Origin of the sequence: Gilliamella sp. B3783, assembly GCF_026536125.1 — a bacterium.
GTDB lineage: Bacteria > Pseudomonadota > Gammaproteobacteria > Enterobacterales > Orbaceae > Gilliamella.
Genome location: NZ_JAFNOU010000005.1, coordinates 1 through 115343 on the forward strand (window position 1 = coordinate 1; position 115343 = coordinate 115343).

A 115343-nucleotide genomic window follows, 5' to 3' on the forward strand; every position below is an offset into this window, starting at 1 on the left:
TGGCAGAAGGTTTACGTTTTGCGATTCGTGAAGGTGGCCGTACTGTTGGTGCGGGTGTTGTTGCTAAAGTTATTAAATAATTTTATACACTAGCGACAATAAGAAGGGTGTCGTTTGATACCCTTTCTTATCTAGTCTGTTTAGCAAAATGTTTTTCTTTAAAGAGCATTTTGGAAAATAGATATTATTATAAATAACATAATCATAGGTTTTATATGCTAGTAAGTAACGAGAGTCAAGATACAAACACGAATCTAGACAAATTCAAATGGGGTTTAGTTCTAGTACTGATTGCGTTTATTGTCTGGGGGAATTTCTATTTTGCTGGACCTAATGATATATATCAACCAAATACTATCGTGCGAATTATTGCGGTTGTTGTAATTTCGTTGTTAACTTTATTTATTGCCTTTACAACAAATAAAGGTAAGGCATTTTATGTGTTTTTACAAGAATCTAGAAAAGAGCTAAGAAAGGTAGTTTGGCCAACACGTAAAGAGACCGTACAAACAACTTTACTCATTGCTGCAATTACTGTGATTGTCGGCTTAGCACTTTGGGGAATGGATTCTTTATTCCGTTCAATAGTCTTTTATTTAACATCAATAGGACGTTAATATGAGCGAAGCACAACAAAAACGTTGGTATGTCATTCAAGCTTACTCGGGTTATGAAGCGCGTGTTGCACAATCATTACGTGAATATATCAAATTACATAATATGGAAGACGCATTTGGCGAAGTATTAGTTCCTACAGAAGAAGTCGTTGAGATGAAAAGTGGTCAACGCCGTAAAAGTGAACGTAAATTCTTCCCAGGTTACGTACTAGTTGAAATGATAATGAACGATGCGACTTGGCATTTGGTCAAAAGTGTACCAAGAACTATGGGCTTTATTGGTGGTACATCGGATAGACCAGCACCGATCAGTCAACGTGAAGTTGATGCAATTATGAACCGCTTGCAACAAGTCGGTGACAAACCTCGTCCTAAAACGTTGTTTGAACCGGGTGAGCTTGTGCGTGTTAATGAAGGGCCATTTGCTGACTTTAATGGTGTGGTTGAAGAAGTTGATTACGAAAAAAGTCGCCTAAAAGTTTCAGTTTCTATTTTTGGTCGTTCAACACCTGTTGAGCTTGATTTTAGCCAAGTAGAAAAAAGCTAATTTATTTGAATATTTTTAATTCAATGACAACAAAAATCACAGAAATTATTCTGTGATTTTTTTATGCAAAAAATCTGCCTTAAAAATAACAATTACTATTTTTTATTCGCTATTTAAATGTAATGACGTAGATAGCCTTGTTTGGATCCACGTCAACGTTTTATCCTTTCGATAAAATGATAGGATAAACATAAAGGTGAATTTGTTCATCACCGACAGATATGATTTGTACTGCATTTAGTTTTTTGTCTATTTTTACTTCATTAGTATATTTCTACTAGCTACTCTTCTCATTAAGTATCTTCGCTTAAAAATATTTTTATAGCTCATAATGGTGTAATTAACTTTATGTTTTAAATCAAATTTTTAATTTTGATGCTATTTATACATTATTTTGTATGGTATTGACTGTAACAAGCTTATGGTTTTGTTATTCCCGTATGGGTTATGCAATAATATTTTTTGGTTTGAAATGATGATGATGCATAAGTTTGCTGGCTTTTAGGGAATGGAAGGTGATTGCTTTGTCATTAAAACAATAATAACAATTACCATATTAGTATGTGCCGTATACCCAACTCCGGCTATATTTTGACGATGTTCATGGACAGAAAAATTTATACCGTTTCAATTTATTAATATTTTATCAACGATCTATTTATTCGAGTTATTTTTAACGCAATTTTATTAGGTATTGCTGTTGGAGTTAATGCGGCATTTAGGGGTAATTTATGCACCGCATAGTGCTAGAATATGCTAAGCATATAATGGTTATAGGTCGAACTTTTTATTATCAATTATTACCCTGACTGTTGTTGTTAGACTTGTGTTATGCCGATGATGGGATGTTACGGAATTTGCTACTAACTATTTAGGTTTATCAAAAACTAATTTTATGGGTGTGCTAATATTTTTTTAGCACATTATCACTATGATTATATTTCAATTTTAGATTAAAAGCTGAAATGCCAAGATCAAATCAAACTTAAATCAACACAGTGTATTGTTGGTATTAGACTAGAAACTATTGAGTTGATGACCAAAAAAGCTGAAGATTGCCAAAAATATCATGCCGAAAATATAGTGTGCAGGGTGTCTTTGTATGAGATTTCAGTTAACTGGCATGATTAAATCTTATTTTTAAAAGTTAATTCCATTTAATTTAAAGCCAAAAGACGGCGATGAATTTTATCTAAAAATTCATCGAAAAGGAATGTTGGTATTAGATGAGTAAATTGCCTAGACAAATTCAATAAATTATTTTTAGCAATACAATTTGATTTGTTTAACTATTTCTATTTTTACTAAGGATAAAGTATAAGACTACCTTTCATAAGGCGATCTTATTTTATCTTTTACATCATTTGCTTTTGTATTGGTTGCTTTAGTCAACAGCAACCAAACAAGGATATATTTGTGTGCGAGTTTGCTTTTATTACAATATTCAAAATTAGCCCTTTACAATAAAATGCGTTTCAATGTTGCTCTTTTAGTAAAGATTATTATGGCTATATGTTAATTAGCAAAAATAAAAGTCAAAAAACAATATTAAACCTCACAGTTAAAATCTTCTAGTTGCTGCTGTAAATCTAACCATTTCATCTCTGATTCTTCTTGATCACCTTTAAGTTGGCTCTGTTTAAGTAATAATTCGGTTAATTGTGATTTATTTTCTGTTTCGTAAATAGTTGGATCAGCTAATTGTTCTTCAATCGCTTTTAATTGTTTTGTCAGGTGTTCAAGAACTTTCTCTTCTTTTTGCAACAATTTTTTTATTGGCTGCATTTGTGATCTTAATTCCGCTTCACGACGTTTTTGTTCTTTGCGCTCTTGCGAAGAAATATTTTGAACACTATCTTTTTTAGCCGTATCTTGATCGGGTTCAGACTGATTTTCAGCTTTCTGTTCTTCAGCAAGCCATTTTTGGTAGTCATCAAGATCGCCATTAAATGGTTCGACTTTATGATTGTGGACTAAATAAAACTCATCAGTTGTTGAACGTAATAGATGACGATCATGTGATACAACAACTAAAGCTCCTTCAAAATCAATAAGCGCCTCGGTTAATGCCTGACGCATATCTAAATCTAAATGGTTAGTGGGTTCATCAAGTAACAATAAATTGGGTTTTTGCCAAACAATTAATGCTAACACTAATCGCGCTTTTTCACCGCCTGAAAATGTTTTTACAGGTTCATTGACTTTATCACCATGAAAATCAAAACCACCTAAATAGTTACGCAGTTCTTGTTCTGTTATTTTAGGATCAGCAAGTTTGGTTAGGTGCCAAAGTGGCGATTCTTCACCACGCAAATACTCTAACTGATGCTGAGCAAAATAGCCTAATTGAACACCTTTGGCTAAATTAATATGGCCTTCTTTAGGTTGTAGTTCGCCCGCTAATAATTTAATTAAGGTCGACTTACCCGCTCCATTGCGTCCTAATAAACCAATTCTTGAGCCTGGCACAAGATTCAATTTAATTTTTTCAAGGACAATTTTATCTCCATAGCCGGCAACCACTTTATCCATCATCAATAATGGACTTGGTAAAAATTCAGAAGGTTTAAAATTAAAATGGAAAGGATTATCCACATGAGCCGGTGCTATCAGTTCCATTTTTTCTAGCATTTTAATTCGACTTTGCGCTTGTTTCGCTTTGGTTGCTTTAGCTCTAAAACGGTCGATATAACTTTGCAAATGAGCGACTTTCTGTTGTTGGCTTTCGTATAATGATTGTTGTTGTGCCAGTTTTGCTGAGCGCTGTGTTTCAAATGAGGAATAATTGCCTGTGTATTCAAATAATTTCTTTTGTTCGATGTGAATAATTTTATTCACTAGCGGATCTAAAAAATCGCGGTCATGTGAGATTAAAATTAGTGTACCTTGATAATTACTTAACCACTTTTCAAGCCAAATTACAGCATCTAAATCAAGGTGATTGGTCGGTTCGTCCAGTAGCAGTAAATCAGAACGACACATTAACGCTTGTGCCAAATTTAGTCGCATTCGCCAACCGCCCGAATAGGATTTAACCGGTAACAGAAGTTGTTCGTTAGAAAATCCTAAACCATGTAATAGTGTTGCAGCTCTTGCCTGTATTGACCAAGCATCAATGGTATCGAGTTTTTCATGAATAATTGCAATTTGTTCACCATTATTTTCTTGATTAGCAATGGCTAATTTCTGTTCTAATTGGCGATACTCTCGATCCCCATCAATAGCATACTCAATAGCCGGCACATCTAAAGCGGGTGTTTCTTGATTAACCCAAGCAAGTTGCCATTGTGCAGGAATGCTCAAGCTACCACCATCTGCTTGAATTTCACCTTTAATTAGCGAAAATAAGGTGGATTTTCCACAACCATTTTTACCAACTAATCCCACTTTTTGTTTAGGATTAATAGTAGCGGAAGCATTATCTAATAGTAGATTAACACCTCGGCGAATTTGGATGGAATCAAAAATAATCATGATATAGTGATCTATTATTCAAAATAAAATGCGCTATCCTAGCAAAAATTGAAGTTCAAGTAAAATCAAAATAGGATGACCAAGATGGTAATGAGTCCTTATAATCTAACGCCTAAAATTGCACAACAAATTGTTGATATAACCATGAAAATCATTGATTGCAATATCAATGTGAGGGATAGGTAGGTAAGGCTTTCAGATAAATGAAAGCCCTTTATGATTGCTAAAGGGCTTAACGTTATTTAGTTCTATTATGATTGTTTGATTGCTGTTAACGATCGACGAATAAAGTACAAACAGATCGCCACAAATACCGCTAATCCCAAATATTGTGGTAATGTACCTAAGTCAGCCGATATAGCCAGTGGTGCATCACTACCGCCACTGGCAATACTGATAACAATCACTACCGCTAATAACACACCAACTAAACTTTCACCCACAATTAATCCCGAAGCAATTAACGCCGCTTTACGATCAACTTTTTTATATTGCGCTTGAGGATCTAAATTTTGTTTTTTTGCTTTAGCATAAGCGCTACGCTTAATTAACCACGACAGTATGGTGCCCACGAAGATTGGCATAGTAATGGTCGGCGGTAAATAGATACCTAAGCCCACCGCTAATGCAGGTAAACGGAAGCGACATTTTGATTTTGCTAAAATTAAATCAATGATGATAATCATTGTACCGACCGCCAAACCGATTATAATCATGGTCCAATCAAGTTGATGAGAGAATATTCCTTTGGCGATAGTTGTTATTAAGGTTGCTTGCGGCGCAGCTAACACTTGTGACTGATCCATATCTGCTCGTGGTAATGCCCCAGTAAAACCATATGCGTTATAGAGAATCTCAAGAATAGGCGCGATAACAATAGCACCAACCACACAACCAATGAGTAAAGCAACCTGTTGTTTCCAAGGGGTCGCTTTAACAAGATAGCCTGTTTTAAGATCTTGTAAATTATCATTAGAAATACAAGCAACGGCTAAAACTGAACTGGTAGTAAATAGTGCTAACGCAGTCGCAAAATTGGATCCTTCAACGGAAGCTAACATACCATTGGCTTCACCTAAACCTAATAAGATAAGCGAAATTACAATAGCTGCGACAATGGCAATGCCTGATATTGGACTTGCGGACGAGCCAACTAGTCCAGCCATGTAACCACAAGCGGCAGCAACTAAAAAGCCCATAATAAAAGCAAATAGCACTGCACAAAATACTAATGCCCATGCAACGCCTGTTGATAACCCACTGCCAGAAATAAATGAATAAAAAGTCACGATTAAGATAATTAGTATCCCACCCATTATCAAAAAGATTGATTTAGGCGAGAGATCGCGATCTGTTTCGGCGATATCATTCGCTGAAACATCAGAACGTAAAGTGCTGAATGATATTTTTAAGCCTTCAATAACTGGTTTGATTAATGTTAATAATGTCCATATTGCAGCAATTGCAATTGTACCCGCACCAATGTAGCGAATGTCTTTTGCCCAAAGTCCCATAGCAATTTTAGATAAAGGCTCATTAGTATCATAATCGGTTATAAGACTTAAAATAGGAATACCAAATCCCCAACCAATAATTGTCCCAACTAACACAGCAATACCCGAAATAATACCAATCAAATAACCTGCGCTAAGTAAAGCTAACGAAAAACCCATTGGTAATTGAAAGATTGATTTACCACCGGTAAACCAATAAGAGATACTTTCAGATAGTAATCGAAAACCATTGGTACAAACGCTGACTACAGAAGCGATGACCCCACCGACTAAAATATCTTTCAGCCCTTCATTGGTATCGTTATCCCCTGATTTTGAGCCAGCTTTTAAAATTTCCGCAGCGGCGATTCCTTCGGGATAAGGTAGTGTGCTTTTTACTACCATAACATGACGCAATGGGATTGAAAATAATACGCCCAACATCCCTCCTGCAGCACATATGGCAAAGGTTTGTAAAAACGGAAAACCTTGCCAGTAACCAATCATTAATAATCCCGGTAATACAAAGATAATTGAAGACAGGGTACCCGCTGCTGATGCTTGGGTTTGCACCATATTATTTTCTAAAATGGTTGAGCCAGAAAAAAGCCTCAATATTGCCATAGAAATAACGGCTGCTGGAATAGCAGAAGAAAATGTTAATCCAACTTTTAAACCTAAATAGACATTAGATGCAGTAAAAATAATCGTTATAAAGGCACCTAGAATAGTGCCTCTTAATGTAAGTTCACGTAAGTTATTCATTTTTATTAATGTAATTGATTTATCATACCGACATTATATACTGAAATTTACTTTATTTGTTGTTTATCTGTTTTTGTTTGTCTTATTTGGATTTTTTTTGCTTGTTAAATTTTTTTTAGTGTAATTGTGCTTGAATTTATTATGAATATTTTGAGTAGTAATAGGTTAGTAATATTAAAATAATAACTGTTTTATTGTGAATATATTACAATATGCGCTTAGATCAATTTAATTGAGATATCTACCGTGAATGGATTAAAGCGTCTACAAGCTATTACAAAGCAACTTCGTGATCCGATTAATGGTTGTGAATGGGATCGCGTACAGACTTTTACCTCATTAAAGCCTTATACTTTAGAAGAAACTTACGAAGTTTTAGAGGCTATCGATCAACAAGATATGCAAGAACTGAAAAATGAATTAGGCGATCTGTTATTTCAAATTGTTTTTTATGCTGATTTGGCTGACGAACAAAAGGCGTTTAATTTTGATGATATTTGCAATGCGGTTGCTGATAAATTAGTCCGTCGTCATCCACATATCTTTTCAGATAATCCTGCTGCAAAACCCAATTGGGAGCAGCTCAAACAACAAGAGCGTAATGAGCGAGCACAGTTCTCGATACTCGATGATATTCCTAATTCTCTTCCTGCTTTGATGAGAGCTGAGAAAATCCAAAAACGCTGTGCATCTGTTGGTTTTGATTGGTTAGCGTTGCAGCCTGTCTTAGATAAAGTAAAAGAAGAGCTAATTGAAGTCGAGCAAGAGCTAAATAAATCAACACTTGAACAAGAAAAAATTGAAGAAGAATTAGGCGATTTGATTTTTGCAACGGTTAATTTAGCACGTCATTTGAAAGTTAAATCGGAACTTTGCGCGCAAAAAGCAAATAACAAGTTTGTTCGTCGATTTAAACAAGTGGAATCACTATTAAAACAAAAAAATCTGGCTTTAGTTGATGCAACACTTGAACAAATGGAAGACGCGTGGCAAAGTGTTAAGCAATTAGAAAAATCAAATAGCGAAGTAAATAAAAATGACTGAACAAAAAAACGAACTGTATCAAGAAATAGAAGCATGGGCACAAAATGCGATATTACATAGTCCAACATGGAGCATTAATCAGCTTGATTACTCTGAAAAGAGCATCACTGTTGTAGAAATGATTATCAGTGAAATTGCCGAAAAAAACTTTAGTATTCCTGAAGAACAATTAAATATGATTGCTCAAGAGTATGGATGCTACCTATTACTCACCGCACATAAAATATATGGTGGCGAGTTTTATTATAATGAAGAGTTTGAACAACCTATGCTGATTTGCTGTGAACCCGATGCAATGATTGTGCTAATGACCTGGAATAAAGTGAAAGGGCGTTTATTGGGTGATAAAACTGATCATATTGCTTATTTTCTTGATGAGTTTGGTAAAGCGACTTTCCAACCTGAAAAAGGCACGCATGTGGTTTATTTATAACTTCATAAAGTGTACTGTTTAAGATTCTTAATGAAAAGGTTAAGTAAGATTAGCGCCTAAAGCTAAACTTAATCTTTATTCCAAGGATGGCTGAAAATGAATTACACACTTTATATCGGCAATAAAAACTACTCTACGTGGTCTATGCGGCCTTGGGTGGTGATGAAATACTTTGATATTCCCTTTGCTGAAAAATTGGTTAAATTCGATAGTTTTGATGAAGATTCTATATTTAAAACTACGATATCATCCATTTCAAAATTTGGAACTGTTCCGATACTTGTTGATAACGATCTTGTCATTACTGATTCTTTAGCGATTTGTGAATACTTAGATGAACAGCATCGCAATTTAGCACTATGGCCAACGGATATAAAACGTAGGGCAATGGCTCGTAGCTTAGTTGCAAAAATGCATTCGGGATTTCAAGCGATTCGAAATTATTTACCCATGAATATCGAGGCTGAATTGCCAGAAGTTGGGCAGATAATTTTACGTGATCACCCCGAAGTTAAAAAAGAGCTCTTGTTCTTAGATGATTTATTAACGTCTTTTTTATCTTCTAACAAATCAAATGATCGCTATTTATTTGGTGATTTTAGTATAGCTGATGGATTTTATGCACCTTTATGCTTAAGATTAAAAAATTATCATATTCAGACAAGTTCAACTTTAGCTAATTACATTGAAACGATTTGTCATACTAAAGGTATTCAAGATTGGATAAATGCAGCGTTAAAAGAACACAGTTTTGTCACGATGGATGAACCTTATCGATTACACCGATAATTAAAGATTTTGCTAAAAAATAACCCCACTTAACATTGCGTAAGTGGGGGTAATCTTTGGATTTAATCTAAAAACGCAATCACACTTCTAAATAATCTAAAATTCCTTCTGCTGCTTTGCGTCCTTCGCTAATAGCAGTGACGACTAAGTCCGAGCCTCGTACTGCATCGCCGCCAGCAAAGATTTTGGCATTGGTTGTTTGATAACCTTTCATTTCTGGAGCGATAATCCGTCCTTTATCATCAAAATCAACACCATGTTCGGCTAGCCATGGCATAGCATGGGGTTTAAAGCCAAATGCCATAATTACAGCATCAGCAGGAAGAACAAATTCTGAACCTTCAATAATAACCGGTGAGCGGCGGCCTTTAGCATCTGGTTCACCTAATTCAGTCCTGACCATTTTCACGCCGGTAACGTGTCCGGTATTGCTAATTTCTATACTTAATGGTTGTACATTAAATTGAAATTGTACCCCTTCCTCTTTGGCGTTTTTAACTTCGCGTTTAGAACCCGGCATATTGGCTTCATCCCGACGATAGGCACAAGTCACGTTAGTTGCACCTTGGCGAATTGAAGTGCGGACACAATCCATCGCTGTATCTCCCCCACCTAATACAACTACACGCTTATTTTTCATGTCGATGTATGGGGTATCTTTGGTTTGTTCATGATGCATTATGTGCTTAGTATTGGCGATCAAAAATGGTAACGCATCATAAACGCCGTTAGCATCTTCATTTTCAAGTCCTGCGCGCATTGATTGATAGGTGCCTGTTCCAATAAAAACAGCATCAAACTCATTAAGTAACTCAGATAATTGAACTGTTTTTCCTACTTCGGTATTTAGACGAAACTCAACTCCCATCTCGGTAAAAATTTTACGACGGTTAATTAATACTTCCTTATCCAATTTAAATGCAGGAATACCAAAGGTTAATAGCCCACCAATTTCAGGATGACGATCAAAAACTACCGGTGTTACACCATTACGTACTAAAACATCAGCGCAAGCAAGTCCTGCAGGACCCGCACCAATAATGGCGACTTTTAATCCGGTTTTTTCAACATTAGTTAAGTTAGGTTTCCAGCCCATTTTAAAGGCTTCATCGGTAATATAGCGTTCAATATTACCGATAGTAACAGCGCCAAACTCTGCGTTTAAGGTGCATGATCCTTCACAAAGTCGATCTTGAGGGCAAACACGGCCACAAACTTCCGGTAAACTATTAGTTTGATGAGAGAGTTCAACTGCCTCTAAAATTTTACCTTCGTTAACTAATTTTAGCCAATTCGGAATATAGTTATGCACAGGGCAACGCCATTCACAATATGGGTTACCACAAGCCAAACAGCGATCGGCTTGGGCTTGAGATTGCGCAGGGGAAAATCCTTCGTAAATTTCAACAAATTCTATTTTACGAATATTCAACGGTTTTTTTGGCGGATCGACACGTTGTAAATCGATAAACTGATAAACATTTTGACTCATTTGCGTGCTCTCCTTACTGTGCTTGAACGCGTAGTTCTGCTGATGAACGACTACGATGACCAAGCAGCGCTTTTACATCGCTCGATTTAGGTTTAACTAAAACAAATTGTTTAGCAAAATCTTGCCAATTAGCTAAAATTTCTTCAGCGCGTGATGAGTGAGTAAGTTGAGCATGCTCCATGATTAAGCCTCGTAAGTGCTCTTCATGTATTGAATAATCAGCAACATTTAGCATTTCGACTAACTCTTTATTGATACGTTTATGAAAATCACCGTCAGCATCTAAAATATAGGCAAATCCACCAGTCATACCAGCACCAAAGTTAACCCCAGTTTTACCAAGTACGCAAACAATCCCGCCTGTCATATATTCACAGCCATTATCACCGATGCCTTCAACAACACTGATAGCACCAGAATTACGTACGGCAAAACGTTCACCGGCACGACCTGCGGCAAATAATTTACCGCCAGTTGCACCATATAAACAGGTATTACCGGCAATGGTTGCTTCATGGCTTAAAAATGCCGAACCTTGTGGGGGGCGAATGACTATACGTCCGCCCGCCATGCCTTTACCAACATAGTCATTAGCATCACCTGTAAGGGTTAAATCCACACCACCGGCATTCCATACTCCAAAGCTTTGACCGGCTGTACCATTAAAGTTAAGGTTGATAGGATCGGTCACTAAACCTTGATCGCCATATTTTTTAGCAATATAGCCGGATAAACTTGCCCCAACTGAACGATCGGTATTTTGAATTTCAAAATAGAAACTTTTGCTTTGACGATTATCCACCGCTTCTTGTGCTTGGGTGATGATCGCTTTATTAAGTAGTCCTTTGTCAAACGGTTTATTATCCTCAATACAATATACCGGTTTACCTTCAAGCGGTGTCGCTGTTTTGAGTAATCCTGATAAATCAAGTTTTTGTTGTTTAGCTGTTATGCCATCGAGTTCTAACAGCAAATCAGTACGACCAATTAAGTCGATGATGCGACTAACACCTAGTTCAGCCATAACTTCACGCGTATCACGAGCAATGAAGCGGAAATAATTCATCGCTTTTTCAGGTAATCCATGATAGTGCTCACTTCGTAATTTCTCATCTTGAGTCGCAACGCCGGTTGCACAATTATTAAGATGGCAAATACGTAAATATTTACAGCCTAAGGCAACCATTGGCCCCGTTCCAAAGCCAAAACTTTCCGCTCCTAAAATAGCGGCTTTTACAATATCAACACCCGTTTTAAGGCCGCCGTCAACTTGTAGGCGTATTTTGTGACGTAAACCATTAGCAACAAGCGATTGTTGCGTTTCAACCAGACCTAATTCCCATGGCGAGCCGGCATATTTCACAGATGTTAATGGGCTGGCTCCGGTACCACCATCGTAACCGGAAATCGTGATTAAATCGGCATAAGCTTTAGCAACCCCTGTTGCAATTGTTCCAACACCCGGTTCCGAAACTAATTTAACTGAAATCATCGCTGTTGGATTGATCTGTTTCAGGTCAAAAATAAGTTGTGCCAAATCTTCAATTGAATAAATATCGTGGTGAGGAGGTGGTGAAATTAATGTCACCCCCGGCACAGAAAAACGTAATTTTGCAATATAAGGGGTGACTTTATCACCCGGCAATTGCCCACCTTCACCCGGTTTTGCGCCTTGTGCCACTTTAATTTGAATCACATCCGCACTCATTAAATAACCTGGTGTAACGCCAAAGCGACCAGAAGCCACTTGTTTGATGCGTGACACTTTTATACTGTTATAACGAGCAGGATCTTCGCCGCCTTCCCCAGAGTTTGAAAAACCACCTAACGTATTCATTGCGGTTGCAAGAGATTCATGCGCTTCAGGACTTAACGCGCCAATTGACATCGCAGCGGAATCAAAACGTTTAAATAAAGCCTCTTCAGGTTCGACTTCATTAAGTGCAATAGCCCCACTTTCTGGTGGATTAAGTTTTAATAAATCACGTAATGTAGCAACAGGTCGATTATTAACGATATCGGCATAACGCTTATACTCTTCATAACTACCATTATTTACAGCTTTTTGTAATGACTGCACCACATCTGGATTATAAGCGTGGTATTCGCCACCATGTACAAATTTGAGTAATCCACCTTGTTCTAATGGTTTACGACGTAACCACGCTTTTTTGGATAGGTTGAATTGGTCTTGAGCAAAATCATCAAAATTAGCACCACTAATTCGGCTTGTGACACCTTGGAAACAGAGTTCTACCACATCCTTATGTAAGCCAACTGCTTCAAACAGTTTAGAGCAACGGTAAGAGGCGACTGTCGAAATGCCCATCTTGGACATGATTTTATATAAACCTTTATTAATCCCGTTACGATAATTAAGTATGGCTTCACGATAGGTTTTATTAATCGTACCTTTATCAACCATTTGCGCTAAAGTTTCATACGCTAAATATGGATAGATTGCAGTTGCGCCAAAGCCTAGTAAGACAGCAAACTGATGTGGATCTCGACAGCTTGCAGTTTCAACAATAATATTGGCATCGCAACGTAAATTTTTCTCAACTAAACGTTGTTGCACGGCACCAACAGCCATTGGCGCAGGAATGGGTAGGCGATCGGCTGCAATATTTTTATCTGATAGAATCAGCAATACTGTGCCATTTTTTACTTTGGCTTCAGCATCACCACAAAGCTGTTCAATTGCATCACGTAAGCTACCATCAATTTCATAAGTAATATCAAGCGTTTCTGATTTATAGTATTTTGACTCTAACGTCGTTAACTGCTGAAAATCTGAATACACTAAAACTGGATATTTAAATGCCACACGATGCGCTTGTCCTTCCGCTTCGGCAAACACATTCATTTCACGGCCAATACTGGTAGAAAGTGACATAACGTGCGCTTCACGCAATGGATCGATAGGTGGATTGGTTACTTGCGCAAATTTTTGTCGGAAGTAATCATAAATTAAGCGAGGACGGCTTGATAATACCGCAAATGGCGTATCATCGCCCATAGAGCCTGTTGCTTCTTGACCATTTTCACCTAAAACGCGAATGCATTGATCAAGTTCTTCATTGCTATAACCAAATTGTTTTTGGTAAGTCGCCAGTAACGTATCATCATAATCACGAGAGCCGATATCATCATCAGGAAGATCTTCAACTGGAATCAGACGTTTTACATTCTTAGCCATCCACTCTTTGTATGGGTGACGTTTTTGTAAATCGTTATCAGTTTCGGACGATTGTAAAATACGACCTTCTTCGGTATCAATCACCAGTAATTCGCCCGGACCGACGCGCCCTTTAGTTACCACTTCATCCGGTTGGTAATCCCAAATACCGATTTCCGATGCGCAGGTAATGAGTTTGTCTGTGGTAATAACATAACGAGCAGGGCGTAGACCGTTACGATCTAAGTTACAAGCAGCATAACGACCATCCGACATAACAATGCCTGCTGGACCATCCCATGGTTCCATATGCATAGAGTTAAAATCAAAAAAGGCACGCAGATCTTCATTCATATCTGGATTGTTTTGCCATGCTGGCGGAACAAGTAAACGCATTGCACGCACTATATCCATCCCACCAACAAGGAATAATTCAAGCATATTATCAAGTGAACTTGAATCTGAACCCGTTACATTCACAAATGGCGCGGCATTTTGTAAGTCAGGTATAAGCGGGGTTTTAAATTTATAAGATCGCGCTTTGGCCCATTGGCGATTGCCCTCAATAGTATTAATTTCACCATTGTGGGCTAAATGTCTAAATGGCTGGGCAAGTGGCCAACGTGGTACAGTATTGGTTGAAAAACGTTGATGGAATAAACAGATTGCTGTTTCCATACGAATATCTGCCAAATCTAAATAAAATCGAGGTAAATCTTTAGGCATGCAAAGACCTTTATAGATATTGACCTGATTTGAAAAACTACAGACATAAAACGTATCATCTTGCACACGTTTTTCTATGCGACGCCTAACCATATATAAACGACGCTCTAAATCAATTTTTGTCCAACCCGCAGGCGCATTAACAAAGACTTGTTCAATTCTTGGTAGTGATGACAGGGCAATTTCACCCAACACACTTTTATCAATTGGCACTTCGCGCCAACCTAAAATTGATAAAGTTTCATCCGCTAACTCTTCTTCAACAATTTCACGACTAGCTTGAGCTTCGGCTTCGTCTTGGCTTAAAAATAGCATGCCTACAGCATAATTTGTTGCTAAACGCCATCCGGCATCTTCAGCTACTAGCCTAAAAAATCGATCGGGTTTTTGCATTAAAAGCCCACAGCCATCGCCCGTTTTACCATCAGATAAAATGGCACCACGGTGCTGCATTCTTGCCAATCCGTGAATTGCTGTACGCACCACCTTGTGACTTGGTTGCCCTTCAATATGGGCTATCAAACCAAATCCGCAGTTATCTTTTTCATGATGCTGGTTATATAACATATCATTGCCTCTAAATCATCGCTTTTATATTTTGTGAAGGTATAGGCATTAATCCCATAATGGCTAAGAAATTAAAGAAAAAAGGTATTTTGGTCAAATAAATATTACTTATAAGTCAATCTTTTAATAAGGTCTATCAGAGTTATTAATGAAGCTAATAATTGATTTGTAGCTTGTTGATTATTAAGGTAATGATTAAGTATATGGCTTTTATTCTCAAAAAAAATTATATAATTAATATCAATGATAATTGTTATTTTTGTAAATAAGTTTAACTAAATTTAGATGTTTAAGTATGAAATTATATGAGAATTTAATTATTCTAGACAAAAGTGTTTGTAAAAAAAACTTATCCAGCAGGATTAACTTATTTTTAACCAATTAGTTAATATTATTAAATTAGCTTAATATCGCTTTTTGAATTAAAAATTCAATATAAACAAACAAAGTGATTGCAAATTACTCAAAAATAGGTATTTTGTAATCTAATATAGTGTATTTTTTATGCTTATAACATTTAAATTAATACAGATGCTTTAAATATTTAGCAAAATAATCATCTGATTTAATAAGAAAATAATGCTGAATAATTGTGAATTTAAAGAATGTTAATCATTTAACATATATTTGAATATAACTTTATTCATAAGATCTGAATCTGATAGAGAGGATTATATGGATATGGAAAAAGGAATAGCCACTCTTATTACTCAATATGGTAAAGGTGTGAGTAATGGGCTTAATGGTGCAATCAGCCATAATCGTTACACATTAACAATAGAAGCACTAGGCTCAGCAATATCGGTATTAGAGGTAAGCAGTGATGAAGCCCTTAACCAGCCCTGGCATTATCGCATTTCCTTTACAAGTTCAGATAAACACCTCACGCTTGACTCGGTTTTACATCAAAAAGCCGCATTTATTTTTCACCCGGCGAATAATTTCAATATTGTCTCAAAGGTAACGCAAACGCTTAATACCTTAAGTGCTTTTGCTCCGCTCGATCCCTCGTTGACCGACCTGTTATCGTCAGGCGATTTACGCATTGTATACGGGGTGATTACTGAGTTTAGTCAGTTATCGGTCAATAAAGAGCAAGCGCACTATCAGGTGGTATTGTCCTCGGTGCTGGCAAAGCTGGCTCTCAGTCATAACAGCGCTATTTTTCAAAATTTGAGTGTGGTGGGCGTTGTTGAAGAGGTGCTGCGTGGACATGGTTTTACCGGCATTGACTACCGTTTAGAATTAAAAAATCGTTATCCGGTCCGGGAGCTTATCACCCAATGGCAGGAGAGTGACCTGACTTTTATTCAACGAATTTTAGCCGATGTGGGGATTTGGTTTCGTTTTGAAACGCATGCTGAGCACAGTTGTGATGTTATGGTCTTAAGTGATTACGAACAAGGCTATCAGCAGGCAAAGGATATCGACTACAAACTACCGAGTGGCACTTTAGATGCAGGCGTTGACAGTGTGTGGGATATGGGTTTACACAGTCAGATGGTTGAAGCGTCAGTTCAGGTGCAGGATTATAATTACCGGGATGCAGGCAGCAATTTACAAACGGAAGTGAACAGTCAGCCAACAAACGCGACGACGTATGGCACGAATTACCGTTATGAAGAGCACTATAAAGGATTGAATGATAACGGCACGGCTAATGCGGGTCGTGATAGCGATACAGCCAACCGTTTTGCGGCAGGGGAGCAAAATGGTAACCGCGAAGGTGACCAGGATAACAGCATTGAAAGTGGGACATGGTATGCGCGTATTCGTCATGAACAGGCAATCAGTAGTCAGGTAATCATCAGCGGTAAAAGTAACCGCTGTCAGCTAGTACCGGGGCAACGTATTTGCATAACAGGTAACCCGTTAGCCGATACGCAAGAGGGGTTTATCATTATAAGTGTGGCTGGGCACGGTAACCGCACGGATGCTTATGAAGTAGTATTTACCGCCATCCCGTATCAGGTATTAAAACCGTACCGCCCTAAACCGATAGCATGGCCACAAATCAGCGGCACCTTACCGGCACGGGTAACCAGTCCGGATAATGACACCTATGGTTATATTGACACTCAGGGTCGGTATCGGGTTAAGTTTAACTTTGACCTGAAAAGCTGGAACAGCGGTGAAGAGAGCTTATGGGTGAGACTGGCAAAACCGTATGCAGGTGATAGTTACGGTTTTCACTTTCCGCTTATTGACGGTACGGAGGTGGCGATAGCCTTTACTAACGGTAACCCTGACCGCCCTTATATTGCTTATGCGATGCATGACAGTGCTCACCCTGACCATGTTGCAACGGCCAACAAACATCGCAATGTGATTCGCACAGCGACCAACAATAAACTGCGGATGGATGATAAACGCGGTCAGGAGCACATCAAGTTAGCCACTGAATATGGAAAAACCCAGCTTAATATTGGTCACTTAGTTAACCAGAATAAAGAGCAGCGAGGTGAAGGGTTTGAACTGCGCACTGATGAATGGGGCGCCTTAGCGGCGGCAAAGGGGTTATATCTGACTACCCAAACCGAGCCGAAAGCGCAGGGCAAACAGCTGGATATGCAAGGCGCGATTGCGCAACTAGAAAACGCCTTATCGATAGCTAAATCCCTGCAAAATGCGGCTAAACAATCGGAAGCACACAGTGCTGATACCGACAGTCAAAATCAGCTCAAGGCAAACTTAACTGAGCTGGCGCAAAGTGGCATTTTAGCTTATGCACAGGAGGGCATTGCGTTAACCAGTCCTGAAAACATCCAGCTATCTACGAGTAGCAGTATTTCCTTAACCAGTGAAAACCAGACTGATATCACTGCATTAAAAAACATCACCCTGTCTGGTGGTGAATCATTGGGGTTATTTGCCCACAAATCGGGGATGAAAGTTTTTGCTAACCAGGGTGATATAAACCTACAAGCGCAAAATGCCAACCTGAATATGGCCGCCAAACAGGATATCAAAATTGACAGTGTTGATGGTGAGCAGACAATCACAGCCAGTCAAAAAATCACCTTAATTTGTGGTGGCTCTTATATCAAAATCAGTGAAGAGGGGATTGAGCTCGGTACAGCTGGTAATGTGTATATAAAAAGCAATACCTTGCAAAAAATGGGAGCGGCAACTATTGATAGTGACAAATTAAAATTTACATCCAGTGATATTGATGTAGCACTGATGCGTTTAATTAACACTGAACTCATCAATTTTTCAGGATAAAGGAATCAATAATGGCATTAACACCCTTAAAAAAATGGACATACCCGGTCGTTACCAATGACCCAAATCAATTAAATGCTAGCCGTTATCATGAAGCTTTAATGTTAGCGCAAACCGGTTTTTATCCTGTGAGCGTTAATAAGCTTGTGCATGGAGGCATTCACTTTGATGAAGATGTGCTTAAGAATTTAGGCATTGTAAATGATAAACCCAGCAAAGTGTATTGTATAGCCGATGGTGAAGTTATTGCTTATCGGGTTAATGACAATTATCAAAAAGTTGATTATGGTAATAAGGTTGATTTTTTCTCAACCGGTTTTGTTTTAGTTCGTCATCTGCTTGAAATGGAACGAATTGAAGAGGCACCGCCTGCAACAACAGAAGGTGAGACATCAACCGACGCAGCTACAAATAGCTCAACTGAAAATTCAACAGCGCCAGCAGCCAATGTATCACCGTCGTCAAATACACAGCCTACAACTACAACGCCGGTACAAACATCACCAACGGGCACAAATACTAATACGCCAACTCCCCCAACGACAACCGGTGACTCATCAACAGCAGGCACACCGCCTGCTACAGAAACGGCTAAACCCAAACAGCCCGGTCATCAACTGTATTTCTACAGTTTATATATGCATTTGGCTGATACCAAGTACTATGAAGATAACCCCAAAGAGCCTGCGCCGGCATTTTGGGAGCAAGATATTTACCGAGTCATTGATAAAGGTTTAGATTTTGTCGAAGGACTAAATATTCGAAAAATGCCTGACCTAACAGAAGGAGAAATCCTTGCGGTATTACAAACGGGCACTAAAGTGGAGTTGAATCTTGAGCTACATAGCGAAGATTATAAATGGTATGCAGTCACATCGTTACAGGAAGGCTATTGTTCAATCCCAGTATTAACCCCTTATGAGCATGAAGGAAAGAAGATTATAGGCTGGGTTTTCACTGGTACTAGAAAGCAACTGACTGAATCCACATTTGATATAAAAGGTAAAGATAGTCAATTAGCCAAATCAAAAGGACTAAGAGTCAGGGATGAAAGTAAAAAAAATATACTGACTATGTTACCAGAGGGTACTCAAATAAAAATAACCGGTGATAAAAAACCTAAAACGTATGTTGAATTAACTCAAATAATAGGTAATGGACAACCGACAATCCCCTTACCTACAGAGAAAAAATTGGTTTGGTATGATAGTCTCGAAAATATCGCCCGAGGCAAAGAATATAATAAGGTTGTGGTATTAGATAAACCTTTTCCCATCAATGCGGGTGATTTAGTCGGTCATATTGGTCATAATCGAAATGAGATTATTGATATTATTGATAAAAAAACGGATAAAGACGGTAATTATATTGATATCGATACTATACCCTTAGGTGGTGGGATAGAAAAAAGTCGATTTCGGCCGGGTTTACATGTGGAGTGTTTTACTTGTGAAGATTTACCGACGTTCATCACCCAAACGCAGGCAGAGGCAAGTAAAGTACCTGATGAAGATAAAACATTGGTTGGCATATCAAAAGGTGCAAAATTACTGGCGTTACCATCAGACTCGGATTCAACAGTAGGTGAGTGCTTCAAAGGTTCGGAAATAAAAGTACTGAGTAAAGAATCGAATATCAACTGGTTACAAATAGAGATTCAAATATCAAAAAGTGAAACCAAAACATTATGGATAGAACATAATAACGAGATACAGGATAAACTAAAAGAAAAAGGTAATCTAAAAGATTTAGCCAGTACCACACCGGCATGGAGTAAATTTCCCTTACAAGAGAGTGAGTTAACCGGTAGCAAAAATGAAGTTGATATGCCACCGTTGCTACTGAATATAAATGATAAAGATTTAATGGGGAATGATAAACGTGCAATTGATGAAAAGGGGACCTTATGGTTAAAGATAGAGTATGCACTGGATAGTAAAAATGTTCCTATTAAAGGATGGACATTTATTGGTAGTGAGGGTGTAAAAAAAGTCAGTGGTTGGGAATGGTTTGATTTTAAACAGATTAGAGAAACCGGCAGTTTAAAAGAATTTTATCTGAATGCGAAACAAGCGACAACCCGAAACAAAGATAATGCCTCACTTGAGCACTACAAGCCAACCATCAAAGAGACCCTAACAATATTAGATAAGCAATATATTCAAAATAGTAATAAATATGCGACATTAACACAGGACTGTTTTAAGGGAATAGCGGAAAAACCCCCATTAACAACGGCACTGGGACGGTTGTTAGTTCATTATAAAAGTGAATGGTATGAAGGGCTGGATGCGGAAGGAAAGCGGCCGGAATGGGAAGCATTAAACAGTGAAATGACCGATGATGTTGAAAACTATTTGGGTTATATAAAAGACGGTGATGAAGCAAAACGTGATGCATATGTTAGTAAGTTTGATGCAAGCGAACAAGAATCAATAAAACAAGGTTTAGAACAACAAAGAAGAGACTATGAGCGTTTTCCCGCTGATTATAAAGATGCCGCCGACAAGAAATTAACACCGGAGCAACTTAACTTATTGGGTAAAATAAAAGAGTTAGAAGAGAAGTCAGAATTATGGGAAAAAACCAAAGAAAAAGCGACAAAAATGCTGTGGTGGGACGATGTAGTCGAAGAATTAGCTAAGCAAAGTCAACAGACAGAACAAAGTGACACTGAAACAGAAAAAGATAAAACAGAAGACAGCTCAAAGCAACAAACCGAAACATCATCAACGCCTGCCACGTTAAGCCAAAACGGTGAGGTTTGGTTTATGCACCCAGTTGCCCTTATGAATTACTTTAAATTTAAAGCAGGCATTGTGACTTATCATATCTATCAGGATGGAAAAATCGAAAAGCATATACCCGAAAAAATATCCCCTGGTTTTGAGCGAAAATATCAATATGTTTATCATGATAAACATAAAAACGAGCATGAAGTATGTATAGTGGATTGGCATACAACGAAAAAGAAAAAAAATGGTGTTACGGTAAGTGAACCAAATCGAAATGACGCAAACATTCTTGAGTATAAAGAGAATGTTAATGAAGGAGATACTCAGAAAAGAGTTAAATATAAAAATGGTGATATTGCTGAATATGGGCGGCATCCATCAGAGGGATTGATTTGGCGAAAGTATGTAGCGTTAGATGAAGAAATTGAAATAGTTCGAATGCCTGATGAGATTAATTATGTGAAAGGTAACATTATAATTAAATATCAATTTAGTAATACTAAAAGGCGATATACAGGTCCAGCTCCTTTCGCTGGTTTTATAGGTGCTTTAGCTGAGGTCGGTTTTGAATTGACAACGACAGGAAGTTGCTTTTACGAAGCTTCTTGCTTTCCTAGTTCTGAACATGTGAATGGAAAAAGTATTGATACTTTATATTTGAATGATGATGATGAGCAAAAATTTATCAACGCAATGCATAAATTTAATTTTAATAAACAAATAACAGGAAAAAATAAAAAGAAATTTGATAATGCAACACAAGAAACGAAAGGTACTCTCCATGATTCTCATTTACATTCAGGTTTTGATGATAGCTCTGTAAAGGAAATAAAATAATATGAAAAATTTAATCTATATTTCAGCATTGTTCATAACTGTAATATTTACTCAGTTTAATATTAATTCTGTAAATGCACTAAATCAAAACAAAGATTTATTATCATTTAGTGAGTTACAAGGAGAAAAATTGATATCAAGTAAAAAATTTATATTATCCGTTAATAAAACTTGTAAAGGTGAATCTAAATTATGCACAATCGTCAAAATAAAAAACAATTATTATCTTCAATTTAGTAAGTTAGATGATGATGAAATAACAATTTCTAAACTAAAAAATAATGTTGAGTTAAAATTGAAAAAAATAAAAAATGACAATCAATTTTTTATAGAAATAGAATTATTATCTTATAAAAATAATGAAAAGGTAGATTCTATAATATGTTACGAATATAAAAATGATCCCAATGACAGTTTGGCTACAGAGAAATTATATTATTTTAAAAATTATGAATTATGGACATTGGATTTTACTTATGATTTAGAATCAACAACAGCAGAAAATTGGAAAAAGTATAAAGTAAATCAAAATTCTGGAAAATTTGAATTATTGAAAAATACACAATAGCACTATTTGTTCCAAAGGGACATACAAGATAAAAAATTTGGTTAGGTTTCAATACTATCTAAGGATAGGTAATAATAGGCTAATTATTCAAAAAATAAGCACCAATACTGCGACGCATAAATTTAATTTCAATAAATAATTAGTTGTTACCCCTAATACAACAGATGAAAGATATGTTTCTTATATTCCTCACTATGAGAAATTAATCACTCTTGGCGGAGAAAATGGTAATAATTTACACAATAGTCATATGCACTTTGATAAATTTCAATACGAAATAGCCGAGGTCTATCTATAATGCAGATAAAGTCTTTATTTTATGGTTTATTATTTTTACCTATTTTAGCATGTTCACATTCATTAAACGCTTTAACTCATACTAATTTATTACCTGTGGGAACGCCTCAAATTATAAATAAGAAGCTGGTTAAGGATATTAACGATAATTGTTGGATTGAAGATTATTTTTCTGATAAAGCTAGGGAAGATTATCATAAAAGATGCAAATTATCGACCTTTTCTTCAACCCAGAATACTAATAATATATTTGAAGAACTACAAAAAAATAAAATTGTCTATTTATATCAATCCAAACAATTTAATATTTATTTAAAAAAAACGACCGATACAAAAAAATGCCTTGTTGAAGAAAAACAGCTTGAAGGTGAATGTGCAATTTCACCCACCAAGTTTATTATTACGATGTTTATCGAATCATCGAGCAAAATAATAAATCAACTTATTGTTTATTATAATGAAGATTATGGAAGTGATATGGCTCAAGTGACATTAGATTTTTACATCGATAAACAATTAAATATTTGGTTATTTGAACATCTGTTAGTAGAAGAAGGCGCATCTGCGACTTTGTGGCAACATTACAAAATTAATACCAAAGGAAAGTTTAATTTGCTGGATGAAATAAAATGTCAGTTCGAAAATGGCGGTCTTAAATTGGTTTGTAAAAATAAAAATTTTAAAAATAAATAGTCAGCTTGTTTTAATTGAGTAAAGTGCTATATCAATTTAGGGATATAAATCCCATAGTTTTACAGCCAATTATAAGCCAATCTCATATAAATGGGGTTGCAGGAGACCTAAGGTATATATTAGAAAACAGAAATGGTGAGCTAACTTGGCTATCTTATTCAACTTTTGATTTTGATGAGCAACAAAAATTTAATACTACATTATATAAATTTGGTTGGGCTAGAACGTCGTTAATGTATTCTGAATATTTTACATATAAGAAACAATCAAATACCTTACTTAAATATACAAAGCATATGAAGAAAGCTCCGCCAAATGGATATGATCATTATCACCATTTACATATATGCGGTTTTGATTTTAACTTAATTAAAAATGTACAGGATTAAAAATGATCAGATTTCAATTTTTCTATATATGCATTTTATTTATCTCGTTTTTTTCTTTTGCAGAAGATAAAAATAAAGATCTTAATAATATCCTTTATGAATTTAAAGGATATTCAAAAAAAACATCTTCCTATCATTCTTTGAAAGACTTTTTTGCGGATAATAATCAAATATATGATGAAAAAAATCCATTGAATGCGCTTTATGATCCCAATACACCTCTATTAAGTATGGTTGAGCATAGAAAACCTTACACAGGTGAAGCTATATTATTTAAAAAGCTTCCGCTTGATAACAAGCTAAATGTGTTCCTTTTTGCTTATTGGGATCGTAATGATCAAGATTCATATTATAACCTCCCCACTCTTGAATTACAGATTTTTGATAAGAGTAATCAATTGATAAGCAAAATGATTGTTGTGGATGGTGCACAAGCAGAGTGCTCAATCAATAAAAGAACACGTATTTATAAAAATAAGAAATTTGAAATACTAGAATCAGAATATTGCATTGATATAGAAACAGAAAAGCTTATGACTGAACAACATAAGGTAAGTTATTATTTAATTGATAGTATGGGTAATATTAATTTTGAATAATAAACATGACAAAGCCTTAGTTAGAATAATTAGGTACTTTCTTCATCACTTTTATTCGCTGATATTAAATAAATTCTAATAAAAAATACAATCTTAATTAAGATGTTGTATTAAGCATGAATAACATTAAGGAAATTTAATAGTGAAATTTATTCAAAAAGTTATCATTATCTGCCTATTATCATTATTTAATGTAAATATTGCATTGTCAGAAAATTTAAAAAGTGATTTATGTTACTATCATAAAATTAAATTGCCCTATTCTTCTAATCAGTTAAAAAAGTATTACTATTGGGGAGAATATGGCTTATATCTTTCCCCTAATGTGCCATTTCCATTAAGATTTACCAATAAAGAATTTTCATTTAAGCCAAAATTATTTGAATATCTTACTAAAACAACTTTTTATTTTCCTCATTGCTATTTTTATTATAAGGACATTTTATATAAAGGCATTATCCAAATGGCTATAGGTGAAAATGATAACAAAGTTTTTACTTTTCAGTTATATAGTTATGATAATAACGGAAATTTGATGGATGCAATACTTTTGTACAAAATTCAAAATGGCGAAATATCCTATTGGAATGATTTTGTAATAAAGCCTGATGGTAAAATATTAATAAAACAACATCAACAACAAAATCTATTTGAGCTAGATGAAAATCCAAAAGATAAAAAAATTTATACCAAAGAAAAGCAATATCAAATGAGTTCTTCAGGCTTTTTTAACACAATAAAGGATTAAGTAATGAAAAATTTATTATTTATTAAAATAGTTTTATTTTTCATCAGTTTTTGCTGTTATGGGGAGGAAATTAATATTATTGAGAACTATAAAGGTAAATCTATTCTTGACGCGATAGATATCTCTAAACTAGCAAAAGATTGCGAAAAAACCGATAATTTTTGGCATATTACAAATACTGAACGAGAAGAAATACTTGAGCGTTGTCCAATTAATCAAATAGCTTCATATTTTGAAAATTTATATGACATTATTAAAAATAATGTTGTTATATATGATGTAGATGATGTAAAGCTTACTATTAATAAAAAAATCTATAATAAAACCGTTAATAATAAAATATATCCAGTTAAAGAGCTTAACTTATTCCTTTTTCATAAAGGAAAGTTTGTAGATAAAATTATATTGGCAAATAGTTCTTATGATGTTGAAGGTTATTATTGGTTAAGTAATCAATACTATTATATATCACCTAATATGGATGTTTATGTATTATTGGTAAAAGATGTCGAAACCAGTGTAAAACCAATATTTTGGAAGCATTATCAAATAGATAAAAAAAACTTACAGTTTCAACTTAAAGCATTATCAATTGACGAAGGTTATAAATATCAAATTACTTATCCCGATCAATTTAAAATTCTTGAAGGTTCGCCTCAAACATCAAAATATCAAATTAATAAACTAAAAACTTGTTATCAAGAAGAATACTCAACTAGTTGTAGTATAGAATCTTATCGTTACTATCATAATATTTTATTTCAAAAACTAAGTTTTCTTGAAACTAAAAATCCTCAAGTTAACGAGTTTATGGAAATAATAGACAAAGAAATTAATATGGTGTGTTTAAGTTCAAAACCGCCGAATTATCAGGATGAAACGAAGAATTTTACCAATAAGATTACCAAATGTTTAACAGAACAACTATATCAAAAAATAGAGGGCATAGATCAAAAATTGGCTGAGTAATCTTATTATAATAATAACTAAAATTTGAGGTAGCTGATATTAATGTCTTATGAGCATAAAAAAAGAAACTTCTCAGTTAGTTTTTATTGACAATGAGAATCAACAAAGAAGAGACTATGAGCGTTTTCCCGCTGATTATAAAGATGCCCCCGACAAGAAATTAACACCGGAGCAAATTGAATTGTCTAACGAAATGAAAAAGTTAGAAGAGAAGTTAATCTTATACGATTATGAACCATTATATTGGTGTTTTAAATAAGTTTCAGCTAATGCATTTAATCAAGTATAAAATGACGACTATAAGTGGCAATTGTATACTGTTATAATCTAGCACCTTTTCTTTTGGACATATCAGTTATGCAAACCAAAATAACAATTGTCGGTGCTGGTGCTGCTGGGCTTTTTTGTGCGGGATTACTTGGTCAAAAAGGCTTTGATGTAACAGTCATTGATAATGGTAAAAAATTAGGACGTAAAATATTAATGTCTGGTGGCGGTAAATGTAATTTTACTAATCTCGATGTTGAGGCAAAACATTATATTTCGCAAAACCGCCACTTTTGTAAATCTGCATTAAAACGATTTTCCCAATGGGATTTTATCCAACTCGTTAATCAATATCATATTGCCTATCATGAAAAAGATCATGGTCAGTTATTTTGTGATAATTCAGCTCAAGATATTGTTGATATGCTTATTCAAGAGTGCCAGAAAGGGCAAGTTAAGTTTATGTTAAAAACACAACTTGAAGATGTGGAGGCTAAACAGCAAGGATTTAAGTTATCTACTTCTCAAGGCTTTGTTGATACTGATAAACTAATTATTGCAACCGGTGGACAGTCGATGCCAGCACTAGGTATGACCGCTATTGGATATAAAATTGCCGAAAAATTTTCGATTCCTGTTGTGCCAGTCAAAGCGGGGCTTGTGCCAGTTACGTTACATAAGCCTTTGTTAGACGTGTTATCCTCGTTATCAGGAATTGCTGTTTTAGTTGAAGTATCTAATGAACGAATCAGTTTTAAAGAGAATCTACTCTTTACTCATCGTGGATTGTCAGGACCGGCGATTCTACAAATTTCGAGTTATTGGCAAGTAGGAGAAGAAATCGTTATTAATCTTTTACCAGATTTAGAGTTTGAATCGGCATTTAAGCCTTTACTGGAAAATAATCGTAATCAAAGTCTAAAAAACTGTTTAGCACAAATTCTACCTAAAAGATTGGTTGAGGTATTAATACAACTTAATTTCATTTCTGACACTATTGTTAAGCAGCTTAATCCAAAACAACAGTTTGAATTGTATAAAAAGTTAACCCAGTGGCGCATTATTCCAAATGGTACTGAAGGGTATCGAACAGCCGAAGTGACCTTAGGCGGCGTGAGTACTGATGCACTTTCATCTAAAACAATGGCAGCCAATACCCAACCAAACCTGTATTTTATCGGCGAAGTTGTCGATGTTGCTGGTTGGCTAGGTGGGTATAATTTTCAGTGGGCTTGGAGTAGCGCTTTTGCTTGCGCACAGAGCTTTAATTGATTTTATATTGTTATCTAACTATCGATAACACCCATTTGAATATGATATTTTTTGACTTTATATTGTAAAGTTGTACGGGAAATATTCAATAATTTAGCCGCAGTGATAATTTTGCCATTGGCTTGATTTAATGCATCAATAATTAATTGACGTTCATAATTTTCCACTTGTTCAGTTAAATTATTACCGTTAGGTGGGGTAGTTGGATTATTTTTGTCGGATTGATTATTTGTTTCAACTACGGCATATGGGCTGTTAATATCAAATAATTCTTCATCTAAGGTTATTTGTTGTAATTCGCCCGGTTCACTTTGTAATACCATACTTCGTACAATTGCATTTTCTAGCATTCTTACATTGCCAGGCCATGGTGCTGACATTAACTGTTTAAGTGCATGTTCACTAATACCACTAATAATAACGTTAAAATCATTTTTATGTTTATCGATAAAATAACGCGCTAAAACCGGAATATCTTCTGTTCGTTCTCGTAAAGCGGGTAATTTAATTAAACCAACATTTAAACGATAAAAAAGATCGCTACGCATTTTACCACTTTGTAACAGTTCCGCTGGGGATTCATTCATTGCTGCCACAATTCGAACATCTGAATGTATCTCTTTATTCCCCCCTAATTGCCAATAGGTTTTTTCCTGAAGAAATCGTAATAATTTGCTTTGCATATCTAAAGGCATAGCATTAAGTTCATCTAAAAATAGTGTGCCTCCGTTGGCGAGTTCTAAATAACCTTGTCGATTTTCAGCACCCGTAAATGCCCCTTTAACGGTTCCAAACAAAGTACTTTCGATAAGCGTTGTCGGTAATGCACTACAATTAAGTGAAATAAAAGCCTTATCACGGCGATGGCTGGTTTGATGAATTAATCGAGCAAATAATTCTTTGCCCGTGCCTGTTTCACCTACAATCAGTACAGGAACATCGTTTCGACCTAAAATATTAGTTTGATCGATAACATCCTGCATTTTATTCGAAACAAAAACAATTTCAGGTAAAGGTTGTTCTTTATTTTGATACAGTTTTCTATTGAGTGTGAAGACTTGATCTTGAAGTTGCCTTACATCAGATAAATTACGGCCTATTTCTACCGCACCAATAATCTCTTTTTTACTGTTGTAAAGTGGTACTGTAGTATGTAAATAATCAACAAGTTTACCTAAATGATTATAGTAAGATTGGTAATTATCTTGATATTCCTTACCTTGTTGTAATGCTTGTAACATTGTACTATCTTCTTTCTTCAAATTAGGATAAACTTTGAGCAATGGTTTACCAATAGCTTGCTCTTCTGAGTAACCATCAAGATCTGCGCTTTCCTGATTGTAATAAATATATTTACCTTCTTTATCAATAATGGCCATTGGCTGATGCATTAAATCAAAAAAATGTTTAAATAGTTCTAATGCTTTTAATAATTCAGGATCGATTATCATGATATCCGTACCTTTGAAATTAGGATTATTTGCTAAATATAACTAGTTTTAGTTTGTTCAACCATCACTAATAATGACAAATATTCGTCATAAAAACATATTTTTTACTAAATGACTAATATTATTTCTATGCCTATATATTTAATTTATTGATTTTTTAATTGTTTTTAAGTTGGCATGCTGATTGCATTACCTGAGAAAAGCCTTTTTTCTTATTCATTGTGTACTTTTTTATGTACTAATTAACTGGAGGTCATATGTCTGACACAATTATGTCTAATTATAACAAAATACGCACCAATCTTATAACCAAAGATCGTCGTTTTAGTGCGGAAGGTAGCAAACTTTGTTTTGATGGCATTGATTTAGTCGATTTAGCCAAAAAATATCCAACCCCTTTTTATGTGTTTTCTGAAAAAGAAATTGATCGTAACGTTCAAGAAATTAAAGATGCATTTAAGGCACATCCAAATACCAAAATTTTCTATGCATCTAAAACTTGTTCAGTCATGGGCGTACTCAAAGCGATTAAAGATGCGGGTATTTACGCTGAAGCTAATTCAATGTTTGAAGTGCGTAAATGTTTGGAAATTGGTTTTCCAGGAAGCCAAATTGTTTTCAACGGTGTGGTTAAAAAACCTGTTGATTTAGAATTTGCTATCAAAAATGATCTTTATATTATTAATGTTGATAGCTTATATGAACTTGATATTATTGATGAAATTTCACAGCGTTTGAAAAAAGTAGCAAACGTGTGTGTCCGTGTTGAACCAAATGTACCTTCTGCAACTCATGCAGAGTTAGTCACTGCTTATCATGCTAAATCAGGTATCGACCTTGAACAAGCTGAAGAAACTTGTCGTCGTATTCTTGAAATGCCTTATGTTCATTTACGTGGTTTACATATGCATGTTGGCGATCAGGTACCTGAAGCAGAACCTTTTGCTAAAGCAACCAAAGTATTAGTTGACGAATCACGCCGTTTAGAAGAAGTACTTGGCATTAAATTTGATTTAATCAACGTTGGTGGTGGTATTCCTGTTCCATATAAATATGATGAAGAAAATGGTAACCCATTAGAAGACAACATGTACGCAGGTATTACAGCACAAGATTTTGCTGATGCGGTAATTAAAGAAGTACACAAATGGCGTAAAGATGTTGAAATTTGTATTGAACCAGGACGTAAAGTAACAAGTTCAGCTGCTGTATTGTTAACCGAAGTAGCTTGTGAAAAACGTAAGACTAATTACGATTTAGACGGTAACATCGAAGAGCATGTTGAATGGAAATTTGTTGATGCAGGTTATAGTGTTCTTTCTGATAGTCAACATTTTGATTGGTTCTTCTATGTTTTCAATGCTTCAAGAATCAACGAAGCACATGATGAATACATCAAATTAGCAGGACCATTATGTGATGGCGGCGACTATTATCATGTAGGGGTTAAAGGTGAAGAATTTTTAATGCCAAAAGATACTCAAATTGGTGATATTGTTGCTTTCCTTGATGCGGGTGCTTATACCATCGAAAGTCAAACTGTTTATAACAATCGCCCACGTACTGCTGTTGTTATGATTGATAAAGAAGGCAAAGATCGATTGATTCGCCGTGAGGACACTTACGAAGATATGGTTGGATACGACGTGTATTAATCATGAGTTATCTGGGGCACATCGTGCTCCAGATATTATAATGTGAGGTTATTTTATGAGTGATTCTAAAGGTTCAAGTTTACTTGGTATTAAAGACATTGTATTTATGAATGTTATTGCAATACTAAGTTTACGTCAAATTCCTAATGTGGCGCCTTATGGGGCATCAGCAATGGTGCTTTGGTTACTTGCTGCATTTTGTTTGTTTTTCCCATTAGCGATGGTCTGTGGTGAACTTTCCACAGGTTGGCCGAAAGATGGTGGGATCTTTGTGTGGGTAAAAGAAGCGTTTGGTAAACGCATTGGTTGGATTGTTGTTGTTTGCTTCTTATTTTCTTGTGTGCTGTTTTTCCCACTCATGTTGCAATTTGGTTTTACCGCAATTGGCTATATGTTTAGTGCCGATTTGGCGCAAAATCAGGTGTTTATTGGTGTAGGATCGATGGTGGTATTCTGGATTTTGACACTGATGAATATTCGCGGTATGCAGTGGACCAAAATTATCAATAGTGTGAGTGCATGGCTTGGGGTATTTATTCCTGCTGCAATTATTGTGTTATTAGCCATTGTTTGGTTATTAACTGGTCACCCGATGGCAACTGATTATAGTCATGTTAGTGATTGGATCCCAGATTTAAGCAGTTGGGACACCATCGTGTTTTTATCTAGTATGATGTTTGCTTTTGCTGGTCTTGAAGTGGCACCTATGATTGCTGGACGTACTCGTGATCCACAACGAGACTTCCCTAAAGCGATGGCGGTATCGGCAATTGTAATTGTTGGTATTTACATGATTGGTACTTGGGCAATTAATACTTTATTACCTGCTGCTGATACTGATATTGTTGCTGGCGTAATGCAAGCGATGGAAGCAGCGGCTAAAGAGTTACATATGCCTTGGTTATTACCGGTTATGGCAATTTGTTTATTCTTTGGTGCATTAGGTCAAATTAACTCATGGTTAGTTGGTCCTATTTATATGTTACAAGAAGCATCTAAAGAAGATAATTTGCTTGGTGAACGTATTGGTCGTTTACATCCTGTATATCAAACACCAGCATTTGCTTTAGTTATCCAAGCAATAATTGTAACGGTACTTTGTTTCTCAACGTTTGTATCACCAAGTATTGCGGCAGCTTATTGGATGTTAACCGCATTAACAACAATTTGTTACTTTATTCCTTACTTAGTGATGTTTATTGCTTACTATCGTTTACGTATTACTCAACCAGATGTACCACGTAGCTTTAAGATACCAGGTAAAGTATTACCAATTGTTTTACCCGGTTTAGGATTCTTATCTACGCTATTTGCGGTGATCTTAGTCTTTATTCCACCTGCACAAATTGATATGGGTGGTTATGTTGAGTATATTGCGAAAATTGTTGGTGGTGCAGTGCTTGCAATTGTCCTAGCTGAATGGATATATTACCGAGCACAAAAACGTAATCGTTTGCAACAACAATAATATAGAGGAGTAAGAGTATGTACAAACCTATATTGGAAATTGATTTGCGCAAATTAAGGAATAATGCGCGAGTCGAAAAAGAGATACTTGCTAAGCACGGCATTGAAGTGATGGCGGTCAATAAAGTCTTTGACGGTTGCGTTGAAACCGCCAAGGCGGTGCTTGATGGTGGTATTGATGTAATTGCCGAGTCAAGAACTTACAATCTAAAAAAACTTAAAGACGCGTTAAATTGCAAAACGTGTTTATTACGTAGTCCTTGTTTGAGTGAAATTAGTGATGTTGTTAAATATGCTGACATTAGCTTAAACAGTGAAAAACAAGTTATCCAAGCACTTTCTGATGAAGCGGTTAAACAGCAGAAAATTCATCAGGTTTTATTAATGGTGGATATGGGTGATTTACGTGAAGGTATTTGGTTTGAACATGTTGATGATATCATCGATACTGTCAAGCTTATCTTATCGTTACCGGGTGTTGAACTTTATGGTCTTGGAACAAACTTCAATTGCTATGGTACGGTTTTACCGACTGTAAAAAATGGAGTAGACTTTTTACAAATTGCGCGTAAAGTAGAGCAAGCTTGTAACATTAAGATCAAATATTTATCAGCGGGTAACTGTACGAGTTATCATTTACTTGATAAAGGTGTTTGGCCTGAAGGCTTAAATCACATCAGAATTGGTGGTTTACATGAGTTTGGTATTGAGTATGTGGATATGAAGTATTTAGATGAATTCCATCACTCAAATAAACCTGTCGATAAAGCATGCAGTAATTTGTATAAATTGTATGCGCAAATTATTGAACTCAATAGTAAACCAACTGTTCCTGTTGGTGAGTTAGGTGTAGATGCGTTTTTAAATAGTAAAACTTTTGTTGATCATGGTACGCGTAAACGCGCACTTCTCGCTTTTGGACGTCAAGATGTACCGTCTGAAAACTGTGTACCGATTAATGATAGTATTACTGTTTTAGGACAGACCAGTGATCATACTATTGTCGATATTGAAGATGTTACTGAAACATTGCGTGTTGGCGATACCATTGGTTTTGAACTTGATTACACAGCCTTACTTATGGCTTGCCAAACAAATGGTGTAGAAAAACGTTTTATTTATTAATTCGTGTTAGCTGCTGGTTACGCCAGCAGCTGTTATTAATTATTAGGCGGTTTACATGGCAACATCAGAATCACAAGAAAGTCCTTATCCCAGTAGCTTAAAGAAAAATCTAAAAAATCGTCACTTATTGATGATTTCGTTAGGGGGATCAATCGGTACGGGATTATTTATTGGTATTGCAGCACCGCTTAGTACAGTAGGCCCATTAGGTACTATTATTGCTTATTTAATGGCTGGCAGTATTATGCTTGCAACTATGTTATGCTTAGGTGAACTTTCTTGTGCTTTTCCCCACGCTGGTTCTTTTCAACATTATGCATTAATGTTTATTCCGAACCCAATTTGGAGTTATACCATTGGTTGGTTATATTGGTTAAGTTGGGTGCTGTCGATGGCAGCTGATTTGACTGCTGCTGCTATGATAGCCCATCAAGTTTTTCCTGCAATTCCTATTTATCTTTTTAGTCTTTTAATCCTTACAGTTATTACTTGTGTGCATTTAACTTCTGTTCGTGCATTTGGTGAAAGTGAATATTGGTTTTCAACCATTAAAGTCTTGGCGATTATTGCGTTTATTTGTATTGGCATTTATTTGTTATGTCAAGAATATAACCAAACCCACGTGTTACCAACACTTAAGACAGAACATGGCTGGTTTCCAAATGGTTTTTTATCGATTTTTGTCTGTATGACCATTGTAACTTATTCGTTTCAAGGTGTTGAGTTAATTGGTAATGCTGCTGGTGAAGCGCAATCACCACAAGCAGTATTACCCAAAATTATTACTGGCGTTGCTTTTCGAATCATTTTGTTTTACGTGTTAGCGATTGCGGTATTAGCACTGGTTTATCCTTATGGCACAGAACATACCGAGATCAGCCCTTTTATATGGGTATTTAATAAGGCAGGTATTAGCTTTGCTTCTTATGGGATGCTGTTTGTTATTTTTTGTGCTGCCATTTCAGCTGCTAATTCAGCAATTTATGCTAGCTCAAGAATGTTATGGTCTATGGCTCAAGATAACTTAGCCCCTAAATATTTTTCAGATGTCAATAAACGCGGTGTACCAACAAAAGGGATTTTATTTATTGCACTTATTGCATTAGTATCCTTATTTTCTAAATATATTGCGGCTGAAAAACTTTATATCTATTTAGTTGCAGGTACCGGACAGGTCGGTTGTTTTGCTTGGATTGTTATAGCTTGGTGCCAGTATCGTTTTCGTAAAGGCGTCAATACTGGTCAGTACCCTAAAGAGATGATTAAATTCAGATCGCCTTTATTTCCTTGGTTAGCCATTATATCAATTATTGCAAATACAGTGATTATTATGGGGGTTTGGTTTGATGAGTCAGGTTACTTCATTCTATTATCTGAGCTAGTGTTAATTGCTATTATTCTTATTTCTTACTTTTTCTATAAAAAACGTAATCCCGACAAAAGCCATTAATCGGCACTTTGTATGTAATCGAGTCAATAAACATATTGTCTTGATTACATAGGATTGATTATTAGTAGCAAACTGTATTATTGTTGAAATCAAATATAATCATGTTTTGTTAATTATATCTCAATTTGTTTGTACTATTTTAGAAAAGCAGCTACACCAGTAAAAACAACTTGTGCCGCAATAGCGGATATAAGTAATCCAGTCAATTTTGATAAAATTGATATACCGGTATTTTTTAGCACTTTAGCGATTGTTTTAGCGCATAGCAACATAGCATAGATACCTGAAGATGCAATGAATAATGATATTGCACCAATCAAATTTTGTACAACACCCAACGAACTCGAACCTAACACAATGATGGTACCAATGGATGCCGGCCCCATACATAAAGGAATTGCTAAGGGCACAACACTAATATCTTCATCGCTACTTATTTTATTCTTTTCTGGTGAGTCATTCATCAACGAAACCGCTGTAATAAAGAGTAACGCACCGGAGCCAATTCTAAATGCATCAAGAGTAAAACCAAAAACACTAAACATAGTATTACCAAAAAAGAATAACACAATACCAATAATAAAAACGGCACACGATGTTTTAAGTGCTGTTTTGCGGCGTAGTTGTTCATCATATTGTTTTGTGCCACTTAAAAATGCGCTCAAAACTGCTGGTGGTGTCATTAATGCGAACAATTTTATAGTTGTTGCAAGAATTTCGAAAAGATAGTCACCCATAGCATAACCTTCAAAAGAATAATAAAATTTGCTTTAACTTTGTCAACGCTAGATAGTTGGCAGGAAACAGTATGTTTTAAATATAAAAACGGTCACCGTAAAGGTGACCATCATTAGACAGATATATTTTATATTGTTTTTTTAAATCATTAACCAATAAAGAATTAGTTAAGGCGCTCTTTAATACGAGCCGCTTTACCACGAAGTTCGCGTAAGTAGTAAAGTTTAGCTTGACGTACTTGACCACGACGTTTCACAGTAATTGAATCAACAATTGGTGAGTGAGTTTGGAATACTCGTTCAACACCTTCGCCATTCGAAATTTTACGTACTGTAAATGCAGAATGTAAACCACGATTGCGAATTGCAATAACCACACCTTCATAAGCTTGAAGACGTTTTTTGTTACCTTCAACAACCCATACTTTTACTTCAATCGTATCGCCTGGGCGAAAAGACGGGATGTCTTTTTTCATTTGTTCTTGTTCTAATTGCTGAATAATTGCATTTTTCATAATGTTATCTCTTACTAGTTATACTGAAATTTTAGTTGCTTTGTTTATCACGGTATTCTTGTTGAAATTCAGTGAGTAAACATTGCTCTTCATCAGTCAGAGCTAGATTTTCAAGAAGATCGTCTCTTCTCAACCAAGTTCGTCCTAGTGATTGTTTCAATCGCCAGCGACGAATCGCTTCATGGTGACCAGACATTAACACATCGGGCACCGCCATTCCATCTAACACCTCTGGTCTGGTATAGTGTGGACAATCAAGTAAACCGTTAGCAAAAGAGTCTTCTTCTGCTGATGATTCATGATTCAACACGCCAGGAATAAATCTTGCTAGAGCATCAATCATGGTCATTGCCGGTAATTCACCGCCACTTAACACGTAATCCCCAATTGACCATTCTTCATCAATTTCGGTTTGGATAACGCGTTCATCTATACCTTCGTATCGACCACAAATCAAAATCAATTTTTGATATTGTGACAACTCGCAAACACCTTGTTGGTTTAATTTGCGCCCTTGCGGGGAAAGATAGATTACTTTTGTATCGTTACCTGCTACTGCTTTCGCTGCATGAATGGCATCTCTAAGTGGTTGTACCATCATTAACATGCCGGGACCGCCACCATAAGGTCTGTCATCGACAGTCTTATGCTTATCATGCGCAAAATCGCGCGGGTTCCAATAATCTACTGTTAACAGTCCATTTTTTACGGCTCGACCAGTTACACCATAACAGGTAATAGCTTGGAACATTTCGGGAAAAAGGCTAATTACGCCAATCCACATATTCTTACCTTACCAATTAAAATGCTGGATCCCAATCGACCACAATCATTTTTGTTGTTAAATCAACTTGTTTAATAAATTGTTCTTCAACAAAAGGAATTAAACGTTCTGTTGCTCCAAATGCATCTTTTAGATTTGCTTTAACAACCAACACATCATTAGAACCGGTTTCCATTAAATCAGTAACCTGACCTAAGTCGTAGCCATTAATTGTTTTTACTCGGCAACCAATCAGATCTTTCCAATAAAAATCACCATTATTAAGTTCTGGTAATTTTTCTGCATCGACAAATACTTCGGCATTAGTTAATGCATTGGCTTGATCACGATCGTCAACACCTTTGAGTTTCACAATCATGTCTTGATTATGGGGTTTAAAGCTTTCTACGATTACTTCTTGCCATTGCCCAGCACGCTGAATATACCAAGGTGTGTAATCAAAAATACTATCTGGAAATTCTGTAAACGAAAAAATCCTGAGCCATCCACGAATGCCGTAGCTTGAACCAAGTTTACCCACAACAATTAGATTCTCAGTATTCATCATTACAATTACTATTAGTTACTAATATTAAGCAGCTTTTTGTGCTTGTTTGATCAATGTATTAACACGATCAGAAACGGTTGCACCTAAACCTACCCAATGATTTACGCGATCAAGATCTAAACGTAATTCTTCCGCTTTACCTTGTGCAATTGGATTAAAAAAGCCAACGCGCTCAATAAAACGACCATCACGTGGGTTACGGCTATCAGTGACAACTACTTGATAAAAAGGGCGCTTTTTAGAGCCACCACGAGCTAAACGAATAGTTACCATAACATCCTCTTAAATTAAAAAATAATCTTTATCTTGTCCAACATGGACAAAATCAAAGCCCCGAAATTATACTCTTTCTGGCAAAAAGTGCAATGGCTGTTTATGGCTGATAAAAGGTAATACATTTATTAATCAATATCTATAAATAATCAATCTCACCAATAATAATTACTGGGGTTGATTCGGTTCAAAAAACAATCATTAACAGTCGTTTTAATCTATATCTTTACCCATTAATGCCGCACTTAGCCCTTTTCCATGCATATCAAGCGCTAAAGAACAAGTTATGCCACGGGTGATTGCACAATTTTTTTATACCTCCAAATAGCTGATAACTGTTTGACTAGCTGTCATTCAATTAGCGTTGAGTCAATTGCAATAATCTCTTTGACAGCTTTACGAGCACATCACCCATGACGGTAACATGATCTTTGGCTATTTGTTTAAACGTTACTTGCGAAAAATCGGCAACTCGTTCTGTAATGGCAATATTAGCAGAAATACCGACTTTAAAAGATATTCATGCAGATTTATTGTTTTCAGGTGAGTTTTATTTGATTTGCCACAAAGATAATGTTCTTGAGCAGAAACAATCGGTTGAATTAAAGGGGTTAGAAAGGCATAAATTTATTGCTTTTTTAAAAGGTATAATTATTTGTATTTATAATAAAACAATTGACGCAGCTATAACATTTAATATGCTATAGAAGTTAGGCTGTAGACATTTATGGTGGGATTAGTTTCAGTTAATCATGGGATTAGTATTACAACTAGGTTAACCTTATTTCAATTTGAACATGACAATATTGCCATAATCTTATTTGAAGGCATCTTGCTCAAAAGAGCAGTTTATCTGATTAAGCAAAGAGATCGACAATTACTAAAATCAGCTTAAAAATTTTATCAATTTATTAGGAATAATAACATGATAAATTAATATATTAATTTATTTGTATATTGTACTTAATATTGTCTTAATTTTTTGTTTTTTTCTTAAAGAAAGCTCGTTTTAACACGTCAAAAAAACCTAGTGAACGTACCATTTTTTGTCCATCAATATAAACACGAATAGCTCTAAGTACTTGTTTAGGTTGTTTAGAAGCAAAGGTAAAAGTACCATCTTTTTTGGTTTGAATTGAATAACGTGGAATCCATTTACCACCAAATAGTACCGATGCAATAACAAAATCGACTTCATTCCAAGGAATTTGAATATATTTGCGCGGATCATGCTGATGATAAAACTCAAAAGCTTTGTCTCCGATTATAATATTGCCATATTCCGTTAAACCAGTAAATGCTGTTGCTTTTACCGTTAAATCAATCTTCGTGTTTAATGATTGAACCATCTATTGTGTCCCTAAACCAGACTTGAATTAGTGATGATATCCTTTTCATCATTGTTATGTGATGAAAAGGATAGTTTGATTATTAAGAATTTGTTGCTTTAAACTAAAACGGTATATTTTAAAAATACGTTGGTTAAAACATTATCTTTTATAAAAGACCAATAACGTGGCCAATAATACCTACAACAAATAATCCAAGGATAATGATAATAGGTGAGACTTTTTTACGTAGTAACCACATACATAAAAATGTTAAAAGTAATGGTACAAGTCCTGGTATTAATTGATCCAAGTTATTTTGCAAGGTAGTCACTTTTTCTTGTGTCAAAGATAATCCAGCTTGCATTTGTTGTAATGCTTTTTGAATGCCTTCCGCACCAGCGGGTAATGCATTCCAATCAATAAATGCACCATTATCTAATTTTACGGTTGAAACGACTGGTTGGAATTTTATCGATACCCACCTTTGTACCAAAGCCGCCAGTACAAACATCCCTAAAATAGACGCACCTTTCGTAATTTTTTGGAGTAAACCACCAGATAAATTATCGGTAATTTTTGAGCCAGTACGATAACCAAACTCTTGGGTATACCACATGAAGCTCCAACGAATAATGTTCCAAAGTAAGAAGAATAGAATTGGCCCCATAATGTTACCGCTAAGTGCAAGCGATGCTCCAAGTGCACCAAGCATTGGTCTTACTGTAAACCAGAATACTGGATCACCCACGCCAGCTAACGGTCCCATCATCCCAACTTTCACCCCTTGGATCGCAACATCATCAACCGCAGCGCCGTTGGCACGCTCTTCTTCTAGCGCAAGCGTTACCCCTAGCACAGGTGATGCTAAATAGGGATGAGTGTTAAAAAACTCTAAGTGACGTTTTAATGCAGCAGAGCGATCTTCTTTGCTGGTATATAATTTTTTGATAGCTGGGATCATTGAGTAAACCCAACCACCATTTTGCATACGTTCATAATTCCAAGAACCTTGGAGGAAAGTCGAACGCCAAGCAACCGCTAAACGATCTTTTTTGCTTAATTGAATTCTATCAGTCATTTTTTTTCTCCAAGTTCTTAGTAATCATTTAAAATGTCGTCAAGTGGATCGCCTTTATCGCCGCCATTTGAAGAGTTTCCGCGTTCAGAAAGGCTAAGATAGATTAACGCCAAGGCAATGCCGAGCGCACCTAGCGCAATTAAGGTTAATTGTGATATCGCTGCAACCACAAAGCCAATAATGAAAAATGGCCATACTTCGCGGTTTGCCATCATATTAATGACCATGGCGTAACCAACCGCAACAACCATTCCTCCGCCAATTGCCATACCTGTTGTTAACCATTCAGGCATCGCTTCTAATGCGCCTTTTACCGTTTCAGCAGGGATAAATAAAAGAGCTGCTGCTGGGATTGCGATTCTTAGACCTTGCAAACAGATCCCCAAAATTTGCAATAATTCTATTTTACGAATATTTGCTTCTTCTGCTGCAGCATCCATCATATGGACTAATGGAACAGCAATGGTTCGCACAATCATAGTTAAGAATAATCCAGCTACAGCAAGTGGAATGGCAACTGCAATTGCGGTTGAAACACCAGCGACACCTTGCCCACCTAAAACTAAAATGATAGATGAAGCCACTGCGGCTAATGCTGCATCAGGTGCGACTGCTGCCCCAATGTTTGCCCAACCTAATGCAATCATTTGTAATGATCCACCTAATACAATACCCGCTTCTAAATTTCCGGTCACAAGTCCAATCAACGAACAAGCAACCAAAGGTTGATGAAATTGAAACTGATCTAAAATCCCTTCCATACCAGCTAGGAAGGCAATAACTATCACCAAAATGATAGCAATAATTGATAATGTCATAATATAACCCCTTAAATAAACTAATTCTTTTGCTCAGCTAATTCTTGTTTCGCTTTCTTTAATAATTCATCCATATTATCGTTAGAATCATTAGGTACTTTACGAACGTCAAATTTGACGTTTTTAGCTTTTAACTTTTCGAAGGTTTCAACGTCTTGTGCATTCATTGATAACACTTTATTAACCATGACCTTACCCACAGAATGTGCCATCGAACCAACATTGACAACATTGATATCAACACCACCTTCAATGGTTCTTAATACATCTTCAGGGTTTTCAAATAGCAATAAAGCTTTGGTATTGCCAAAACGAGGATCATGCGAAACTTCAATGATTTTTTTGATAGGAACCACGTTTGCTTTCACACCAGGAGGCGCCGCTTCTTCAATCAGTTTTTTTCTTAACTGGTCCTTAGCAACTGAATCTGATACGACAATAATACGGGTAGGATTGGTTGATTTTGTCCAAGAAGTGGCGACTTGACCATGTAATAAGCGAGAATCGATACGAGCTAACACAATTTTCATCTTTCCATCACCGACAACTGTACCTTCTGGAATAGCTGCAGCGGGTTTAGATGTTTGTGTTTTGGCAGGTTCAACTGTTGCGCGAATGCCTTCTTTAGCAGATTCTAAAATTGCTGATGCAATTTCTTTGGCTGTTTCCATCGAAAAGCGTGATGAGTAAGCTTCAATTAACATAGGTAAGTTTAAACCAGCTACAATCGCCCAATTACTATGTTCACCACATAAATTATTCGCTTGATTGAAAGGTGTTCCGCCCCATAAATCCACTAAAAAAAGCACTTCATCTTGATTATCGAATGTTGCTATTGCAGCAAGCATTCTCTCTTTTAAACTTTCAGGACTGTCACTTGGATGCAAGGTAACCGCTTTAACGTTTTCTTGTTCACCAAATATCATTGTTCCTGATTGTAGAATCCCTTCTGCAAACTCGCCATGAGTTGCAAGAATAATTCCTACCATAGATCTTCCTCCAAATATTTATCTCATTGGATAATAATAAATTACTTTAAATGAGCACCAAAAACTAGTTTGGTTTAGTTAAGTCATATGTAAAAATATTGAACATAAATAGTCTGTTTATAAAAAATATGAGGTACATAGTTGTTTGTAAAACAAATGTTTATATTCCTAATTTTTATATAATTAACTGTTAAATCATAACATTTATTAATAAGTTAAGTATAGATAATCTATTTTTTTATAGAAGAATTTTATCTATTTTTAAAAAATCATTTATTTTTGTTACGAAATTTTGCTAATTATTGATCATCCATCTAATAATGGATACTGTTATTTTATGCTTATTGATAATCAGTATTTACTCTTATTATATGATGATTATTACTGGTTATTGACGCAAAATTAATTATCAGTTATTTAATCCATAATGATGGATTTTGATATTAAATCAACAAGTTGTTGACTAAAACATCTACCATTTTAGACTTTTAGGATGATTTTCTTCAAAGCTAATTGATTGGTTTTTGTCCATTTCGTCAGGTATGTTTTGCTAACATGCAACTCAATATTGCTGCTGATTTAATTTTAAGGAGTTTTTTTATCGCTCAACTTTAGATCACATCAAACAATGTCAAAGATAACTGATGTGATCTATACGCTAAATTAGATTGTCTTAGTTTTTTGATTTACCAAATGCAACTGTAAAAATTAAATTGAGATTATTTTCGTCAAATGTACTATATTGCTATTTTTTAAAAATACATTTGAACTAAAAATCACCTTTTTTAAAGGTATTTTAATCGTTATTTTATAAGCCATGATCTTTTAGCGCACGACGAATAAATCCACTATTTTCTGATAGGACCTTTTTGGCTTGCGTAAAAGATAGATTAGCTAAAATCATTAAAATAGCTGTTTTACAGTGTCGATTACTTTGTTGTAATGCTAAAGTCGCGGTTTGTCGGTCACAATCGGTTGCTTGCATAACAATTGATATTTGGCGCTCAATCAGTTTAGCATTGGTTGCTTCAACATCTACCATCAAGTTACCGTAAACTTTGCCAATCTTAATCATACTTGCTGTGGTTAACATATTTAGTACAAGCTTTTGTGCCGTGCCCGCTTTCATTCTAGATGAGCCGGTGATCACTTCTGCACCAACAATGGGAGTGATTGCGATATCGGCTAATTCAAGCATGGGAGCTTTGGGATTGCAGCATAAGCTTACAACTTTGCACCCCAGTGATTTAGCAAAGTGCATGGCACCAAGAACATAAGGTGTGCGCCCACTAGCTGCAATTCCGACTAAAACATCGTTGGCTGATAAATTGATCTTGGTTAAATCACGTTCAGCTAATTGTGGATTGTCTTCAGCATTTTCAACAGCATGAAAGATTGCCTGCTGACCACCAGCGATTAAGCCGATGACCAGTTCAGGCGGTGTGCCATAAGTTGGTGGGCATTCACTGGCATCTAAAATGCCTAAACGCCCCGATGTGCCAGCACCAATGTAAACTAATCTACCTTGATTTAACAAAGCATGACTAACTACATCTACTGCTTGAGCTATGTTGCTTAATTCTTGCTCTACTGCTAAGGCAACTTTTTTATCTTCATTATTGATAATTTTAAGAATTTCTAATGTAGAGCAATTATCAATTTGTTCACTATTGAGATTGCGGCTCTCGGTTAACATAGAAGATAAATTAATATTTTGCATGTTTTCTTAATCCTAGCCATAGAAGAAATATTATTAGCGTAAATAAGCAACCAAAACCTACACCAATAGCAATAACAGGGAGGTTGAGCGCAACGGCTAAGGTATAAAGCCCTAACATGATCATCATTGCACTATATTCGCTTAAGTTTTGGATTGATATGACACTACCTGCACCAACTAAATCTTTGCCCATTTTTTGGATCAAGGCATTGAGTGGTACTAAGAAAAATCCACCTAGTGCACCAATGATCACTAATAAAATATAGGATGAAATGATATGGCTTTGCAATGTAAAAGCTATAACGGCAATGCCCATCATGATTCCAGCAGGAATACAACGTAATGTTTTATCGATCGAAATAAATGCACTAGCTAAACCAGCGCCAATTACAATGCCGATGGCAACAATGGCATTAAGATTGGTCGGGGTTGAATTGTCAACAATACCTAAAACCACAGGCACCCAGCTAATCAATAAAAAACGTAATGTAATGCCTGCTCCCCAAAATAGGCTGGTGCCTAATAGCGTATATAAAGCTTGTTTATTACTGAAGATGATTTTGACTGTGCGGGTAAAATCTTTCACCATACTGGTAAATTTCCAGTGAATATCTTTTCTTGCAGCAGGTAACTTGGGAATAAATATGTTAGCAATTACGGCGAGTGCATACATTAAAACACAAGTAAGTAAGGATGCACTGACATTCATATCGGCAATATGCCCACCAGCCAAAGAACCCAGCAGAATTGCTGCAATTGTTGATGCTTCAATTAAACCATTCGCTTTTATTAACTTATCACCCGATGTCAGCTCGCCTAAAATACCATATTTTGCTGGAGAGTAACCGGCAGCGCCAATACCCACTAAAAAATAACCGATAAAGGGACTAATATTTAAGCAGATACTTGCTGCGCCAATTAATTTTAGACCATTGGCTATCATCATCGCTTTGCCTTTGGACATACTATCGGCAAATTGGCCAACAAAAGGAGAAAGAATTATAAAAGGAACAACAAAGCTAATTTGTAATACTGATTGGCTCCATTGTGGGTAATGCAAATTTTTAATATAAGCAAGAATAGCAAAAAAGATTGCATTATCCGCAAATGCTGAAAAAAACTGCGCTAGCATGGTTGCTACCATGCCTTTGCTTAATAGTGAATATTGTTTCATAGTAGATTCTGACTTATTCATCGGCCATTTTTCTTAGCGTGATAAAATCGATTTTACCCGTGCCAAGTAATGGTAACTCTTTAACAACCCGAATATCACGTGGAATGGCTAATGTCGGTATACCCAGTTCTTGAGCGGCTTGATTGAGTAATTCTCGATTAATGTTAGACGATGTGGTAAACAGTACAATTGCTTCGCCTTTAGCCGAGTCTGTTTTCACTGTTGCGCCATTCATCGAATCGGGATCGACTTTTTTGGCTAGAGCTTCAACACTTTCTAATGACACCATTTCACCGGCAATTTTAGCAAATCGTTTTAAGCGTCCTTTAATGGTAACAAAACCTTCGTTATCAATAGCGACAATATCGCCAGTATCATACCAACCTTTTTCGACCTTGCCGTTTTCATCTGTGGCAGCAGGGACTTCAAGTTTACCTGGATTTTCAACACGTAAGTAGCCTTTCATCACGTTAGGCCCTTTTAATTGTAGTTCGCCACCATCGGTAATCCCTGATATCGGAATTAATCGTGAAATCATACCCGGTAGTAATCGTCCAACTGTGCCCGCTTTAAAGGCCATAGGCACATTAAGGGCAACAACCGGTGCACATTCGGTCACACCATAACCTTCTAAAATACGAATACCAAATTTATCTTTCCATTGTTCTCGAACTGAATCTGGTAGTTTTTCAGCACCCGCAACTACGTAACGTAAGCGCATAAAATCATAAGGGTGTGCATATCGCGCATAGTTAGCTAAGAATGTTGGTGTACCAAATAGAACAGTACAATTTTGGTCATAGATAATTTCGGGAACCATACGATAATGTAATGGATTTGGATATAAAAAGGTTCGACTGCCTGAAAACAGCGGTAAAAATAGACCAGCAGTAATACCAAAAGCATGAAACAGTGGCAAAGCTGACATAAAACGGTCTGCTGGTGTTGGATCGATAACTGTTCGAATTTGTTCTACATTGGCAATCAAACTATTATGGCTATGTACCACACCTTTAGGATTACCTTCAGAGCCGGAAGTAAAGAGTACTAATGCTTCGTCATCACTAGATTGACGACGCTGAACCAAACGTGGAATATATTGATGAATTAAAATATATAATTTATCACTGAAGGTTAAGCTTTTACGTAAATCTTCAAGGAAATACCATTTAACACCCTTGACTTCTTCAAGTAAGTAATCAAGTTTACCTTTTTGGATGAATTTTCGAGAAGTAATAATGGTTTTAATTTCAGCCGCTGTTACCGCACAGGTTATGCCTTTGGTGCCTGCTGTATAATTAAGCATTGCTGGAATTCTGTTTTTAACCGATAAACCAAAAATAGTTGCAACAGTAATTGTTGCATTTGGTAATAACAGCCCGACTCGTTCTTTTCTTTTCGTTATTTTAGCAATGATGCAACTAACACCAATAATTTGTTTAAGAAGGTTTCGGTACGACGCTTCCGATGTTGTCGGGTCTTGCACCATACGTGACTTAACCCCGTATTTTACTTGTGCTTCAAGTAAAGCTTCAAATAGTGTCAATTTGGGGCGACTTTCCATGCGAGCATTCATCATAATTTCATGCAGTTTTTCGCCTGCAATGTAACGCCTATCTCTGGCTTTTGGCGCATTTGGCATTGGAATAGAGGTCGGCTCAAGAACATGAATAGTTATCTTTGGAAACAAATGCCGTTTGAATAATCCTTTTAAACGACTGGTTAAGGTAAACTCCGCCCCTTCAATCCAAACTGGTACGATAGTCGCTTTAGAACGAGCCGCAACAAAAGCCGCACCATCATAAATTTTCATTAACGAACCTGTTATTGTGATTCGGCCTTCAGGGAAAATCACAATTGGCCGGCCTTTTTCAATTTCACGAACTAATCGTTTTATTGCCATAGGACTGATAGGATCCATTGGCACAAAATCAACATAACGCTTTGCTAAACGTACCAACCAATGGTCTATATAGCCTGCGTAGATAGCAAAAACAGGTTTTACTGGTAAAAAAACACCGATTAAAACGCCATCGAGGAAGGAAACATGATTAGGCGTGATAAGAAGCCTATCTTGTTTTAAATTATCTAGATTGCCATGAACTTTAACATGAAATAAAATCTTAAGAAAAAATTTTAGTATTTTAAATAACATCTGATTTCTCAATTGTCGTGCAAAATTACACTTTGTCATAATAGTGAAAAAGTAAGCAATATACAAGATAAGCAATTTATCCTGTTATTTCAATTAAAACAAAACATTATTATAAATGCCATTAGGGCTATTGAATAATTAGACAATCGATGTTGCTCAAAAAAATAAGCATTAAAAAATGGACTGGAGATAAAATGTTAATATTAACGGCTAATGAGATTAAAAAAGTTTATACCATGCAAGATGCGATTGCAGCAGATAAGCAAGCTTTGAAAATTTATACCGAGGGTAACAGTGAGGTACCATTACGGATTAATTTTGATATGCAAAAGGGGCAGAGTTTATTTATGCCTGCACATATAAAAGGGAGCGATATTGTCGGCATTAAAATTGTGTCAGTCTTTCCTGATAATCCAACCTTAGGTAAGCCATCAGTACCGGCACAAGTCTTATTGCTTAATCCACAAACAGGTGAAGTTTGTGCAATGTTAGATGGCACTTATGTTACTCAACTTCGAACTGGTGCGGTACAAGGCGCGGCAACAGATTTATTAGCGCGTAAAGATGCTCGTCGCGCGGTATTGATTGGTACGGGAGGACAAGCTGTATCTCAGTTGGAGGCAATGCTAACTGTTCGTCCACTAACAGACGTGGCCATTTTTGATATTGATAGTGAAAAAGCCAAACAGTTCACCGAAGCGATGAAAAGACAATTTGAACATTTCTCTGCTAATTTTTATTGCTCACAGGACTTGGATCAAGATATTAGTCAAGCCGATATTATTACTTCTGTGACGACTTCAAAAGTAGCGACGTTTAATGGTGCTAACGTTAAACCAGGCACTCATATTAATGGTGTTGGTGCTTATACGCCAGAAATGCATGAAATTCCAAGTGATGTAGTGAAAAAATCGTCTATTCGTGTTCTTGATACTAAAGCAGGTGTTTTTGCTGAAGCCGGCGATATCATCGATCCGATCAATCAAAAGTTAGTGTCTAAAGATGATTTTTTAGAATTAGGCAATTTAGTGATGGACTCTACGCTATGTCGTGAAAATGATCAACAAATTACGTTATTTAAAACCGTTGGTACCGCTGTGCTAGATGTTTACGTTGGCTATGATATTTACTTAAAAGCCAAACAAAAAGCAATCGGCTTAACAATATAAAATAGGGCAATAGCCCTTTTTTTTACACAAATTTTTAAGTAAGCAATAGCCTTTTATCGATATAAAACTTAACTTTTTAATTCTTCTTTTTGCGAACGCCCAAGTAATGCCATTGCCGCTTGTTTTGGATCTTTATGTTCATATAGGACTTGATATATCTGTTCTGTAATTGGCATATCGACGTGATTGTTTTTAGCTAATAGCCAGACTTCTTTGGTGTTTTTATATCCTTCGACAACTTGAGCTATCGTTTTTTGTGCTTCTTCAATGGTTTTATTTTGACCTAATAATATACCAAAGCGACGATTACGTGATTGATTATCAGTACAAGTTAAGACCAGATCACCAAGCCCAGCCATCCCCATAAAGGTGGCAGGGTCAGCGCCAAGTTTAGCACCTAATCGCATCATTTCAGCCAATCCTCGGGTAATTAGCGCTGTTCGAGCATTGGCACCAAAACCAAGTCCATCAGATAGACCTGCACCAATAGCAATAACATTTTTGACAGCGCCACCTAGTTGTACGCCAATAAAATCTTTACTGCTATAAACACGAAAACTTTTACTACAGTGAAATAAATTCTGTAACTCAGTTAAAAACAAATCATCGGTCGATGCAACGGTTACCGCAGTGGGTAAACCTGATGCGACTTCTTTGGCAAAGGTCGGACCAGAAATGACTGCTAAAGGAATTTCATTACCTAGAATTTCTCTTGCTACATCTTGTAATAAACGTCCTGTGTCGGCTTCTAAACCCTTTGTCGCCCAAACGATTTTTGAATCTTTACGTAAAAAAGGTTTAATTTGCTTTAAAATAGTAGCAAAAGCGTGACTAGGTACTACAATAAGTAAGATGGGTGCAGCACTAACAGCGGTTTGTAAATCCGTTTCAACCTGTAATTCAGGTGGAAAAGCAATATCTGGTAAAAATTGCTTATTTTGCCTATCTTGCTGCAAAATAGTCATTTTATCAGGGTTATGACCCCATAATAGTGTTGGATGACCATTACGAGCCAGTAATATTGCTAAAGAGGTTCCATAGGAACCTGCTCCAATGACTGTTACTACAGCGCTTTTTTTCATGAATAATCCAATAAACTGATTAAAAATTTATTGCCAAACAACCACTATTGTAGTGTTTCAGCAGAACTAGCTTCAGCTTGTTGTTGAAGATAGTTAAGGAATAGTGCATCAAAATTTACTGGCTCTAAATTGAGTTGAGGGAATGTACCTTTGGTCACTAAACTTGACACGACTTCTCGAGCATAAGGGAACAATATATTTGGACAGTAAGCCCCAACGCAGTGTTGTATTTGGTTTTCATCAAAGCCAATTAATGAAAAAATACCGGCTTGAGTAACTTCACATATATACACAACTTCATCTTGTGACTTCACTGTTACTGTGACGCGCAAAGCAACTTCATACACGCTTTCATTCAAAATTTGAGATGATGAATTAAGTTCAATATTCATGTCAGGTTGCCATTGTTTTGTAAAAATTTCTGGCACATTATTGGTTTCGAACGAAACATCTTTAGTATAAATACGTTGAATTGCGAATTGTGTTTCGGCTTGTTGTGTATTGTTTTGTTCAGTCATGATAAAACCTTATTTATTTTTAAATTATATTATTTTCTAACTAATGGTAAATTTTCGCCATTCCATCCAGCAATGCCATCTTTTAAGGCATAAACATGTAAAAAACCTTGTTTTACAAGAATTTCACCAATATTTGTTGATGATAAGCCATTTTCATCGATTAAAATAATAAGATCCTCTTTGAATTTATCAATGGTTTTGGCGCTTGCATTTTTAATATCAATCGGCAAGATATTATGAGATTCAGTCACATGCCCTTTTTTGAAGCTATCAGCAGAACGAATATCAACAATAACGGCATTTTGCTTATTGATCATATTGATTGCTTGAGCATTATTAATAATCTTAACTTTCGATAATTTGCTTTTAATCGTTAATACAATGATTGCAATGAATAACACAATCCAACCGAGTGAAAGTAAAAGGTGATTTTTTACAAAAGGAATAATTTCGAGTGTAATAAAGTCCATACTTATGTGATTACCTGATTTTTTCGATATAAGCTAAGATTATAGCGATATTATGCGGTGAAATATAGTACCATTATGTGAAAACATTATTAATGTCATGATGATTATTCGATTTTTAAGTTAAAAATAGATGACTTTAAACAGAATGATATTGATAAGTGGTTACTCAATTGATTACGTTTTTCTAATTTAGTGATATGAATTCCAATCAAATATCCTCCAAATAACGCAAGGAATCTTTATTAGTTTCTCCTATTTTTTGCATATCATGGTGACCAATTTTTCTGGTTTGTTTCAATATTAACCATCGAACAGACAACAAGTAGCACTTACTTTTTCTAATACTAAAATAACACTGAGAAAAACTAAAAATTATTATTGAATTATCATGAGGCATTAAAAAATGCTGGAGTAAAGTTCAAACAAAATATCTGTATGCACCAATACTGAAAGTTTATAAAAGCTGCAACTGTATATAACTTATTTTATATTGGTTTTAGTTTAAGCTTTTGTAATCTTTGATTAGGTAGCAATGATTGGTTTTGGTGCATTACTTTGGTGCTTATTGCTTTATTTTGGTGCAATAATAATATTTGTGTTATTATCAGGTTAGCTTATTGACCACTTAAGCATGGTTAAAAAATGGCATCATATTTGCATAACTGTAAACAACTTGGCAAAAATGCCTTTTAAACTGAACAATTATTTGTCCTTAATGGAGAAGATACATGTCTACACAAAAAGTTTTAACACTAATTAAAGAAAACGATGTTAAGTTTGTTGATTTACGTTTTACCGACACAAAAGGTAAAGAACAACACGTAACAATTCCTGTTAGCCAAATTGATGCTGATTTCTTTGAAGATGGTAAGATGTTTGACGGTTCATCAATTGCAGGTTGGAAAGGTATTAATGAATCAGACATGGTATTAATGCCAGATGCATCAAGTGCGGTAATTGATCCATTTTTTGAAGATGTGACGTTAAATTTGCGTTGTGATGTTTTAGAGCCTGCGACATTGCAAGGTTATGATCGCGATCCCCGTTCAATCGCTAAACGTGCTGAAGAGTTTTTAAAATCATCAGGTATTGCTGATACGGTTATTTTTGGACCAGAGCCAGAATTTTTCTTATTTGATGATGTGCGTTTTGGTACGCCAATGTCAGGTAGCTTTGTACATATTGATGATATCGAAGCCGCTTGGAACTCAGGCACTAAATATGAAGAAGGCAATAAAGGCCATCGTCCAGCAGTTAAAGGTGGTTACTTCCCACTTCCTCCCGTTGATTCATCCCAAGATATTCGTTCTGAAATGTGTTTAATCATGGAGCAATTAGGTTTAGTTGTTGAAGCGCATCACCATGAAGTAGCAACAGCAGGTCAAAACGAAATTGCTTGTCGTTTTAATACATTAACTAAAAAAGCCGATGAAGTGCAAATTTATAAGTATGTAGTACAAAATGTTGCGCATGCTTATGGTAAAACAGCGACATTTATGCCTAAACCGATGTTTGGCGATAATGGTTCAGGTATGCACTGCCACCAATCATTAGCCAAAGATGGGGTAAACTTATTTGCAGGCGATAAATATGCGGGTCTATCTGAAATGGCGCTATATTATATCGGTGGTATTATTAAACATGCTAAAGCAATTAATGCCTTTACCAACCCTGCAACTAACTCGTATAAACGTTTAGTCCCAGGTTATGAAGCACCAGTGATGCTTGCTTACTCAGCACGTAACCGCTCTGCGTCAATTCGTATTCCTGTTGTGACGAGCCCTAAAGCACGTCGCATTGAAGTTCGCTTCCCAGATCCAGCCGGTAACCCATACTTATCATTTGCAGCGCAGTTAATGGCTGGTTTAGATGGCATTATCAATAAAATTCATCCGGGCGATGCGATGGATAAAAACTTGTACGATTTACCACCAGAAGAGTCTAAATTAATTCCACAAGTGGCTGGCTCACTTGAAGAAGCACTTAATGCTTTAGATGCAGATCGTGAGTTCTTAACTCGTGGTAACGTATTTACTAATGACACTATCGATGCTTATATTGATTTAAAACGTCAAGATGTTGATCGTGTTCGTATGACTCCACATCCTGTTGAATTTGAGTTGTACTATAGTTTATAAGTTATTTTCGATTTAACTTAAAGTGCTCCACCGCTAATCAGCGGTGGTGTCTAGCGAGGGCGGGAATTGAAACGATGACATTTGATAATGAATCTGATGCTAATCTTGTTCTCGATTCAATAATCACAAGTATTTTATTGCTCGATAAAAATCTTCATATTCTTTATGCCAATACGGCAGCTCAGCAATTATTATCGCAAAGCACAAAAAAATTATTAGAGAGTTATTTGCCTGATTTATTGAGCTATTATTCGTTGGATTTTGAACTCATGTTAAGTGCGTTAGAACAAAATCAAGGTTTTACGGATAATGAAGTCAATTTAGTGATTAATAATGAATTGCATATTTTATCATTAACGGCACAATTATTAGCAAATGGACGCATTCTTATTGAAATGGCGCCATTAAATAACCATAAGCGCCTTAGCCAAGAGCAATTACAACAAGCTCAACAAAGTGCTGCTCGAGAATTAGTTAGAGGGCTTGCTCATGAAATTAAAAATCCATTGGGTGGTCTACGTGGCGCGGCTCAATTATTATCTCGGGAATTACCTAAAAATGAATTACAAGATTATACACAAATTATTATTGAGCAAGCCGATAGACTCAGAAACCTGGTTGATAGATTACTGGGCCCTCAGCAGCGGTTACAGCAAAAAGAACAAAATATTCACAAAGCAATAGAACGAATCTATGCTTTACTCTGTTTAGAAAAGCCAATTAATATTCAAATTTTACGTGATTATGATCCAAGCTTACCTGAGTTAATTCATGATTCTGAACAGATAGAACAAGTGATTTTAAATATTGTCCGTAATGCATTGCAGGCTATAGGAACAAAAACAGGAACAATAACGATAAGAACAAGAACGGCCTTTCAGGTGACTTTACATGGACAACGTTATCGACTTTGTGCCCGCATTGATATTGAAGATAATGGGCCTGGCGTACCGGTTCATATACAAGATACCTTGTTTTATCCAATGGTGAGTGGTTATGAAGGGGGAACAGGAATTGGACTTTCGATTGCACATAATATAGTCGATCAACATCATGGAAAAATTGAATTTAATAGTTGGCCTGGACATACTGAATTTTCTGTCTATTTGCCAATTAAACAATGAGGTAAATTAAAATGAATGTTTGGATTGTTGATGATGATAGTTCAATTCGATGGGTATTAGAAAAAGCACTTACCAATGCTCACTTTAACTGCGTTACTTTCGCGAATGGTCAAGAAGTGATTGATGCGTTAGATACGCATGTGCAAAAACCTGCTGTATTGATCTCGGATATCAAAATGCCAGGACTTGATGGGTTAACCTTGTTACATTATGTGAAGGAACAAATACCGAATTTACCTGTAATTATCATGACAGCCCATTCAGATCTTGATGCAGCGGTCAATGCTTATCAAAAAGGTGCTTATGACTATATTCCTAAACCATTTGATGTGGATGAAGTCATTCAATTAGTTGAACGCGCAATTTTACAAACGCAAACAAACAAGACAAGTCAAACCACAACAGCAAAAGCCTCAACCGGTATTATTGGTGAAGCCCCCGCGATGCAAGAGGTTTTTCGTATTATTGGGCGGTTATCTAAATCATCGATTAGTGTATTAATAAATGGTGAGTCAGGAACCGGTAAAGAGTTAGTTGCCAAGGCGTTACACATCCATAGTCCGCGTTCACAATCGCCTTTTATTGCTCTTAATATGGCCGCAATTCCTAAAGATTTGATTGAATCCGAACTTTTTGGGCATGAAAAGGGCGCTTTTACTGGCGCTGCTCAAATCAGACATGGTCGATTTGAACAAGCTAATGGTGGAACCCTATTTTTGGATGAAATTGGCGATATGCCGTTAGATGTGCAGACGCGATTATTACGCGTACTTGCTGATGGACAATTTTATCGAATTGGTGGTTATTCACCGGTTAAAGTCGATGTACGGATTATTGCCGCAACCCATCAAGATCTTCAAGCGAGAGTAAGAGAAGGTAAATTTAGAGAAGATCTTTTTCATCGTTTAAATGTTATTCGTATTTTATTACCACCGTTACGAGACAGAGCACAAGATATTCCAAAACTTGCTGAACACTTTTTGCATACAACTGCAAAAGAATTAGGTGTTGAAAGTAAAATTTTTAGTCCAGAAGCTTTAAAAATTTTATGTATGTCAAAATGGCCAGGGAATGTTAGGCAGCTTGAGAATACCTGTCGATGGGTCACAGTTATGTCCTCAAGTAAAGAAATACTGGTACAGGATTTGCCACCTGAACTACTACAAATGTCTATGCCTAAAAATTCAATAGAGTATGAACCCCACTCTCAACCATTTCATCAACCAGAGCTTGAAATGAATTGGCAAAATTTACTTGAAAATTGGGCTAAACAAGCACTAATTGCAGGCAAAACGGGTATATTAACCGAAGCAGTAAACGATGTTGAACGTATTTTATTGAATTGCGCGTTAAACTTTACGCGTGGTCATAAACAAGATGCCGCACATTTATTAGGATGGGGACGTAACACGTTAACAAGGAAGTTGAAAGAATTATCAGATGATACACAAAATAAATTAGATGAGCTTTGATCATTAATTAAATAAGTTAGTTTGATTACTTTTGAATTAAAGTTTTTAAACTAACTCAATTAAAGTTTATTTGAACAACGACTTTTCAATTCTTAACAAAAAATTTGTATATTTATTTCTGATTTTCTCTCATTATTAATTAGAACCATAATTAACATTTTTCTATTTTTAGAGCAATGTGATTCATTTAATATGATTTTGGTTGTTATTCTTTTAAAAAAAACAAAAAATAATTTTTCGCATAAAAAAACGAATTTATGCAGAAATATATTGACATTTAGGAAGGGAAACATATATAATGTTTAAAACGCAAAACCTGTAAAACCCTATTTATCGTTAGATAAATCGTTATATTTAAGTTTATTCTTTCACTCTAATCATTTTCGATCCTCAATTAACTTCTTATTCTCCTTTTTAAGAGGAAAAACAGCTCTTTTTAATCAGAAAATATTTAATTCAGTTTCTTTTTATTTAAAATTTATTGGTATCATTTTAGGATTAATCACTGCTAATTCAGTTAATTCGTTAACTGCCACCACTTCAGCTGCAATTCATGGCAATGCACCATATTTAACTTTTGATAATGGAGCTACTAGCAGAAATAAAACAGATCCGCTTTTGAATATTACGCTTTACGATGGTCGAAGTTATAGCATCAAAGATAGTTTATCGACAAAAAGCAACCCAATTCGACTTCCTGCTGGAGGCGAAAAATTAAAAAATATTAAAACTGAACTTCCTTTAAATAAACTGAAAATCAGCTTGTTAGATCTAATTTCAAGTAAGGGTTATTGGAAAGATAATGATGGTGATAAGTTGTATACTGTTTCTGGCAATTTAACGTTAACGGTTAAAAGCGCTGATGGTGAAATGGTAAATAACCCTGAGCAGCTTTTGAATGATGCTTGTAATTCTCCCTATCAACTCAGTTTAACCAGTGATAGCGGCATTTTATCAACTCGCTATGGCTTGCCAAATTCTTCTAATTTTATTGGTAATCAAGCAGTTTACTATCTTATCCCTAATAAAGTGACCACTCCTTATTTTTGCTTTGCTCGGCCTAATTTAAAGTATAATGATAGCGATCCTTTTCCAAATTTTACATCTATGTCGGGACCAACAAGTCAATGGGATGGTAGTAAAGGATTTAAACTTCAAACCTTATATCAACCTTCGACCAATTTTCCAACCACAGCATCAAAAGGACTGTATTTTTATTTAACGGTAGCAGGGGCATTATCAAGTGAATTAAGCTATAGTAAATCGCCACAAAACTCTGGGATTAGCTTAAATATTACTACCGATAATATTAAACAAATCAATGTTGCTAAAGTAGAATTTCAAGGACCAGATAATGGTTCAAGTGCTGCAGAAGCTGCAACTGCAAAAGATCCAACTACTTTTACCATTTATTCAGATAAGAATAAAAAAAATATGATATACCGCTTCACAATAAGTAAATGGTTTATAGCAAAACCTGGTTATATTGACTATCCTTCTGCTAAATCCTACTGTGAAAATTTAGGTTACAAAATAGCTAGTATTATTGACTTAACTAATGCAAATGGTTGGGAATGGCAAGGTGGTTTGCCTAATCAACCCAATAATTACCAGCGTAGAATTGGTCAAACTTTATTTTCTGAATGGGGATTTACTGATAAGAATTATTATACAAATAGTGATCTAGAGTATGGTGATTATTGGACTGGGCAAATATACGACAATCTGAATGAGCCTTATCTTGTCCATTCAGATACCGGTGATGTATATCATGGCTATCTTGGTGGTAATAAACAGCGAGTTGCTTGCGTTAACTGATAGCTTTAACACAAATTTAGTATGAAAATTATTTCCTCACAGCCAATTATAACGGTGTGAGGAGTGGCACTAATAACATTGTCATCTTCACTGGATAAAATGTATTTATTCGATTGTTATATTTCTAATCTACCTAAGACACCCATTCTTTTATTCTATTAAAGTTAATTGAATAGCTTTATTTTTTTCGTTACAATCTAATGCAAATGATAATTGTTATATTTATCATTTCTTTTTTTATCAAGAATGATGATTAGGAGCCAAAATGTATTCACGTATCAAATTTAAGTTTATAGTGTTGTTAACAGCGCTATTTGTGTTAGCGGGATGTGATGATAATAAAAAAAATGAGCAAAGTTCAGTTAATAAAATAACCATTGAGCATGCGCAAGGTAAAACTGATGTACCTGAAAACCCTAAAAAGGTGGTTGTTTTTAATATCGCAACACTCGATATTATGGATGCTTTGAATATTCCTGTCTCAGCGGTTCCTCAATCTGATGTGCATTTCCCTGATTTTTTATCGAAATATAGTGATAAAAGTTATACTAATGTGGGGACGTTATTTGAGCCAAATTATGAAGTTTTAAGTTCATTAGCGCCTGATGTTATTATCGCAGGTGGTCGTGCGAACGATGTTTATAATAAATTAAATGATATTGCGCCAACTATTTCTCTTGATATTGATCCAAATAACTTTTTGGCAAGTTTAACACAAAGAACTGAACAATTAGGCACGTTGTTTAATAAACAAGATCAAGCTAAAAAGCTTATAGCTGATTTTAATCAAAAAATTGAACAACTTAAACCAAAAACAAATACCGCTGGAAGTGCACTAGTCATTATGGTTAATGGTGGCAAAATGTCAGCATATGGACCAAAATCTCGCTTTGGTTTTATCTTTGATATATTAGGTTTTAAACCTGCCACAACATTCCAAGAAGCAGGGCGTCATGGTAACGCAGTTACCTCTGAGTTTATTTTAAGTGTTAATCCACAGTGGCTTTTTGTTTTAGATAGAGATAATGCTATTGGAAATAAAGAAGCGCAATCAGCTCAACAAGTTTTAAATAATGATTTAATTCAAAAAACGGATGCATGGCAAAATAATCATATTGTCTATTTAGATTCAACCTCAATGTATATTGCTGGTGGTATTCAAACTTATAGCCACTTAATGGATCAAATAAGCGAAGCTTTACAAAAAACATCAGCTAATTAATCAAAGATATGGTTAAGTCGTTTTATTTTATTACAGGCATTTTCATTTTGTTGATAATGTCTGTAATAAGTTTATTTATTGGGGCTGGGAATGTCACGCTATCTGATCTTTGGATCGATAGTACGATGCGAGAGATTTTTTTTGTTAGCCGTGTTCCCAGAACCGTTGCTTTATTATTTGCAGGTAGTGCCATGAGTGTTGCCGGTTTAATAATGCAATTGTTAACCCAAAATCGATTTGTTGAACCTACTTTAGTTGGCACTACTCAATCAGCCAGTCTTGGTTTATTAATCATGATGGTGCTTGCACCGAGTGCAAGTGTGATGACAAAAATGGTTGTTGCCAGCTTATTTGCTATGGCGGGTACAATGATTTTTATGGTGATTTCCCGAAAAATCATTTTCAAATCAGCATTGATGGTGCCGCTTATTGGTATTATGTTGGGGGCAGTCATTAGCGCGATTACAACATTTTTCGCTATGTATTTTGATTTATTACAATCGCTTGGTGGTTGGGAATCAGGCGACTTTTCAGGTATTTTACAAGGCCGTTATGAATTATTATGGTTAGTCGGCGGTTTGACATTGCTTGCTTGTTGGAGTGCCGATCAATTTACCGTTGCAGGTTTGGGACGCGACTTTTCAGTTAATGTAGGTCTTAATTATCGTCGAGTCATGTTGACGGGACTTATTGTTATTGCATTAATTGGTGGGATTGTTGTTGTGGTCGTTGGTGTTTTACCTTTTTTAGGATTGATTGTGCCAAATATTGTAAGTTTATTATTTGGTGATAATGTTCGTAAAACGATACCTTGGATCTGTTTATTTGGCAGTGGATTAGTATTAATTTGTGACATTATTGGTCGGCTAATTCGTTATCCCTTTGAAATTCCCGTGAGTGTTATTCTTGGCGTAGTTGGCGCTATTATTTTCTTAATATTATTGAGTCGAAGACGCCATGTCAGTTAATCAAAAACGTTATACAATAAGTCAAAAAAGAGTATTTTTGTTATTTATTCTGTCTTTAATTTGTATAAGTTGTTTTATGACTTTAAACCTTAAAGGCAATATTAGTTATATATTGATGCACCGAACTTGGATTGTGCTAACCATGATTCTGGTTGCTTTTGCTGCATCGACTTCTACCTTACTTTTTCAAACCGTGACCAATAATCGAATTTTGACTCCATCAATTATGGGATTTGAATCTTTGTTTGTGTTAATCCAAACGATTGTGATCTTTTTTATTGATACACAAGGTATTCCCTATATTGGGATTATTGGTAAATTTGTATTTGAATCATTATTATTAATTTTATTTTCTCTCTTTTTATACCGTGGTTTATTCACTAAACTCAAACAAAATCTACATTTAGTTTTATTAATCGGTATTATTTTAGGTACGTTGTTCCGTAGCTTTTCTAACTTACTGCAACGTTTAATGACGCCAACAGAATTTGCTGTGTTACAAAGTCGAATTTTTGCAACATTTACCCGTGCTGAACCTGTCTTGATTATCTTTTCATTAATAATAGCCGCTGTGATTGGTGTATTTTTGTGGAAAATGCGATTTCGATTCGATGTACTTGCTTTAGGTCGGGATAATGCGATTAGTTTAGGTATCGATTATCAAAAGAGCGTTACAATAATTTTATTACTCGTTTCTGTTTTAGTCGCAATATCGACGGCATTGGTTGGACCGTTTACTTTTTTGGGTCTATTGATCGCTAATCTTGCTTATAGTATTAGCGGATCAAGCCAACATCGTTATTTACTGCCTACCGCTTTTTTATTGGGTATCATTTTTCTGGTCGGTGGGCAAATGTTTCTAGAGCGTGTGTTAAATATGGTTGGCGCTTTATCTATAGTGATTGAATTTATTGGTGGTTCTTTGTTTATTTTCTTATTATTGAAAAAGGTTCCAATGTGATTGAAATTGAAAATGTTTGTAAAAATTATCAAACTATACCCGTATTAAAAAATGTCAATGCGACTATTTCGCAAGGTGGGATTACGGCAATTATTGGACCGAATGGTGCAGGTAAATCAACGCTTTTATCGATTATCAGTCGACTTTTAGTGGCTGATGAAGGTGTTGTTAAAATTCAAAATATGGATGTTGTTAATACACCAAGTGATAAACTTGCGACCTATTTATCTGTTTTAAGACAAGAAAATCGGTTTACCAGTCGGTTAACTGTTTTTGAACTTGTTGGCTTTGGGCGTTATCCTTATACCAAAGGGCGCTTAAATGCTGATGATTATAAGCATATCAATCAAGCTCTGGATTTTTTGAATCTTACCGAATATAAAGATCGTTTTATTGATGAATTATCCGGTGGTCAGCGCCAGCGTGCTTATGTGGCTATGATTCTTTGTCAAGATACCGAATATGTCTTACTCGATGAACCACTCAATAATTTAGACATGAAACATGCGGTTGCTATGATGAAACAATTACGTCGAGCAGCAGATGAACTCGGTAAAACCATCGTTATTGTCATTCATGATATTAATTTTGCATCCGTTTATTCAGACTATATTTTGGCGATGAAAAATGGTGAGCTTGTTTATCAAGGTAGTCCAGAGCAAATTATGAATTCACAACTTTTAGAGGATATATTTGATACTCCTATAAAAATTGAGAATGTCCAAAATCAAAATATTGCGATTTATTATTAACTTATTTTTTATGCTTGATATCGAACATAAACGAATTCAAACTTTAACCAGTTGAACAATGATTGTTCCTGCATTAACACTGTTAATCATCAGATAAAACAATTAAGGTTTACAATTTCTCTTTATTCATGTTTAATTGCCAACAATATGTTTGCTGAGACTATATTATGAAATTAGACGAAATTGCTTTGTTAGCGGGTGTTTCTCGAACTACAGCTAGCTATGTAATTAATGGAAAAGCAAAAAAATATCGTGTTAGTGATAGAACGATTGAAAAAGTCTTAGCGGTCGTTAAAGAGCATAACTATCAACCAAATCAAGTCGCAGCAGGACTAAGAGCTGGTAAAACACGCACAATAGGTATTATTATTCCTGATTTGGAAAATAGTAGTTATACAACAATTGCCAATTACTTAGAGCAATTAGCGCGCAAAAATGGATATCAATTATTACTTTCATGTTCTGAAGATAAACCAAGTATTGAGCAAGAGTGCGTAAGGCATCTTCAGCAGCGGCGAGTTGATGCTTTAGTCATATCTTCATCGTTTGTGTCTCCTCAAGATTATAGGTTTTATGATGGTTGGCAAAATAACCAAATTCCATTATTTGCCTTAGATAGAACATTATCCAATAATCAATTTAGAAACATCGTTGGATCTGATAAACAAGATGCCAAAACGTTAGGCTCCACGTTTAGTCAATTTGTTGATGGAACTGTCGTTTATATTGGTGCTTTGCCTAATTTATCGGTTAGTCAATTACGTCTTGAAGGATTTGAATCAATTGCAGCAAACCAGTTTAATAAAGTTGATTTTTTATATGCAAATAATTATAGTCGCTGTGACGCCGAAATTGTATTTAGTCATTGGTTAGAAACGCATGATATACCCGATGGTATTTTCACTACCTCCTTTTCATTATTACAAGGCGCGATTGATTCAATTTTAAAAAAATTTGGCTATCTACCCAATCAACTGACGATTGCTACTTTTGGTGATCATGAACTGCTTGATTTTTTACCGTGTAAGGTGATATCGCTTGCTCAAGATCATCAAGAAGTTTCACAAGTTGTTATCGCATTATTAATGGAAAGCTTGCGTGAACAAAGTTATAAGCCTGGTACAACCATTATTCCAAGGCGGTTGCTATATAGAGGAAGCTTGGGTAGAGCCTGTCTGAGCGATTATAAAAAATAACTTTTTTAAGTTTTAATCAAAAAATTGGATCTAGATCACATATTAATTATTAATAGAGATAATTTATTTGATAAATATTTTAATTGTATTCATCATTGCTGAAACGATTCAATATAATTCAATTAAGGATTTAGAATTGTTGAGTTATTTTAGCAAACCCAACATTTTAACCCAGAGGTATTTATTCTATGTTTCATTTAGTTAAAGAAAATATTCATTTAAATGAACAAGCGACTAACAAGCAAGAAGCAATAAAAAAAATTGCCGCAGCATTAACGAGTGCAGGTTTTGTTGAAGATGGATATGTTAAAGGTATGCTAGAGCGAGAAGAGCAAGCTGCAACCTATCTGGGTATTGGTATCGCGATTCCTCATGGCACCACAAAAACTCGACATTTAGTGAAAAAAACAGGTGTACAGGTATTTTGTTTTCCAAATGGCGTTGAGTGGGGTGATGATGGTGAAAAAGCTTACTTGGCTATTGGTATTGCGGCAAGCTCTGATGAGCATTTAGAATTACTTCGCCAATTGACACATGTTCTTGGTGAAGATGGCGTTGAAGATAAAATTAAAAAAATTCAAACAGCGGATGAAGCAATTGCTATTTTAACTGATAAAGTAGAGCAACAAGATAACAAATTTACCATTCATCAAGATTCAGTGTTATTAGATATTCAAACAGATAGCCTAGCAACCCTACAAGCATTGAATGCTTCGCGTTTAAAACAGCACAATGCAGTGAATGCTAATTTTATTGCCGATGTGCTTGATAACAAACCTAATTATTTAGGCAATGGGATTTGGTTAAGTGATAGTAAAAATGGTAATTTAAAAAATGCGATTGCCATTAGCCGTACAGTTAGTCATCTGAGTGAAGATAGTAAACCTGTAAAATTACTTATAACAATGTCGGTTGTTGATGATTCAGTTGCAGAAGTTGTGCATCACATCGCATCGTTGATTTTTAGACAAAAATTAGACCAACTTTTAACAGCAAATGTCGAGCAATTAAGTCAGCTACTTATTTCTGGTTCTGATATCAATAATTCTGAGCATGTTGAATCGATCCCTACTCTTGCTCAATCTAATGCAGCCGAATCAAATGATAATGAATTAAGTCGTGAATTTGTTATTCATAATGAAAATGGCCTGCATACCCGCCCATCATCTGTATTAGTTAAATTGGTAAAAGAATTCAATAGTAAAATAACGGTTGCCAATTTAGATGGTAAAGGTGAGCCTGTAAGTGCAACCAGCTTAATGAAGATTGTAGCTCTAGGTGCTAAAAAAGGCAGTCGTCTTAAATTTACTGCTGTTGGACAAGATGCTGAGCAAGCGCTCAATGCCATAGGTCAAGCCATTGCTAGCGGATTAGGTGAGGGAACTGAATAATGACTTATCGTGTTGCAACAATTACATTAAATCCCGCTTATGATCTATTAGGTTTTTGTCCTAAAGTTGAACTTGGTGATGTTAATTTAGTCCAGACAAATGCACTACTTGCTGCTGGTAAAGGGATTAATGTTGCCAAAGTACTATCAGATCTGGATGTTAAGTTAACGGTAGGCGGTTTTTTAGGTAAAGAAAATCGTGATGGTTTTAACTTGCTGTTTAAATCACTAAATGTCGTTGATAAGTTTCAAACCATTGATGGGCGCACCCGTATTAATGTTAAATTAACTGAAGAAAATAGCGAAGTTACCGACCTAAATTTTTCTGGTTTTACGATTAACGATCAAGATTGGCAGACTTTCGTTACCGATTCATTAGAATGGTTAAAAGATATAGATATGGTTGCCATTAGTGGTAGTTTACCTGCTGGCGTATCTCTGGAAAAGTTTACAGAATGGATGAAGCAAGTTAAAGCAATTTGCCCTAAAGTGGTATTTGATAGTAGCCGTGATGCTTTAGTAGCAGGTCTTAAAGCCAACCCTTGGTTAATTAAACCAAATGATAAGGAACTTGAAATGTGGGTTGGTCGAAAGTTATCTACGCTTACCGACATCAAAACAGCTGCTTTACAAATTATCGATAGTGGTATTGAAAATGTGGTCATCTCACTTGGCAGTAAAGGTGCATTATGGGTAACAAAAAATGAAGCGTGGATTGCTAAACCCCCAAAATGCCAAGTTGTTAGTACAGTTGGTGCGGGTGACTCAATGGTCGCTGGATTAATGTATGGTCTTATGACTAATCAATCAATTAAAGATACGTTAGTGTTTGCATCAAGTGTTGCAGCGCTATCTGTTGAACAAGCAGGCGTAGGCATTTCTGATCGTCAAGCTGTAACAAATATGCTCGGCAAAATTGAAATTAACGCTGGATAGGAGTATTCATGAATATATATATTGTTGAAGGTAGTAATACAGGTCCAGTAAATGGACGATTAGCTAAAGCTGAACTTATTTTAGCTGCTAATGCTTTAAATTTAAATGTAGTTGAAAACGCAGCAAATGCCGATGTGATTGTTGCAGTGGGTACAGGATCAATTGCTGATACGTCAGTGATGGGTAAAAAAGTTTATGTTGTTGAAGATATCGATGATGTTTTTGCCAATTCGAAACAAATATTAAACGATGCGCCAAATAAAGCAAAAGTTTATGAGCAAACAGTGGCAACAGCTTCAGCTTCTGCTACAGGGATTAAACGCATTGTTGCTGTTACTGCTTGCCCAACAGGTGTGGCTCACACATTTATGGCAGCCGAAGCCATTGAAGAAGAAGCAAAAAAACGCGGCTGGTGGTGTAAAGTTGAAACACGTGGATCAGTTGGCGTGGGGAATGAATTAACACCTGAAGAAGTTGCTTCTGCTGATGTCGTTATTGCTGCATGTGATATTGATGTTGATTTAAGCAAATTTGCCGGTAAAAAATTATACCGTACTAAAACTGGTCCTGCTCTTAAAAAGACCGCTCAGGAATTAGATAAAGCATTCGAAGAAGCAACAATTTATCAACCTACAACCAATACCTCATCAGCTAAATCAAGTAATGAGAAGAAGAGCGTTTATAAACATCTATTAACCGGTGTTTCGTATATGTTACCTATGGTGGTTGCAGGTGGGTTAATTATTGCACTTTCTTTTGCATTCGGATCATTTGAAATTGTTGATGGCGTACAAAAATTAATTGGTGAGCCACATTTGGCACAGATTGGTGGACTGGCGTTTTCACTGATGGTGCCATTACTTTCTGGATATATTGCCTATTCGATAGCCGATAGACCTGGCTTGGCCCCTGGTCTTGTCGGTGGTTTGCTTGCGGTATCAACCGGGGCAGGTTTTTTAGGGGGCATTATCATTGGTTATTTTGCTGGTTATTTAGCCTTGTTAATTACTCGATATTTACCACTACCAAAAACGCTTGAAGCATTAAAACCTATTCTAATTGTGCCTTTACTTGCAACATTGGTAACAGGTTTAGTCATGCAGTTTATTGTCGGTACGCCTATAGCATGGTTAATGAATGCTTTAACTGAGTGGTTAAAATCAATGGGTACCGCAAATGCCGTTATTTTAGGTGCTATCTTGGGTGGCATGATGTGTACAGACATGGGCGGACCAATTAATAAAGTCGCTTATGCGTTTGGTACAGGTTTGATTTCTGCTCAAGTCTATGCACCAATGGCAGCAGTAATGGCGGGCGGCATGGTTCCTCCATTAGCGATGGGATTAGCAACTTTAATTGCTCGTAAAAAATTTGCTAAAGCTGAACAAGAAAGTGGTAAAGCGTCTTTAGTTTTAGGTTTATGCTTCATCTCTGAAGGGGCCATTCCATTTGCAGCGCGTGATCCGTTACGTGTTATCCCTTGTTGTATTATTGGTGGTGCAATTACAGGTGGTATGGCATTAGCCTTTGGTTCAGAATTGATGACGCCGCATGGTGGGTTATTTGCATTAGCAATCCCTGGCGTTGTTAAACCTGTTGGTGGTTATTTATTGTCAATCTTAGTCGGCTCTGTCATTGCTGGTGTCGTTTATGCGGTTATTAAAAAACCGGAAGTTGTTGCTGAAGAAGTTACACAGTAATTATTTTTATACTTACAAAAAACGCCATTTTATAATGGCGTTTTTACTTTTTGATAAATAATAATTACTTTTTCACCCAACGCTGTAGGTCTTTAGCAATAAAATCATCCATTTTTTGTAATATATTTGTTGCATCATCCGATACGATTAATGTGTTATAAAAACTTTCTCGAATAAACCCCTCTTGTACTGCATGCTTTAAAAAGTTCAGCAGAGGTTGCCAAAATTGGCTATTGAATAGCGCGACAGGTTTTTCATGGTAGCCTATTTGCATCGCTGTCCAAACTTCAAAAATTTCTTCTAATGTGCCTGTTCCACCTGGCATCGCAATAAAACCATCAGCTAGTTCAGCAAGCCTTGCTTTGCGTTGATGCATATTTTGAACAACTTCTAACTGAGTAATGCCATGATGCGCAGTTTCGGCTTTAACTAAACGTTCAGGAATAACACCAATAACCTCACCACCATTAGCTAATACGGCATTAGCAATAATCCCCATTAACCCTTTATTGCCACCACCATAAATTAATCGCCTATTTTGTTTGGCAATGGTTTGACCAAGTTGTTCCGCTGCAACACGATATTCAGCACGATTGCCTTCACTGGCACCACAAAACACACAAATATTCTTTTTCATAAACGTTTATTTTACCTATCTTGTCATTTTTAACTTATTTTAGCATAGACATAGACAAATTTGCTTACAAGCTGAGCAATTGATTTTATTTAGTGTTTTAACGATTGACATAAACGTAATAGATGGTTAATATTTTGTCCGTCAAGTGTTCCTCCATAGTTCAGTCGGTAGAACGGCGGACTGTTAATCCGTATGTCACAGGTTCAAGTCCTGTTGGAGGAGCCAAATTCAGTTTTTAAGAACCTGCATTGAGCAGGTTTTTTTATGTCTAATCATCTATGATGGATTTTTGGTCTGTGATTAGCCTTATATGATTGCTTATCTTGCTATCACCTAGTTACTTTTTCCAAATTACCTAAAGTAATAATATAAATTCAAATTGTTACTCACTCTATAACACTTTCCACAAAAATTACTCCAACTGTATTATTGACTTCTATTAATTCTATCTTCATTAACTAAAAATTGTGAATAAAATTCAAATTTCTATTCTTTATTGATCCCCTGATAATATTAAGTATAGCTGTGATGAGCATGAACTTCATTCATGTTATGAAGATTGATGTCAAATTAACAACTTAATTTTTAAAAATGTCAAAGATTTTTTTTATAAAAAAACAAAAAAGTCTTAGTGGTATATTCTAGTAAGGCAATTTTTTGAGGCGTATAATTTGAGACCCGTTAATCAACGTTCTAGTGAAAAATCAAGATGAAACTTAACATAATCATGGCGGCTTTAATGGTAACGAGTTTATCATGTGCTGCTGCAGAACATTCTTCACATTGGGGGTATGAAGGTGAAGATAAACCTGAAAATTGGGGAAAACTATCACCAGAATTTTCAACTTGTGAAAATGGCAAAAACCAATCACCTATCAACATTGAACACGTGTTCAAAACTCATCATGATAAACTTAAACTGGTATTCAAACCAGGTAAGCAAGAAATTATCAATAATGGTCACACTATTCAAGTTAATGTTGGTGAAGGTAATACTTTACAAATCGATAACGAAGTTTTCACCTTACAACAATTCCACTTTCATGCGCCAAGTGAAAATGAAATTAAGGGCAAACAGTTCCCAATGGAAGCACATTTTGTCTATAAAAATAAGAATGGTGAGTTAGCTGTGGTTGCACTGATGTTTAATAAAGGAAAAACGAATCCAGAATTAGCAAAAGCCTGGCAACAAATACCAACCGAAGTTGAAGCGACGGCAACGCTTACTCAGCCTGTTGATATAAAAGCTCTATTACCAAATAGGTTAGATTTTTATCGCTTTAGTGGTTCATTGACAACTCCTCCATGTACAGAAGGGGTAAGATGGATTGTGTTAGAACAAGAAAGCAGTGCATCGGCTGAGCAAATCGAAAAGTTCCACTCAATTATGCATCATGATAACAATCGACCAGTCCAACCATTAAATGGAAGGGTAATTGTTGATTAATGTCCAAATGGCTCTATCAAATGTATTTAGATAGAGCCTATTTTAACAAATTTTTTTCGATTCTATTATAAATAAACTTGTTAATTTTTTTCATAATCGAAATTAAAAAACCAGAAATTACTTATAAATGCTTTGCAACCTCTCGGGCAACATCTAAAGCAATCTGATCCCAAGCATATTCTACCACAGAAGTCATATTTGCATCTTTTACACCACTATCATTTTGCTTGGTTGAAAACTCTTTAGTCCACGTTTTACCTGATAATTCAAATGTGAGATTTAAATATACACTAGCATTATCAATATTCGTCATGCCATAAGTAAATTTAGTTTTGGCATTATTAACAATTATTGTCAGTTTCTTCCCTCCAGAATTTATGTCAGCGTATGTACTAATTGCCTCTTCAATTCTAGTAGAAAGCCCTATACCGGTTGGGATTCGGGTACGACTACCACCACCAATAAATCCTGAAGAACCTTGTATGTCAATACGTGAAGTAAAACTATCAGGAACCCATACAATATTTAAGTTTTGTTTTTGAGGTAAATGGATTTCTGATTTTATTTGTTTTAATGATTGATAAGACAAACGATCATTAAATTGGAGATGAACACTACAACCAGATAAAATAAATCCAAGACAAGTTAATAAAATTATTTTTTTCATACCATTATCCTTAATAAAATTTTCAGTAATATTATGTAATTAGAACAATTAAATCAATAATTACTTACAATTCATAATTAGATAATTTTTCGGTTTATAAACTCGAAGGTAACAAGGATACTTCGATTTGAAATTAAACAAACCAAACATTTTAATTGTGTGAATTAATAGTCAATGATATTCAGTTAATCGTTGATTATTAATAATAAAATCTAATCTATGGTTTTATTGGATAACAATAGTGTTTTTTCTATTTAAATGTTTGAATAAGGGTAAGGTAGTATTATTCTCCAAATAAAACCATATTAATAACATAGATCTTTATCTCACAGAGGTATTTATAATGAATACTAAGCGCGTCAGCGAAAGATATATGCGGATAAATTTCTAATCCAAGAATAGTTCTTTTTCAAGAATCGGAACATTGATTCTGAATACGTTATAATTTTTATCCGAGGGTTTAATTAAAAGATTAATAATCATTATGATAGATTTATTATTTTTCATTATTAGCTTGAGTTTTCTTAATTAAGTATTTAGCAACAACGTTGCTGTTCTCCTTGAATATCTCTTTATGGCATACCTAACAATTCTTATACAAAAATACAATTTATATCAGATATGATGATTTGGTTAAACTTCTTTGGATTAATTTAGAAAAATTAGAAACAAAAAATAAATAATTCATTAATTTTTTCAATAAATTACGAACTTTAATAAGCTGGAGGGAGTTAAATTATTTTATAATAAATTGATTAATTGAATAAAAATAGTTTAATTTTTTGTAGACCAATTTAAGTGCTGATTAGGTTAATATTCGTAATATCTTTATTTTTATACACAATGAAAAAAAACACGAAATCGTTTATTCTATAAAAAAATGATGAGATTGATTAGGAAATAATGATGCAAATTTTTACAAATAAAAGTCAAAAATTGACTATCTTAAAAGAAAAACCATTCAAACTAGAAAAAGAGATCCAGTCATTATTTGAACATAATTTAGATATTATTGGTAATTTAACCTTTGTAAAATCTGAATTCAAAATTAAAGATTACCGCATTGATACTTTAGCTTATGATACTGAAGCGAATGCATTTGTTATTATTGAATATAAACGTGAACGTAATTTTAGTGTTATTGATCAGGGCGTGACCTACTTAAATCTTATGCTGGATTATCAGGCTGATTTTATTGTCGAGTATAATGAATCTTGCCAAGCGAATTTAAAACGTCATCAAATTGATTGGTCGCAAAGTAAAATTATTTTTGTTTCCCCTGCGTTTACTGACTATCAAAAACAATCGACTAACTTCAAAGATTTAGCCATAGAACTATGGGAAATTAAACGGTTTGATAATGACTTAATTTCGATTAACCCTATCAAACGTTCTAAGTCGGCACCAAGTATTAAACAAGTACAACATACGAAAGATTCGGCATTAGATAAAGTAACCAAAGAGTTAGTTGTATATGATGAAGACTACCATTTAGAGGATAAATCAGATGACGTTCTAGAGCTTTATGAAAGCTTTAAGAATGCTATTTTATCATTATCGACAGATCTAGAAATCTCACCTAAAAAACTTTATATTGCTTTTAAACAGGGTAAAAATAATATTGTCTCTATACACTTACAAAATAAATCCCTAAAAATTTGGATTAATGCTAAAAAAGGCAATCTTGACGATCCTAAAAAATTAACAAAAGACGTTTCTAATGTTGGTCATTGGGCGACGGGTGATTATGAGTTGACGGTAACTGATACTAAGAATTTAGAATATATTATGAGTTTGGTAAAGCAGGTGTTGTAAGTATTTTGCTTGAAGAGCAAAATACCTAATAATACGTTTAAACCTGCCAAAACTATCTTGGATAATATTTTAATGATTACCAAAGTGAATTACTGTTTGCACGCTTCTGATCAATGCGGATATTAAACTCAGCAGATAAATTAAAGTCTGCTGAGTTTTTTATATTAGAAAATAGTTTAGTCCCAGTTTCCATCTTCTTGTATTAACTCACTGTATGAGTTGATATAATCAATCGCTGTTGCTTCATTTTGTTCAATCGCTATTTCTACCGCTTTTTTAGCAACCTCTAAAAGTTGTTCGGATTGTTTTTTGAGTTTAAACGATTGTTGAATTAGATCAGATATCTTTTTCTGATGATCTAATGGTAATTTAGGAATAATAACCTCTTCAATTTCGGATGGTTTCCAGTGCTGAATAATAGAACCACCCGCATCTCGTTCAGCTTGCAATTGAACAATTTTTGAATTTAAAACTAAAGTTAAATAATCAGGTAAAAATTCATTATCTATCATATTTAAATGCAATAATGCCCCTGAAGTAATAATTTCCATATCTTCTTCAATTTTATAAGCAATACCAACACTACCATCTTTTGAAAGTAGTATAGTATCTTTCTTAGGATAAAGGGTTGCACTACCATATTTATTAGCATCCAAATGGATTTCGGGTTTTGTTAATCCAAATTTTGAGAGATTAGAAACTCTAACAAATGGAATCCCCGTATCCTGATAAGCATCACTTCCGGGTTCAATTGATTTTTTTATGCTAACAATTTCCCCTAACTTTTTACTTTCTAATTGAGATAGATGATAAAAGAGATCATCATATTTAGGTTGATAATATTCAGCGTCTAGACGACCTGTAAACAAAAAGCTTTCTTTGAGTGATTTTATATTTTTTGTCGCATTATTATCAATTGAATATAAAGATATTTCCCTTAGTAAAAAATTTTCTGCTCGATTATATAATGTAGCTGCATCAATTCTCATTCTGTTTGCTTTAACAAAATTATCTTCAACACAATTTTGCAACTCTTTTGAAAGAATAGGGATCTCAATTTCTTTGACTTCTTCGGGATTCACATTTGTTTGATTTATTGATTCTCTTGCTCTTCTCTTGATTTCTTTGACACCAAACTTAGAGCTTAAGAAACATGCTAAATATTCTGGTTTAATAACTAAAGGGTCTGGAATAAATCTAACTAAATAAGAAGCGAATATTCGATTATCTTCATTATTATAGTAAACACCTGTACGTCCGACCCATTCATAAGAATTAGTCCTATTAAATAAAACATCCTTATCATTCAATTTAAATGTGCTTAATTCAATTAAGTTAATATTAGCTGATTTATTAACATTTAAATCACACAACATTGAATGTATTTCATTCATTCTATAAATGGGATAACCAATACGGTTTTCATTCATTTCAATAGAAATACCATATTGACTAGATAATAAAATATCACCTATCCGTTTATAACTCAGAGCTAAATTTTTAATCACTGTCTCTGTGTGAAACTGAGAATCTATTCGATAGTCTTTATTCGCATATATAGTCTTCAACATAATTTCTTTTATCTCAAGCCCTTCCAACAAAGCTTCATACTTCGCTTTATCAAAAGGGCTATTTAAAAAAAACTTAACTTCTCTTTTTTTGCAAACTCAATAAAGGCTTCCGCAATACCATCTTGAGTTAAACCTTCATGGTTAAATAAATCATGTTTAACAATCAAATGACCATGACTATCTAATAGGTACTGTTCCATATCGATACTATCATCATTATAACTATCGACTGGTTCGGCAGATTGTTGTTCATGCCGCATTTTTTGTGCTGATTCTGGATAATCCTGTTTTTTGACATATATTTTTTCACCGCTATTATCTTTGCTTGGTTCTTGCATGGTAGCAAAGAAGATAGGGTAGTCATCGACACGAGGGCAAAGTGGACCAAGATTTGGATCATCATTCCATTTTTGTAGTAATAATACGCTGGTTTTAGTGCCTGTATGTGGTTTAAAAACATTGCCATGCAAACCTACAACACCTAATATTCGGCAACGGTCAGCAATATATTCTCGAATATATTTATCTGAACTGTTATTAAAACGGCCTTGTGGTAAGACAACCGCCATACGCCCACCTGGTTTTAAGAAGTCTAAGTTACGCTCAATAAATAAAATATCGCGTCCAACCTTTGCCTGCTGTTTACCTTTAGAATTTTTACTAAGTTCATACTTAGCTAGTAAACGACTCTCTTTGATTTCACCAGCAAAAGGCGGGTTTGCCATAATAATGTCAAAGTTAAAATCTCGGCAATCAAATTTTGTTTCACCATTTACATTATAAGATTTAGGATTGACTAATAATTTACGAATATTTTTCCAACCTGTGCCGTAAATATCTGTCCATTCAACATTATTGTAGTAATCATTCCAGCGGTCATAATCTAAGGTATTTAGATGCATAACATTGGTTTGACCATCACCAGCAATTAGGTTTAAAGTTCTGGCTACACGTACAGCGCGCTCGTCAAAGTCAATGGCAAATACTTTAGAACGCACATAATCTTCCTGTTCGGGAAGTTTTTTCTCAGCTGTAAATAGATGACTTACTGGCAGTCCTCTCTCTTTTAACTGCTGTTTCCATACATGAAAGATAGTATGCACAGGGAAACCACAACTACCCGCAGCAGTATCAATCATGTATTCGTGTGCTTGTGGATTAAGCATTTTAACGCACATATCAATAACATAACGAGGCGTAAAATATTGTCCTTTATCCCCTTTGCTGCTTTTATTGATTAAGTATTCAAAAGCCTCATCTACCACATCTAAATTAGAGTTAAATAATTTGATTCCTTGTAAGGAGGATACACATACTTCTAAATGTGATGATGTTAACGTGATTTTAGCTCTATTATCAAAAACTCCCTCCCAATGCTGTTTAGCTTCGTCGAATAAGCGTTGTATCTTTTCTTTAAGCTCAGCACCTGTTTCACCGTAATTACGGAATTCAAGGTTTCTTGATGGATTCCGTGTACTGGATAATTCATCAAATAGTTTGGTAAAAATCAGTTGAAAAAGCTCTTCAAAAACATCAACGCCAGCATTAGCTAGCACTTCATCTTCCATCTCTAAAATAAGGTCTTTTAGAGATTTACGCTCTTTAATTAATTTATCATTATCAACTAAAGTTTGAATGGTCCAACGTTCGGTTAAAATATCAGTCAGTTTTTGCGTTGATTTTGGTATTGAGGGAATATCAATAAAATAGTTAGGATCTCTTCTGTTGTAATATGAGATGGATTCGCCATTTGTCCATACTCCAATAGGCGCTCCTGTTGCATTACAGTAAGATTTTAATTGTTCTTTACCATCTTTTAATTTAGGTTTTTTGAGCTCAATAATGATATAAGGAACCGTGAGTTGTTGTGCATCAAACACGACAATATCGGCACGTTTTTTCTCTCGCCCAAAAGAAACAGATTCCTCTACTGCTATACGGCTATTTGAATACTGGTAATCATCGATTAGTACCATTAAATATAATTGGCGAACAACCTCTTCTGGTGTCAATTTAATTTGTTTTTTACGAATTAGACATTCAATATAGGCAATATCACTGCCTTTTTTATCTTGTTTGAAAACAATGCTTTGTTCTAATTTGGTAATTTTTTCATCTTTAAATTGGTTTAGTTTATAGTCTGAATCACGAAGAATGTTAGCTAATATCATATAATACTCTGTAAGGATAATGGCGCATTAATGCATAATGGTCCATATCTTACTATATTTTGTTATTTTGATGAATGTAATTAGTAGTTATATACTGTAAAAATCGTATTGCTATACATTAATTAATTTACAATTTAAATGCATCATTATTAGAGAATATTGCTCATAACTTATAAAATAAATTAGCTGAGTTATCTTTAATAAACCCTATGTCCATAATCTGCTCATGCCCAAGTTCTCTGCTAGCGCAGCCAATTGTTTTCTAATCTGCTACTCCGGCATTAGCTCTTTACTAGTTAATCCCCTTGCTTTCGGTGATTTCCAACTAGTAAGCGTTTTTTATCGTGTAAAGTTAAAAGAGTGCCGTGAACCGTGCATTTTATTGGCCCTGACTTTTTAGTATTGTCCGTAATAGATATTAGATGGTTCTATTCACATTTTTTAATTCGCAATACCCGAATTTTCTTTCTATAACGAGAGGGCCAAATTCGTTTAGCCTCTATACCTAATGCATTGGCAATAATCAGTTCGCCTTTTGTCCATGGGCGAACAAGTGCGTTAGAGAGCGTTGAAGGTGCATAGCCAGATTGTCTAGATAACGCAGATAGCGTTGTTCCTTTCTTTTTCAATGCTGCAATAATATCGGCAGGATGCCAGTCTTTTTTGCTATTCATAACACCTCCTAAAATCATCAATTACATGAATTATTAATGTAAAACTTTAATTATGATTAAATTAAAATCAAAATTCAAGTTATACATGATTTATTAAGGCATTCCATTACGAAATTCAAATCGAAGAAGAGGATAATTATTAATCAAAACTATATAAGATGAGTAGCAATAATCATGATTGGTAAGCGATTAAAAATAGCTAGAATTAATGCAGATCTGACACAAACTGAACTTGGAGTGAAAGCAGGATTAGACGAAGAATCAGCAAGTTCCCGCATTAGTTCTTATGAAAATGAAGTTCATTCACCTGATTTTACTCTTGTAAAACGTCTCGCAAAAGTTCTTGATGTACCTAGCGCTTATTTTTATGCTGAAGACGATGAATTAGCCGATTTTATTATTCAATATAACAAGCTAAAAAAGCAAAAGCCTAATGCATTTGTGAGTTTAACGGCTTCATAATTGTGATGACATCAATTTATTTAGAACAATATCAGCTTGTTATTCATACACTGAAAGAAGCAAGAATTAAGCAAAACATAACCCAAGAAAAACTAGCACAAGCATTAAATCGGCCACAATCTTTTATTGCCAAGGTTGAAAGTGGAGAACGCCGTTTAGATGTGGTGGAGTTTGTACATATTGCTCGATTACTTTCACTCAATCCTGAGGCTGTAATTAAAAAGATTAAATAAAATGGCAATTATATACGGGTACATATGCTCATCAGCCTGTGATGATGAAGCTTTAGATAACTTTAATCGCTCTGTTTTACAACACCTTCCTCTTTATGGAGCCTATATTTGTCGGGATATGTTTGCTACGTTGCCGTATAACAATAAAGCACTTAGTAAATATTCACATATTATTCATTTTGCTGCTGAGTATAATGAGATGTACGTTATGCCAGATGATTGGCTAGAAGAGTTTGAAAACTTATTAATGTTTTTATTTGCAATCCTTGCTGTTATTTCACCCAACTATTGGTACTTTTAAATTACGTTATACGTAGTATCGGATATATGTAAGATCTACGATTATTGTAACCTTAGGCAATTCATCTCAGAAGGCTGTATGAAGAATAAAAACAAATATCGTTCTATATTTTGCTTAAGATTGAAGCATATCAGACTTGAGCGTGGTTTATCGCAAAAAGAACTAGGTAAATTAGCTGGAATTGATGAATTTGTCGCAAGTACTCGTATTAATAGGTACGAACAAGGGGTTCATGAAGCAAGTTTAGATACTGCCGGAAGATTAGCTGAAGCTTTAGATATACCATTAGCTTATTTGTACGCGGAAGATGATAAATTGGCTGAAATGATTTTGAAATATGAAAATAACAATTCATTAATTAAACAGAATTAATTTATGTCTCAACAGAAAAAAAAGAATGCGAAAAATATATCAAATAAAAATTTAGGGACTTATCTTTCTATATTTTCCGTTATGATTTCTATTATAGCCGTATACTTTACTTTTCAACAAAACTCATTGACAAGAGAACATAACCGCCTTTCTGTTATTCCTCATATCAATTCATATTTTTCGGATAATAGGGATGAAGAGTTATTTGGTGTATATATAATCAATAATGGGTTAGGGACTGCAATAATTAAGGATTTAGAGGTTTTTGTTAATGGTAAGGAGATTATTGGAGATTCAGAGGTTAAATTTTATCTGGCTATCCAAAAGCTCGGTTTGGATGAAAGTTGTTTTTATATTTTGACACCAAGAAATGGTGACACAATGGCTATTAATGAAGAATTGGCATTGATAAAAATAAAAAATAGAGCACCTAAATGTGCTATTGCGCAAACATACCTTTTTCATAAAGGAATTAGCTTTAACTACATCATATATTATGAATCATTATATGGTGAAAAATTTAAATATACTTACTTAGATAATGAGCAGGTGAGACTGTAATATTTTAAAAAAGCTATAATAGGATAGAGCACTTAAGTTTTCACAAACCCATTTCCCTCACCAAGTCATCAGCTCTTTACGCTTGTTTTAAATAGGTTGAACGATTATAGGCGCGCCAGACTTTATTTTTGTCGTTATGCGAGAGATTTTTATAAAAGCATGAACTCAATCTGAATTCTGTCTTGAAAGTTCATAATTAACCAAATAAGAACCCATCATGTTACTTTGTACAGTCGCTAATGCTTGAGTATTATAATCAGAATATTTTTTATCATTAAAACAGAGAAAGAATCTTTGTGATGTAAAGTGATCTTGTATTTTGATGCTTTCTTCACTGTAAATTAATTTTTGACCGATCTTTCAAAATTTAACTTAGGTTACATTTATTGTTATCTGCGATTAATAGATCTTAATGGGGATTAATGATAGTAAAGAAAACTTTAAATCTTTTATTTATATTCAATGTATTTGCTATTTAAAAATATGACAGAAGATAGTTGGTGGAGCTGGCGGGAGTTGAACCCGCGTCCGAAATCTCTACATCCTTGGTACTACATGCGTAGTTTGTCTTTAAATTTCGCCTACCTGCTGCGGACAAACACGCTACCGATAGACTAGCTTGATTAAGTTTAATGCTTCCGCCCCAAGCAAGGCTTCCACACGATCTCGTTTGGGTTTGACTCCTCTTTATCCCCGTCCTACGAGCGGAGGCTAGGGAGAGAAGGCTCTATGCAGGTTATTAAGCTGCTAGTGCGTAGTTTTCGTCGTTTGCGACTATTTTTTTGCGGTTTATTTACGAGGCCTACCGCACCTCGGCATGCACCTTGGGTTTCGCAAATCCCGTCGAATCCAGAATCAGCCCCAATTGTGAATTGTTAATGTAAACAATATCGGGGCATTATAGGTCAATTCAATAGGGAATACAAGTTAACCAACTTCGGGGTTTACCCAGTTTTCGGTTGGTTTTTCATCTTTTAATGCGGCAATAATATTATCGACTGCACATTTTGCCATTGCGTAGCGAGTTTCAACTGTTGCTGATCCTACATGTGGTGATAATAAAACATTATCAAGCTGCATGAGTGGTGAAGTTGTTGGTAGGGGTTCGACTTCAAATACATCAAGGCCAGCAGCTTTGATCGTTTTATTTTTTAATGCTTCAATTAATGCTTGCTCATCTACAATTGCTCCTCTCGCACCATTAATTAATATGGCTGATGGTTTCATTAAAGCTAATTTTTGTTTAGTAATGAGTCGTTTGGTTTGGTCGGTTAATGGCAGAATAATCACCACAAAATCTGCTTGGCTAAGCACGTCATCAAGTTCTAGGCGCTTAGCTTGATAAGCTTGTTCTACATCGGGATGGGCTGAGCGGTTATAGTAAATGACATTCATATCAAAGCCACAGTGTGCGCGTTTAGCAATCGCTTTACCAATTCGACCCATCCCTAAAATACCAATGGTTTTACCATAAATATCTGTGCCAAAATATTCAGGTGTAATGCTCTTGGTCCATTTTCCATCATGAATTAGATTGGATAACTCTACCGTTCGGCGTGCGGTCGCCATTAATAGTGTAAAAATAAGGTCAGCGGTGCTTTCGGTCAATACTTTCGGGGTATTCATTAATCGAACACCATGCTTTTTTAAAGCACTAAGATCATAGTTATCGTAACCAACCGAAATTGTTGCTGCTGCTTTTAATTTTGGCGTTTGGGTTAAAAATTCATCATCAATGCGTGTTGGCATATTAGAACCTATCATACCGTCGGCACTTGCTAATGCTTGAATAAAGGCTTCTGTATCGGTATTAGGATTACGTTCAAATAGTGTGAGATTAAAAGCTTGCTCTAATCTAGCTTGTTGATCAGCAGGAATTTTACTAAATAATACAACATTCTTTTTCATAAACTCTCCTTACGTGCTGCTTGAATTGTTTTAGCCAGTATATCGCTAGTCACTTTTATTGTGCAATTGATTGACTTAAAAAGTTAATTTGTAAAGAATTTTAATCTTAGAGATGTGTTTAAGCAAAAAAATGGTTTTGCACTCACATTTTATTTTGAATAATAACCGAATGCAGCTTGATTAAAAAAAGATGAGGTATAGTAATTATATCGAAATATTAATAAGTAACAGGCAAGCAAAGCCGTTAAATAGTTAATACAAGAATAAGTAATCGATAATCGTTCAAAAAATAAAATAAATAACATTAAGAATTTATATTGCCAGCCACTATGAAAATAATCTGATTGATTTGCTACTGATCATAATAACGCTGTAAAGTTATTGTTGATAAAAAAGTAAGATTATTTGACTTATTTTTGTACTAACACAAAAATTTTTTTTTAAAAAATTAAAAAAATATTTATTATAAATCAATTATATATGAATTTATTTCATAAAAAACTAAAATTATTTGAAATTAAATTGAACTTTTTGTTGTTTAGCTTGTCTATATCTACAGATTACATTTTTTCATTTTTTGCCCTCCACTCGAGTTTTCGGGTGGATTTTTTTTATCTGTTATTTTTTGTCAAACGATCTTTTCAAATTTTAGCTTCTCATTTATTGTTACTATCAAATTACAGTAAAAAAATTGCGCTTCACTCGGTAGGAAGATAATATTCATTATCGGCTATTGAAATGGTATTGTTTTTTCTGCTATCAAGTCCTGCCCACTAATACTTAATTATAAAGTGACCAAACTTAAGATAATCATGTACACTTTGATAGCTTTTTATTGATATAAGTAGAGAGATTTTTATGTTCGTTACCAAAAAAACACAAGGACACCTAATTGCCTTGATGACAATCTTTATTTGGGGAAGTACGTTTATTGCAACAAAAGTATTATTGGTCAATTTTAAACCCATTGAAATTTTGTTTTATCGATTTTGTCTTGGCTATGTCATGCTTTGGGTTTTAGCCCCGCGTTTGTTAGTTTGGCAGGGTATTAAGCGAGAATTAATGTTTTTATGTGCTGGATTTTGCGGAGTAACATGTTACTTTCTATGTGAAAATATAGCGTTAACTTATACCAATGCCTCGAATGTTGGGGTTATCACGACCTTAGCTCCCGTATTTACAGCGTTTTTATCGATATTCTTTTTGAAAACAGAAAGGCCGCCTCGACGTTTTTATATTGGTTGTTTGTTTGCTATTTTTGGGGTTGCATTGATTAGCTTTAATGGTAAATATGTGCTTTCTCTTAATCCTTTAGGTGATATTCTTGCTGTTGCAGCTTGTTTATTTTGGGCTTGCTATTCTATTTTAACCAAAAAAAGCAGTAATTATGGTTACAATACCATTTTATTGACTAGACGTTTTTTCTTTTATGGCTTACTACTGATGATACCGGCTTTATCTATTTTTGACTTTAAGTTTGGGTTAGAACGGTTTAGTCAAATGACTAATTTACTTAATATACTATTTTTGGGTGTTGGCGCATCAGCAATTTGTTTTGTATCTTGGAATTATGCAGTGAAATTAGTTGGCGCTGTTAAAATTAGTATTTATCTGTATTTATTGCCAATTTTGACCATTCTTGCTGCGGTTATGATTTTACATGAACCGTTTACTTTAATTGCTGCATTCGGCACCTTACTGACACTTATTGGTGTATTATTGTCTGAAGGTAGAATAAAAATTAAAAAGCGATGACTTAACTCTATGAGTTATATTCAAAAGGGGCTATTGCCCCTTTATTGTTAATTATTGTACTCGCTTATCAATAGCATCCATAATGATTTGACCAAGATGTTCATAATTTTCATCAAAATGATGCCCACCAGGCAATTGAAATGCTTCACCTTTCATTTCAGGCTGTAGACAGCCGGTATCCTCTTTTTCTTCCTCTCCATAGATGCAAAATAGTTTATTGGCTGGAATCTGTGCAACTTCTGGTGCGGTTTTCATTTCGTCACCCGATTGCCCTAGCCATCCACTGACTTCAATTTCAAAATTAGCATCTTTTGAAAAAGCTATCATAACTAGCGCTTGGACACTTTTTTGATCTTGCGGTGATAGTCGGTTATAGAGTGCAGGTAAAATATCCCCACCAAAAGAGTAACCAGCTAAAACGAATTGAGTTGTTCCCCATTTGTCTCGATATTGTTGCATTAAATAGCTCAAATCTTTCGCGCTACGTTCAACTGAACGATGCTGCCAAAACAGTTTTAATGCATCGACGCCAACTACCGCATACCCATGCAAAGCCATATATTCAGCCGAAACTTTATCAAGATCACGCCAACCACCATCACCAGAATAATAAAGTGTAATGGTTTTAGGGTGGATCTCTTTGCTTCTGGCGGGTAATTCTATAACAGGTAATTGTTCATGCTCACCAAATAAAATAGATGATAAGTGTAAACTCAGTAGTTCAGTTGGCGAAGCTTGGTATTCACCGATTGACGTTGTAACATGAATATTTTTTTGTTCCCGAGGAAAAACAGCAACATCATCATCCGGTGGATTATTCCAAATCACTTGCCAACTACCATGGCTGGCTTGTGCCGGTAATGGTGCATCGCAATCTTTGTGATCTAAGGTAAATTCAATTGATAATGCTTTGGCGTCATCACTTTGTTGTTCTGTTAACCATCTATAAGCAAAGGCTGCACCTTCTTCCATGCCTGCGACAGCAAAATTCTTTTCTTTGAGAATTTTTTTAGCTTGTTTAAAACGTGCTTGCTGCTCACTACAACTGGCAGAGGGCTTTAATTCAAACTGGACAAGTTTAGCGCCCATTTTTTCTGACAAGTCTAACAATTGTTGTTCAGTAAAATGATTTTTGGGTGTAGCAACAATAATTGCGGCTGCTTCAGCTGAGCGTTTTGGGGCTGCTGATAGAATGAAATACTCATTATTGATTGTTACGGTCTTAACTGATGCACTTTCTTGATTTTTTATAAAATACCAGCCGAGTATAATCAGTATTAATAGCGTAATAAATAATAAAGCATAGCGTATAAATTTTTTCATATTAATTATTTTTATTCTTTTTTAAACCTGTAATACCACCAGAAATAAGCATAGTAGTATCAATTAAAGCAACTAATGGATCAAGCCCTGCGGGAACGGCCATATAACGCGGCTCCCAATGCGTTGCAAACTTTTCTTTAAAGCGACGTAAACCTTGAAAGTTATAAAAACGTCCACCTCGTCTAAACACGAGTGCACCTAGCCTTTGAATTAATGGGGCGCCGCGTCGCCTTTGCATACCAGCCAAGGGTACCATACCTAGACTAAAGTACTTAAACCCTCTTTCTTGATAATGCAAAATTAAGCCCACCATTAAAAATTCCATCGTTAATTTGGGAATATCTTGTATGACCCGCATTAAATCGATACTGGCAGAATAGTGTTGATCGGTCTCAAGTAAATTAACAAAAGCAATGATGCGTCCTTGGTATTCAATGACTGCTATCGTAAAATTATCCAGATATTGCTTAGAAAAAGACCCTAACGAAAATCTTTTTTCCTTTGAATGTTTATTTTTAAGCCAAGCATCCGAAACCGCTTTTAGTTCATCAAGCGGCGCTGTTCCTGGTGGATAAAATTTGAGTGATAGTCCATCACGTTGCCCTCGATTCCAAGTATAACGAAGATCTTTATAACCTTTTGATGTTAAATCAAAGATTTTTAAATTGACTAATGCTTCTTCACCAAGTTTTACTGTACGTAAACCAATATCCATATAAAAAGGTAAATTAGCTGCTTTGACTTGATAAAAAACAGGGCGAAGATGATGTTCATCACACAGATCACGAAATGACCAAATTAAGTCAGCTCTATCAGCAATATCACCAATCGGGTCAAATAAGGCAACCATACTTCGGCCGCGTCTTGCATACATAATAAAGGCGGTTTGTTCTTGGTTGAACAAGAGTGATTTATCGCCACTCATTGCTAAGCCGCCTTCAGGCTGTTTTGAATTTAAAATGATTTCATAAGCTTTATTAAGTTGTTCTGTTTCTGGTTTAGTTAAAATTGGTAACGCTGGCCTAAATAACCAGATTAACATAATAGAACTTAACAAAATAAAACTGCCTAAGGCTGCACGTAATGCACGTGGTACTCGGCTATCTAATTCAAACTGCCACCATAGATCTTGGCTATAGGGGACATCTTGATAAATAAATAAAATAAGCCAAACAAAAAGCGCAATCAGACAAAAACAGATGGCAAAAGATTTGAAAGAAAAGGGGATAACACTAAGTCGGCTTTTTCGATAAAAAGCATGCCTAAAATTAATGAGTAATATTGCAATAACTAATAACGTTATGGCTTCTATCCAATGTAGGCCTCTTAACACCGAGCAGAGGCTACCAATCAAGAGTAAAACAACGGTAATTGCCCACGCTGAATAAAGACGTCGGCGTAAACCCATTGCAAGTAATAAACATAAAACGCCAATCAAACTCGCACTTAGATGAGCTATATTGATAATTTTATTCGGAATAAATTCATCAACAAAACGATGATTAAAACCAGGAATGATGCTAGAAAACATCATCACTACACCGGCAAAAAATACCGCAGCAGCCATGATAGAAGCCGCAATTCCCGTTTGCGTTTGCTTGACTTGTGATGAAGTTAAATAATGCTTTCCTTCATTGATTAACAGCAAAATCCCAGCAGGGATAAGCGGGATTAAAATATAAATAATACGATAAATGACTAATGCGACAGTTAAAGATGCTGCACCAATTTGAGATGAAAATGCAGCGAGCATAATTGCTTCAAATACGCCTACCCCTCCTGGTACATGACTTAATACACCAGCAACTAATGCTAAAATGTAAATCATAATAAAGGTAATAAAATTTGGATGAGAAGGTAATAGAAAGTAAAGGATAGCCCCTGCTAAGACAGCATCAAAGAAGGTAATAATAAATTGGCTTGAAGCCAAACGTAAGTTTGGTAAACGAATAGACCATCTTGCAATTTTAAATAAGCGAGTATCTTTATTAGGCCTGTCCGATAAACGATTGCAGTATAAGAAAATAAATAATCCAACATAAAAACAAAATAGCATGCTTGCTATCAATATCACGCCATTTTCAGATAAGTGCAAAGCAACCATAGCATTATGTGGATGAATTAATGCCGCCGCTGCTGCCAGTAATGGTAGCGTAAAGCCTAAAGAGAGTGTAACAAAAATCGACATTCTTGCCACATCAATCGTTGTTAGTCCATATTTGAAGTATAAACGACAACGAACTGCGCCCCCTGATAACGCCGATAAACCTATTGCATTACCAATAGCTGAAGCACAAATTCCACCTAAAACAATAATAGAAGGCTTTAGATTTACGCCTGCATAACGTGCGGCTGACCATTCATAGCAAATTAACATTAAATAGCTACCAATAGCCGATAAACAAGCAAATAAAATAGCTTGCGGTGAGAGTTGGTGAACGGCTAATTTTAAATCATCAAGATTAATTTCTTTTAATAGATGCCAGCAAACAATCAAAGCAATAAAAAAGATGGATAATCCAAATAATAAAGCTAGGAATTGGCGATAGCGAGTGAAGTATTCTATCAATTGCCAAGGCAAAACTTTACGCGCTGATATTTTCACGTGAGCAACTCCGATATTTGCTTTATAAATTTTTGATTTGCGCATTCTACCTTTCAAGTTTGTTGAAAACAATCATCCCAAAATAAAAAAAATATAAAAAAAACATTAATTATTACTGAGCAACTTGTTTAATTGATTATTTTTATTTAGTTGATATGAGTTTTTAACAAAAATCATTATGGGTTAATAAATATTACTTTTGGGATAATATGTATTGCTTTATAGTTAGTTTACTTTTAACCTTAGTTGCAAATTAGCTAAAGTAATTTAAGCGTTATCACTGATAGTTTATTCGTAAAAAGGCATTTAGTTGTTGTTTTGTTGTTATCAATAATTATTTAATAAGTTGTTTTATTATGAAAACAGAGATAGGTAATTTAAATAGACTTCGATCGCCAAGCTGGCAACGTTTTAGTAGAAGAAGATATTGTGTTTTGTTCATTCCTATTATTTTTCATTTATTGCTAACAATAATAACTCGATTTTATTTCATTTTACTCGCTATAATGCCGTTTTGTTTTGGTTTATTCAGTTTTGATGTTTTTAGTGCATTACCCGTAGTTCAAGCTGTTAAGACTGTAAATACCATACAAGGTTCGGCTCCCTATCTTACTTTTGATGGTGGTAAAAGCCGTGCTTATACCACTTATGATTTATTCGTCATTACTTTACCTGACGGCAGAGAATTTAATTACTCAAATAACGTTTCCTCCACCACTAATCCGATTCAATTAACCGGTGCACCAACCAAAGTTAAAGATATTAAAACGATCATCCCTTACAATCAAACAGCAGATAGCTCAGATCAAAACAAGGATATCACTGCTCAACAAAGCATGACCGATGTGCTCAACTCTGGTCCTTATTGGTTTGATGTCGATGGTGATGGTGAAATAACGGCGACCGGTCATTTTCAATTGATTGTAAAAAATGCCAATAACCAAGTGCTTAGTTTGGATGATGAATTAAACGATTGTGAAGCGCCTTATAGCTTTAGGCTAATGCATGATGGGAGTGATGTCACCACTAAATATGGCGATCCTAACCATTTTTCATTGAACTACACTGATATGATTTACTACCTGAATCCGGCACCGGGTGCTTGCTCTTTATCGGCAAAACCCAATTTATTCGTCAGCGATACCCATAAAACTTGGTCAGGTTCGAATTATTCAGGACCGCAAGGCATGTGGGATGATGCCAAAGGATTCAGACAACAATCTTTTGATAATCCAGAATTGAACTTTCCAACTATGGCCGCTAATGGGCTATTGTTTACCATGGATTTAGCTGATTCAGCCAGTAATATGAGCTTTACTAAAATACCTGCCGATTCCGGCATTGACTTAGAGATTACCAGCAAAGGTAATCAAGCAAAAATCACTTTAACCGGTCCGGCTGACGGCGCCAGTTTGCAAGATGCAAGTAAAGCAGCAGTTGCCACCACCTTTATTCTTTATGCCGATAAGGCGAAAACCCAAAAGCTATATAGTTTTACCATTAAAAAATGGTTTATTGCTAAAAAAACTCGTCCGGAAAATTTTGATGAAGCAGCAAAACAGTATTGTCGTGATTTAGGTTATCAATTACCGACAGTATCACAATTGACCAATGCCAATTCAAAAGATTCTTCGAGTTATTGGGATGGTGGTTTGGCCGGGCAAGGCAATAATTATCAACGCCGTATTGGTGGTGGATTGTTTGCTGAGTGGGGCGAAATTCATCTAAATTCTTATCCGCAAGCTGACATTTACCCTAATGAAATTTACTTGACTAGCAATGATTTGCAAGTTTATTCAAATATGGGACAAATTCAAAAAAGGGGATATGGTAGTCTGGTTTGTATCAGTCCTAATTAACGTATTGCGACAATTAGTGATGAAACCATATGTATTGTTTAAAATAACTCGGTTGATTGAAATGCGTGACTTAGCAGCGATAAAATCAAGTTTAGCTTTATTGATATCAAAAATGATAATAGCTTGTCTTGGCATTGTTTGTTACAGTGTGAATGCGGGTTTACCTTATGTTGAAGCGGTCGAAACAACAAATACCATACAAGGTTCGGCTCCTTATATCTCTTTCGATGGCGGCAAGACGCGCTCATTTTATACCGATAATCTTTTATCTATCACTTTACCTGATGGGCGAAAATTTACAAAAGCAACCAACACTTCATCAAAGCAAGCACCCATACAATTAAATGGGGAATCGATCAGCGCCAAAGATTTTAAAACCTTAATTCCTGAAAACCAAACATCCGTTTCTTTAACTGAGGTATTTGCGACTAACGGTTTTTGGTTTGATCAAGATGGTGATGGTGATATCACAGCAACAGGGGATCTTATGTTATCCATTCAAGATGCTAACGGTAAGTCTGTTGCTTTGGATAATGAGTTAACTGATTGTTATGCTCCTTATAGTTTTACGTTGAATCATATGAATGGCACATTATCTACTAAATATGGTCAGCCAAATACGGTTGCATTTGACGCAAATAGTACCACTTACTATTTTTCTCCGTCTAATGGTGCCTGTACTTATTCAGCGGAGCCAAATTTATCAGTCAATGACAGCAAAGGCAACAGTTGGGGCGGAACGGACTATTCAGGACCAGAAAATCAATGGGATGATGCTAAAGGTTTTAAACGGCAATCTTTAACGCATCCAGAATTAAATTTTCCAACTATGGGTGAGAATGGTTTGTTTTTTTATCTGAATTTACTTGATAGTTCAGCACCAGATATGAGCTTTGATAAAATACCCGCTGATTCAGCAATTAATTTAACCATCACTGGTAATGGTTCTAAAGCCAAAATTCAATTAACTGGACCGACAAGTAGCGCTGATGCAGCACAAGCAGCTAAAGCTGCTGTTGCTACGACCTTTATCTTATATAAAGATAAAGCTAAAACCAATAAAATTTATGCTTTCACTATACAAAAATGGTTTATTGTTCAGGCTGAAAATACCAGTATGCTTTTTGACCAAGCAAAACAATATTGTGATAATTTGGGTTATCAAATACCGACTTTACTGCAATTAACTAATGCAAATTATAATACAATTTGGACAGGGGGATTACCCGGGCTAGGTCGTCACTATCAACGCCGGATCGATGGAGGACTGTTTTCTCAATGGGGCGAGACAAACAACTATTATTATCCTGAAAGCCATTTTATTTCCGGCGCTGTTTATTGGAGCGCAAATAGCTTCCAAGAGGGCGGTAAAACTTATTATTTGCAAGTGCACTCTAACATAGGGATGATTGATTATTGGACAGATAAAGCTAAAGTTGCTTGTATTAGTCCTAATTAAGCAAAATAAAAAGGTTTAAATGATGACAAATTTACCGCTAACTAAACATCAACAACGTGCTATGCAAGCCGTAAAAAATTTTGTAGAGCAAAAGCTTGCTCATGATTTTTCAGGTCACGATATGGCACATATTGAACGCGTAGTTAAATTGGCACAAAAAATCTTACTCAATGAGCCCAATGCTAATTATTTTATTGTTGTTTTAAGTGCTTATTTACATGATGTAATTGATGAAAAAGTAGTGTCTAATGTAGAATTAGCAGTTGATGAATTACGTGCTTTTTTAGCATTGCAGGATTTGACAGAACTTGAAATTACCTCTATTTTTTCTATCATCGAAAATATGTCCTATCGGAAAAACCTGAGTGATAAAAAAACATTATCCCTCGAAGGTAAGATTGTACAAGATGCCGATCGACTTGATGCCATTGGCGCAATAGGAATAGGGCGTACATTCTATTATGGTGGTAATAAACATAACATCATGCATGATCCTACGATTTTGCCAAGAATGTCGATGACTGAAGAGAGTTATAAGCAGCCTAATACGGTAATTAATCATTTTTATGAGAAACTTCTTTTACTCAAAGGAATGATGAATACACAAACGGCAAAAAAGATCGCAAAGCAACGACATCAATTTTTAGTACAATTTATTAATCAGTTTGAAAAAGAGTGGAGTGGTGATGACTAACTGTACCGCTGTTTAATGTGTTAAATAGTATGGAAGGGGTTTGTGATGACAATAACTATCGATAATAAAATTACTTTAAGTAACAATATAGTAATGCCACAACTTGGTCTTGGTACTTTTAAATTAACTGAATTTGAACAAATATCTCAAGCAATTAAAACCGCTATTAAAGTAGGCTATCGTTCTTTTGATACCGCGCAACTTTACCAAAACGAAAAACAAATCGGTCAGGCGATTAAACAATGTGGTATCGATCGTAGTGAATTATTTATGACTTCAAAAGTGAGCAATGCCAATCAAGGTTACAAAAAAACGTTAGCAAGTTTTGAACAATCGCTAAAAGATTTACAACTTGATTATCTTGATCTGTTTTTAGTGCATTGGCCGCTTCATCATACTTTTTTTGAAACGTGGCGAGCAATTGAAAAGCTCTATGAAGAAAAACGTGTTCGAGCCATTGGGGTGTGTAATTTTCATATCTCACATTTAGAACTACTGGCTAGCCAAGCAAATATTCAGCCTATGATTAATCAAATAGAAATTCATCCCTACTTAACACAAATAGACTTAGTGCGCTACCTACGTAAGCAAAATATTGCAATTGAAGCATGGTCGCCACTTGCTCACAGTAAAATACTCAATGAACCGGTATTAGTTGCAATAGGCGATCGTTATAATAAGTCTTTATCACAAGTTGCCTTACGTTGGCACTTACAAAATGGTTATATTGTGATCCCAAAATCAGCGCATCCGGATCGAATTGCTGAAAATATTAATATTTTTGATTTTGAACTTACCTCTGACGAGATGAGAAAAATCAATTGCTTAAATCAAAAATTACGCACGGGACCTAATCCTGATGATGTGTATAACAATAATGGCTTTTAATTTATCCAGATATGCTCTTTTTAAAAGTAAAAAACTATTTGTTAAAAAGGTACGGGTGCGCCTACTAGCCATAATACAGTCGGTAATGTGATTAAACTTAATAATGTACTGACTAGGGTCGCACTCGAAACTAATTCAGGATGCGTATCAAACTGGACTGACATTAAAGTGGTATTAGCTGCACTTGGCATTGCGGCTAACACAATCAGTACTTGTTTATAAACCGGTGAAATAGGCATAAAGTAGACCAAACAACAAGCGACAAGTGGTGAAATAACCATACGGGTTAATAGCGAAAATGAGAGTTTAGGGTAATCGAGTTGCTTAATCCGAATTTTAGCTAATTGCATACCTAAAATTATCATAATAATCACAATTGATGAATCACCAATCATGCCAATGGATGTCATAATGGATTTTGATAAAGGAATGTGGCACAACTGGAAAATAATACCCAAAAAAGCACCATAAGCAACAGGCATGCGAATGACTTTATTGATGACATCTTTTTGACTGACAATATCGCTACGAGCACTGCCTTTTGCTGCATAGTAGATACCAACGGTACTCATTACAAATTGTTGTAATACCATCATAATAACACCAAGATCAAAGCCTATTGTTCCAAAAAAAACCAGTAGTACCGGCGTACCATAATTACCATTATTCATAAAACAAGAACTAAGAATCATGGCGCAACGTTCTTTGACTGAATAACGCATGATCAACGACCAAATTGAGACAACACTAACTAATAAAAAACATAAGCCAAAAATATAGACAATATAAAATAGATAGTCTGTTGTTAAGGTGTGAGTATAAAACGTTTTAAATGATAAAAAAGGAGAAAGCACATAAAGCGACATTTTTGATAAATTGGCTACATCAAATTTTAGTGCTTTTTGTGCAATAAATCCTACAACAAAAATACAGAAGATTGGAAATAAAATAATAAAAAATTGCATAAACGATATCTTCAAATTGGTTAATTAATTCATCGAATCAATAGTATTTACTATCGAATTTCGTAATATATTACAAGTATTATCATCAAGTGCATTGTTGTGTTTATCTTTCAAAATAAATAAATCTTCAATATGCTCACCGATAGTTGCGATTTTTGCGCTACTTAATGATAACTCTAGTTTTGCAAATACTTCACCGACACAGGCAAGTAACCCCGGCCTATCTAATGCAATTAGCTCCATATAAGTCTGGCTTTCATTAAAGGCAGATAAAAAATTGACTTGTGTGGGCACTGAAAATGAACGCAATCGCTGCTTAGGCGGTTTTATTGTCACACCTTTATAAACTGGTTGCTGTAAAGCTTTTTCAAGTGATTTTATAATACTGTAATGCCTGTCTGGTTGTAATGTTTGCCCATTTGGTTCTAATACAATAAATGTATCGAGGGCAAAACCTTTCTTATTGGTAATAATTAATGCATCATGAATGCTCAGGTTATGATTATTTAAAATATTGCAAACAGTGGCAAATAGGTAAGGTCTATCCGGTGAATAAATAATTATCTCGCTGCCACCGTGATACGGATCTGGGTTGATTGCTACAAATGTTTGAGTTAAATCATGCTGTAATAGCATTTGCGCATGCCAAACAATCTGTTCAGTTGTATAGCGCAGAAAATAGTCAACACGGTAATCTTGCCACAAATCTTTGATTTTTTGTTCATCGTAATGTTGTTTAAGCAAGGTTTCAAATGCTTCATGTTTGTGTTGGCGAGCAATACTTCGTTGTTCAGGGATATGATGAGCACCTGAGTCGAATGATCGTTTTGCGGTTAAATATAGTTCACGCATTAAACTTTGCTTCCAACTGTTCCAGAGTGTTTCGTTAGTTGCGCACACATCAGCAACGGTTAAACATAATAAATATTGTAAACGGCGCTCACTTTTAACAATCTGAATAAATTCATTAATAACGGCAGGATCTTGTAGATCACGACTTTGGGCTGTGACTGACATAAGTAAATGATAGCGAACTAGCCACACAATTAAGTCGGTATCTTTTGGATCAAGTTTATGTAGTTGGCAAAATTTTTCAACCAGTTTTGCCCCTATTTCAGAATGATCACCATGGTGACCTTTACCGATATCATGAAATAATCCAGTAATGACTAATAATTCAGGTTTTGATAGTTTGGCAAAAACGTTTGAACTGTTCGGGTGTTTTTCTTTACTGGCTTGAGTTTTAAAACTATCAAGTTCAAGTAGCAAGCGAATAGTATGTTCATCAACTGTATAGGCATGGAATAGATCAAATTGCATCATACCAGCAATGTGTTTCCAACCGGGAATATAGACCGTTAAAATACCATATTGATGCATCAGTAATATTGCCTTTTTAATTGCATCTGGGTGTTTAATAATTTTTAAAAATAATGATCTTGCTTTTTCATCTTCACATAGCAAAGTGGTTAACTGTCGCCGTGCTGAACGTAATTGCCTAATTGTGTTTGAGTATAGCCCTGTGATTTGGGGATTAAGCAAGATGGTGTAAAAAAGCTGTATAATCATGACAGGATCTTGTTTGAACAAATTATTGTCTTTTACATCAATCAAGTCATCTCTTGCTTGAAAATATTCATCAATACTATAGCTTTTACTTTGAGCATTAAGTTCAAGTATCGATTCATCAAACAGTTGTAATAACATTTGATTAAGTTCGGTAATATTATGTGCGACACGATAATAATCGTGCATCATTTTTTCAACAGGCGTATTACCTTGACCTTGGTAGCCAAGCATATTAGCAATACTGAGCTGGCGATCAAACAGCAAGCGATTGTCATAACGATTAATCACGCTATGAAGAGCAAAACGCATACGCCAAAGGAACTTGCGACAGGTTTTAAACTCTTCAATATCTTCTGGCGTTAAATAATCAAAATCAGCTATTTTTTTTAAAAACTCACCACCAAAATGACGAATAGCAATCCATTGAATAATTTGCATATCGCGTAAACCGCCTGGGCTATTTTTTAAATCCGGTTCTAGATTATAGCTGGTACTATGATATTGCCGATGTCGTTCTTGTTGCTCTTTAACTTTAGCCTGATAGAAAGCCGCTGAAGGCCAAATTTTATGACTAAAAATCTGTTTTTGCAGCTCTTTTAATAATGAAGCGTTACCACATATTAATCTCGATTCAATTAAATTGGTCATAATGGTGATATCGTTTTTAGCTTCTTGCAAACATGTTTTTAACGTTCTAACACTATGACCAATATCCAAATGTAAATCCCATAGCAATCGAACTAAATCACCAATTCGTTTTTCAAGATCTTTTGTCAGTGATCTATCACTTAATATTAAAATATCGATATCCGATAAAGGATGAAGTTCTGCACGACCATATCCACCTACGGCAATTAAGGCTAGACGGTTTTGCTTAAACAGTGAAGACATTTGCTCGGGAATTTGGTAGTACTGCCAGAGTCTTTTGAGCAAATCATCAATAAATTGACTCCGTAAATGCACTAATATATCAATGTCAACATGTTGTTTAAATTGGCAAACAGACCAGTTTTGAAATTCTTCAAGTTGCTGTTTTATATAGTGAGTATTTATTTGCTCATCGTTAAAATTAAGCGGTGAGATAGGATAACAAAGATTTGCTTCAGCCATAGCGATTATATCAAATCAAAACAATGTAATGCTAATATCCTTACCCGATTTTAGATAACTGTCAAGCAACGGTTGATTGATATAATGATTGACATTGTTAATGTATAAAAAAAGGAACAAGCGCTTGTTCCTTTGGTGAATAGAAAATGCGGATTGACGCGTTTGATTATAATGAGAAATCACTTAAATCATCTTCGTTAATTTCTGAGTCAATTTGTCCCACTAGGTAAGAACTCATTTCCGCTTCTTGTGGGGCAACTTGGACATTGTCAGACACTAACCAGTTATTTATCCAAGGAATCGGATTGGATTTAACTTCGTACGGTAATTTTAGGCCAACAGCTTGCATACGAATATTGGTAATATATTCAACATATTGGCATAAAATGTCTTTATTTAATCCAATCATGGATCCACCTTCAAATAGGTATTCGGCCCACTCTTTTTCTTGATTGGCAGCTTGCAAGAATAAATCATAACAATCTTGTTCGCACTCTTTAGCAATTTCTGCCATTTCGGGGTCATCTTCGCCGCTACGTAATGTATTTATCATGAATTGAGTACCGGTTAAGTGAAGCGCTTCATCACGTGCAATAAGTTTGATTATTTTTGCATTACCTTCCATCAATTCGCGTTCAGCAAAGGCAAATGAACACGCGAAGCTAACATAAAAACGAATGGCTTCAAGCGCATTAACACTCATTAAACATAAGTAGAGTCGTCTTTTGAGTTCGCGCAGATCGATGGTTATGGTTCGATCGTTAACGTTATGCTTGCCTTCACCCAATAAATTATAGTAGCTAGCATAGCTGATAAGATCATCATAATAACCAGCAATATCGCCTGCTCGTTTTTGAATTTCTTTATTGGTGACAATATCATCAAATACGACAGAGGGATCGTTAACAATATTACGAATAATGTGTGTGTATGAACGTGAATGTATCGTTTCAGAAAATGACCAAGTTTCAACCCAAGTTTCGAGTTCCGGAATAGAAATAAGTGGCAGTAAAGCAACGTTAGGGCTACGTCCTTGGATTGAATCGAGTAAAGTTTGATATTTCAAATTACTGATAAAAATATGCTTTTCGTGTTCAGGTAATGCTGCATAATCGATACGATCTTGTGAAATATCGACTTCCTCAGGACGCCAGAAGAAAGACAGTTGTTTTTCGATCAGTTTTTCAAACATTTCATATTTTTGCTGATCATAACGGGCAACGTTAACAGGTTGGCCGAGAAACATTGGCTCTTTAAGTTGGTCATTATGTACATGCGAAAAGGTACTGTAATTCATACTCATAAAAGAACTCCTAACGGGTTTTTTGTTGCTTTTACCGCGACCTTTCGCGACTGCAAAAGACGAGGAAGAATTTTTAGAGAAAGGTTTAAGTTTCTCTAAAACTATTTTTTAGATATTACTGCGTAACATCGAATGTTGCTTAAATTTTGCAAGCTCCGCCTTCACAACCATCATCACTTGCTGTTAGCGCTATATCACCTTGAATATCTTCGGCACCATCACGTGTATTATGATAATAAAGTGTTTTTACCCCAAATTTATAGGCTGTCAATAAATCTGCTAATAGCTGTTTCATTGGAACTTTATCATTAGGGAATTTAGTCGGATCGTAATTAGTATTAGCTGAAATAGACTGATCAATAAATTTCTGCATGATACCAACTAAGTGTAAATAACCCGTATTATTTGGTATTTGCCAAAGTAATTCGTAAAAGTTTTTTAAGTCGTTATAATCCGGTACCACTTGCTTTAAAATGCCATCCTTTGACGCTTTAACACTAATATAGCCGCGAGGAGGTTCAATACCATTGGTGGCATTAGAAATTTGTGACGACGTTTCAGAGGGCATTAATGCTGATAATGTGGAGTTGCGTAATCCAAAAGTTTTGATCGATTCTCGCAAGGATTCCCAATCATAATGTAAGGGTTCTTTCGTAATGCTATCCAAATCTTTTTTATAGGTATCGATTGGCAAAATCCCTTGAGAATAAGTTGTTTCATTAAATAATGGGCATGCACCTTTTTCTTTGGCTAAATTATTAGATGCCTTAAGCAGATAGTATTGCATGGCTTCGAAAGTGCGATGAGTTAAATTATTGGCGCTGCCGTCGGAATATTTAACGCCATGTTTTGCTAAATAATAAGCATAATTGATGACACCAATACCTAATGTCCGACGGTTGATTGATGAATTTCGAGCGGCAGGTACAGGGTAATCTTGATAATCAAGCAGAGAATCAAGCGCGCGAACGGTAAGATCTGCTAATTCTTCAAAGTCATCGAGTGATTCTATTTTACCTAAATTAAATGCAGATAAAGTACAAAGTGCAATTTCACCCTGTTCATCATTAATATTATAAAGAGGCTTGGTTGGTAACGCGATTTCCATACATAAATTGGATTGATGCACGGGGGCAAGCTCAGGGTTAAATGGGCTGTGCGTATTACAATGATCGACATTTTGGATATAAATACGACCAGTAGATGCGCGTTCTTGCATCAAAAGTGAAAATAACTCGACAGCTTTCACGATACGTTTGCGAATATTTACATCTTGTTCATATTGCTGATAAAGAGACTCAAATTTATCTTGATCAGCAAAGAAAGCATCGTAGAGCCCAGGCACATCTGATGGGCTAAATAGTGTTATATTTTCATTTTTAATAAGGCGTTGATACATTAATTTATTAATTTGTACACCATAATCTAAATGACGAACCCGGTTTTCCTCAACTCCTCGGTTGTTACGTAATACAAGTAAACTTTCAACTTCTAGATGCCAAATTGGATAAAATACCGTAGCTGCACCGCCTCGTACGCCACCTTGGGAACAAGATTTAACCGCTGTTTGGAAATATTTATAAAATGGAATACAACCCGTATGGAATGCTTCACCACCGCGAATTGAACTACCTAATGCACGAATACGGCCCGCATTGACACCAATACCTGCTCGCTGAGAAACATATTTAACAATGGCACTTGCCGTTGCATTGATTGAATCTAAACTGTCATCACATTCAATTAAAACACAAGAACTAAATTGTCGCGTAGGGGTACGAACACCAGCCATAATTGGCGTTGGCAGTGAAATCTTGAACGTTGACACTGCATCATAAAAGCGTTTGATGTAATTTAGACGTGTATCTTTAGGGTAATTGGCAAAAAGACAAGCGGCAACTAAGATATATAAAAATTGTGCGCTTTCATATATTTCACCTGTTACACGATTTTGTACTAAGTATTTACCTTCGAGTTGTTTTACCGCTGCATAAGAAAAATTCATATCGCGCCAATGATCGATTATTTTATCCATTGCTTCGAACTCTTCTTGCGTATAATCTTCAAGTAAGTGTTTGTCGTAGCGTTTAGTGTCGACTAACTTTTTGACATGTTCATAAAGTGGCGGTGGTGTAAACTGATTATAAGCTTTCTTACGTAAATGAAAAATGGCTAAACGAGCGGCTAAATATTGATAGTCAGGGGTTTCTTGCGAAATAAGATCGGCAGCAGCCCTTATGATTGTTTCGTGAATATCGGACGTGCGAATGCCGTCATAGAATTGAATATGTGAGCGCAATTCAACTTGTGATACTGAAACATTTTCTAATCCTTCGGCTGCCCAAGTGATGACTTTGTGAATTTTATCTAGATTTATGGGTTCTTGTTTACCATTTCGTTTTGTTACGAGTATTGATTTATTCATTTTTTTATCCAGTTTATCCCGTATTTCAGTGGGAGTTATGATAATTGATATTTATCAAAATATACAATATATAGTACCTATTAATCATTTTATTACTATATGTAGTGTATTTATTAAGCGATAATTAAAATTTTTTAGTTAAAATCAACTATAATTATGTTCAAAAGGGTGGGGCAGTTAAAAAAATGAAATCAGCGAAAAAGGGAGGTGAGAGCATAAAAACATGCAATTATAGGAATGATAAGATCTACCTATGGATAAGTAGATCTAGTTTAAGGGTAAGTATACTTTTACCATTCTTGACCTGGAGGTATAGAAACACATACACCATTTTTATCTTCATTCTCGTTTGCACGGCAATGATATTTAGCATTATAAGTGTGCATATCACAAAATGTACCCGGTTGATGTGTTTGAGCATCAATGGCTTCTGGATCCCATACATACCAGCGACTAAAAATATTAGATTGATTTTTAGCCGGTCCATATGAACCCGGATATTTATCCTGACTAGGGTCGCCCCATTCACCAAATAAAGAACCAATTTCACGCGTATAGTCAGAAGAACCAGCCTTATTACCATAAGGCGCATTACTTAATTCTTTGGGTTCAGTTATGCGATAGTTACCTGGCTTATCTCTACATTCGGCAGCTACCGCTTCGGCAGTGTCTCTGACGCCAATGATATTGCCTTTGCTATCTAGAGCTTGTTTCCAAGCTTCATACCATTTTTTTATTTTGAATCCATATCTGATAGATTTATGAGTGTTTTTATTTTTCCCTTCTATGATAATTGTAAACCCATCAGAATTCATAGCTTCGACATATTGCCAAGCTTGTTTTGAATCTCTAGCTATTGGTGTATTTAAATATACCGTAACTGTATCACTATTATTGGTAATCGTTGCAAGTTCACTCCCTTGTTTTACCGACCAATCATAGTTATTAGCAAGCCCATTTTGGGCCAAAAGTAAGTCAAACTTAGCGCCATAAAATCCCGTAGTTGGAAAGTTTTTGTCTAAATCTGTATTTGATTGAATTAAAAAACCAAAATTTTTATTCCATTGGTTTTTAGCACTATTAGCGGCTGTAGATGGCGTTAGTTCTGGTTTTGCGTAACAAAATCCAGTATCTTCTAAAACAGTATACATTTTCGATGGTTGCGTAATAAAGGTCTCGTTAGGATATTCATTATCATCGGGTATACCAAATTTTGAGAAAAGAAGTAAGTCTGCTGTCAGTTTTACTTTATAAGGACTGTACATTCCTTTTTGTGATAAGGAACAAAAAGTATCTGTTGCTGTAGGTATAAATTCAACTAATTGATTTTTAGCATTGGTATAATACCAAGTCATAGTGATTTTATCTTTAGCACTTAAAAAATCGAGTTGATCCCCATCGTTATCATAATATTGGTTTTCGTTAGGTTGTTTTATTGGGGCTATTTTAAATTTATCTTTAAATGGATAACTTGTTTGCAGGGGAATAGTATCGACTTCGCTACCGTAGTAATTGAGATCATCAACAGTTAAACCGAAAAGCTCAAGATCATCGATATTATTTTCTATTTCGGTAGACAAAGATGGACGCATACCATGAATGATTTGCACTGTTTGTGACGTTAAATAAGCATAACCTATTGGTGAAAATTGTAATAACAGTAATAATTTACAAATTATTTTTGCTAGTTTTTTAACATTTAATTGATTCACTTTTATATCCCTTTCCATCACTAATTATCTTTACTTAAAATTAATTCATTGTTATTTATGATGTTATTTTTGTAATTTTATTAATAATGCTAATAAATTTTTATCATGTTCAATAAATCAGCCGGGATAATTATAATTCAAATAATAGGTTTAGTCGATCAATAAGATCGTAATGATCGTTAATTCCTTAAATTGACACGTTATTATTCAAAAATATGTTAAAAAATAGTTATATAATTAATAATTTAGTGTAATTAATAAAAAGCCCCACGACATAAAAATATGCTATTGGGGGGTATTGATATAAAAAGTTATTTGTTTAGCGGTAAAAAGAAAGGAGGGTCTTGATACGAATATCAATTTGTATCACTTTCAGCAACAGCCGTACATACCCCCGCTTTTCTATCTGTTTCAGCGGAACAGTGATATATGGCGTTGTAGGTATGTAAGTCACAATAAGCTTTTTTATTCGGGTCGTATAACCAAATTCTTTTGTATAACGTTGATTGCGTTGCCGCTGGGGCCCAAGAGTTTGGGTAAGCGGTTTGTGATGGATCGCCCCATTCACCAAGTAATGTCCCAATTTCTCGAGTAAACACGACTCTAGTACCAACGACATTAGATGTGGCATTACTGACTTCATCAGGGTAGCTGATACGATAATGTCCATTTAAAGTTTTACATGCTTTGGCTATATTCGGTGCGGTATCTATTGTTGCTTTCGGCATACCAATATTGGCTTTATTATAGCCTGAAAACCATTTAGTTAACGTAAACATATAGTTAAGGTTATAGTTTGTCGTCTTATTGTGACCTTGAATAAGCACTTTATAACCCGTACCTGATCCGATAACATATTGCCAAGCTTTACCTGTATCTTTAGCTTCATCAGTATCAAATGCAACGGTAATCTTATTTGAAGTTGGATTTACCTTCACAGTTGCAAGCTCACTACCTTGGATAATTTTCCAATCATAATTGCTGGCAAGTTCCTGTTGATTAAGTAACAAATCAAATTGAGCGCCATAAAAACCCGTTGTGGGAAAGTTTTTGTCAAATTCGCTAACGGACTGAGTCAAAAATCCATTTTTTTTATCCCATTGATTGGCAGCACTAGCGGTTGCTGCTGTAGGTAATAATACGGGTTTTGCATAACACACACCTGCTTCTTTCAATATTGAATAAGTTTTAGCAGGATGAGCAGAAATAAGTTCGTTGGGGTATTCGTTAGCATCGGGATCACCAAATTTTGAAAATAGAAGCAAATCAGCCGCTAATTTAACTTTATAGGGACCCACGATTTTACTTTGTGCTAATGAACAAAAAGTATCGGTCGTTTTGGGTGTGAATTGCACTAATTTATTTTGCGCATTGGTATAGTACCAAGTCATTGTAATATCATGAACAGCGCTTAAAAAATCCAGCTGATCACCATCTGGATCGACATATTGGTTGCTATCAGGTTGTTTAATATTTGCAACTTTAAATTTATTGATAAATGGGTAACTTGGCACCAGGGGTATGTTATCGACTTCTTCATTGCCATAATAATCTAATCCCTCAAAGTTTAAGCCAAATAGTGCTAAATCATCGATATGTTGTTCGATGTCTGAAGATAAAGATGGATGACTGCCATGAATGGTTTTAACTGTTTGTGCGATTAAAAATGCATAGGTTAGTGGGGGAAAGGGTAATAAAAGAACGAAAAAGAAAATTACTTTGAACTGCTGTTTATTCATTAAACTGGTCACTGCTATATTCCTTATATTACTTTTATTATATCTATTGCTGTAAAAATATATTGGTAAATCGAAAATAACGAGCGGCGCGGATTATATCTAAAGCAATAAAATTTGTCTATTAATAAATTGAAATTAATAAATAATACCTTTTTTATGGGGTGGATTTTAGGGTGCAAGGTAAGAATAGTTTGACTAAAAATAGCGAAACTCGATTAAAAAGATTATTTTTTTTGAGTTTTATAACGTTGATTTGGGCTAGCTTGATTTTGTGCATCTAACCAGGCAAGTTTATCAGCATAATTTTTTTCAGCACCACGTTCAGTAGGATAATAGTATTTGCTATTAGCCATTTCTGGTGGAAAATAATTTTCGCCAGCAGCAAAGGCATTGGGTTCGTCATGCGCATAACGATATTGTGCACCATAACCTAACTTTTTCATTAAATTCGTTGGCGCATTGCGTAGGTGTTCAGGAACGTCATAATCGGGTTTTGATGTTGCATCTTTCATCGCTTGGTTAAATGCAGAATAAACAGCATTACTTTTTGGTGCGCAAGCAAGGTAAACAATAGCTTGTGCAATTGCGCGTTCTCCTTCTGCCGGACCAACTCGCGTAAAACAATCCCACGCGGCGAGTGCCACTTGCATGGCTCTTGGATCGGCATTACCAACATCTTCCGAGGCAATAGCTAATAATCGACGAGCAACATAAAGCGGATCGCCACCGGCGGTAATAATTCTTGCATACCAATAAAGCGCTGCATCGGGTGATGAGCCTCGAATCGATTTATGCACGGCCGAAATAAGATCATAATAGCGATCACCTTGATTATCGAATCTGGCACTTCTTTCACCTATCACTTCTTTAAGTAATTCTGGCGTTAGTGCCTGACCATCAGACATATCGACTAATAATTCAAGTGTATTCAGTGCGCGCCTAGCATCGCCACCTACAAATTCGGCAATCTGTTTTTTAGTTTCGTCCGGTAAAATAATATTTCGATTACCATATCCGCGCTCAGGATCGTCCATGGCTTGTTGTAAAATCAGCTCTATATCATTATTGGTCAAGGATTTTAGCAAATAAACTCTTGCTCTTGATAGTAATGCGGAATTTAATTCAAATGAAGGATTTTCTGTTGTTGCACCAATAAAAGTGACGGTGCCATTTTCCACATAAGGTAAAAAAGCATCTTGCTGGCTTTTATTAAAACGATGCACTTCATCGACAAATAAAATTGTACGAATCCCTGCTTGCTGATTAATTTTAGCGCGCTCAATCGCTTCTCGAATATCTTTAATACCTGACGTTACAGCAGATATTCTTTCAACTTTGGCATTGGCATGATGAGCAATAATTTCGGCTAATGTTGTCTTTCCCGTGCCTGGTGGACCCCACAATATCATGGAGTGTAAATTGCCTGCTTTGATAGCTTTAGGTAATGGTTTATCTTCGCCAAGTAACTGAGATTGCCCGATATACTCCGATAAATCCCGCGGGCGCATCCTAGCCGCTAACGGTTTAAATTCATCAGTGCTAAACTCAAAAGATAGGCTAGGCATAGTAAATATTTATCCAAATTTATAAAATTGGAGCTATTATATACTGCTTATTGGTTAAGTGAAAAATAAAAGAAAATATCTTTCTTAGCTAATTGAAAAACGTTAATATTTTAAAATAATTTTGATCTCACAATTAATTTAAATATTGCCAAATAAAAATAAAAGGATTAGGCATGAAAAAGATTTTAGTGTTAATAGGGTTGTTGGTTAGTGTATCGGCATGGGCAGGCGATAAAGAAGTACTGCAACAACGTTTAGACAAAATAGATGGCTTTTATGCGCGGTTTTCTCAAGATGTGAAAACCGCTGATAATCAAGTAGTACAACAAGGTAAAGGGGATTTGTGGGTAACAAGACCTTATTACTTTAATTGGACAATGAATGAACCAGATGAAACATCTATTATTTCAGATGGAAAAAATATGTGGGTCTATACGCCAGCGGTTCAGCAAGTAAGTGTGATGGATTTAAAAAAGGCTGTCGATAACCGATTAATGTTACTTATTACAGATAGCCATAATCCTATTTGGAATGCGTATAATGTCACACGAAAGCAAGACTCATTTACATTAAAACCAACAGATGGGACCAATCAAGACTTTGTTATCTCGGTGTTACCAACAGGCATGATTTCTAGTTTTACGATTATTGAAGAAGATGGACAGCGCAGTTTTTATGATTTGTCGCGTCAAACACTTGGCAAAGTTTCATTAGAAAAGTTTCAGTTTACTCCACCTGCTGGTGTCACCATTGATGACCAACGATAATTATCTAGAGTAATAAAACATAATAACAGATAACAAGCTGGCGAAAGGCACCCGCTTGTTACTATGTGTATTTGATTGAATTGACATTGATAATTATTTTGAACATTAATGAAGAAGATTATTCATAATCTTCTTCATTAATACTCACAACAGGATTATCGGAAAATAAATAGTGGTCACGTTTAGTTTCAAAATCCTCACTTGCCGCGTCAAATAGCATTTTTTTGGTGTTTTCTAAATGTTGCCACATAGCTAATTTAGCCGCTTTAGGATCGCGATTGATTAACGCTTCTAAAATTTTATCGTGCTCTTCCCACCAACTTTCAATGTCCTGTTGTTTGACATGTTCGTGAAGCTTTTTCCATAAAGGATTTAAAGTTCTTTGTTGCCATGCCTCTTGCACAATGGTTATCAGTGCCGTGTTACGCGTTATCATGGCAATTTGGGTATGGAATTTTAAATCCCAATTAGAATCACGATAATGATCTTCTTTTTTAGCATTATGCTGAATTTCTAATAAATTGACGATATCATCTTTGGTGATCTGTGTGGCAGCAAATTCTGCAATATTGCTTTCAATAAGTTGACGAGCTTGCAGTAATTCAAATGGTCCAGTTGTTGCAAAATTCAAACCAACTGGAGAGTCAATAATATTAGATTGCATACTGTTAGCTATAACATGAATACCTGACCCTTTTCGAGCATCAACAAACCCTTCAACTTCCAGCATTATAATGGCTTCTCTAACTACTGAACGGCTCACTTTTAGCTCTTCACAAATTAATCTTTCCGAAGGTAATTTGCTACCCACTGGGTAAATACCTTTAATTATGCGGTTTTTTAATTCGGTTGCGATAATTTGGTAAAGCCTTTGATATTCGTTTTGTTCTTGGGCCATGATGACTTTGATATAGCTCCTTAATTAATCATCGCCTTAAAATAACATCTAATTGCTTGGAGTTAAATAAGATTGTTTCATTTTTTTCACATAGAACACCAATCATCAATGTTGGCAGACAAATAAAAATCCTATCAGATATTTTTATGTTTAAATTATGTGATATATGTCAACTTTTTAAGTTATCAGACATGTTATTATGCCGCGCATTATTATATTGGGCGTGGTGAAAAGTATAAAACAATAACAATCTGCGTTGATATGTGATCACTTTAATAACGATAAGAATAATACTTGGTCATCTAACACCTAATTTGATAGCTGTTGGCATACCTGTTTTAAAAGCAGTGATAGATATGACAACGCAACACTATTGTTATGTTGTTGCTGTGTATTGGGCTTATTAAATCATTATCCAACCGTGAACGGATTTACCAATATAGCAGTTTGGCTTCATGCTAGTACTATTTTTGCTTTAATTGTTGGTGCGCTAGCCAATAACATTGGCTTTATTAAGCCATTAGTTATTTTAAGTTAACTTTATTTTTTAGCCACTGTTGCAGTTTAGACAAATTTTAAAGGCACTATCAACAAATATAACGAATAAATTGATCTGATTACACACGATTTTATGTCATCAGATACTTAATTATTATTGGGAGAATAAAATGAGTTTTTTAACTGAAAATTTTTTACTAGATACCGAGTTTTCTCGTCAGCTTTATCATGACTATGCAGCTGATCAACCCATTTTTGACTATCACTGCCATTTACCACCGGAACAAATTGCAAAAGATTATCAGTTTAAAAACTTATATGACATCTGGCTTAAAGGTGATCATTACAAATGGCGCGCTATGCGTACTAATGGTGTTGCTGAAAAATTCTGTACAGGAACAGATGTCAGTGATTTCGAAAAATTCAAAGCATGGGCTGAAACTGTGCCCCATACTATTGGTAATCCTTTATATCATTGGACTCACTTAGAATTACGCCGACCATTTGGAATAGATAATATTTTATTGTCGCCATCAACGGCTGAAACTATTTGGAACAAATGCAATGTAATGCTCGAAACTAAAGCGTTTTCTGCACGTAGCATTATGAAAAAAATGAATGTCAAAATGGTAGGGACAACCGATGATCCTATTGATGATTTAATCCACCATAAAACCATTGCCCAAGATAGTTCATTTGATATTAAAGTTCTACCAAGTTGGCGCCCAGATAAAGCATTTAATATTGATTCAGAGTTTTTTGTAGCTTATATCGAAAAATTATCTGCTGTCGCTGATGTGGCTATTACTAATTTCCAACAACTTTGCCAAGCATTATCAAAACGTATGGATTATTTTGCTGCGCATGGATGTAAAGTTTCGGATCATGCATTAGATGTAGTTGTTTATGAAGAAGCGAGTGAAAAAGAGTTAGATGCCATCTTAGCTAAACGATTAACAGGTGCAATGTTAAGTACCAAAGAAACAGCACAATTCAAAACTGCAGTCATAATCTTTTTAGGTAGTGAGTATAACAAACGTGAATGGGTGCAACAGTACCACATTGGTGCGTTACGGAATAACAACTCAAAAATGTTTAAGTTAATGGGGCCGGATGTCGGTTTTGATTCTATTAATGATTCACCTATAGCGCAACCGCTTTCTCGATTATTAGATGCGCAAGCTAAGCAAAATGCACTACCTAAAACAATACTCTATTGTTTAAACCCGTCTGATAACGAAATTGTAGGCACCATGATAGGTAATTTCCAAGGTGAAGGTGTTCGCGGCAAAATGCAATTTGGTTCAGGCTGGTGGTTCAATGATCAAAAAGACGGCATGATTCGCCAAATGACACAACTTGCTCAGCTCGGCTTATTAAGCCGTTTTGTGGGTATGTTAACCGATAGTCGTAGCTTCCTTTCGTATACTCGTCATGAATATTTTAGACGTATTTTATGTCGAATGGTGGGGCGTTGGGTAGAAGATGGTGAAGCACCACGCGACATCGAATTATTAGGTCAAATGGTTAAAAATATCAGTTTTGACAATGCGAAAAACTATTTTGGTATTGAACTAAGCTAAAAAGCATTAAGTCGTTGTAATTAGATTAATTAAAGAAGAGTTAGAGTAATGAAAACATTAAACAGAAATGATTTTCCAGGTGCAAAATATACGACACGTGTTGTTCAATTTGGCGAAGGTAATTTTTTACGTGCTTTTTTAGATTGGCAATTAGATATCTTAAATGAAAAAACAGATCTTGATGCGGGCGTAGTCATTGTTCGTCCACTAAATACTGATTTTCCACCCTCATTAAGTATTCAAGATGGCTTATACACCACATTGATTCGTGGCTTAAACGAAAAAAACGAAGCAGTAAAAGAGTTTAGAATGATTCGCTCAGTGAATAATGAGATAAATGTCTATACTCAATACGATGAATATCTTGAATTAGCAAAAGATCCCAATATCCAATTTATTTTTTCGAATACAACAGAAGCCGGCATTAGTTACGTTGAGGGGGATAAATTAACCGATCGCCCTGCGGCTAGCTATCCAGCTAAATTAACCGCTTTTTTATATGAAAGATTTACACACTTTGCGGGCAGTAAAGCGAGTGGTTTAATTATTATTCCGTGTGAACTGATTGATTACAATGGTGATGCGCTTAAAAAACTTGTATTAAAGTATGCTAAACAATGGAACTTGTCTGACAAGTTTATTGCATGGATCGAAAATGACAATGTATTCTGTTCTACACTTGTCGATAGAATTGTACCGGGTTACCCAAAAGCACAAATTGCTGAGCTTGAAGCTGAACTAGGTTATAAAGACAATTTTATCGATTCTGCTGAATATTTCTATCTTTTTGTTATTCAAGGACCGCAATGGTTAGCTCAAAAATTATGCCTTGATAAATGCAATATGAATATCAAAATTGTGGATGATATTAAGCCGTATAAAGAGCGAAAAGTCGCTATTTTAAATGGTGCCCATACAGCTTTAGTGCCAGTTGCTTATCTATCAGGGATTGATACAGTTGGTGAAGCAATGAATGATCCGCAAATTTTAGCTTATATTAAAGAGACTATTTTTGATGAAATTATCCCTGTTTTAGATTTACCACATCAAGAATTAGTGGATTTTGCCCAGTCTGTGATTAGCCGTTTTAAAAACCCATTTATTGAACATCAATTAATGTCGATAGCTTTAAATAGCATAACTAAATTTAAAACGCGTATTCTTCCACAATTAATCGCTTATCAAAAAGACAAAGGTGTTTTACCAACCCATTTAGTTTTCGCATTTGCCGCACTTATGGCTTTTTATCGTGGGGTGAGAAACAACCAAACCTATCCATTACAAGATGATGCTACTTGGTTGGCGCGTTTTCACAACGGTTGGGCAAATGTAGCCGAAGGTAAACAAACTATAGATCAACTTGTACACACGATATTAAGCGATAAAGCCCATTGGGAACACGATTTATTAACTATTCCGCAATTAGCACAAACCATAACGCAATATTTAACGGTCATTACCCAGGATGGTATGCGTCAAGCAATTGAAAAATGCGTTGTGAGTAGCAAATAAAATGAGCGATGTAATGATTAAATTTATAAAAATAAATAATAAAGATAATGTTGCGGTGGCGTTATCTGATTTAGAAGCACACGACGAAAATGTTATTGTTGATGGTCATACCATTGATTTAAAACAACCAGTCAAACAAGGGCATAAATTTGCCCTTCAAGATATAGCACAAGGTGACAATATCATTAAATATGGTTTGCCGATAGGCCATGCAACTTGTGCAATTAAAGCCGGTGAGCATATTCATTCACACAATTTAAAAACTAATTTAAGTGATATTGATGATTATAAATATCATCCTCAGATAGCAAATAATGACGCTTTACATGCCATACCAGATAAAGAAATCAATATTTATCGTCGTAAAAATGGTGAGGTTGGTATTCGTAATGAATTATGGATTATCCCAACTGTAACTTGTATTAATGGTATTGCTCAGCAAATTGTTAAACAATTTTGTGCAGAATTAAATAATCAATTAGAAATTGATGGGATTACCGTTCTTGAACATCCTTATGGGTGTTCGCAACTCGGGCAAGACCATAAAAATACGAAAATTATTTTACAAGATTTAGTCAAACATCCTAATGCAGGTGCTGTACTGGTTATTGGATTAGGTTGTGAAAATAATCAGATTTCGGCGTTCAAAGCCGATTTGGGTGACTATGATGAGTCACGAGTACGGTTTCTTATTGCTCAGCAAGAAGAAGATGAAATCGAAGCCGCATTGGTTCATTTAAGAGAACTTTACACTGTCATGAAAAACGATAAGCGTGAAGCCGGTCGTTTGAGTGAATTAAAATTTGGGTTAGAGTGCGGTGGATCGGATGGTTTTTCAGGTATTACCGCAAACCCGATGCTAGGTCTTTTTTCTGATTATGTGATTGAACATGGTGGGACTAGTGTGCTCACTGAGGTGCCAGAAATGTTTGGTGCTGAAAATATTTTAATGTCGCATTGCATTGATGAATCGACTTTCAATAAAACAGTTCAGATGATTAATGATTTTAAACAATATTTTATTTCGAATAATCAACCTATCTACGAAAACCCTTCGCCAGGGAATAAAGCCGGTGGCATTACCACGTTAGAAGAAAAATCACTGGGTTGTACCCAAAAAGCAGGGGGCAGTAAAGTGATTGATGTGCTTAAGTATGGACAAATGTTAACTAAGCATGGTTTGAATTTACTCAGTGCTCCAGGGAACGATGCTGTTGCCACTGGCGCTTTATCCGCAGCTGGTTGTCACATGGTGTTATTTACCACTGGTCGAGGAACGCCTTATGGTGGCATTGTGCCAACCGTCAAAATTGCAACCAATACACAATTGGCAGAGAAGAAGGTGAATTGGATTGATTTTAATGCCGGAAAATTAATTCAAGGCATTTCAATGAAAACAGTGTTAACAGAATTTATTGATTACATAGTGCAGGTAGCTAATGGACAACAAACTTGTAATGAAAAAAATAATTTCAAAAATTTAGCCATCCTTAAAAGTGGCGTAACCCTCTAAGACTAAATTTTTATTCAAAAATAAATCATGTCGTTAAGTCCTTGCGGACTTAATGCTAGGGGCCCGTTTTTTTTATAAATTATATAGGTATCATTCATGACGAATAAAAAAGAGAGAAAAATCACATGGTTAGTAAGATTCTCGTATGGAAGTGGTAATTTAATTGGCAGTGGCGCTTTAGCAATTAGTGGGGCTTGGCTGCTTTATTTTTATACCACTTTTTGTGGCTTAAGTGTCGTTCAAGCAGCATTAATTTTTTCTATTGCAACTTACTTGGATGTCATTCTTAATCCATTAATGGGGTTTATTACTGACAACTTTTACCAAACAAAAATAGGACAACGTTTTGGGCGCCGCCGATTCTTTATTTTAATTGGCATACCTTTAATGCTCATCTATCCAATGTTATGGATTGATGGTATGGGGTTTTGGTATTACTTAATAACTTACATCTTATTTGAAATCATCTATACCAGCATTATGATCCCATTTAATACCTTACCAGTTGAAATGACATCTAACTTTTCACAGCGTACTTATTTGACTGGTTCAAAAGCAATGTTTGGTAAAGTAGCTAACTTTTTAGGTGCTGCCATACCTGGCATCTATTTTTACTATTATAGTAAAGATTCAGCAACGCCTTTCTTATTAACGGGGATCACTTACGCAGCGATTATGATCGTCGCGTTGATTTTACTGTATTGTAATAGTTGGGAAAAACCTAAAGAAGAAGTAAAAGATGAATCTGTACATAGCTTTTTTGAAGCTATTAAAAAGCTTATTATCGACATCTTATCAACATTTCGTATTAAAACGTTTAGAACGCATTTAGGCATGTATCTATTTGGGTTTGGTGCTGAATGGTTATTTACCGCCGTATTTACCTATTTCATTGTGTTTAGTTTAGGTGAACCTCGCTCATTTGTCGCTTCAATGAACTCGTTAAGCAGTATTTGCCAGCTAGTTTCGACAGCCTTTTTTATGATGTATTGTGCTAAAAAAGGCTTTAAAAAACCGTTTATTATTGCATTACTCATTGTAATTTCATCGATGATTGGTTATGTCGGTATTTATTATCTTAACTTGCCAAATATCACTTGGATTGTTGTGGGTATTACCATTTGGTTTGGTCTAGGTACGGGGGGCGTATATTACATTCCCTGGAGTGTCTACGTATTTTTGGCTGATGTTGATGAAGTGGTAACTAATCGACGTCGTGAAGGGGTTTATGCTGGTGCAATGACTATGGCGGGTAAATTAGTTCGCGCTTCAATTGTATTTGTACTTGGTATTATTTTAAGTGCATATGGTTTTGAATCAAAATCTCATGTTCAGCCACAAAGTGCAATTGATGCTATTAATGGCATTATTTTATATGGTGTTGTTGGAATGGCACTTATTGGTGCTTTCTTCGCTTGGAGAATGAAGCTTGATCATGCAACGCATTCAATCATTATTAATGAAGTTGCTCGTATTCGCGAAGGGGGAAAAATGGCTGATGTTACGCCAGAAACTAAAAAAGTTGTTGAAGAATTATCAGGGATTGCTTATGAAAATTGCTTTGGCAATAACAACATTGGTTTTAAATCAAAAAATACCCAAGCAAAATAACATTCATTGAATAAATGGCTAGGATTAGCCAGTAATGCGAGTCCTGATTTTAGCCATATATCGTGAACTGTCCGCTACACGATTAGTGGATAGTTCACAAAGTAACACGTAAAGGATAAAAAATGACGACTGTTTCAGTTAAAGATTTTGGTGCAATTGGTGATGGTACTACAATAAATACCTTAGCTTTTGCAAAGTCGATACAACATATTGAACAACGAGGTGGAGGAACTTTAATTGTTCCAGTTGGCACCTATTTTACCGGAGCTATTAAACTTTGTAGTAATCTAACATTAGAGATTGAACAAGGTGCAACGTTATTGTTTTCCGATGATGCTAAAGATTATCCCGTGGTCAATTCTCGTTGGGAAGGGGTAAAACAAGATGTATATATGCCATGTATATATGGTCATAATATTGAGAACGTAACAATCACCGGCGGTGGAAAAATCGATGGTAATGGCAAAAAATGGTGGCATACTTTTCGCAACGATCGCAGTAATCTTAAATACCCTAGACCTTATTTGCTCGGATTTGATTTTTGCGAGCGTATCACGATTGAAAAACTATTTTTAACACAATCACCAAGTTGGACCGTTCACCCAATGGAGTCAAACAATGTGGTCGTTGATAATATTTCGATTCTTAATCCAGCTGATTCACCAAATACGGATGGTATCAATCCTGAATCTTGCCGTAATGTGAGAATTTCAAATTGTTATATTGATGTTGGTGATGATTGTATTGCAATTAAAGCAGGTACAGAAGAAACGGTTGATAAAAGCGCTTGTGAAAACATATTAATTACTAACTGTAATATGATTCATGGACATGGTGCAGTGGTATTAGGGAGTGAAATGAGTGGGTGTATTCGTAATGTGACCATTACTAACTGCGTATTTCAAAAAACCGACCGTGGTGTAAGGTTTAAAACCCGCCGTGGTCGAGGTGGTACTATTTCGGATATCACCTTTAGTAATATCATTATGGACGAAGTATTATCGGCATTTGTGATGAACTATTATTACTATTGCGGCCCTAAAGGTAATGATCCCATTGTCTGGAATAAAAAAGCATTACCGGTTAATGAACAAACACCCGCATGTCATAATATTAGTTTTTCTAATATTATTGCCAAAAATGTACGTGCTTATGCTGGATTTTTATATGGTATACCTGAATCGCCAATAGCCAATATTTCGTTTGATAATATTCGAGTATCGATGCAAATTAATGCGCAAGCAGGTGAAGTTGACATGTTTAAAGATGTCAAACCCGAAGCGGGTAAGGGCTTTTTTATTGAAAATGCCGACACCATTTTATTTAACAATGTTATTGTTGATAATGTCATTAGCGAGCCACTTAGTATCAAAAACAGTACAGGTGTACATGTTAATCAATCATTTATTAAACAAGACGGTAAATTATTGCCGCTTAATGCTTAATGGTTTTTCATCAAAATAACCGCGAGAATGCGGTTATTTTTAATTATTTTTTATGTTATTACGGGTTTGAATCTGTCGATTTTATCAAACGTTTTATCACTATTTAGAGATATTATTGCTAATAATAGAACAAAAACAAATCTGGGTAATTTTATTAAAAGGCTGTTGTTTATTATCAATCTTAAATAAAAACAACATATAATGTTGATAAATATTGCATAATGATGCTGTTAATTGGCTACTCAGTCTTACCTTCAAACTAATCTTTTTTTGTGCAAACAATCAATGGCTAGGTTTAAGGTAAATATTGTACTTATAAGGCTACTTCACTTGTCACATGTTAGTGTTACCATTAAATAGACATAGTCGCTATTATATCCATCAAAGCGAACTTTAAAGGCTGAGAATGCGTTATTTTTGTTTTAAATCCCTTACAACTATCACATCCCGAAAAAGCATGCTTAATCCTATTTTGTAAAATAGTTTTAGGTTATTTAACAATCCGTTGCAAATGACGAACTTTTATCAAAATGCGCAACGAAATCAATATACTAAAAATATGTCACGTTACTGGCTATATCGTTAGATTGTCATTGGCATAATATTTTTAGTGTTTCATTTGTCATCCTTTTAATTTTTATCTCTGATTTATTTCATTTTGTTTGTGGCAACAAAATAACTTTGATGTTGATCACATTTATCTAATAAACCTTTTAAAGCTAAATTTTTAGCTATTCATACTCAATTTCAGTTGTTCACTTTTTAAAGGATAAATTATGACAAATACCTTCTATCAAAAGCCAACTTATTGGTTCGCTTCATGTTATAGCTTTATGTACTATGCAGCAGGGAGTTTTGTTTTTTCTTTTTATGCAATATGGCTAAGTAAGGAGATTGGTTTAACGGCTAAACAAACCGGAATTATTTATTCGTTTAATTACTTTATCTCGTTAATTATTATGATTATTTATGGTGTTTATCAAGATAAATTAGTATTAAAAAAGCATTTAATTTGGTTTCAAAGCATCATTATTACTTGCGCTGCGCCCGCGTTAATTTATGTCTATGAACCGCTATTACGGCATAGTTTTTATATTGGTGTCGTTTTTGGTAGCTTCTTTTTAGGTTTTGGTTGGGTTGCTGGTATGGGGTTGATTGATTCCTATTGTGAAAAAATCAGCCGTGCTTTTGATTTTGAATTTGGACAATGCCGTACTTGGGGTTGTATTGCTTACGCTGTAGGAACATTTATTGCTGGCATCTTAATTAGTATTAATCCTCATCTCAATTTTTGGGCGGCATCAGTAGTGGGTGTTTGCTTTATGATATTAAATCTGAATTTTAAACCGGATTTAAGTAAATCATCGGCAGCAGTCTTTCAAAAGAAAGATAAGTTAAGTTTTAATGAGATTATTTCAGTGTTTGCGCTTAAAAAGTTTTGGATATTTGTGATTTATGTGCTTGGTACTTATAGCCTTTATAATATTTACGATCAACAGTTGTTTCCGGTTTACTTTACCCAGCAATTTACTGATGTGAATGATGGTTATCGGTTATACGGCATATTAAATTCATTCCAAGTATTTTTAGAAGCAGCCGTGATGTTTTGTGTGCCATTTGTGGTTAACCGTGTTGGTGCGAAAAACGCCTTAATTTTTGCCGCTTTTATTTCAGCATCTCGAATCTTTTTAACCGGTCATGTCGAGAGCATTGCCATTATTTCAGTGATTAAACTGATGCACTGTTTAGAAATTTCAACCATTTTAGTGTCAGTATTTAAATATATTGATAACAACTTTAATGCGCGCTTGTCGGCAACGGTATTTTTAATTGGTTATCAGGTCGCAGGCTCGGTTGGGGTGATATTGTTTTCTACCTATGTTGGGCAAGTTTATGATACTGCTGGCGCTGCAACCACCTTTAATAATTTAGGGCTAGTCGTGTTAGGTTTTATGATTTTTGCCATGCTTTTCTTAAGTCGTGACAAAAAGCTCAAATCATCAGAAAAGTAAGCTAGTTAAGATTCATAACACGTTTTTAATTCGGCTAAACAAATTACATTTAATAAAACATATTAAGGATTCAAAATGAATATATTCAATTCAGTTACGCAGTTTCACTTTGAACAAACCAGAACCATTTCGCCCGAAAATATGACAGGTGAAAAAGGCAAATCATGTATGAAGGCCAGTGCTTTAGGACCGAGTCGAAAAGGGCAAGGCTGTATCTCAATCCCTGCTGGTAAAAAGGTGACCATAGCCGAAATAACGGGTCCTGCTGAAATTCGTCATATGTGGTTTACTTTAACTGATAGAACACATCGCGGAAGCTTTGTACTCCGCGATGTGGTGATACGCATTTATTGGGATGATGAAGCCGTACCATCAGTTGAAAGCCCAATTGGTGACTTTTTCTGTAATGGTTTTGGTGCAAGATGTGACATCAACTCAATGCCAATTGTCGTTAATCCAACAGGTGGCTTTAATTGTTATTTTAGAATGCCATTTAATAAAAAAGCCCGCATTGAAATTGAAAATGAGCATGAGGCTGATTTGCAACATTTCTTTTTTACTGTGAACTATGCGTTAATGCCAAAACCATTTGAAGCGCCGCTTTATTTTCATGCGCAATGGCGCCGACAACGCATTACTCAATACGCCCAAGATTATGTCATTTTGGATAATGTGCAAGGACAGGGTTATTATGTAGGGACTTACTTAGCCTTAACGGCGCTAGAGCGTTATTGGTGGGGGGAAGGGGAGTTTAAATTCTATCTTGATGATGATAGCGACTATCCAACACAACATTCAACGGGTTCTGAAGACTATTTTGGTGGCGCTTGGGCATTTCATAATCGCGACAGCCAAGGACGCCCAAAAGCGAAGTGTTTTCAAACACTGTTTATGGGTTACCCTTATCAAACCAATCGTGATGCAACACGTGATTTTTTCCAGACAGGCGATGCAAACCCTGTACATGGCTTTGGCGATGATGGTTTGCCGATGCATGGTTTATATCGTTGGCATTTACCAGATCCGGTGGCATTTCACAAAAATATCAAGTTAGCCTTTCAACAGATTGGTAACGATGATATAAGATTGTATGAACGTTGTGATGATATCGCAAGTGTGGCTTATTGGTATCAAAATCCATCGGCAAATCACAATCCTGCGTTCCCTAATAAACAACAGCGAACTCCGCGCTAAAAATAAGGTAATGTGGTTATGGCGAGTAATAAATTAAAGATCAATGATATTGCTCGTTTGGCTGGCGTGTCGGCAACGACCGTCAGTCATATTTTTAATAAACGAGATAAAAAGTATCGAATTTCGCCCTTAACTCGGCAACGAGTATTAGCGATTGCTCAGCAATACAGTGATCAATCTCATATTCGTCAATATTTAGTTAAAGCGAATAGCACTAATACTATTGGCGTTATTGTGCCGGATATGTCTAATTCATTTTTTTCGATGTTTTTACATCATCTAGAAGCCTCGTTCAGACAAAAAAATATTCAACTCTTAATCACTTGTAGTCATTATAATCCCGAGGTCGAAATTAAAGTGGCGCAAAATTTGGTCGAACGCTGCGTTGATGCCATGATTGTTGTAACATCTTTAGATAGTGATGATTTTTATGTAAGCATTAACCAAAAGACTCCCGTTTTGTTTTTCGATCGTTATTTAAAAGATACCAAACTTCCTTTTATCACAAGTGAATCTGTAAAATCAGTTGCCGATTTGATAATTCCTTATGCTAAGCAACTAAAAGAGTTTTATTTTATTGGGTGTGATATACAATTAACCTCGATTCATGC

Annotated in this window: 89 protein-coding genes, 1 tRNA gene, 1 other RNA gene and 3 pseudogenes (1 of these 94 running past the window's edge); 56 read left to right on the forward strand and 38 right to left on the reverse strand. The window is 35.3% G+C overall.

The window, feature by feature from the left end; all coding sequences use genetic code 11:
• The 3 genes and pseudogenes from J3U59_RS05910 to nusG form a co-directional block, all read left to right on the forward strand.
• A pseudogene (locus J3U59_RS05910) lies at positions 1-80 on the forward strand (elongation factor Tu); the annotation flags it as partial.
• Positions 81-215: 135 nt separating this feature from the next.
• Positions 216-617: a preprotein translocase subunit SecE gene (gene secE, locus J3U59_RS05915; RefSeq protein ID WP_065633262.1), complete on the forward strand. Its 402-nt coding sequence runs from the start codon at positions 216-218 to the stop codon at positions 615-617.
• Position 618: 1 nt separating this feature from the next.
• Positions 619-1164 carry a transcription termination/antitermination protein NusG gene (gene nusG / locus J3U59_RS05920; RefSeq protein WP_065633261.1) on the forward strand — a complete coding sequence of 182 codons (546 nt, stop codon included), beginning with the start codon at positions 619-621 and terminating at the stop codon, positions 1162-1164.
• 1548 nt (positions 1165-2712) lie between these two features.
• On the opposite strand, the gene J3U59_RS05925 is transcribed toward nusG, so the two are convergent.
• On the reverse strand, positions 2713-4638 hold the full coding sequence (locus J3U59_RS05925) for an ABC transporter ATP-binding protein (protein ID WP_267333827.1): 1926 nt from the start codon (positions 4636-4638) through the stop codon (positions 2713-2715).
• Between the two features lie 251 nt (positions 4639-4889).
• On the reverse strand, positions 4890-6896 hold the full coding sequence (locus J3U59_RS05930) for an OPT family oligopeptide transporter (RefSeq protein WP_267333826.1): 2007 nt from the start codon (positions 6894-6896) through the stop codon (positions 4890-4892).
• A 237-nt stretch (positions 6897-7133) separates the two neighbouring features.
• Here J3U59_RS05930 and mazG point away from each other — a divergent pair, with 237 nt between their 5' ends.
• From mazG to J3U59_RS05945, 3 genes are all read left to right on the forward strand, one after another.
• A complete protein-coding gene (gene mazG, locus J3U59_RS05935) occupies positions 7134-7940 on the forward strand; it encodes a nucleoside triphosphate pyrophosphohydrolase (protein ID WP_416379595.1) in 807 nt (268 codons plus the stop codon).
• Positions 7933-8373: a hypothetical protein gene (locus J3U59_RS05940; RefSeq protein WP_065633257.1), complete on the forward strand. Its 441-nt coding sequence runs from the start codon at positions 7933-7935 to the stop codon at positions 8371-8373. Before mazG ends, J3U59_RS05940 begins: the two co-directional genes overlap by 8 nt.
• A gap of 96 nt (positions 8374-8469) precedes the next feature.
• Positions 8470-9162, forward strand: a complete 693-nt coding sequence (locus J3U59_RS05945) for a glutathione S-transferase family protein (RefSeq protein WP_267333824.1) — start codon at positions 8470-8472, stop codon at positions 9160-9162.
• 79 nt (positions 9163-9241) lie between these two features.
• Here the strand turns inward: J3U59_RS05945 and J3U59_RS05950 are convergent, their stop codons facing one another.
• Positions 9242-10654, reverse strand: a complete 1413-nt coding sequence (locus J3U59_RS05950; RefSeq protein ID WP_267333823.1) for an FAD-dependent oxidoreductase — start codon at positions 10652-10654, stop codon at positions 9242-9244.
• Positions 10655-10667: 13 nt separating this feature from the next.
• Positions 10668-15125 (reverse strand): glutamate synthase large subunit, encoded by a 4458-nt coding sequence (gene gltB, locus J3U59_RS05955; protein ID WP_065633254.1) that lies wholly within the window; start codon positions 15123-15125, stop codon positions 10668-10670.
• A 675-nt stretch (positions 15126-15800) separates the two neighbouring features.
• Here gltB and J3U59_RS05960 point away from each other — a divergent pair.
• From J3U59_RS05960 to J3U59_RS06005, 10 genes are all read left to right on the forward strand, one after another.
• Positions 15801-18350, forward strand: a complete 2550-nt coding sequence (locus J3U59_RS05960; protein WP_267333822.1) for a type VI secretion system Vgr family protein — start codon at positions 15801-15803, stop codon at positions 18348-18350.
• A gap of 11 nt (positions 18351-18361) precedes the next feature.
• Entirely contained in the window at positions 18362-21922 is a 3561-nt protein-coding gene (locus tag J3U59_RS05965; RefSeq protein ID WP_267333821.1) for a hypothetical protein, read from the forward strand.
• 1 nt (position 21923) lies between these two features.
• Complete coding sequence (locus J3U59_RS05970; protein ID WP_267333820.1) at positions 21924-22490, forward strand: hypothetical protein; 567 nt, start codon at positions 21924-21926, stop codon at positions 22488-22490.
• Between the two features lie 297 nt (positions 22491-22787).
• The gene (locus J3U59_RS05975; protein WP_267333819.1) at positions 22788-23480 is read left to right on the forward strand and encodes a hypothetical protein; all 693 of its coding nucleotides are present in this window, start codon (positions 22788-22790) and stop codon (positions 23478-23480) included.
• 14 nt (positions 23481-23494) lie between these two features.
• The gene (locus J3U59_RS05980; RefSeq protein WP_267333818.1) at positions 23495-23869 is read left to right on the forward strand and encodes a hypothetical protein; all 375 of its coding nucleotides are present in this window, start codon (positions 23495-23497) and stop codon (positions 23867-23869) included.
• 2 nt (positions 23870-23871) lie between these two features.
• Complete coding sequence (locus J3U59_RS05985; protein WP_267333817.1) at positions 23872-24468, forward strand: hypothetical protein; 597 nt, start codon at positions 23872-23874, stop codon at positions 24466-24468.
• A 142-nt stretch (positions 24469-24610) separates the two neighbouring features.
• Complete coding sequence (locus J3U59_RS05990; RefSeq protein ID WP_267333816.1) at positions 24611-25216, forward strand: hypothetical protein; 606 nt, start codon at positions 24611-24613, stop codon at positions 25214-25216.
• Between the two features lie 3 nt (positions 25217-25219).
• Positions 25220-26185: a hypothetical protein gene (locus J3U59_RS05995; RefSeq protein ID WP_267333815.1), complete on the forward strand. Its 966-nt coding sequence runs from the start codon at positions 25220-25222 to the stop codon at positions 26183-26185.
• Positions 26186-26234: 49 nt separating this feature from the next.
• Positions 26235-26444, forward strand: a complete 210-nt coding sequence (locus J3U59_RS06000; protein ID WP_267333814.1) for a hypothetical protein — start codon at positions 26235-26237, stop codon at positions 26442-26444.
• Between the two features lie 98 nt (positions 26445-26542).
• A complete protein-coding gene (locus J3U59_RS06005; RefSeq protein ID WP_267333813.1) occupies positions 26543-27724 on the forward strand; it encodes an NAD(P)/FAD-dependent oxidoreductase in 1182 nt (393 codons plus the stop codon).
• Positions 27725-27738: 14 nt separating this feature from the next.
• Here J3U59_RS06005 and J3U59_RS06010 read toward each other — a convergent pair whose 3' ends face one another.
• A complete protein-coding gene (locus J3U59_RS06010; RefSeq protein ID WP_267333812.1) occupies positions 27739-29175 on the reverse strand; it encodes a sigma-54 interaction domain-containing protein in 1437 nt (478 codons plus the stop codon).
• 257 nt (positions 29176-29432) lie between these two features.
• On the opposite strand from J3U59_RS06010, the gene J3U59_RS06015 reads away from it, so the two are divergent.
• Genes J3U59_RS06015 through J3U59_RS06030 form a run of 4 tightly spaced genes read left to right on the forward strand, consistent with a single transcriptional unit; the run spans position 29433 to position 34872 of the window.
• Positions 29433-30830 (forward strand): diaminopimelate decarboxylase family protein, encoded by a 1398-nt coding sequence (locus J3U59_RS06015; protein ID WP_267333811.1) that lies wholly within the window; start codon positions 29433-29435, stop codon positions 30828-30830.
• A gap of 55 nt (positions 30831-30885) precedes the next feature.
• Positions 30886-32298: an APC family permease gene (locus J3U59_RS06020; RefSeq protein ID WP_065633707.1), complete on the forward strand. Its 1413-nt coding sequence runs from the start codon at positions 30886-30888 to the stop codon at positions 32296-32298.
• Between the two features lie 17 nt (positions 32299-32315).
• On the forward strand, positions 32316-33422 hold the full coding sequence (locus tag J3U59_RS06025; protein WP_267333810.1) for an alanine/ornithine racemase family PLP-dependent enzyme: 1107 nt from the start codon (positions 32316-32318) through the stop codon (positions 33420-33422).
• 55 nt (positions 33423-33477) lie between these two features.
• On the forward strand, positions 33478-34872 hold the full coding sequence (locus J3U59_RS06030) for an amino acid permease (RefSeq protein WP_267333809.1): 1395 nt from the start codon (positions 33478-33480) through the stop codon (positions 34870-34872).
• Between the two features lie 134 nt (positions 34873-35006).
• Here the strand turns inward: J3U59_RS06030 and J3U59_RS06035 are convergent, their stop codons facing one another.
• The 5 genes from J3U59_RS06035 to rpsP all read right to left on the reverse strand — a co-directional run bounded on the left by J3U59_RS06035 (position 35007) and on the right by rpsP (position 37728).
• Positions 35007-35609 carry a MarC family protein gene (locus J3U59_RS06035; protein WP_267333808.1) on the reverse strand — a complete coding sequence of 201 codons (603 nt, stop codon included), beginning with the start codon at positions 35607-35609 and terminating at the stop codon, positions 35007-35009.
• Between the two features lie 164 nt (positions 35610-35773).
• A complete protein-coding gene (gene rplS, locus J3U59_RS06040; protein WP_065633703.1) occupies positions 35774-36124 on the reverse strand; it encodes a 50S ribosomal protein L19 in 351 nt (116 codons plus the stop codon).
• Positions 36125-36155: 31 nt separating this feature from the next.
• Positions 36156-36908, reverse strand: a complete 753-nt coding sequence (gene trmD / locus J3U59_RS06045; protein ID WP_267333807.1) for a tRNA (guanosine(37)-N1)-methyltransferase TrmD — start codon at positions 36906-36908, stop codon at positions 36156-36158.
• A gap of 16 nt (positions 36909-36924) precedes the next feature.
• The gene (gene rimM, locus J3U59_RS06050; RefSeq protein WP_141671527.1) at positions 36925-37455 is read right to left on the reverse strand and encodes a ribosome maturation factor RimM; all 531 of its coding nucleotides are present in this window, start codon (positions 37453-37455) and stop codon (positions 36925-36927) included.
• A gap of 24 nt (positions 37456-37479) precedes the next feature.
• Positions 37480-37728, reverse strand: coding sequence for a 30S ribosomal protein S16 (rpsP, locus tag J3U59_RS06055; protein WP_025314644.1), 249 nt, complete (start codon positions 37726-37728; stop codon positions 37480-37482).
• Positions 37729-38159: 431 nt separating this feature from the next.
• On the opposite strand from rpsP, the gene J3U59_RS06060 reads away from it, so the two are divergent.
• Positions 38160-38435 carry a hypothetical protein gene (locus J3U59_RS06060; RefSeq protein WP_267333806.1) on the forward strand — a complete coding sequence of 92 codons (276 nt, stop codon included), beginning with the start codon at positions 38160-38162 and terminating at the stop codon, positions 38433-38435.
• A 267-nt stretch (positions 38436-38702) separates the two neighbouring features.
• Here J3U59_RS06060 and J3U59_RS06065 read toward each other — a convergent pair whose 3' ends face one another.
• The 8 genes and pseudogenes from J3U59_RS06065 to aas all read right to left on the reverse strand — a co-directional run bounded on the left by J3U59_RS06065 (position 38703) and on the right by aas (position 46993).
• Positions 38703-39077, reverse strand: coding sequence for a DUF956 family protein (locus tag J3U59_RS06065; RefSeq protein ID WP_267333805.1), 375 nt, complete (start codon positions 39075-39077; stop codon positions 38703-38705).
• A 148-nt stretch (positions 39078-39225) separates the two neighbouring features.
• The gene (locus J3U59_RS06070) at positions 39226-40137 is read right to left on the reverse strand and encodes a PTS system mannose/fructose/sorbose family transporter subunit IID (RefSeq protein ID WP_065633698.1); all 912 of its coding nucleotides are present in this window, start codon (positions 40135-40137) and stop codon (positions 39226-39228) included.
• 17 nt (positions 40138-40154) lie between these two features.
• Positions 40155-40955 carry a PTS mannose/fructose/sorbose transporter subunit IIC gene (locus tag J3U59_RS06075; RefSeq protein WP_065633697.1) on the reverse strand — a complete coding sequence of 267 codons (801 nt, stop codon included), beginning with the start codon at positions 40953-40955 and terminating at the stop codon, positions 40155-40157.
• Between the two features lie 20 nt (positions 40956-40975).
• Positions 40976-41524 (reverse strand): annotated as a pseudogene (locus J3U59_RS12030) (PTS system mannose/fructose/N-acetylgalactosamine-transporter subunit IIB); the annotation flags it as partial.
• A 47-nt stretch (positions 41525-41571) separates the two neighbouring features.
• Positions 41572-41944: pseudogene (locus tag J3U59_RS12035) on the reverse strand (PTS sugar transporter subunit IIA); the annotation flags it as partial.
• A gap of 808 nt (positions 41945-42752) precedes the next feature.
• Positions 42753-43664 carry an N-acetylmuramic acid 6-phosphate etherase gene (gene murQ, locus J3U59_RS06085; protein WP_267333803.1) on the reverse strand — a complete coding sequence of 304 codons (912 nt, stop codon included), beginning with the start codon at positions 43662-43664 and terminating at the stop codon, positions 42753-42755.
• Positions 43651-44859 (reverse strand): lysophospholipid transporter LplT, encoded by a 1209-nt coding sequence (gene lplT, locus J3U59_RS06090; RefSeq protein WP_267333802.1) that lies wholly within the window; start codon positions 44857-44859, stop codon positions 43651-43653. Before lplT ends, murQ begins: the two co-directional genes overlap by 14 nt.
• Entirely contained in the window at positions 44852-46993 is a 2142-nt protein-coding gene (aas, locus tag J3U59_RS06095; protein ID WP_267333801.1) for a bifunctional acyl-ACP--phospholipid O-acyltransferase/long-chain-fatty-acid--ACP ligase, read from the reverse strand. The genes lplT and aas overlap by 8 nt, the downstream gene beginning before the upstream one ends.
• Positions 46994-47187: 194 nt before the next feature.
• Here aas and J3U59_RS06100 point away from each other — a divergent pair, with 194 nt between their 5' ends.
• Positions 47188-48162 (forward strand): hypothetical protein, encoded by a 975-nt coding sequence (locus J3U59_RS06100; RefSeq protein ID WP_267333800.1) that lies wholly within the window; start codon positions 47188-47190, stop codon positions 48160-48162.
• A gap of 68 nt (positions 48163-48230) precedes the next feature.
• On the opposite strand, the gene gpsA is transcribed toward J3U59_RS06100, so the two are convergent.
• Genes gpsA through J3U59_RS06115 form a run of 3 tightly spaced genes read right to left on the reverse strand, consistent with a single transcriptional unit; the run spans position 48231 to position 50232 of the window.
• Complete coding sequence (gene gpsA / locus J3U59_RS06105) at positions 48231-49244, reverse strand: NAD(P)H-dependent glycerol-3-phosphate dehydrogenase (RefSeq protein WP_267333799.1); 1014 nt, start codon at positions 49242-49244, stop codon at positions 48231-48233.
• A gap of 44 nt (positions 49245-49288) precedes the next feature.
• Positions 49289-49762: a protein-export chaperone SecB gene (secB, locus tag J3U59_RS06110; protein ID WP_267333798.1), complete on the reverse strand. Its 474-nt coding sequence runs from the start codon at positions 49760-49762 to the stop codon at positions 49289-49291.
• 29 nt (positions 49763-49791) lie between these two features.
• Entirely contained in the window at positions 49792-50232 is a 441-nt protein-coding gene (locus J3U59_RS06115; protein WP_267333797.1) for a rhodanese-like domain-containing protein, read from the reverse strand.
• A gap of 728 nt (positions 50233-50960) precedes the next feature.
• Here J3U59_RS06115 and glnA point away from each other — a divergent pair.
• The 12 genes from glnA to fruA all read left to right on the forward strand — a co-directional run bounded on the left by glnA (position 50961) and on the right by fruA (position 65909).
• Entirely contained in the window at positions 50961-52370 is a 1410-nt protein-coding gene (glnA, locus tag J3U59_RS06120; protein ID WP_065633690.1) for a glutamate--ammonia ligase, read from the forward strand.
• Positions 52371-52444: 74 nt separating this feature from the next.
• On the forward strand, positions 52445-53494 hold the full coding sequence (glnL, locus tag J3U59_RS06125) for a nitrogen regulation protein NR(II) (protein WP_267333796.1): 1050 nt from the start codon (positions 52445-52447) through the stop codon (positions 53492-53494).
• A gap of 11 nt (positions 53495-53505) precedes the next feature.
• Positions 53506-54966 carry a nitrogen regulation protein NR(I) gene (glnG, locus tag J3U59_RS06130; RefSeq protein ID WP_267333795.1) on the forward strand — a complete coding sequence of 487 codons (1461 nt, stop codon included), beginning with the start codon at positions 53506-53508 and terminating at the stop codon, positions 54964-54966.
• Positions 54967-55584: 618 nt separating this feature from the next.
• On the forward strand, positions 55585-56784 hold the full coding sequence (locus J3U59_RS06135) for a hypothetical protein (protein ID WP_267333794.1): 1200 nt from the start codon (positions 55585-55587) through the stop codon (positions 56782-56784).
• Between the two features lie 265 nt (positions 56785-57049).
• Entirely contained in the window at positions 57050-58006 is a 957-nt protein-coding gene (locus J3U59_RS06140) for a siderophore ABC transporter substrate-binding protein (protein WP_267333793.1), read from the forward strand.
• 8 nt (positions 58007-58014) lie between these two features.
• Complete coding sequence (locus tag J3U59_RS06145) at positions 58015-58974, forward strand: ABC transporter permease (protein WP_416379591.1); 960 nt, start codon at positions 58015-58017, stop codon at positions 58972-58974.
• Positions 58964-59935 carry an iron chelate uptake ABC transporter family permease subunit gene (locus tag J3U59_RS06150; RefSeq protein WP_416379590.1) on the forward strand — a complete coding sequence of 324 codons (972 nt, stop codon included), beginning with the start codon at positions 58964-58966 and terminating at the stop codon, positions 59933-59935. Before J3U59_RS06145 ends, J3U59_RS06150 begins: the two co-directional genes overlap by 11 nt.
• Positions 59932-60687: an ABC transporter ATP-binding protein gene (locus J3U59_RS06155; RefSeq protein ID WP_267333790.1), complete on the forward strand. Its 756-nt coding sequence runs from the start codon at positions 59932-59934 to the stop codon at positions 60685-60687. The genes J3U59_RS06150 and J3U59_RS06155 overlap by 4 nt, the downstream gene beginning before the upstream one ends.
• Before the next feature lie 167 nt (positions 60688-60854).
• Positions 60855-61883: a catabolite repressor/activator gene (gene cra, locus J3U59_RS06160; protein WP_267333789.1), complete on the forward strand. Its 1029-nt coding sequence runs from the start codon at positions 60855-60857 to the stop codon at positions 61881-61883.
• Between the two features lie 188 nt (positions 61884-62071).
• The gene (fruB, locus tag J3U59_RS06165; RefSeq protein WP_267333788.1) at positions 62072-63274 is read left to right on the forward strand and encodes a fused PTS fructose transporter subunit IIA/HPr protein; all 1203 of its coding nucleotides are present in this window, start codon (positions 62072-62074) and stop codon (positions 63272-63274) included.
• Positions 63274-64209, forward strand: a complete 936-nt coding sequence (gene fruK / locus J3U59_RS06170; RefSeq protein ID WP_267333787.1) for a 1-phosphofructokinase — start codon at positions 63274-63276, stop codon at positions 64207-64209. The genes fruB and fruK overlap by 1 nt, the downstream gene beginning before the upstream one ends.
• Positions 64210-64217: 8 nt before the next feature.
• On the forward strand, positions 64218-65909 hold the full coding sequence (gene fruA, locus J3U59_RS06175) for a PTS fructose transporter subunit IIBC (RefSeq protein ID WP_267333786.1): 1692 nt from the start codon (positions 64218-64220) through the stop codon (positions 65907-65909).
• 64 nt (positions 65910-65973) lie between these two features.
• Here fruA and J3U59_RS06180 read toward each other — a convergent pair whose 3' ends face one another.
• A complete protein-coding gene (locus J3U59_RS06180; protein WP_267333785.1) occupies positions 65974-66546 on the reverse strand; it encodes a TIGR00730 family Rossman fold protein in 573 nt (190 codons plus the stop codon).
• A gap of 149 nt (positions 66547-66695) precedes the next feature.
• Here J3U59_RS06180 and J3U59_RS06185 point away from each other — a divergent pair.
• Both J3U59_RS06185 and J3U59_RS06190 read left to right on the forward strand, forming a co-directional pair.
• Positions 66696-66771: transfer RNA gene (locus tag J3U59_RS06185), tRNA-Asn, on the forward strand.
• 484 nt (positions 66772-67255) lie between these two features.
• Complete coding sequence (locus J3U59_RS06190) at positions 67256-67993, forward strand: carbonic anhydrase (RefSeq protein ID WP_267333784.1); 738 nt, start codon at positions 67256-67258, stop codon at positions 67991-67993.
• A gap of 121 nt (positions 67994-68114) precedes the next feature.
• Here J3U59_RS06190 and J3U59_RS06195 read toward each other — a convergent pair whose 3' ends face one another.
• On the reverse strand, positions 68115-68660 hold the full coding sequence (locus J3U59_RS06195; protein WP_267333783.1) for a hypothetical protein: 546 nt from the start codon (positions 68658-68660) through the stop codon (positions 68115-68117).
• Between the two features lie 906 nt (positions 68661-69566).
• Here J3U59_RS06195 and J3U59_RS06200 point away from each other — a divergent pair.
• The gene (locus J3U59_RS06200; RefSeq protein ID WP_267333782.1) at positions 69567-70475 is read left to right on the forward strand and encodes a DUF5655 domain-containing protein; all 909 of its coding nucleotides are present in this window, start codon (positions 69567-69569) and stop codon (positions 70473-70475) included.
• A 176-nt stretch (positions 70476-70651) separates the two neighbouring features.
• Here the strand turns inward: J3U59_RS06200 and J3U59_RS06205 are convergent, their stop codons facing one another.
• The 3 genes from J3U59_RS06205 to J3U59_RS06215 all read right to left on the reverse strand — a co-directional run bounded on the left by J3U59_RS06205 (position 70652) and on the right by J3U59_RS06215 (position 74891).
• The gene (locus J3U59_RS06205) at positions 70652-72076 is read right to left on the reverse strand and encodes a hypothetical protein (RefSeq protein WP_267333781.1); all 1425 of its coding nucleotides are present in this window, start codon (positions 72074-72076) and stop codon (positions 70652-70654) included.
• Positions 72077-72108: 32 nt separating this feature from the next.
• The gene (locus tag J3U59_RS06210; RefSeq protein ID WP_267333780.1) at positions 72109-74217 is read right to left on the reverse strand and encodes an N-6 DNA methylase; all 2109 of its coding nucleotides are present in this window, start codon (positions 74215-74217) and stop codon (positions 72109-72111) included.
• 428 nt (positions 74218-74645) lie between these two features.
• The gene (locus tag J3U59_RS06215; RefSeq protein ID WP_267333779.1) at positions 74646-74891 is read right to left on the reverse strand and encodes a helix-turn-helix domain-containing protein; all 246 of its coding nucleotides are present in this window, start codon (positions 74889-74891) and stop codon (positions 74646-74648) included.
• Positions 74892-75065: 174 nt separating this feature from the next.
• On the opposite strand from J3U59_RS06215, the gene J3U59_RS06220 reads away from it, so the two are divergent.
• The 5 genes from J3U59_RS06220 to J3U59_RS06240 all read left to right on the forward strand — a co-directional run bounded on the left by J3U59_RS06220 (position 75066) and on the right by J3U59_RS06240 (position 76820).
• On the forward strand, positions 75066-75353 hold the full coding sequence (locus J3U59_RS06220; protein ID WP_065563680.1) for a helix-turn-helix domain-containing protein: 288 nt from the start codon (positions 75066-75068) through the stop codon (positions 75351-75353).
• A gap of 5 nt (positions 75354-75358) precedes the next feature.
• Entirely contained in the window at positions 75359-75586 is a 228-nt protein-coding gene (locus J3U59_RS06225) for a helix-turn-helix domain-containing protein (RefSeq protein WP_267333778.1), read from the forward strand.
• Between the two features lies 1 nt (position 75587).
• The gene (locus tag J3U59_RS06230) at positions 75588-75887 is read left to right on the forward strand and encodes a hypothetical protein (RefSeq protein ID WP_267333777.1); all 300 of its coding nucleotides are present in this window, start codon (positions 75588-75590) and stop codon (positions 75885-75887) included.
• 78 nt (positions 75888-75965) lie between these two features.
• Entirely contained in the window at positions 75966-76259 is a 294-nt protein-coding gene (locus J3U59_RS06235; RefSeq protein WP_267333776.1) for a helix-turn-helix domain-containing protein, read from the forward strand.
• Between the two features lie 3 nt (positions 76260-76262).
• Entirely contained in the window at positions 76263-76820 is a 558-nt protein-coding gene (locus J3U59_RS06240) for a hypothetical protein (protein WP_220679143.1), read from the forward strand.
• A gap of 498 nt (positions 76821-77318) precedes the next feature.
• On the opposite strand, the gene ssrA is transcribed toward J3U59_RS06240, so the two are convergent.
• Together ssrA and J3U59_RS06250 are read right to left on the reverse strand one after the other, a co-directional pair.
• Positions 77319-77683: a transfer-messenger RNA gene (gene ssrA / locus J3U59_RS06245) on the reverse strand.
• Positions 77684-77747: 64 nt separating this feature from the next.
• A complete protein-coding gene (locus tag J3U59_RS06250; protein WP_267333775.1) occupies positions 77748-78728 on the reverse strand; it encodes a 2-hydroxyacid dehydrogenase in 981 nt (326 codons plus the stop codon).
• 858 nt (positions 78729-79586) lie between these two features.
• Here J3U59_RS06250 and J3U59_RS06255 point away from each other — a divergent pair.
• Positions 79587-80483, forward strand: a complete 897-nt coding sequence (locus J3U59_RS06255; RefSeq protein ID WP_267333774.1) for a DMT family transporter — start codon at positions 79587-79589, stop codon at positions 80481-80483.
• 51 nt (positions 80484-80534) lie between these two features.
• Here J3U59_RS06255 and J3U59_RS06260 read toward each other — a convergent pair whose 3' ends face one another.
• Complete coding sequence (locus tag J3U59_RS06260) at positions 80535-81806, reverse strand: virulence factor family protein (protein WP_267333773.1); 1272 nt, start codon at positions 81804-81806, stop codon at positions 80535-80537.
• A gap of 1 nt (position 81807) precedes the next feature.
• Positions 81808-84456 carry a bifunctional lysylphosphatidylglycerol flippase/synthetase MprF gene (mprF, locus tag J3U59_RS06265; protein WP_416379589.1) on the reverse strand — a complete coding sequence of 883 codons (2649 nt, stop codon included), beginning with the start codon at positions 84454-84456 and terminating at the stop codon, positions 81808-81810.
• Between the two features lie 311 nt (positions 84457-84767).
• On the opposite strand from mprF, the gene J3U59_RS06270 reads away from it, so the two are divergent.
• The 4 genes from J3U59_RS06270 to J3U59_RS06285 all read left to right on the forward strand — a co-directional run bounded on the left by J3U59_RS06270 (position 84768) and on the right by J3U59_RS06285 (position 89311).
• Entirely contained in the window at positions 84768-86270 is a 1503-nt protein-coding gene (locus J3U59_RS06270) for a hypothetical protein (RefSeq protein ID WP_267333771.1), read from the forward strand.
• A 61-nt stretch (positions 86271-86331) separates the two neighbouring features.
• A complete protein-coding gene (locus tag J3U59_RS06275; RefSeq protein WP_267333770.1) occupies positions 86332-87729 on the forward strand; it encodes a hypothetical protein in 1398 nt (465 codons plus the stop codon).
• 19 nt (positions 87730-87748) lie between these two features.
• Positions 87749-88423, forward strand: a complete 675-nt coding sequence (locus J3U59_RS06280) for an HD domain-containing protein (protein WP_267333769.1) — start codon at positions 87749-87751, stop codon at positions 88421-88423.
• A gap of 45 nt (positions 88424-88468) precedes the next feature.
• Positions 88469-89311, forward strand: coding sequence for an aldo/keto reductase (locus tag J3U59_RS06285; protein ID WP_267333768.1), 843 nt, complete (start codon positions 88469-88471; stop codon positions 89309-89311).
• Positions 89312-89352: 41 nt separating this feature from the next.
• Here the strand turns inward: J3U59_RS06285 and J3U59_RS06290 are convergent, their stop codons facing one another.
• The 7 genes from J3U59_RS06290 to J3U59_RS06320 form a co-directional block, all read right to left on the reverse strand.
• On the reverse strand, positions 89353-90276 hold the full coding sequence (locus J3U59_RS06290) for an AEC family transporter (protein ID WP_267333767.1): 924 nt from the start codon (positions 90274-90276) through the stop codon (positions 89353-89355).
• A 24-nt stretch (positions 90277-90300) separates the two neighbouring features.
• Complete coding sequence (gene glnD / locus J3U59_RS06295; RefSeq protein WP_267333766.1) at positions 90301-92955, reverse strand: bifunctional uridylyltransferase/uridylyl-removing protein GlnD; 2655 nt, start codon at positions 92953-92955, stop codon at positions 90301-90303.
• Between the two features lie 166 nt (positions 92956-93121).
• Entirely contained in the window at positions 93122-94252 is a 1131-nt protein-coding gene (gene nrdB / locus J3U59_RS06300) for a class Ia ribonucleoside-diphosphate reductase subunit beta (protein ID WP_416379594.1), read from the reverse strand.
• Positions 94253-94397: 145 nt separating this feature from the next.
• Entirely contained in the window at positions 94398-96683 is a 2286-nt protein-coding gene (nrdA, locus tag J3U59_RS06305; protein WP_267333764.1) for a class 1a ribonucleoside-diphosphate reductase subunit alpha, read from the reverse strand.
• Positions 96684-96973: 290 nt separating this feature from the next.
• The gene (locus J3U59_RS06310; RefSeq protein WP_267333763.1) at positions 96974-98395 is read right to left on the reverse strand and encodes a hypothetical protein; all 1422 of its coding nucleotides are present in this window, start codon (positions 98393-98395) and stop codon (positions 96974-96976) included.
• Between the two features lie 356 nt (positions 98396-98751).
• A complete protein-coding gene (locus tag J3U59_RS06315; RefSeq protein ID WP_267333762.1) occupies positions 98752-100146 on the reverse strand; it encodes a hypothetical protein in 1395 nt (464 codons plus the stop codon).
• Between the two features lie 212 nt (positions 100147-100358).
• Positions 100359-101699, reverse strand: a complete 1341-nt coding sequence (locus J3U59_RS06320) for a replication-associated recombination protein A (RefSeq protein ID WP_267333761.1) — start codon at positions 101697-101699, stop codon at positions 100359-100361.
• Between the two features lie 173 nt (positions 101700-101872).
• Between J3U59_RS06320 and lolA the strand changes: the two genes are divergently transcribed.
• Positions 101873-102466, forward strand: coding sequence for an outer membrane lipoprotein chaperone LolA (gene lolA, locus J3U59_RS06325; protein ID WP_065633124.1), 594 nt, complete (start codon positions 101873-101875; stop codon positions 102464-102466).
• A 118-nt stretch (positions 102467-102584) separates the two neighbouring features.
• Here the strand turns inward: lolA and exuR are convergent, their stop codons facing one another.
• The gene (gene exuR, locus J3U59_RS06330; protein ID WP_267333760.1) at positions 102585-103364 is read right to left on the reverse strand and encodes a transcriptional regulator ExuR; all 780 of its coding nucleotides are present in this window, start codon (positions 103362-103364) and stop codon (positions 102585-102587) included.
• 668 nt (positions 103365-104032) lie between these two features.
• Here exuR and uxaC point away from each other — a divergent pair.
• From uxaC to J3U59_RS06370, 8 genes are all read left to right on the forward strand, one after another.
• The gene (uxaC, locus tag J3U59_RS06335; protein WP_267333759.1) at positions 104033-105445 is read left to right on the forward strand and encodes a glucuronate isomerase; all 1413 of its coding nucleotides are present in this window, start codon (positions 104033-104035) and stop codon (positions 105443-105445) included.
• 48 nt (positions 105446-105493) lie between these two features.
• Complete coding sequence (locus J3U59_RS06340) at positions 105494-106957, forward strand: tagaturonate reductase (protein WP_267333758.1); 1464 nt, start codon at positions 105494-105496, stop codon at positions 106955-106957.
• A gap of 16 nt (positions 106958-106973) precedes the next feature.
• Entirely contained in the window at positions 106974-108470 is a 1497-nt protein-coding gene (locus J3U59_RS06345; RefSeq protein WP_267333830.1) for an altronate dehydratase family protein, read from the forward strand.
• Positions 108471-108566: 96 nt separating this feature from the next.
• Positions 108567-110081: an MFS transporter gene (locus tag J3U59_RS06350; protein WP_267333757.1), complete on the forward strand. Its 1515-nt coding sequence runs from the start codon at positions 108567-108569 to the stop codon at positions 110079-110081.
• A 122-nt stretch (positions 110082-110203) separates the two neighbouring features.
• Positions 110204-111526 carry a glycoside hydrolase family 28 protein gene (locus tag J3U59_RS06355; RefSeq protein ID WP_267333756.1) on the forward strand — a complete coding sequence of 441 codons (1323 nt, stop codon included), beginning with the start codon at positions 110204-110206 and terminating at the stop codon, positions 111524-111526.
• 776 nt (positions 111527-112302) lie between these two features.
• A complete protein-coding gene (locus J3U59_RS06360; RefSeq protein ID WP_267333755.1) occupies positions 112303-113538 on the forward strand; it encodes an oligosaccharide MFS transporter in 1236 nt (411 codons plus the stop codon).
• A gap of 75 nt (positions 113539-113613) precedes the next feature.
• The gene (locus tag J3U59_RS06365; protein WP_267333754.1) at positions 113614-114732 is read left to right on the forward strand and encodes a glycoside hydrolase family 172 protein; all 1119 of its coding nucleotides are present in this window, start codon (positions 113614-113616) and stop codon (positions 114730-114732) included.
• A gap of 18 nt (positions 114733-114750) precedes the next feature.
• Positions 114751-115343 carry the 5' portion of a substrate-binding domain-containing protein gene (locus tag J3U59_RS06370; RefSeq protein WP_267333753.1) on the forward strand. It continues 406 nt past the right edge of the window, so 593 of the gene's 999 nt are visible here — the first part of the coding sequence; the start codon lies at positions 114751-114753; its stop codon lies beyond the right edge, outside the window.

Excerpts from the sequence above, each read along its gene's own strand:
- secE (WP_065633262.1), top strand. The coding sequence starts at position 216 with ATGCTAGTAAGTAACGAGAGTCAAGATACAAACACGAATCTAGACAAA.
- nusG (WP_065633261.1), top strand. The coding sequence starts at position 619 with ATGAGCGAAGCACAACAAAAACGTTGGTATGTCATTCAAGCTTACTCG.
- J3U59_RS05925 (WP_267333827.1), bottom strand. The coding sequence starts at position 4,638 with ATGATTATTTTTGATTCCATCCAAATTCGCCGAGGTGTTAATCTACTA.
- J3U59_RS05930 (WP_267333826.1), bottom strand. The coding sequence starts at position 6,896 with ATGAATAACTTACGTGAACTTACATTAAGAGGCACTATTCTAGGTGCC.
- J3U59_RS05940 (WP_065633257.1), top strand. The coding sequence starts at position 7,933 with ATGACTGAACAAAAAAACGAACTGTATCAAGAAATAGAAGCATGGGCA.
- J3U59_RS05945 (WP_267333824.1), top strand. The coding sequence starts at position 8,470 with ATGAATTACACACTTTATATCGGCAATAAAAACTACTCTACGTGGTCT.
- J3U59_RS05950 (WP_267333823.1), bottom strand. The coding sequence starts at position 10,654 with ATGAGTCAAAATGTTTATCAGTTTATCGATTTACAACGTGTCGATCCG.
- gltB (WP_065633254.1), bottom strand. The coding sequence starts at position 15,125 with ATGTTATATAACCAGCATCATGAAAAAGATAACTGCGGATTTGGTTTG.
- J3U59_RS05960 (WP_267333822.1), top strand. The coding sequence starts at position 15,801 with ATGGATATGGAAAAAGGAATAGCCACTCTTATTACTCAATATGGTAAA.
- J3U59_RS05965 (WP_267333821.1), top strand. The coding sequence starts at position 18,362 with ATGGCATTAACACCCTTAAAAAAATGGACATACCCGGTCGTTACCAAT.
- J3U59_RS05970 (WP_267333820.1), top strand. The coding sequence starts at position 21,924 with ATGAAAAATTTAATCTATATTTCAGCATTGTTCATAACTGTAATATTT.
- J3U59_RS05975 (WP_267333819.1), top strand. The coding sequence starts at position 22,788 with ATGCAGATAAAGTCTTTATTTTATGGTTTATTATTTTTACCTATTTTA.
- J3U59_RS05985 (WP_267333817.1), top strand. The coding sequence starts at position 23,872 with ATGATCAGATTTCAATTTTTCTATATATGCATTTTATTTATCTCGTTT.
- J3U59_RS05995 (WP_267333815.1), top strand. The coding sequence starts at position 25,220 with ATGAAAAATTTATTATTTATTAAAATAGTTTTATTTTTCATCAGTTTT.
- J3U59_RS06000 (WP_267333814.1), top strand. The coding sequence starts at position 26,235 with ATGAGCATAAAAAAAGAAACTTCTCAGTTAGTTTTTATTGACAATGAG.
- J3U59_RS06005 (WP_267333813.1), top strand. The coding sequence starts at position 26,543 with ATGCAAACCAAAATAACAATTGTCGGTGCTGGTGCTGCTGGGCTTTTT.
- J3U59_RS06010 (WP_267333812.1), bottom strand. The coding sequence starts at position 29,175 with ATGATAATCGATCCTGAATTATTAAAAGCATTAGAACTATTTAAACAT.
- J3U59_RS06015 (WP_267333811.1), top strand. The coding sequence starts at position 29,433 with ATGTCTGACACAATTATGTCTAATTATAACAAAATACGCACCAATCTT.
- J3U59_RS06020 (WP_065633707.1), top strand. The coding sequence starts at position 30,886 with ATGAGTGATTCTAAAGGTTCAAGTTTACTTGGTATTAAAGACATTGTA.
- J3U59_RS06025 (WP_267333810.1), top strand. The coding sequence starts at position 32,316 with ATGTACAAACCTATATTGGAAATTGATTTGCGCAAATTAAGGAATAAT.
- J3U59_RS06030 (WP_267333809.1), top strand. The coding sequence starts at position 33,478 with ATGGCAACATCAGAATCACAAGAAAGTCCTTATCCCAGTAGCTTAAAG.
- J3U59_RS06035 (WP_267333808.1), bottom strand. The coding sequence starts at position 35,609 with ATGGGTGACTATCTTTTCGAAATTCTTGCAACAACTATAAAATTGTTC.
- rplS (WP_065633703.1), bottom strand. The coding sequence starts at position 36,124 with ATGAAAAATGCAATTATTCAGCAATTAGAACAAGAACAAATGAAAAAA.
- trmD (WP_267333807.1), bottom strand. The coding sequence starts at position 36,908 with ATGTGGATTGGCGTAATTAGCCTTTTTCCCGAAATGTTCCAAGCTATT.
- rimM (WP_141671527.1), bottom strand. The coding sequence starts at position 37,455 with ATGATGAATACTGAGAATCTAATTGTTGTGGGTAAACTTGGTTCAAGC.
- rpsP (WP_025314644.1), bottom strand. The coding sequence starts at position 37,728 with ATGGTAACTATTCGTTTAGCTCGTGGTGGCTCTAAAAAGCGCCCTTTT.
- J3U59_RS06065 (WP_267333805.1), bottom strand. The coding sequence starts at position 39,077 with ATGGTTCAATCATTAAACACGAAGATTGATTTAACGGTAAAAGCAACA.
- J3U59_RS06070 (WP_065633698.1), bottom strand. The coding sequence starts at position 40,137 with ATGACTGATAGAATTCAATTAAGCAAAAAAGATCGTTTAGCGGTTGCT.
- J3U59_RS06075 (WP_065633697.1), bottom strand. The coding sequence starts at position 40,955 with ATGACATTATCAATTATTGCTATCATTTTGGTGATAGTTATTGCCTTC.
- murQ (WP_267333803.1), bottom strand. The coding sequence starts at position 43,664 with ATGCAAAATATTAATTTATCTTCTATGTTAACCGAGAGCCGCAATCTC.
- lplT (WP_267333802.1), bottom strand. The coding sequence starts at position 44,859 with ATGAATAAGTCAGAATCTACTATGAAACAATATTCACTATTAAGCAAA.
- aas (WP_267333801.1), bottom strand. The coding sequence starts at position 46,993 with ATGTTATTTAAAATACTAAAATTTTTTCTTAAGATTTTATTTCATGTT.
- J3U59_RS06100 (WP_267333800.1), top strand. The coding sequence starts at position 47,188 with ATGTTAATATTAACGGCTAATGAGATTAAAAAAGTTTATACCATGCAA.
- gpsA (WP_267333799.1), bottom strand. The coding sequence starts at position 49,244 with ATGAAAAAAAGCGCTGTAGTAACAGTCATTGGAGCAGGTTCCTATGGA.
- secB (WP_267333798.1), bottom strand. The coding sequence starts at position 49,762 with ATGACTGAACAAAACAATACACAACAAGCCGAAACACAATTCGCAATT.
- J3U59_RS06115 (WP_267333797.1), bottom strand. The coding sequence starts at position 50,232 with ATGGACTTTATTACACTCGAAATTATTCCTTTTGTAAAAAATCACCTT.
- glnA (WP_065633690.1), top strand. The coding sequence starts at position 50,961 with ATGTCTACACAAAAAGTTTTAACACTAATTAAAGAAAACGATGTTAAG.
- glnL (WP_267333796.1), top strand. The coding sequence starts at position 52,445 with ATGACATTTGATAATGAATCTGATGCTAATCTTGTTCTCGATTCAATA.
- glnG (WP_267333795.1), top strand. The coding sequence starts at position 53,506 with ATGAATGTTTGGATTGTTGATGATGATAGTTCAATTCGATGGGTATTA.
- J3U59_RS06140 (WP_267333793.1), top strand. The coding sequence starts at position 57,050 with ATGTATTCACGTATCAAATTTAAGTTTATAGTGTTGTTAACAGCGCTA.
- J3U59_RS06145 (WP_416379591.1), top strand. The coding sequence starts at position 58,015 with ATGGTTAAGTCGTTTTATTTTATTACAGGCATTTTCATTTTGTTGATA.
- J3U59_RS06150 (WP_416379590.1), top strand. The coding sequence starts at position 58,964 with ATGTCAGTTAATCAAAAACGTTATACAATAAGTCAAAAAAGAGTATTT.
- cra (WP_267333789.1), top strand. The coding sequence starts at position 60,855 with ATGAAATTAGACGAAATTGCTTTGTTAGCGGGTGTTTCTCGAACTACA.
- fruB (WP_267333788.1), top strand. The coding sequence starts at position 62,072 with ATGTTTCATTTAGTTAAAGAAAATATTCATTTAAATGAACAAGCGACT.
- fruK (WP_267333787.1), top strand. The coding sequence starts at position 63,274 with ATGACTTATCGTGTTGCAACAATTACATTAAATCCCGCTTATGATCTA.
- fruA (WP_267333786.1), top strand. The coding sequence starts at position 64,218 with ATGAATATATATATTGTTGAAGGTAGTAATACAGGTCCAGTAAATGGA.
- J3U59_RS06180 (WP_267333785.1), bottom strand. The coding sequence starts at position 66,546 with ATGAAAAAGAATATTTGTGTGTTTTGTGGTGCCAGTGAAGGCAATCGT.
- J3U59_RS06190 (WP_267333784.1), top strand. The coding sequence starts at position 67,256 with ATGAAACTTAACATAATCATGGCGGCTTTAATGGTAACGAGTTTATCA.
- J3U59_RS06195 (WP_267333783.1), bottom strand. The coding sequence starts at position 68,660 with ATGAAAAAAATAATTTTATTAACTTGTCTTGGATTTATTTTATCTGGT.
- J3U59_RS06200 (WP_267333782.1), top strand. The coding sequence starts at position 69,567 with ATGCAAATTTTTACAAATAAAAGTCAAAAATTGACTATCTTAAAAGAA.
- J3U59_RS06210 (WP_267333780.1), bottom strand. The coding sequence starts at position 74,217 with ATGATATTAGCTAACATTCTTCGTGATTCAGACTATAAACTAAACCAA.
- J3U59_RS06215 (WP_267333779.1), bottom strand. The coding sequence starts at position 74,891 with ATGAATAGCAAAAAAGACTGGCATCCTGCCGATATTATTGCAGCATTG.
- J3U59_RS06220 (WP_065563680.1), top strand. The coding sequence starts at position 75,066 with ATGATTGGTAAGCGATTAAAAATAGCTAGAATTAATGCAGATCTGACA.
- J3U59_RS06225 (WP_267333778.1), top strand. The coding sequence starts at position 75,359 with ATGACATCAATTTATTTAGAACAATATCAGCTTGTTATTCATACACTG.
- J3U59_RS06230 (WP_267333777.1), top strand. The coding sequence starts at position 75,588 with ATGGCAATTATATACGGGTACATATGCTCATCAGCCTGTGATGATGAA.
- J3U59_RS06235 (WP_267333776.1), top strand. The coding sequence starts at position 75,966 with ATGAAGAATAAAAACAAATATCGTTCTATATTTTGCTTAAGATTGAAG.
- J3U59_RS06240 (WP_220679143.1), top strand. The coding sequence starts at position 76,263 with ATGTCTCAACAGAAAAAAAAGAATGCGAAAAATATATCAAATAAAAAT.
- J3U59_RS06250 (WP_267333775.1), bottom strand. The coding sequence starts at position 78,728 with ATGAAAAAGAATGTTGTATTATTTAGTAAAATTCCTGCTGATCAACAA.
- J3U59_RS06255 (WP_267333774.1), top strand. The coding sequence starts at position 79,587 with ATGTTCGTTACCAAAAAAACACAAGGACACCTAATTGCCTTGATGACA.
- J3U59_RS06260 (WP_267333773.1), bottom strand. The coding sequence starts at position 81,806 with ATGAAAAAATTTATACGCTATGCTTTATTATTTATTACGCTATTAATA.
- mprF (WP_416379589.1), bottom strand. The coding sequence starts at position 84,456 with ATGCGCAAATCAAAAATTTATAAAGCAAATATCGGAGTTGCTCACGTG.
- J3U59_RS06270 (WP_267333771.1), top strand. The coding sequence starts at position 84,768 with ATGAAAACAGAGATAGGTAATTTAAATAGACTTCGATCGCCAAGCTGG.
- J3U59_RS06275 (WP_267333770.1), top strand. The coding sequence starts at position 86,332 with ATGCGTGACTTAGCAGCGATAAAATCAAGTTTAGCTTTATTGATATCA.
- J3U59_RS06280 (WP_267333769.1), top strand. The coding sequence starts at position 87,749 with ATGATGACAAATTTACCGCTAACTAAACATCAACAACGTGCTATGCAA.
- J3U59_RS06285 (WP_267333768.1), top strand. The coding sequence starts at position 88,469 with ATGACAATAACTATCGATAATAAAATTACTTTAAGTAACAATATAGTA.
- J3U59_RS06290 (WP_267333767.1), bottom strand. The coding sequence starts at position 90,276 with ATGCAATTTTTTATTATTTTATTTCCAATCTTCTGTATTTTTGTTGTA.
- glnD (WP_267333766.1), bottom strand. The coding sequence starts at position 92,955 with ATGGCTGAAGCAAATCTTTGTTATCCTATCTCACCGCTTAATTTTAAC.
- nrdB (WP_416379594.1), bottom strand. The coding sequence starts at position 94,252 with ATGAATTACAGTACCTTTTCGCATGTACATAATGACCAACTTAAAGAG.
- nrdA (WP_267333764.1), bottom strand. The coding sequence starts at position 96,683 with ATGAATAAATCAATACTCGTAACAAAACGAAATGGTAAACAAGAACCC.
- J3U59_RS06320 (WP_267333761.1), bottom strand. The coding sequence starts at position 101,699 with ATGCCTAGCCTATCTTTTGAGTTTAGCACTGATGAATTTAAACCGTTA.
- lolA (WP_065633124.1), top strand. The coding sequence starts at position 101,873 with ATGAAAAAGATTTTAGTGTTAATAGGGTTGTTGGTTAGTGTATCGGCA.
- exuR (WP_267333760.1), bottom strand. The coding sequence starts at position 103,364 with ATGGCCCAAGAACAAAACGAATATCAAAGGCTTTACCAAATTATCGCA.
- uxaC (WP_267333759.1), top strand. The coding sequence starts at position 104,033 with ATGAGTTTTTTAACTGAAAATTTTTTACTAGATACCGAGTTTTCTCGT.
- J3U59_RS06340 (WP_267333758.1), top strand. The coding sequence starts at position 105,494 with ATGAAAACATTAAACAGAAATGATTTTCCAGGTGCAAAATATACGACA.
- J3U59_RS06350 (WP_267333757.1), top strand. The coding sequence starts at position 108,567 with ATGACGAATAAAAAAGAGAGAAAAATCACATGGTTAGTAAGATTCTCG.
- J3U59_RS06355 (WP_267333756.1), top strand. The coding sequence starts at position 110,204 with ATGACGACTGTTTCAGTTAAAGATTTTGGTGCAATTGGTGATGGTACT.
- J3U59_RS06360 (WP_267333755.1), top strand. The coding sequence starts at position 112,303 with ATGACAAATACCTTCTATCAAAAGCCAACTTATTGGTTCGCTTCATGT.
- J3U59_RS06365 (WP_267333754.1), top strand. The coding sequence starts at position 113,614 with ATGAATATATTCAATTCAGTTACGCAGTTTCACTTTGAACAAACCAGA.